Consider the following 114,179-nt stretch of genomic DNA (forward strand, 5'->3'; position numbering starts at 1 on the left):
CATGCGCAGCTTGCCGCTGGCGACGACGGTGGACGAGGTGGAGGCGCTGTTGCCGTGGAATTTGCATAGCCATGATTTAGCCAGCGAAACGGTTCCCTGAACAGCCTGGGGTTCATGGGGCACTTACGAACAGCCGGGTGAACGGATTGGCGTGATCGGCACCTCGCTCGGCGCCGCAGCGCTGGTGTTGTCGAAACCCGGACGCGGGATCGATGCGCTGGTGATCGAGGCGATGTATCCGACGATTGAAGAAGCGATCGACAATCGCCTGCGCCTGTATCTGGGGAGCGCGGGTGCGGCGCTCGCACCGCTGTTGCTATGGCAGGTGCCGCTGCGGCTGGACCTGACTCTGGACCAACTGCGGCCGATCGATGCGGTGGGAGCGCTGGCCTGCCCTACCCTGATTGTGGGTGGCGAGAAGGATCAGCATACCAACGAGGCCGAAACGCGCCGCATTTACGCTGCCGTGCCAGAACCAAAACAGCTGTGGATCGTGGCTGGGGCTGCACATACCGACTTTTATGGCGTCGCAAGGAGCGAGTACGAATCGCGCATCGGCCAGTTCATGGCTCTTCACCTCCGCGGCATCAAATAGCTCAGCCACGCTGTACCAGCGCTGGTAATGCTACTTCATTGGTACGAAAACACATTTTCCAGTACCAAACCAAGGCCATCATACAGAACGGCAATAGCGCTAGTTCAGGCAGCCAGTAGCCGATTGAATCAATCTGCGATTTTTCTGCGACCAAAGAGATTCCGTATCCTCGCCCTATAAAAAAGATGATCGCATTGTAGGCGCCATGAACGAACATAGGAGCATACAACGAAGCAAACCTTACAGCTAAAATTGCATAGATAATTCCGTGCACAAAACTACTCAAGAAACTTTGATCAATATGAAAAACTCCGAACACAAATGACGAGGCGAGGATGCCGTAGCTTAATTGATATTTTTCGCGCAAACGTCGCAATATGAAGCCGCGAAAAATAATTTCCTCAATAATAGGGCCGATGAGCACAGTTGTCATTGCTTCTAGAACTAGCCAACTGCGCAGCCATTTCGTCTCTTCAAACGCCGAAGCCGAAACAAGGTTCCAATGCCGGTAAGCCCATTCGACATTAATCTGCGCGCTAAAAAGAACAAGCAATGCCCAGCATGCGATCCCAGACAATACGGTTACCATGATTACGATCACCAGCTCAATACGGGCCGAACGTGTTATTTTATTCCCCATCATTTTCGCGAAAGTAAGATTTTCTCTATGTAGAAAATTTTTACTTAAAATAATCATTGTGATCGCAATGCCAATCCACTGCAAGTATATAAAATTAGTTATCCCACTTCCAACGTAAGTACAAGCCTCGTGCCATGCAACAGTCACAACCATCCACACGATAAGAATTTCGTAGACCCTAACAGGGGCCGAGCGCGACAGCGTGGGCACAACTGAATTTTCTGTTTTCAGCATTACTCCCCCATGGCAAATTCCAAAAATTTTTAAGGGTGGCAAAGCGCCGCGCCGCTCAGCTCTACCACCCGGTTTTTAATCGCCGATATACCTATCCTCTATTTTTTACTCGTGAGTCATGTCATAGAGCCAACGGCCCAACCTTCCGCCCCAACTCTGTAGCTGATTAAACCCTGAGGAAATTGCATTACCGAAGTCCGCCGGGCTACCAGTACAGCCAACCTCTTTTGTGGAGACCGAGCAAGAGAGTTCACCACCACTGATTGCATTGAGAATAGCAACATTGTCGATTACTTGCATAACCACTCCTCGTTAAATTATCAACCGCGCCGGATGCGAGATTGATTCCCTACTATTGAAAAAGGCTAGAAAAATCGTCAATAATTTGATTTTATAAATTCTACTTAAAAATTCGATATGTTAAAGTTGACTCGCTAGGGCAAGGATTCATCAATCGATTCGCGTATTTATATTTTCCCATGTTTTCGCAAGTCGTCATTGTCACAAAACAATCAAGTCCCAGCCATGTTTCAGCAAGCCTGAGGGGTTGAGCTATGGTTACTCAACTCAACCGCTTTCCCGCCACTCAAACCAACCACACGATCCGCAGAGTTAATCGTCTCAGGCCGATGGGCCACCATGATGCGCGTCAGTTCCATGGCACTCAACACCGCGTTCACCAGCTGTTCATTTTGAATATCCAGATGGCTGGTCGCTTCATCCAGCGCCAGCACTTTGGGCGACTTATACAGCGCCCGGGCCAAAAGAATCCGTTGTTTCTGCCCGCCCGACAAACTGCTGCCCATGTCCCCCACCAAGGTCTGATACCCCATCGGCATTGACACAATCTCGTCATGCACAGCCGCCAGCCGTGCGCACCGCTGCACGTCGGCATATTCACATTTGCTGTCGAAAAAACTGATGTTGTCGATGATGGAACCCGCCAGGAGCACATCATCCTGCATCACTGTCCCGACCAGCTGTCGATATGCCGGCAGGCCAAGCTGCTGAATCGGTATTCCATCGATCATCACCTCCCCTTCTGTCGGCGCGAGCAAGCCGAGAAGGATCTTGCACATCGTGGTCTTGCCGCATCCGCTAGGACCGACCAACGCAACGCTCTGCCCCGCCGGTATGTGCAGATTCACGCCATCCAGAATCCATGGCTCGCCGTCCGCATAGCGAAACTTCACATCGCGCAGGGTGATGCTGGGAGAAATCCGGCTCAAATCGCTCTCCCACATGGTCGTCGGTTCCGCCGGCTCAAGAACGATATCGGACAGCCGCTCTGCATGCAGTCCCAGCATCTTCAGGCTGATCAGCATATCCACCAGACTGATCATGCGGCCGGCGAACGTCCCCGCGTAACTGATGAATGCCATCAGCATCCCCACCGTCAGCGCGTTTCGCAGCACCAGCCCCGCCCCAACGTAGAAAACGACCAGACCTTGCAAGCCGATGATCGTGCTGTTCGCCGCCTTGAGCAAAATGGTGAGTTTTTCGGTCCTGGCATCGCGGTTCACGACATCCTGCTTCAGGTTTTGCCAGCGTGCCTTGCGCTCGGCCTCTCGTCCAAATAACTTGAGGGGAACGATGGCGCGCACGGTTTCCACAAAATGCGTATTTTCCTTCGCTGCGAGTATCAACCGTTCCTGCGATGCGGCTCTGAGCGGCTGGTAGAAAATCCATCTCAACGCGGCATACAGCGCGACGCTGAGGACCACGATCAGCGTGAGCTCCGCGCTGTACATCAACATCATCCCCAAGGCCAGCAATGCCATCAATCCATCCAGCACGCTCTCCACGAACACGCTGGTCAAGGTCTGCTGGATCGCGGTAATACTGCCGAAACGGGACAGCACGTCGCCCAGGTGACGTTTCTCAAAAAATACCGTCGGCAGGTTGATCAGATGCGAGAACACGCGGGCCGACCATTGCAGCCCGACGTCGATACTCCATCTCATCAACACCATGCTGCGCGCGATACCGATCAGCGTCTGCGTCACCAGCAGCAGAGCAAAGCCGACCACCAATATCTGCAGCAACTGGTGATCGCCGCTGACGATCACCTCGTCGATCACGTACTGGTTAAACAGTGGCGATACAAGCGCAAACACTTCAAGCGCCAGTGCCAGCGCAAACACTTGCAACAAGGCCCGGCGCAATCCCACCACCGGTCCGGTCAGCTGCTTGATCGACATTCTCCGGGTGGCGTCTTTTTTCTCGAATTGCGCCGTCGGCAGGAGTTCCAGTGCGACCCCGGTAAAATGGTCCGACACCTCGGCCATCGTCAGGTGACGTTCACCGACGGCCGGATCGAAAATAACGACAGTCGTGGTGCCGCGCAAGCTGCGCTTGATCGTCTTGAGGACGACGAAGTGATTCAGATTCCAATGCAGTATGCAGGGACACTTCAAGGCACCCAATTCTTCCAGCGCCAGTCTTAACGGCCGCGAGGCGAGATGCATCGAACCGGCATGGCGCATTAATTGCGCCAAATTCGCGCCCTTGAGACTGATCGAAAAACGCCGCCGTAAATCCGCCAGATCCATATGGCTGCCGAAATGGCTGGCCACCATGGCCAGGCAAGCCAGGCCGCATTCGCTCGATTCGGTCTGTAGAATGGGTTTCATCGCCGCCTCCCTCAGATTGACTTAACGCTGCGCCGCCGCCAGCAACGGCGCGGCGATCCATTCCCAAATGCGCCGCTCGTCTTGCACGATGTCGGCTTCCAAGGTCATCCCGGCGCGCAGCGGCTGCGCCACGCCATACACATCGATGCTCTGGCGCGATAACTGGACCCTGATCCGGAACAAGGCTTCGCTGCTGTTGGCTCCGGGCGTGCTTAGTTGGGCATTGCTCAGGATCGTACTGGCCAGATGAGGGGGCAATTCATTGGGCGCGAACGGCGCCTTGCTGATATCGACAATGCGCCCGCGATGCAGCCCGAATTTCTGATAGGGATAGGCCTGATAACGTATCAAGACCGTCTGCCCGTCAGCGACAAACCCCATCATCCGGCTTGGCGCATACAGTTGAACCTCCAACGGCTCCATGGATTGCTTGCCGTTCGCCCCGGGAATCAATACCGCCAGCGACTGAGCTGCAACGACCGCTTGTCCGGACCGGTAGGTGATGGTCGCCACGATGCCGGCCTGTGGCGCGAGTATCAGACTGGTTTTCCGACTTTGATTTTCGGCGATGTCCTTGTCGATGCCGGCCTCCGAACGCTGTAATTGCGCGATCATGTTAGCCAGCTCGCCGGCGCTGGCGTTGCGTTCGGCCGTCAGGTTCAGCCAGCTGGCTTGTAGCTGCAGTTTTGCTCTCGCAAGCGTACTCACCCGTGCGCCAAGATCGATCAATTCTTCTTGCTTTTGCTGCGTCTGCGCGGCGGAGACGAAGCCATTTCCTTGCAGTGTTTCATACTTGGCGAGGCTAGCCCTGGCCAGTTCGATCCGTCGCTGCGCCAACGCGATTTCCTGATCCAACTCCAGCGTTTCCGCATTGACGTTCAACAAACGTTCATCGATGGCGCTCGTCTTGTCGCGATGCTGTGCCAGCCGGGTGCGGCGCTCCGACGCCAGCGTGTTTTTCTGGATCGTTAACTGTTGGGCCACCAGCATGGAAATCTCCCCGCTGCCGCCCTGGCGTTCCGTGGACACCTCGAACAGCGGCTGCCCGGCGACGACAGCCTGCCCTTCGGTCACGAAACTGCGCGAAAGAATTCCCGAGTTCATGGCAGAGATCGTCAAGCTTCCGCCTGCAGGCAAGGTCATCCCTGTCACCCGGGCTTTGCTGGTCACGCTGCCGAAGAAAATGTAGGCAAGAACGCACAGCGCCATCGCCAGGGCAACGCATGCAACGATCCGGACCGACATGGGCTGGGCGAGCCGGATCGCACCCATCCATTGATTGGCGTGCGCTTGCGCCACCTCCTTGCGGAAGAAGGTGTCGTTAACAGCGGCTTGATGTTCGGGTGGAGCGGCCTGCGGCGTATCCGGCGCGGCGCTGGTGAGCGTGTTCTGACAAATGTTCGACATTGGGCAAGGTCTCATTTCACGGTAAGCAGCGCGCGTCGCCTTCCAGCGGCGCGGTTTGCGTGAAGAAACAGAGTCTCAAAGCCTATCGAACATGAAGTCTTAGCTAATGACTTAACGTAAGTTTTTCCGACAATCTATTTAATGCATGTCAGCTTGCGGTAGAACAATACTGTGATTGTAAGATCAAACGGTCAGCGTGCTGCCCTGCGGAGGGCAGCGCTTGCAATACCGCTCAGTCGCCGGCCAAGCGGGTCGAACGGCCCAGGGTCCAGGCGAACGCCACGCCGGCCGACGCACCGGACTTCTTCTTCATCAGCGGACTGTCTTCGTTGGCGGCACCCGCATAACTCTCAAACCGCACGAAACCCAACACGCGCATATCGTCATTGAGCATGCGCGACGCGCTCGCGCCCACCCGTGCCAGGATCAGCCCCGCGTCGGCCTGATAAGCGGGCCGGGTCGATGTGGCGTAGCGCGGCTGAACTTCGTAGAAATAACGGTTCACCTTCTTGTCGCCGATGGCCACGCCGGCATTGGCATCGAAGGTCCACAAGCCGTCGGCGCTGCGCATTTCGTACACCACTTTCGGCTCGAACGTGAAGCCCTGCGTGCGCATGCCGGCGCGCGCTTCGATCACGGCACGCAGCGGGATGTCGAGGCGGATGCGGCTCGATGCGCTAGGTTCGGCGACGCGCACCTTCAGGCGCGGCCCGAATTCGAGCAAGAGGCCCAGGTTGGGCATGCCGGCGCGCGCGGCCACGTCGTCGGAGCGCGCCGGCAGCGATGCCGCCAGGCCCACATCGAGTTCGACCGCCTCGCGCTTGAGCAGGCGCGCGCCGATGCCGTTTTGGTCAGCGCGCAACACCAGGCCGCGGTAGATCAGGAACGGCAACACCAGGCCGCGCGATGAGCGGTCGGCCGAGCCGGGATACGCAGGCGCGGAGGCGACGCCGCCAAGGACGCCGGCTTCCCACAGCGGGAGCGGTTTGTTTTCGGGTGGCGCGGCGAAAGCGGCGATGGGGAGGGCCAGAAGGATGGCGGCAATTGCTACGGCTGGTTTCATGCGGATGCTCACGGGTGGATCAGCGAACTTGGATCCCCGCCTGCGCGGGGATGACGTTGGAGGCGCGGTCTGCTTGCCAGACCTCGAGACTACACAGGGAGGTGTCGAAATGATAGTTACGGCCAGATGGTTTTCAGCAGCGACGCCAGATGGTAACCGCCTTTGATCAGCTGCGTCTTGGCCAGCGCCGAACTGGGCACCGGATAATTCGATCCCATCTCCAGCCCGAAGGTGTAATACGTCTCGCCCTTACGGTTCACCTGCTTGCCGATCGCGCCCGGCGTCACGTCCGAATAGGCCATCTTGGACGCCGCCAGCGCGTCATCCGCCCACTGGTACGGCCAGCTGGTGACCTCGCCCGTGTTCATCGTCACCGCCGGTTTGCCATCGATGACCTTCTGCGCGAACTGCTCCGGCGTCTTGGTGCTGATGCGGCGCATCGCGTAATCGACCACGGTGCTGTCCCAGTACGCGTGGAACGGCCTGGTCGTCCACTTCGGCACACCGGGCGGCAGCGGCTTGGCTTCGCCCGGAATCAGGGCGGCGCTCAACGAGGTCAGTTTGTCGTCGTCGAGAAGCAGGCTGTTGCCGCCGCGCGAATCGTAGATGTTGAGGCTATCGATATCCGCGTGCTTCTTCGGCACCACGAACTTGCCATCCTTGCCGACAAACGCCGCCCCCACGTGCAGCGGCTGGTGAATGTCGCCGGTCATGTGCGCCACCAGCAGCAAGGCCTGGCGCCTGGTCAGCTTGTTCGGATTGAGCGCCGGATCGGTCTTGCCCTGCAAAACGGCGATCGCCTGCTTGAGCGTTTGCACGATGTCGACATCGGCGGTGCCCACCGCACCATCATGATAGTGCTCGTTCTGGAACGGGATGTCGGTGTAGTGGTATTCGCTGTGGCGGGGATTGGCCGCCGTGTAGGCGTTCATTTCCTCCGTTGGCGGCGTGTAGCCGGCACCGCCCTTCGCGCTGTCGGCCCACACGGTAATCGATTCGAGGCTTTCGCCCGGCAGCAGCAGGGCCGCGACCTGCTTCTCCGCATTGCTGCCCTTGATCAGTTTTTCGGCGATGGCGCCGACCGCGCGGTGCCCCTCGGCGCCCCACGCCAGCGCATCTACCGATACGAAGGCGCCGGACAGCGCCAGTACACAAGCCAGTTTCTTCATCATTCGTTCCCCTTGTTCGGTTTTGGATAGTCTTTGCCGATTTCGATCGGCTGGGCGTACGAGGAGCTCCACGCCTGCTCGTGCAGCGCGCCGATGCGCTGCGCCATCTTCTCGTTGCGCAGCACCACTTCGAGGTTGCGCGACTTGTCGAAGTAGCCGCCGGCCCAGTTGCTGGTGCCGACCCAGGCCAGCTTGCCGTCGATCGACATGGTCTTGCTGTGGATGACGCGCGCGAACGGAATCGGGCCGCTCGCGGCAAGCGGCAAGGTGACGATGCGCACCTCCACATTCGGCAGCAGCGCCAGGCTTTTCAGGTAGGCGATGCCCGGTTGCTCGGTATTCCAGTTCGAGACCATCAGCTTGATCTTGACGCCGCGCGCAGCCGCCGCGCGCACGGCATTGTCGATCACGCCGTAGTACGGGCGCGTGTTCTCAAGCCCATAACCGAGCGGCGCGTAATCGAGCAGCTGGATGCGCACCTCTTGCCTGGCGTCGGCCAGCAACGCCGGCAACACCGCTTCGGAATCGGCCACGCCGGGCGGATTGAAGGCGGCCGGACTGGCGACCAGCTGCGCGGCCTGCGCCGCCACCGGAACCGCGACGGCGCGCGGCACCGCCAGGTTCGCCGCCAGCAGCGACTGCGCCTGCCAGTCACGCTCGAACACGGCCTGCACCTGCGCCACCACGGCCGCGTCGGTGATCAACAGGCCGGTCTCGTGAATGTGGGTGAACGCACGCCAGTCGAAGTTCTGGCTGCCGATAAAGGCGGCCTTCCTGTCGACCGCGATGTACTTGGCGTGGATGATGCCGGTGCCGGTCAACTGCGCGTAATCGAGCACGCGCATGTCCAGATTCGGGATCTTGCGTAGCCGCTCCAAGGTGGCCGGATCGGACAGGCCGATGCCCTTCTTGTCGAGCAAAAAGCGGATCTTCACGCCGCGCGCGCCGGCCGCTTCGAGCCGTTCCACCACCTTCTCGAATGGCGTGCCGGCCTTGCTGATGGCGTAGAACTGGCCGATCACGATCTCGCCGCGCGCCTCGTCGAACAGCTGGGACCAGACTGCGGCGCTGCTGCGCAAGTCGGCGTTGACGAGCGTGGTTTCCAGCGGCGCGGTCTGCACCAGTTCATAGCCGGGAATGGAAAAACCGGCCTGCGCGTGCGCTCCGATGAACAGCGCAAGCAGCGCCGCCAGGCCGCGCCGAAGCGGCGTCATTGCACCGTCCCGATGCGCCCGGCCGGCGAGTCTGCGCCCACCGGTTTGTCCGCCTTGTCCTGCCTGATCAGGAACTGGACCACGGCGTCGATATCGCGGATCTGCGTATCGCGCTTGTTGGCGGCGGCGGCGAATGCCGGGAAGCTGTCGCCGCCTTCGGCCAGGAAGTTATTGCCCGCCACCCGATACACGGCGGCGTCGTCGAGCACCTTGCCGTTCAAGCTGACGCTGTCGCGGATCACGCGCTGGCCGGCCGGCGCGGCCGGGTTCCAGCGGTAGCTGAAGCCGTCCGACACTTGCAGTACCGAGACGCTGCTCGCCGCCGGACGCGCCCACTGCTGCTCCAGCAGCGCGCGGATCTGGGCGCCGGTCATGTCCATGACCACGATCGTATTCCCGAACGGGAGCACGATCTGCACGTCGCCGTAGGTGGCGGTGAGACTGGCGCCCACGTCGAGGTCCTGGCGCATGCCGCCCATGTTCATGAAGCCGATCTGCACGCCCTGCGACCTGGTGGCGGCCAGCACGGCGTCGGCGATCAGGCCACCGAGCACGGTTTCGCCGGCGGCGCTTTCCTTGCGGTTGATCGAACGGATGGCCACGCGCGCCACCGGCCGCGCCAGCGCCGCCTCGCTGCGCTCTTTGGCCTGCTTCAGATAGGCCGACACGCGCTGGTCCGGCGGATACTGGCCCGGTTTCATCACCACGTTGCGTACCCCGATCTCGCGCACCGCGCCGCTGGCCGGATCGACCATCATCTTGATGCGCGACAGGACATGGCCGCCCATGTCGCCCTGGGTCACCACGCGGCCATCGACCTTGCACTGGAAGCCGGTGTGCGAGTGGCCGCTGACGATCACGCGGATAGCCGGATCGAGCTTCCTGACGATGTCGACGATCGGACCTTTCAGGTCGCTGCAATCGGGTTTGTCGAATGGTTCGGGCGTGTGCCCGCCTTCGTGGATCAGCACCACGAATACCTGCGCACCCTGCGCGCGCATGGCCGGGATGACGCGGTTGATGGCGCTGACCTCGTCCTCGAACGTCAATCCCGCGATGCCCGACGCCAGCACCACCGACGCGGTATTGCGCAGCACCGCGCCGATCAGGCCGACCTTGACGCCCTTGACGTCTTCGATCCGGTAGGCCGGCAAGAACGGCTTGCCGGTGGCATCGTCGATCACATTGGCGGCCAGGTAGGTAAAGCCGGCGCCACGGAAGTCGGGCGTGAACTGGCAGGCTTTTTCAGGACGGACCGACTCGCAGCCGCCGCGCTGCTGGCGCAGCAGTTCGGCGCGGCCATTGTCGAATTCGTGGTTGCCGACCGAGGAGATGCGCATGCCGGCCAGGCTCAGCGCCTCTAACGCCGGTTCGTCCGCCCACATCGACGACATGGCGGGCGAAGCGCCAATCAGGTCGCCGGCGCCAACGAACAGCAAGTCCTTGTCTTCCTTGCGCCAGGCCTGGACGGCGGCGGCAATGGTGTCGATGCCGCCCGCCTGCTCGGTTTGCTCGCCGCTGGCGTGGATGCTGTTGTACTGGAATTTGGTGGAGTCGAGGTGGCCATGGAAGTCGTTCAGGGCAACCAGGTTGATCTCGATCGGGGGCGTCGGGCGCGTGGCGCAGCCCGCCGACAGGAAGGCCGCGGCGAGCGCGGCGCAAAGAGGCCTTGAGAGTAGTGTCATAGGTAGTAGGATAACCGAAGAGCGCAGGCCGCAGCGGACGCCACGCCCTTTCAAATGTAGCGGGAATGTATCGATCAAGGCAAAAAATCACGCACGGGCGGGACGAAAAAAAACGGCCAGTGTCGCCACCGGCCGCTCTTCAATCTAGCTTAGCCACGCATCAGAATTCGTACTTGACGGTCGCTTGAATGGCCCACTGCGATTCGCCCTTGGTCTGGCGAACGTCGAGCGATTCGACGCTGTCGCGTACTTTGTAGATGTACTTGCCGTTCGCATCGAGACCGACGTAGTCGACGAAGCTGCGCGCCTGTGCGCCCGCGCCCTGGAAGCCGACTTCATTGGTACGGCCCCATTTCTTGTTCAGCAAGTTGCCGAAGTTGAAGAAGTCGAGGCTGAACACGGCCTTGTTTTTCCCGTAACCCGGCAGTTCCTGGGCGACACGCATGTCGAAGCTGTTGGTCCATGGCGAGAAATCCGAGTTACGGCCAACCACGCCGCCGGCGGCTTTCTTGAGCACGCTGTTGCTGTTGACGACGCCCCAGAACTTGTCTTCGTTGACAGTGCTGCCTGGCTTGTCGCCTTGGAACACCACCTGGCCCGAACCCGGTGCCGATGGGATGTACATCAGGTCGTTACCGCCCGAACCATCACCGTTCAAGTCGTTGTTGACGGTCCAGCTGTATGGCTTGCCCGAACGGCCTTCGTAGAACATGCCGAAGCGCGTCTTGTAAGCACCGAAGAAAGCCTTCTGGAAGTTGACGATGGCGTTCACACGGTTCTTGACCAGGTAGCTCGAATTGGCGTTGACTTCTTCATTCGGATTGAAGATCGAACGGCCGGTGAAGTTCGAGTTCGAGGTCGACGAGGTCAGTGGCGACACTTCCTTGGCGTCGGTGTAGGTGTAGGCCATCGACCAGCCCAGGCCCGAGGTCAACGGACGGCTCAGCGAGAGGGTCGCCATGCCGCTGCCACCCTTGTCGGTCTTTTGCGCCAGCAGCACGTTGGCGAACGATTCGTTGCTCAGTGCCTTGCTGCGGAAACCGGTGCAGCCCGTGCCGCTGGTGATCGCGTTGCCGGTTGCGCTCCAGCACGCCGCACTGTAACCCTGCGGCGTGTAATACAGTGCGCGGCCATCGCTGCCCTGGCGGGTTGGTGCGCCGAGGTTCAGGTTCTGGTAAAAGATGGCATCCTTGGACTTGAGGTGCAGGTATTCGGCGCCGAAGACCAGGCCGTACCATGGCAATTCCATGTCGAAGGCGATGTTGGCTTTCCACACCGATGGCTGGCGCAAGCCTTGGGCCAGGATGTCGACGTTGGCCGCCGGCATCGCGGCGTTGCCGCCGAAGCTGCTCTTCTGCTGGTCCGGATTGGCGCTGAAGATGGTCGCGCCGTTGCACGAAGCAAAGTTACCGGTGCCGCAACCGACCGTGGTGGTTGCCACGCCAGGGTTCGAGAACGGGTTCGACAGCCAGACAGCGGCAGCGTTACCCTGGAACAAGCCGGCGCCACCGCGGATTTGCATCTTGCGGGTGGTGTCGAAGTTGTAGTTGATGCCGAAACGCGGCTGCGCCAGGTTCTGGCCGTCGAAGGTGTTGGTGTTGTCCATGCCATAGCCACCTTTTTCGCGCAGGCCGGTGGCAGCATTGCCTTCGATCTTAGGTGCGGCGACGGCGTCGTTGCGGCGCGGGCGGTCGTCGATGCGGGCGGCATCGAGGCGCACGCCAAAGCTCATCGTCAGGCGCGGGCTGATGGTCCAGGTGTCTTGCACGAAGGCGCCGTAGTTTTTCAGCGAGAAATTGGCGACGGCATCATTCAGGTTCACGCCAGGGGCGGCAACCTGCAGCTGGTACGAGCTAGGACGGCCCTTGCTGAAGTTTTCCAGGATCGCGCGTTCGACATCGGCCGGGCTGGCGGTGCCGCAGGTGATGGCGCCGAAGCTGTAGGTCCAGGCCGCGCTGCTGTTCTGGCAGCTGAACGAGTAATTGCCGAAAATGTTTTGCTGGAAGGCGTTATAGACCGTGTTGTTACTGTAATCGCCGCCAAACTTGACTTCGTGGTCGCCCAGGGCCCAGTTGGCCCCCAGGTACACGTCGTCGGTCTTGGTGCCGAGGATGTTGCGGTGACGGCTGTTCTCGGTGCCGAAGGCCAGCGAGCGGTTGGTGGTCGGCACCGATGCAGGCGTACCGGCTGGATTGGCGCCGGTCATCGACAGGCTGATCGACGGCAGGCGCGCGTTCAGGGTCGGCACGCTGTCATAGTCGCGCTGCGACAGCTTGAATTCGGTCGAGAAGTTCGGGGTCCAGTCCGACGTCACCTGGGCCACGAAGGTTTCGATCGCTTTCTCTTGCGAATACCACTGCGAGTTCAGCGACAGGCCGGTGGCGGAAATGCCGGCAAACTGCGGCTCGGCCTGCGACGTTTTCGCGTAGCGGAACATGGCGCGGTGGTCGTCGTTAATGTTCCAGTCGACCTTGACCAGCATGTCTTCCACGTTCAGCTTGGCGCCACTCGGCACATCGGTGGTGCCGGCATTGATGCCGTAGGTGTTGGTGGCGATGCCCTGTGCGGCCGAGATCAGCGCCGGGGAAATGCCGACGTTGGTCAGTGAGCTGCCCAGCGGGCCGAAAGCGGGCGCCGAACGGCTCGATTCGAGCTTTTCGTAGTTCGCGAAAATGAACAGCTTGTCCTGGATCAGCGGGCCGCCCAGGGTCACGCCCTTGGTGGTTTCCTTGAACGACGGTGGCGCATAATACGTATCGTTGGCATTGTTGTAGCGGTCGCCGGCCATCGCATCGTTACGGAACACGTAGTAGACGCTGCCCTTGACGGTGTTGGTGCCGGACTTGGTGACGGCGTTGATATTGCCGCCGGTGTAGCCTTTTTGCGTGACGTCGTAGTTGGCGACGTTCACTTGCACGGTCTGGATCGCTTCGATCGAGATCGGTTGCTTGGCGGTCGGGCTGCCGTTCGCTTCCAGGCCGAAAGTATCGTTCACGGCCACGCCGTCGATGGTCAGCGAGTTGTAGCGCGAGTTCTGGCCGGCCACGGAGATTTCGCCGCGTTCCTTGTCGGTCTGGGCCACGCGCGGGTCGGCACGGGCGTAGTCTTGCAGGTTGCGCTGGATCGATGCCTGGGTGGCGATCTCGGTCGAACCGAGGCTGGTGCCGGCGCCCATGGACGATTTCGAGAACTTGTCGGAGCGGGCTGCCGAACCGGCGATGGTCACGGTCTGCATCGGTGCGCCCAGGGTGGCGTCGATAGAGGCGGTCTCGGCCAGCTGGATGTAGACGTTTTCGCGTTTTTCGGTGATGCCGCCTTTGCTGATGATGATCGTGTACGGACCGCCCGAACGCAGGCCGCGCGCCACGTAGCGTCCCTCGCCGTCGGTGACGACATTGCTGACGGAACCGGATTCGGCGTGGACGATGGACACGGTCGCGCCGCTGGCAGGCTTGCCGTCGGCAGCGGAAATGCGCCCGCCGATGGCCGACGTGGTGTTCTGCGCCATGGCCGGCAAGGTCGCCAGCGCGATCGATAGCGCCAGCGCCAGCTTGGTGACCTGCATCCGATTATGATTGATCATTGTGTAACCCCAAAAAAAGACATGTTATGGTGGAAAGCGGCGAAGCCTTCCCTCTGTACTTTGTTGCAAATCTGCGCTGGCGGCACTGGTGGCGCCGCCACGAAAAGCCTGTCACATGAAGCGAAACCGTCTTGTTTGTCATCCGTCGTGCCCGCCGAGCGACTGCGCCCGGCCGCGGCATGTTGCTGCGCAGCGCGCAAGTCTACTTGCCGAATGTGTCAGCACCATGACTGGGCGGCAACAGGCAATACCATGTTTCCGGGAACATTCTCAGCCAACTATGCAGCAGCGCCCGCGCGGCTGACAAATACCATTTCGCTTATGCATTTATATATCGATCATATAAATTCATGCATAAAGTAGTGCTAGAACGGCTGAGATAGACATCTTTACGGGCTTGTTGCCTTGGCGGATTATAAATCTTCCCTTCCGACGTGAATTCCTTTCATAGGGATTTTCGACAAAGGTTTGCCCGGACGCGCAAATGTGTAGCGGGATGGCCACAAACTTTACATTACGTAAATCATTTTTTATAACAAACTGTGGATGTTTGGTGTCGCGCAAGGTAGCGCGGCTGCCATTGTGCAGCGTTTGGGAGGAGGGAGCGGGAAAACGGCAGAATTGGGATGCGACGGACACGGCAGGGCCGGGCCGGTGCCGCGGTCGCTCCTGCCAATGACAGAAACGACCGGGCTTGACAGGTCAGCGCGCGCGTTGCGTGACGCTGGCGGCCGCCGGCCAGGAGGCCACCAGCGCCTCGAAGCGCGCAAAGCGCTCGTCGAGCTGGCGCATCAGGCGCTGCTTTTCCTGCTCCGGCAGGAAGGCGTAGCGCACGCCGTTGTACGAGACCTTCTTGATTTCCGCGTACGACGGCTGGTAGCGGCTGGCGAACAGCGTGTATTCCTGCGACAGGTTGTGGCGCGTGACGCCGGCGTCGTCGGTCGAAATCACATACGGCACGCCGAATTTGCGGTACAAGGTCACCGGATGGTTCGCGCCTTTGATGCCGGAAATGAAGGCATTGCTGGTCAGGTTGATCTCGACCGGAATATCCTTGTCGCGCATGGTTTTCATGATCGCCGGCGCGTTCGATTCGTGCGCCAGGTCGATGCCGTGGCCGATGCGATCGGCGCCGGCCACGTTCAGGGCTTGCTCGATGTGGAACTTGAGGCCTTCCGGCGGCACGTCGCCCAGCGCCAGTTCGCCCGCGTGCAGCGCCAGTTTCACCTTCGGATAGCGGGTTTTCAGGAAGCGGAACATCTTCATGTGCAGTTCATAGTCGCGCATCGATGGCGCCAGGCTTTCCTGGCCGACGATATTGACGCCGACGATCAACTCGCTCTGGCTGGCGGCCTTGAAGCCGGCCAGCATCGACGAGAACACCATCGACGGATTTACCAGGCGCAGTACATACGCCTGGTAGCGCATGGTGAAGCGCTCGTCGTCGATGTTGGCGTGATTGGTCTTGATGCGCTCGACGTAATCGGCCAAGGTCTGGTTGAAAGTGGGGTCTTTTTCCAGCGTCTCCATCCAGCTGCGCATGGCGGCGGTGAGTGCGGCGTCGTCGCCGGCTTTCCACATGGCGTTGTCGGCGTCGACATTACCGGTCATGGGCGCCAGCTTGAACATGGTTTCGATGTAGCCGACGTTTTCGGCGATGGCGCGCTTTTTCAGCTCCAGCAAGCCATCGTTGTAATTGGCGTTCGAGACCGGGCCAAAGAAGCCGAAGGTCTGGAAGAACTGGCGGTCCGGCGGCGGCTGGATCGCGCCGTGGTTGTCGAAGTCCTTGCTGGACCAGCGCTGCAGCAGCTCGCGGTAGGTGAAGTCGTCGGCCAGCACGTCGGCTGACGACAGGCAGGTGCGCTCGGCGGCGGGCAGCGCGCGCTGGGCGTCGATCACGGCCTTGCTGGTTTCGATGCGGTAGGTCTGCTTGTTGACGCACAGGCCCTGCTTGTCGAGGAAATCGACATATTGTTCGGCGTAGAGGGCACCGGAGTAGTGGTGGTGCAGGTCGGCGCCCTTGGGCATCTGCGAGAAGAACAGGGTCAGTTCGGACAGCTTCGGCTCGGCGCCGGCGATCAGGCCCGCCAGATGGCGCGCGGTGGCCGCTTCGTTGGCCTTGGACTTGGCGGTCGGCGCGGTGGCGTGCGCGTTGGCGACATACGCGTTCGCGGCAAGCGCCAGGGCGATCAACAAACTGCTCGTTTTACGGATCATGAATTCTTCTCTCGATTAGTATCCGTCGCTCCCTCGCGGGAGTGACGGTTTGTAGTGTAGCGATACTTACAATGTCGTCGCTACCGCGCGCTCATGCACCTTGCGCCCCGCCGCATACGTCGCCCCAATACACCGGTCGTCGCCCAGCAGCGCCAGCGCGAACAGCAGCTCCTCGAGATTATTGCAGCGCTCCGTGCGGCGCGCCAGCAGCGGTGTCGCTTTTGGGTCGAGCACGATGAAATCGGCCTCCGCCCCGGCCACCAAACTGCCGATGGTCCCTTCGAGTTGCATGCTGCGCGCCGCGCCCAGCGTCGCCAGGTAAAACATGCGCGCGGCCGGCAGGTAGCTTCCTTTCAGTCGCGCTACTTTATAGGCTTCATTCATAGTTTGCAACATGGAGAAGGAAGTCCCCGCCCCCACATCGGTCGCCAGCGACAGCGATACCTGCGCCGCGTCGGCCTTTTCAAAATCGAACAAGCCGCTGCCGAGGAAGAAGTTGGAAGTCGGGCAGATCGCCGCCGCCGACCCGGTTTCGGCCATGCGCGCGAAATCGCGGTCGTCAAGCCAGATGCAGTGGCCGAACATGGCGCGCTCGCGCATCAGTCCATAGTGGTCGTACACGTCCAGATAGCTGCGCGCCTCCGGAAACAGCGACTTGACCCAGCTGCACTCGTCCGCGTTCTCCGACACGTGGGTCTGGATGAACGTGTCCGGATACGCCGCCGCCAGCTCGCCCGTCAGCCGCAACTGCGCCTCGGTGGAGGTGGGCGCAAAGCGCGGGGTGATCGCGTACATGGCGCGCCCCTTGTTGTGCCACTTCTTGATCAGGTCTTCGCTGTCGCGCGCCCCGCTTTCGGCCGTGTCGCGCAAAAACTCGGGGCAGTTGCGGTCCATCAGCACCTTCCCCGCCGCCATGCGCAGGTTGCGCGCCTCGCTGGCCTCGAAAAACGCATCCACCGATTCGCGGTGCACGGTGCAGTACACCATGGCCGTGGTGGTCCCGCAGCGCAGCAGCTCGTCGAGGAAGAAGTCGGCCACTTCGCGTGCGTGCGCCGGGTCGCCGAACTCGCGCTCGGTCGGAAAGGTGTAGGTTTCCAGCCACGGCAACAGGCCCGGCGCCGGGGAAGCGATCATGTCGGTCTGCGGGAAATGCAGGTGGGTGTCGATAAAGCCCGGCATGATCACCTTGCCACGGTAATCGATCACCAGCGCGCCCGCTGGCAGCGTCGGGAACAGCTGCGCATAATCGCCGGCAGCCTGGATTTTGCCGCCCGAGACGATCAGCAGCCCATCTTCGTGCCACAGGCAGGCATCCTTGCTGAAGGCCGGGTCGGCGTGAAAATGCAGCAAGCTGGCTCGGTAGGCTTGCACGGTGGTTGGTGGTACGGTAGACATCAGACTCTTTCGGTGATTGCGGCCGCCGGTTTTGCCATGATGCGCATGGACGCGTCAGGCGTCCTTTGCATGGCTTCCCACACGGTCAGTAATTGCGCGCAGACGGATGCGGCGATGACCGCCGGCGCTTTGTTGGTGATGCCGGCCAGCCCGATCGGGCAGACCATGGCGTCGATACGCGCCGCGTCCACCCCACGCGCGTGCAGGCGGTGTTCGAACTGGCGGCGTTTGGTTTTCGATCCGATCAGGCCGAACCAGCCCACGTCCGGCCGCGCCACGATCGCTTCGGTCAGGCGCTGGTCGAGCGCGTGGCTGTGCGTCATGACGAGGTAACTGGCACCGGCTGGCGCGGCGGCTACCAGCGCCTCCGGCACATCGGAGGCTTCCACGGTGACGTTGGCCGGCACCTGCGGCGGGAACATGTCGTCCCGTTCATCGACCCAGGTGACATTGCATGGCAGGTGCGCCAGTGCGCGCACGATGGCCGTGCCCACGTGGCCGGCGCCGAACAGCACCAGGTGCGCGCGCGGAGCGAACACCGGATCGACCAGCCAGCGCCGCCCGTCCGGTTCCTGCATGACGTAGGCGCCGCGGTCGCGCGCGAATACCGGTGGACGCGCGCCAAGCAGCCAGCGCCCGTCGCCATCGAACAGCGCGCTGTCCGCCGCGCCGTCGATGGAAACCACGCGCCAGCTGTCGTCCTGGCGGCGCTGCCCGAGCAGCGCGGCCTGCGCCGCATCGAGCAGTTCGTACGCCAGGTGCACCACGCCGCCGCAGCACTGGCCCAGGCTGGGGCCGAGCGCATAGCGTTCAAAGTGGCGCGGGCGGGCGTCTGCCAGCATGGCGCGCGCGGTCTCGATGGCGCGATGCTCCAGATGGCCGCCGCCAATGGTGTCCCACACGCGGGTGGCGTCGACCAGCATCTTGGCGCCGCATTCGCGCGGACCGGAGCCTTCGACGATGGCCACGGTCACCAGCACGGCTGGACCGGTGGCGCTGAGCCAGTCGTCCATCACGCCGCCTTGAGCGCCGCTTCGACAGCGGAAATGGATTTGAGGATTTCTTCGCTGGTGGCCGGAGCGTTCAGCGGAGGGTTGACCTTGTGCCCGCCGACACTGGAAATCGCATCGCGGATCGCAAAGAATACCGAGAATGGCAGCAGCAGCGGCGGCTCGCCCACGGCCTTGGAGCGGTGGATGCTGTCTTCGACGTTGCGGTTGTCGAACAGGCGCACGCGGAAGTCTTCCGGGCAGTCGGACACGCCGGGAATCTTGTAGGTCGACGGCGCGTGCGTCATGAGTTTACCGGCCGGGTTCCACCACAGTTCCTCGGTGGTGAGCCAGCCCATGCCCTGGATAAAGGCGCCTTCGACCTGGCCGATGTCGATCGCCGGGTTGAGCGACTTGCCGGCGTCGTACAACGCGTCGGCGCGCAGCAGCTTCCATTCGCCGGTGAGCGTATCGACCACCACTTCGGCCACGGCGGCGCCGTAGGCGTAGTACGAGAACGGGCGGCCGTTCATGGTCTTCGGATCCCAGTGCAGGCCCGGCGTGGCATAGAAACCATCGGACCACAGCTGCACCCGCGCCAGATAGGCTTTTTGCACCAGCACCGGGAATGCGACTTCGTGGCCGTTGACGAACACGGTGTCGCCGGCGAACACCACCTCGCCAGCCTCGCCGCCGTACAGCTTGACCGCGTAGGCGGCCAGGCGTTCACGGATCTGGCGCGCCGCGTCCTGCGCTGCCTTGCCGTTCAAATCGGCGCCGGTCGATGCGGCCGTGGCCGAGGTGTTCGATACCTTGCTGGTGTCGGGGGCGGTGGCGCGCACATGCGCGATGTCCACGCCCAGTTCGTGCGCGACAACCTGCATCACCTTGGTGTTGATGCCCTGCCCCATTTCGGTTCCGCCATGATTGACGATGATGGAACCATCGACATACACGTGCACCAGCGCGCCGGCCTGGTTCAGGTGCGTGACGTTAAACGCAATGCCGAATTTGACGGGCGTGAGCGCCAGACCTTTTTTGAGGACCGGGCTGGTGGCGTTGAAAGCGCTGATTGCCGCGCGCCGTGCGCGGTATTCGCTGGTCTCTTCCAGTTCGGCGGACAGTGCGTGAATCACGTTGTCCACCACGACCTGGCCGTACGGCGTGACGTTGCGCTCTTCGCGCCCGTAGAAATTCAATCGACGGATGTCGAGCGCATCGCGCCCGAGGTTACGGGCGATTTCATCGATGATGTATTCGATGGCAATCGCGCCCTGCGGACCGCCGAAGCCACGAAAGGCGGTATTGGACTGCGTGTTGGTCTTGCCGCAGGCGGCGCGGATATCGACGTCGGACAAATAATAGGTATTGTCGAAGTGGCAGACCGCGCGCGTGGCCACTGGCCCCGAGAGGTCGGCCGAATAGCCGGCGCGGGTGACCATGTCGACCTTGGCAGCGACAATGCGGCCTTCGTCGTCGTAGCCGACTTCGTATTCGTAGTGGAAGCAGTGGCGCTTGCCGGTGACGAGCATGTCGTCGTCGCGGTCGGCGCGCAGCTTGACCGGGCGCTTGAGTTTCGAGGCGGCGATGGCGGAAGCGGCCGCCCACAGCGCCGATTGCGATTCCTTGCCGCCGAAGCCGCCGCCCATGCGCCGGCATTCGACCACGATGTTATGCGAGTGCAGGCCGAGCGCGTGTGCCACCACATGCTGCATTTCGCTCGGGTGCTGGGTAGAGCAGAGCACCAGCATGCCCTTGTCTTCCTTCGGGATCGCGTACGAAATCTGGCCTTCCAGGTAAAACTGCTCCTGCCCGCCCACATACAATTCGCCCTTGACCGAGCGTGGCGCTTTCTCGAAGGCGGCCTGGTAGTCGCCGCGCGTGAGAAGCATCGGTGGCAGCACGTACGATTGCGCGGCCCTGGCGGCTTGCGGCGTCAGGATGGCGGGCAGTTCCTCGTAGGTGACCTTGGCCAGCCGCGCCGCGCGGCGCGCGTGGTCGTGCGTGTCGGCGACGACGATGAAGATCGGCTGGCCGACGTACATGACCAGGCCATCGGCCAGGATCGGATCGTCGTGGATGATCGGGCCGCAGTCGTTGGTGCCAGGGATGTCGGCCACCGTCAGCACGGCCACCACGCCCACGCTGGCGCGCACGGCGGCGAGATCGATGGCGCTGATATTGGCGTGCGCCTTGCTCGACAAGCCGAGCGCCGCGTGCAGGGTGCCCTGCACTTCCGGGATGTCATCGGTGTAGGTGGCCTGGCCGAGCACGTGCAGCGTGGCCGATTCGTGCGCGCGCGAGACGCCCACGCCGGTCCACGCCGCCGCTTTGAGCGCTGGGGTAGCTGCGTCGTTCATGGTGTTCTCCTTACGCGCGCACGGCAAAGGCGTTGACGGCATCGGCCGCCAGCGGGTTGTGTTGACGGGTCTCGAACCAGAAGCGGCGCAGCAGGTTTTGCGCAGCCTTCATGCGGTATTCGCTGGACGCGCGCATGTCCGACAGGGGAGCGTAATCCTGCGCCAGCATGGCCATGGCAGCGTCCACCGTGGCCTCGCTCCACGGCTGGCCGGCCAGCAGGGCTTCGGTCTGGGCGGCGCGCTTGGGGGTGGCGGCCATGCCGCCGAAGGCAATGCGGGCCTCGGCCACCACGTCGCCATCGATGCGCAGCGCGAAGGCGGCGCACACGGCGGAGATGTCCTGGTCGAAACGCTTGGCCAGTTTGTAGGTGCGGAACTGCACGCCGGCGCGCGGCAGCGGCACGCGCACGGCCTGGACGAATTCGCCCGCTTGCATGTCCTTTTTCTGGTAGCCGAGGTACAGGTCTTCCAGTGCCATCTCGCGTTCGCCGGCGGCGCCGCGCAGCACGACGCGTGCGCCCAGGGCGATCAGCCACGGCATCGAGTCGCCGATGGGCGAGCCGTTGGCGACGTTGCCGCCCAGGGTGCCGGCGTTGCGGATCGGGAGCGAGGCAAAGCGCTGCCACATGGCCGACAGTTCGGCCGGATAGTGCGCGGCGATCGCCTCGTAGGCCTCTTCCAGCGTCACGCCGGCGCCGATGTCGATCATGCCGTCCTGCTGCGTTACCTGCTTGAGCGCGTCGACGTGGCCGAGGTAGATGAGGTCGCCCAGCTCGCGCATCTGCTTGGTGACCCACAGGCCGATGTCGGTGGAACCGGCCAGCAGCACGGCGTCCGGCTTGTCGGCGCGGATGCGCACCAGTTCATCGAGCGTGCGCGGGGCGTAAAACGAGGCACCAGCGGCGCTGTAGGTGGCCATGGCGCCGCGTTGCAGGGGCGCCAATTGGGCCGCCAGCGCGGCGCGGTCGAAGTTCACGGCGGGCAGTTCGCCCATGCGCCTGGCGGCGTCGATAATCGGGCGGTAGCCGGTGCAGCGGCACAGATTGCCCGAGAGAGCGTCGTCGATCTGGCAGCGGGTCGGCTCGCGCGTCGCATCGCGCCCTTCCTGCTTGAGGTACATGCCCCACAGGGACATGACGAAACCGGGCGTGCAAAAGCCGCACTGGGAACCGTGGCATTCGACCATGGCTTGCTGCACCGGGTGCAAGGTGCCGTTGGGCTGCTCCAGGTCTTCGACCGAGAACAGGGCCTTGCCGTCGAGCGTGGGGGTGAGCTGGATGCAGGAATTGACAGCCTTCATCTCGACCTGGCCGTCCGCGCCCAGCGAGCCGATGACGACCGTGCAGGCGCCGCAGTCGCCTTCGGCGCAGCCTTCCTTGGTGCCGGTGCAGTGCAAGTCCTCGCGCAAATGCTGGAGAATGGTCTGCGTCGGCGCGGCCTGCGTCACTACACGCACGGCGCCCTGATAGTAAAAACGAATCGGTTCTGACATTGTTGCCTCGGCTTTGTCCCAGTATGCAAGGCTACCACCCAAGGCATCCGCAATTATATCTATTTGAAGATGTCGGTTATCAGCAAAAAGCACTATGCCGGGTGGGCGGCCTTCCAGTGATCGGCGATATCGATGCGCCGGGTGATCCATACCTTGTCGTGCCTTTGCACGTAATCGAGAAAGCGCGCCAGTGCCGCCGCCCGCCCCGGACGGCCCACGATGCGGCAGTGCAGGCCGATGGAGAGCATTTTCGGCTGGTTCAGGCCATCCGGATCGCCTTCCGCGTACAGCACGTCGAAGGCGTCTTTCAGATAATCGAAGAACTGGGTGCCGGAATTGAAGCCCTGCATGGCGGCAAAGCGCATGTCGTTGGTGTCGAGCGTGTAGGGCACGACCAGGTGCGGCGTCACGCCGCCCGCGCGTTCGACGTTTTGCCAGAACGGCAGGTCGTCGCCGTAGTGGTCGGCGTCGTAGGCGAAACCGCCATGCTCGACCACCAGCCGGCGCGTGTTGGGCGAGTCGCGCCCGGTGTACCAGCCCAGCGGGGCGGAACCGGTCAGTTCGCGCATGATCTGCACCGCTTCAGCCATGTGGGCGCGCTCGGTGGCTTCGTCCACGTTCTGGTAGGAGATCCATTTCAGGCCATGGCAGGCGATTTCGTGTCCCAGCTCCCGGAAGGCGGCCACGGCTTCCGGATTGCGCTTGAGCGCCATCGCCACCCCGAACACGGTCAGCGGCAGCTTGCGCTCCTCGAACATGCGCAGCAGGCGCCACAGGCCCGCACGCGAGCCGTATTCGTATAGCGACTCCATGCTCATGTGACGCATGGGAAACGCGGCCGCGCCGATGATCTCGGATAAAAACGTTTCGGAGGCGGCGTCGCCATGCAGCACATTGTTTTCGCCGCCCTCTTCATAGTTGAGCACGAACTGCAGCGCCACCCGCGCCTGGCCCGGCCATTCTGGACGGGGCGGGGTGCGCCCGTAGCCAATCAGGTCGCGTGGGTAGTTGTCATAAGTGGTCATGAATGGGCTCTGGATGGAAGGGAAGGCATGGAGGGTATAGTGCGCATCATATATTGGCGTTCGCACCTCAGTATATGATCAGCCAGATAACAAGCGTCAATATCGACATATAGGAAAGACTATGGGAAAACTTAGTACACACGTGCTGGACACAACGCAAGGCAAACCCGGGGCCGGAGTGGTAGTCGAACTGTACGCCGTCGCTGGCGGCGCGCGCACCCTGCTCAAGACCGTCACCACCAACCGCGATGGCCGCGTCGATACGGCCCTGCTCGAAGGCGACGCCATGCAGGCCGGACGCTACGAGCTGGTGTTTGCCGCCGGCGATTATTTCGCCGCCCAGGGCGTGAACCTGCCCGAACCGCGCTTCATCGACCAGGTGACGCTGGCCTTCGGCATTGCCGATCCGTCCCAGAACTATCACGTGCCGCTGGTGCTCACGCCGTGGTCGTATTCCACCTATCGCGGTAGCTGAAATACCAAGGAAACCGTGCGGCGGGCAAAAACTTGCTATTCTTGGGCAGAAAGCTTCAGGAGAGATAATGTCGCTGCACATCGTTCACTTTATCGGCCCCATCAACCATAGCGCGGTGTGCACCATCCGCAACCTCTGCCTGCAAGCGCTGCAGAGCGGCGCCAGCGAGATCGAATTGCACATGTCGACCGAAGGCGGCAATATGACCGCCGGCTTCGCGCTGTATTTCTTCCTCAAGTCGCTGCCCCTGCCGCTGACCACCCACAATATCGGCAGCGTCGAATCGGTGGGCGTGGTGATTTTCCTGGCCGGCGGCAAGCGCTACGCCTGTCCCGGTACGCGTTTCCTGGTCCATCCGCTGCACTGGGGTTTCGGCAGCCTGGTGGCGGCCGACCACTCGCGCGTGAGCGAATGGCGCGACTGCCTCGATTTCGACGCCGAGCGCTATGCCTGCATTTTCGAGGATGCGACCAAGGCCGCCGGTGCCCAGGACGATATCCGCACCAATCTGTTCGGCAATGCGCGCATCTACGACGCCGACCAGGCTGTGGCGGCCGGCATCATCCACAAGGCGACGCAGGCGCGCCTGCCGGGCGCCGGCACCACGTCGCACTGGTGGAACGGCTGACGGGCCGATACGGTGGCGGCAAAAGTTGCGGCACTACGTGACGCATATGTGACGCACACATCATGGTCAAACTTGCACGGAGGCGGGGCTTGACTTAAAATCAGCAGCTCTGCGGTTGCCGTTCCGGCGAGCGCACCATTCTGGGCTTGGCCCGCTTTTCATGCTCCCCTGTTTTTCCACCACCGCGGCACGCTGACCCTTGGATACCGTGTCGCCCTGGGTGCTCGTCGCCGCGCTTGTCTTCCTGATTCTGTGTTCGGCCTTTTTCGCCATGGCGGAAACGGCGCTCATGGCCGCCAACAAATTCCGCCTGCGCAGCCTGGCCAAGCGCGGCCACCGGGGCGCCATCACCACCCTGTGGCTGCTCGAGCGCACCGACAAGCTGCTGTCGCTGATCCTGATCGCCAATACCCTGGTCAACGCCATGGCGACGGTGCTGGCGACCGCGATTGCGATTTTGCTGTTCGGCTATGAAGAGAGCGTCATCGCGATCGCCATCGCACTGCTGGTATTCGTGCTGATCGTGTTCGCGGAAATTGCGCCCAAGTTCATCGGCGCCACCTATCCGGAAACCATTTCGCTGGTGGCCAGCACCCTGCTCAAGCCCATGATGGCCGTGTCCAAGCCGCTGATCTGGTTCGTCAACCTGTTCGTGCGCCTGTTTTTGACGATCCTGCGCGTCAAGCCGGCCGACAGCGCGGCCCAGCACCGCGTCTCGCCGGAAGAGTTGCGCGCCATCGTGCTCGAAAGCAGCAATTTCATTCCGCAGAAGCACAAAAGCATCTTGCTCAACCTGTTCGATCTGGAAACCGTCTCGATCGAAGACATCATGACCCCGCGCTCCCAGATCGAGGCGCTCAACCTGGCCGTGCCGGTGGCCGAGCTCAAGGCCCAGCTGACGACTTGCTACCACAACAAGCTGCCGGTGTACGAAGGCGAGATCAACCGCATCATCGGCATCCTGCACGTGCGCCACGCGGTGGCCCTGCTCAACGAGGACGACGAACTGAGCATTGCCCACTTCCGTGAACTTTTAACAACACCCTATTTCATTCCCCAGGATACGAGCGTCTTTACTCAGCTACAATATTTCCAGGAAAACAAGGAGCGCCTGGGCATCATTGTCGACGAGTACGGCGAAGTGCAAGGCCTGGTCACGCTCGACGATATCATCGAAGAAATGATTGGCGATTTCACCACCTCGGTGCCCGGCGCGGCGCGCGGCGACAGCTTCGGCTGGGATGCGCGCGGCGAATGCCTGCTGGAAGGCACGGCGCCCCTGCGCGAGATCAATAAACGGCTCGGCCTGGCCTTTCCGCTGGACGGTCCCAAGACCGTCAACGGCTTGATGCTGGAGCAATTGCAAGAGATTCCCGACGCCCCGATCAGCCTGAAAATCGGCAATGTTGTGATCGAAGTCATCCAGGTAAAAGACCAGGCAATCAAGGTGGTCAAGCTGACTCGCCCGCCGCTATCCTAATCAGACTGTCACCAACAATTTCAGTTCAGCCATACAAGTTCCAAGTTGCAATTGAACGTTCCATTTTAGCTACGTGGTATGGTTGCCTCCCCCATGCAGCAAACACTTTACAAATGTGATGCTCGGAGGCATGATCCAAGGCAGTTCGCCGCAACAGTCACCACTGGACGGCGCTTTGTCGTTCTCCGTACCAATTAAACCAAGCGCGCATATGGCTGCAGTCCTCCCCAATACGACCCCCGGAACGCCCATGCCGGGCCTGGCCCGCGCCCTGATGCAGGCTGGCCGCCTCAGTGCGCAGCAAGCCGATACACTGCACAAGAAATCGCTGATCGACAAGAGTCCGTTCATCGATACCTTGCTGCTGACCGGCACCTTCGACGCGCGTACCCTGGCCGCCTTTTGCGCGGAAACCTTCGGCTACCCGCTGATGGATTTGCAGAGCTTCAATGTCGACGCCCTGCCGCCGAACGCCATCGACGGCAAGCTGATGCAGACCCAGCGCGTGATCGCCCTGGCCAAGCGCGGCAACAAGATGTCGGTCGCCATTTCGGACCCGACCAATATCCAGGCGCTCGACCAGATCAAGTTCCAGAGCGAAGCGTCGGTCGAGCCGGTCATCGTGCTGCATGACGCCCTGCTGACCCTGCTGGCCAGCCTGGGCCGCAATGCCGAACAGAATTTGAACGACATGGTCGGCGACCAGGAAGATATCCAGTTCGGCGAAGACGATGCGCCCGCGGTCGTCGACCAGGCCGCCGCCGCCGATATCGAAGACGCGCCGATCGTCAAGTTCCTCAACAAGATCCTGATGGACGCGATCAACCTGGGCGCGTCGGATATTCACTTCGAGCCGTTCGAAAAATTTTACCGCATCCGCCTGCGCGTGGACGGCGTCCTGCGCGAGCATGCCCAGCCGCCGATCACGATCCGCGACAAGCTGGTCTCGCGCATCAAGGTGCTTTCCAAGCTCGACATTTCCGAAAAGCGCGTGCCGCAGGATGGCCGCATGCGCCTGATCCTCTCGCCCACCAAGGCGATCGACTTCCGGGTCAGCACCTGCCCCACCCTGTTCGGCGAAAAGACCGTCATGCGGATCCTGGACGCGACCCAGGCCCAGATGGGCATCGACGCGCTCGGCTACGATCCGGACCAGAAGGAATTGCTGCTCGAAGCGATCCAGCGTCCGTACGGCATGGTGCTGGTGACCGGCCCGACCGGTTCCGGCAAGACGGTGTCGCTGTACACCTGCCTGAACGTGATCAACAAGCCTGGCATTAATATTTCGACAGCGGAAGACCCGGCCGAGATCAACTTGCCGGGCGTGAACCAGGTCAACATCAACGACCGCTCCGGCCTGACCTTCCCGGTCGCGCTCAAGTCCTTCCTGCGCCAGGATCCGGACATCATCATGGTCGGCGAGATCCGCGACCTGGAAACGGCCGACATCGCGATCAAGGCCGCCCAGACCGGCCACATGGTGTTCTCGACCCTGCACACCAACGATGCGCCATCGACCCTGACCCGCTTGATGAACATGGGCGTAGCGCCCTTCAACATCGCCTCGTCGGTGATCATGATCACCGCGCAGCGCCTGGCGCGGCGCCTGTGCACCTGCAAGAAACCGGTCGAGACCAGCCGTGAAATCATGCTTGCCGCCGGCTTCAAGGAAGAAGAACTGGAAGGCGGCTGGAAGCCTTACGGTCCGGTCGGCTGCGACCGTTGCCTCGGCGGCGGCTACAAGGGCCGGGTCGGTATCTACCAGATCATGCCGATTACCCCGGCGATCGAAAAAATCATTCTGGCGAACGGCAATTCGATGGAAATTGCCGCGCAATCGGAGCTGGAGGGCGTGAAATCCTTGCGCCGTTCCGGCCTGATGAAAGTAAAGCAAGGCTTGACCAGCCTTGAAGAAGTTCTTGGCTGCACCAACGAATAGGAAAATACAGTATGGCACTCGCTCAATCTAAAACCAACGCCGTCAAGGAGTCGGTCTACGCCTGGGAAGGCAAGGACAAGTCCGGCAAGACCGTGCGCGGCGAACTGCGCGCCGGCGGCGAAGCCGTGGTCAATGTGACCTTGCGGCGCCAGGGTGTCATGGTCACCAAGGTCAAGAAAAAGACTTATCGCAGCGGCAAGAAGATCACGGACAAGGATATTTCCCTGTTCACGCGCCAGCTGGCCACGATGATGAAGGCCGGCGTGCCGCTGTTGCAATCGTTCGATATCGTCAGCAAGGGCCACGCGAATCCTTCGATGGCCAAGCTGATCCTGGACTTGCGCTCGGACATCGAAACCGGTACCAGCCTGAACAATGCTTTCCGCAAGTATCCGCTCTACTTCGACCCGCTGTTCTGCAACCTGGTCGGGGCCGGCGAACAGGCCGGTATCCTGGAAGACTTGCTGACGCGCCTGGCGATCTACAAGGAAAAAACCCTGGCCATCAAGGCCAAGATCAAGTCGGCGCTGATGTATCCGGTGTCGATCCTGGGCATCGCCTTCATCGTCACCGCCGTGATCATGATCTGGGTGGTCCCGGCGTTCAAATCGGTGTTTACCAGCTTCGGCGCCAATTTGCCGACCCCGACCGTGATCGTGATGGACATTTCCGACTTCTTCGTCTCGTACTGGTGGGCCATTTTCGGCACCCTGTTCGCCGGCCTGTACTTCTTTTTCCAGGCCTGGCAGCGTTCGGCCAAGATGCAGCGCTTCATGGATCTGGCGCTGCTCAAGGCACCGATCTTCGGCAGCGTGATCCGCAAGGCGGCGATCGCGCGCTGGACCCGTACCCTGGCCACCATGTTCGCGGCCGGCGTGCCGCTGGTCGAAGCGCTCGACTCGGTCGGCGGCGCGGCCGGCAATGCCCTGTACCTGGAAGCGACCAAGCGCATCCAGAACGAGGTGAGCACCGGTACCAGCCTGACCGCGGCGATGCAGAACGCCAATGTATTCCCGCCGATCGTCACCCAGATGGTCGCCATCGGCGAAGAATCGGGCGCACTCGATGCAATGCTGGGCAAGGTCGCCGGCTTCTTCGAAGATGAAGTCGACGAGGCCGTCGCGACCCTGGCATCGCTGATGGAACCGCTGATCATGGTGATTTTGGGCGTGCTCATCGGCGGCCTGGTGGTCGCCATGTACCTGCCGATCTTCAAACTGGGCGCGGTGGTGTAAGACAAGCCCGGCCAGTCCCGTCAGGGGCTGATCCGCGCCCGTCGCCGTAGCGGCTTGCTTTCGCAGCAAGCGGCTACGGCGATTTTTTTTGGGCCGCGCCGCTGCGCCGCAACAGCCAGCGGCGCAGCGGCGCATCGGCGCGCCGGTCGATCAGCCAGCATAGCGGCAGCAGCACGGCAACGAAGGCCAGCCCGGCCCAGGGCACCGGCACGGGCGCCATCGGCAGCTTGACCAGCACCCCGTTGACCAGCCTGCCCAGCGGTACATGCAAGACGTACAGCGGATACGATAGGGCGCCCAGCAGCGCGCAGGCGCGCGCCGCCGCGCCCGACAGCCGGCAAGCCATCGCCAGGTAAATGAGCACGGGAAAAGCCACGGTGACGGCCACGAAATCGAACCAGGGACGCAGCGCCGCCGACGGCCGTGCCAGCAGCACGGCCAGCAACAGCGTGGCGCACAGCCCGGCGCGCACGGCGCCGCCATCCATGCGCGCCCGGGCGCGGCTGTTGAATTGGCCAAGCAACAAGACGCCGGCAAAAAAACCATAGCCCACCCGGCACAGGCCGACCAGCATGCTGTCCGGCGAAAAGCCCCCGTGCAGGCCGGCGCCCGGATCGGCGTGCAAGACCAGCGCGAGGCCGCACGCGCATGCCAGCATGATCGCGGCCAGCACCCCACCGCTCAAATGGCGCATCAGGGCCGCGTAGGCCAGGTTGGCCGCCAGCTCGAAGAACAGCGACCACGAGGGCGAATTGAGCGGGAACAGGTTCGGTTCGCACACCAGCGGCAGCATCAGCGCAGCCGCCAGCAGCACCAGCGGCAAGGGAGTCTGGATCGATGCCGGCAGCAGCCCCAGCACGGCGGCAATGACGGGAAGCAAACCGAGGATGCTGCCCAAGACATACAGGGGATACAGGCGGATCAGCCTGACCAGGGCAAAGCGGCCCGTGGACATGCCGCCGCGCAAGCGCGATGCATAGGCATTGGCCACCACCACCCCGCTCAGGACGAAAAACAGATCGACCGCCAGATAGCTTTGTGGAATGGTCCAGTTGCCCCAGAAATATCCCGTATGACGCAGCATCACCACCAGCGCAGCCATGCCGCGGATGGCATCGAGCACGTGGAAGTAGTGTTCCTGGGTTTTCATGGCGGCCTCGGCGCGGCAACGATCGGTCGTCCAGTGTGGCCCTCCCCGGTCCGGCGGAGGTCCAAATGCGACAAGATCGGCCTTGCGCCGGGCCAAGGCCCATCGGCCTCCCCCCAAAGCGCGCGAAACCCCCTAAAATACCTTGTTGTACAGAACTGCTTGATCAATTCTTAACGTGGAGCATCATGCTACCGGAAACACTCTTGTTCGCCGCCCCCGGCTCCCTGGGCCCGGCCCTCGCCGCCGGCCTGTTCGGCCTGCTGATCGGCAGCTTTTTGAATGTCGTCATCTACCGCCTTCCCAAGATCCTCGATCGCGAATACAACGATTACCTGGCCGGCGAGTACGGCTGCGGCTGCGGCACCCGCAAGGTGCACACCGATAAATTCAGCCTGTGGGCGCCGCGCTCGGCCTGCCCGCACTGCGGCCACAAGATTGGCGCGCTGGAAAATATTCCCGTGATCAGCTACCTGGTCCTGGGCGGCAAATGCAAAGGCTGCAAGGCCAAGATTTCGCCGCGTTATCCGATCATCGAACTGGTGACCGGATTGATGTCAGCCCTGCTGGTATGGCACTTCGGCAGCGGCTATACCGGCCTTGCCACCCTGGTGTTCGGCTACCTGCTGCTGTCGATGACCTTCATCGATGCCGATACCCAGCTGCTGCCCGACGAACTGACCTATCCGCTGCTGTGGATCGGCCTGCTGATGAATATCAACGGCAGCTTCGTGCCGCTGCCAGACGCGGTCATCGGCGCGGTGGTCGGCTACCTGTCGCTGTGGTCGGTCGCGACCCTGTACGAAAAGGTGCGCGGACAAGTCGGCATGGGCCATGGCGACTTCAAGCTGCTGGCCGGACTGGGCGCCTGGATGGGCTGGAGCGTGCTGCCGAGCGTGATCCTGATTTCGTCGGCGGTCGGGTCGGTGGTCGGCCTGTGCCTGATCGTGTTCGGCGGACGCGCGCACAATGTCAAGATTCCTTTCGGTCCTTACCTGGCCGCGGCCGGCTTCATCGTGATGCTCTACGGCAAACCGATCGGCGCCATGACCGGCATCTTGCTCCAGTACTGGATCCGCTAAGTGGACAGTGCGCGCGCCCCTGACGCCGGCAAGTTCAGCGTCGGCCTGACCGGCGGCATCGGCTGCGGCAAGACGGCCGTCTCGGACCGCTTTGCCGCGCTGGGCGCGAGCATCATCGATACCGACCTGATCGCGCATGCGCTGACCATGCCCGGCGGCGCCGCGATGGATGCCCTGCTGCACGAGTTCGGCCCGGCCTTTGTCAGCACCGACGGCGCGCTCGACCGCGTGCGCATGCGCGAACTGGTGTTTTCCGACGCGGCCGCCAAGGCGCGCCTGGAAGCCATCCTGCACCCGCGCATCCGCGCCGCCACCGCGGCCGCCGCCGCCGTGGCCAGCGGTGCCTATCTGATCTACGTGGTACCGCTGCTGATCGAGTCCGGCGGCTGGCGCGAGCGGGTGGCGCGCGTGCTGGTCATCGATTGCCCTGAAGAAGTACAAATTGCGCGCGTGATGCGCCGCAACGCCATGAGCGAAGCCCAGGTGCGCGCCATCATGGCCAACCAGGTCAGCCGCGCCGGGCGGCTGGCGGCGGCCGACGATGTGCTCGTCAACGATGGCAGCCTGGAAGCCCTGGACCGTCAAATTGCTCTATTGCATGCACAATATCTGGCATTTTCGGAGAGAATGGCACTATTCCCGGTGCAGCGTTTGTAATTTTGCGTCGCTTGGTTCAGAATCACGGGATTCTTCTCCTGCCATGTAAAGGGATGTCATTTTGATCGTCTACGAATACCCTTTCAACGAGCGCATACGCACGTTGTTGCGGCTGGAAGACCTGTACGAGAAGTTCAAGTTCTTTGTGCACCAGGAACATGCAATGCAGCATCATGTCGCCCTGGCCACCATCTTCGACATGCTCGAAGTGGCCGGCCGCGCCGATCTCAAGAGCGACCTGCTGCAGGAACTCGAACGCCAGAAGCAAAGCTTGCTGAGCTACCGGTCCAATCCGAATGTCGCCGCCGACATGCTCGACGCCGTCCTCGCCGAGGTCGAAACGGTCAGCGGCGCGCTGGTCGCGGCGCAGGGCAAGACCGGCCAGAACGTACGCGACAATGAATGGCTGATGAGCATCCGCGGCCGCACCATCATTCCCGGCGGCGCCTGCGAATTCGACTTGCCGTCCTATTACGCCTGGCAAAAGCGGCCGGCCGAGCAGCGCTTCAACGATATCGTCAACTGGTTCGCCCCGCTGGCGCCGCTGTTCGACGCCCTGGCCCTGGTGCTGCGCCTGCTGCGCGACTCGGGTGGCCCGGTCAAGATGATCGCCATCGCCGGCAGCTATCAGCAAATGTTGCAAGGCAAGGTCTACCAGATGCTGCGCCTGACCATGGATGAAGCGATGGGGGCGATTCCCGAAATTTCCGCCAACAAGTACATGTTGTGGGTGCGCTTTACCACGCAGGGCGGCGATTTGAAGCCCAAGCCGCTGGAAGAAGATGTCCCGTTCGAGCTCACGCTCTGTAATTTTTAGATCCTGCCGCCATGACCGTCGTTACGTGCCCCACCTGCGCCAAAAAAGTCGAATGGACCGAGGCGAACAAATTCCGCCCATTCTGTTCCGAACGCTGCAAACAGATCGACCTGGGCGCCTGGGCCGAAGAAAAATACACCATTCCCGGCGCCGCCCCTTCCGACCCCCTGCTGGACGACGACAACCTGCCCCAGTAGCGCCGCGCTCGTCCTGCGACGTGGCGGCGCAAAAGCGCTTACAATGACTGACCGCCCATCACGCAAAGGATGCAACCACATGTCAATGTCACGGGCAGTGCGATGAGACTCGACCGTTTCATCAATGAGCGCATGGAAGAAATCCTGACGGAGTGGGAAGCGTTCGCCCAGACCCTGCTGCCGGCCGCCAGCCAGATGACCGATCTGGCCCTGCGCGACCACGCGCGCCAGATCCTGCAGGCGATCGCGCTCGATATCGAAACCTATCAGGACCCGGAACAGCAGATCGCCAAGTCGCAGGGCCTCGCGCCCGACACGGTCGACGGCGAAAGCGCCGCTTCCATCCACGGCGCGCTGCGCCAGGCCAGCAATTTCTCCCTGCTCCAGCTCAGTGCGGAATACCGCGCCCTGCGCGCCACCGTGTTGCGCCTGTGGCTGCCGCAAGTCAATCGCATGACATCCGATGTTGCCGACGAAATGGTGCGCTTTAACGAAGCCATCGACCAGGCCCTGGCCGAGTCGGTGGTGACTTACTCGGGGCGCGCCGACCACATGCGCGAACTGTTTTTGGCCATTCTCGGGCACGACCTGCGCGCGCCGCTGTCGAGCATGTCGATGGCGGGCGACCTGCTGATCCGCATGCAGGTCGACGCCACCCAGGCTGGCGACATCGGCGCCCGGGTCAAGCGCGGTACGCGCCTGATGAGCAGCATGGTGGACGACCTGATCGGCTACACCCGCACCCAGCTTGGCGGCGGCATGCCGACCCAGCTGCGCGAGGTTGACGTGGGCGACGTGTGCCGGGCGGCGCTGGCCGACGCCCACGCCACCCATCCGGCCACGCGTTTCGAGATCGAGGCCGATGAAGGGCTCGGCGGGCAATACGATGCCGTACGCCTGCACCAGCTGCTGACCAACCTGATGGTCAACGCCGCCCAATACGGCACGCGCGGCGCCGCCGTGCGCATCGAAGCGCGCGCCCATCCGGATGCGGTGACGGTGGCCGTGACGAACGACGGCCCGGTGATTCCATCCGACTCGCTCGAAAGCATTTTCAGTCCGCTGATCCAGCTTCCGGGCGAAGGCGAAGCCGAGGAACGCCCGCGTACCAGCCTGGGGCTGGGTTTGTTCGTCGCACGCGAAATCGCCGTGGCGCATGGCGGCACCCTGACGGTGACCTCCAGCGCCGAATGCGGCACGTCATTTACAGCGCACCTGCCGCGCGCGCCGGCGCCGAAGAACGCCGAAGGCTGATGACAGGTGGCGCGTCCGCGCCCCCACCGTCGCCCCCGCGCCAAGGCGGCGACGGTAAAGATGCGCCGGAGCGACGGTTGGGCCGACGGCGCTCGCTTCAGCGCCCGTAGCGCGTCATCAGCAAGCCGTCGGTATCGATGTCCGGCGCCCGGCCCGACACCAGATCGGCCAGTACCCGCGCCGACCCGCACGACATGGTCCACCCCAGCGTCCCGTGCCCGGTATTGAGATACAGATTGCGAAACGGTGTCGGCCCGATCACCGGCGTACCGTCCGGCGTCATCGGACGCAGGCCGCACCAGAAGGTCGCCTTGTCCACATCGCCCCCGCCCGGGAACAACTCGGTCACCGCGTGCACCAGGGTGGCACGCCGCGAGGCATGCAGGCGCAGGTCGTAGCCGGCGATTTCGGCCGTGCCACCGACCCGGATGCGCTCGCCCAAACGCGTGATACCGACCTTGTACGTCTCTTCCATGATGGTCGACTCGGGCGCGCTGGCGGCATCGATGATCGGCAGCGTGATCGAATAGCCCTTGACCGGATAGACCGGAATCCTGATTCCCAGGGGCTCGAGCATCAGCGGCGAATAGCTCCCCATCGCCATCACGAAGGCATCGGCCCTGAGCTCCCCTTGCGAGGTCTCGACGGCGGTGATCGCATCGCCGTCGGCCACGAGGCGCCGGATCTCGACGTTATTGCGGAAAACGACGCCCTCCCCGACCGCCATCTGCGCCAGCGCCTGGGTGAACTTGAAGCAGTCGCCCGTTTCGTCGCCGGGCAGGTGCAGGCCGCCGACGATCTTGCCGCGCACCCGCGCCAGCGCCGGTTCGTCCACTTCGCAGCCGGCCGGATCGAGCAGCGCGTACGGCACGCCATAGCGCTTGAGCACCGCGATGTCCTCCTGCGCTTCGTCGAGCTGGCGCGGATTGCGGAACACCTGCAAGGTGCCCTTGCTGCGGTGGTCGTAGGCGATGCCGGTCTCCTTGCGCAGCGCGATCAGCGAATCGCGGCTGTACTCGGCCAGGCGCACCATGCGGCTCTTGTTGACGGCGTAGCTGGCCGGATTGCAGTTGCCCAGCATCTGGAACAGCCAGCGCCACATGCGCGGATCGAGCGAGGGACGGATCACCAGCGGGCTGTGACGCATGGCCAGCCAGCGCAGCGCCTTCATCGGCACGCCCGGAGCGGCCCATGGCGCCGCCATGCCCGACGAGACTTCGCCCGCGTTGGCGAAACTCGTTTCCAGGGCGGCGCCGCCCTGGCGCTCGATGACGGTCACTTCATGCCCGGCCTTGGCCAGGAAATAGGCCGACGTGGTACCGACCACGCCACTGCCCAAGACAATAATTTTCACGAACTTCCTTGCGGTGCGTTATTGCGAAAGGGCAGAAAAAAGAACGTCGCTACGGATAGCGCAGCTGGTCGAGCCATTCGAGCAGCGGAATGGTGGCCGGCAGCAGCGGCGACACGCCGACCACGCCCTGCCACGCAAAGGCCTGGCCTTCCAGGCTTTGCGGCTCGCCGCGCCATTCGCGGCTGATAAAGAAGTGCAGGCGCACGTGCGCGTGTTCGTACACGTGCTCCACTGCGCACCATTCGCTCGCGCTCAGGATATGAACGCCAAGCTCCTCGACGAATTCGCGTTTGAGCGCGTCGAGGATGGCTTCGCCGGTTTCTACTTTCCCACCCGGGAATTCCCAATAGCCGTCGTACGGTTTGCCGGCGGGACGCTGGCCAAGCAGCACGTCGCCATTGGGTTTCATCAAAATGCCGACCGCGACATCGATCGGCTTTTTCTTTATATGTTCACTCATTCAGGCAGCTTCCCCGCGTAATCCCTGGCGAACTGCCATGCCACCCGGCCCGAACGCGAACCGCGCTGCAGGGCCCATTGCAGGGCCTCCGCGCGGCTTTGTTCGATCTGCTGCGCGCTGCACCCGTAACTGGCCAGCCAGTGCGCCGCGATGCCAAGGTAGTCGTCCTGCTTGAACGGATAGAACGACAGCCACAGGCCGAAGCGCTCGGACAGCGAAATCTTCTCTTCCACCGTTTCGCCCGGATGCAGGTCGCCGTCGCCGTCATGCTTGTAGCTGGCGTTGTCGCTCATGCGCTCGGGCAGCAGGTGGCGCCGGTTCGAGGTGGCGTAGATCAGCACATTGTCCGACTGGGCCGCGATGGAGCCGTCGAGCGCCACCTTGAGCGCCTTGTAACCGCCCTCGCCTTCTTCGAACGAGAGGTCGTCGCAAAAAATGATGAAGCGCTCCGCACGCCCCGCCACCAGATCGACGATGTCGGGCAGTTCGGCCAGGTCGGCCTTGTCGACTTCGATCAGGCGCAGGCCGTCGGCGGCGAACTGGTTCAGGCAAGCCTTGATCAGGGACGACTTGCCGGTGCCGCGCGCGCCGGTCAGCAGCACATTGTTGGCCGGGCGGCCCTGCACGAACTGGCGCGTGTTGCGCTCGATCTGCAGCTTTTGCGGCGCCACATTGTGCAGGTCCGACAGCGCGATGCTTGATGCGTGCAGCACCGGCTGCAGGTAGCTCACGCCACTGCCGGCGCGCTTGCGCCAGCGGAAAGCGGTCGAGAGGCGCCAGTCCGGCTCGCGCGGATAGGCGGGCGGCAGCACCGCCTCGACCCGCTGCAGCAGCGCTTCGGCGCGCAGCAGGAACTGTTCGAGTGGGGTCGTCAAGGCGCGGCTCAGGAACGGTAGTCGGCGTTGATGGTCACGTAGTCGTGCGACAGGTCGCAGGTCCAGACGGTGGCGCTGTGGGCGCCGCGCCCCAGACGCACGCGCACCGTGATTTCGCTTTTTTGCATCACGCGCTGGCCGTCGGCTTCCTGGTAGGCCGGATTGCGCCCGCCGCTTTTCGCCACCAGCACGTCGTCGAGGTACAGATCGAGCTTGGTCACGTCGAGGTCGTCCACGCCGGCGTAGCCGATCGCGCACAGGATGCGGCCCAGGTTCGGGTCGGACGCGAAGAACGCGGTTTTCACCAGCGGCGAGTGGGCGATCGAGTAAGCGATCTTGCGGCATTCCTCCATCGAGCCGCCCTCTTCCACCGTGACGGTGATGAACTTGGTGGCGCCTTCGCCGTCGCGGATGATCATCTGCGCCAGCGAACGGGCGATCTCGGTCACGGCGGTTTTCAGTTCGGCGTATTCGGTCGAATCGGTGTTGGCGATGGCCAGGCTGCCGGTGCCGGTGGCGATCAGCATGAACGAATCGTTGGTCGAGGTGTCGCCGTCGATGGTGATGCAGTTGAACGAATGGTCGGCCGCGTGCTTGACCAGTTCATTGAGCACGTCCTGCGAAACCTTGGCGTCGATCGCCAGGTAGCCCAGCATGGTCGCCATGTTCGGGCGGATCATGCCGGCGCCCTTGCTGATGCCGGTCATGGTGACGCTGTGGCCGCAGATGTCGACCGTGCGCGACGCCGCCTTCGGCTGGGTGTCGGTGGTCATGATCGCCTCGGCGGCGTTGAACCAGTTGTCGGCCTTCAGGTTGCCGATGGCCCCCGGCAGCGCGCCGACCACTTTCTCGAGCGGCAGCGGTTCGAGGATCACGCCGGTCGAAAACGGCAGGATCTGGTGCGGCTCGCAATCGAGCAGGCGCGCCAGCGCGGCGCAGGTGGCGTGGGCGCTGGCCAGCCCGGTCTCGCCGGTGCCGGCGTTGGCGTTGCCGGTATTGACCACCAGCGCGCGGATCGGCGCGCCGCCCGCGGCCACGGCCGCCAGGTTGGCTTTGCTGACCTGCACCGGCGCGGCGCAGAAGCGGTTGGTAGTGAACACGCCGGCCACGGTGGCCGTGTCGGCGAGCTTCATCACCAGGATATCTTTGCGGTTGGGCTTCTTGATGCCGGCTTCGGCAAAACCGATCTCGATCCCGTTGACGGGCTTCAGGTCGGCGGCGACGGGCAGAGGGGAATTAACGGCCATGGCGGATTCTCTAGCAGTGAAGTGGGAAGCCGCTATTGTAACGCTTGAAACGATATGAGGGATGCAACTGCCGCAGCGCGGCAGGGAACACGTTTCCGCGCGCTCTTTCACGACGGCGGCCTGGTGGCCGGCGGCCACGCGATGTGTAACAATATCAGTCCAGCATCGCCGTCGGCGTGGTCCGGCACGCCGCGAGAGCTGCCCGACCATCATCGATCCGAAGGACTGCCTTGATTTTCCCGACCTTGTTTCCACGCGCGCGCCGGCCGGCCCGCTTCGCCCTCCTGCTGGCTTGTCTTGCCGCCCCCGCGTTCAGCCACGCCGGCGCGCAGCCGATCGCCAGGACGGCGGCATCCGCCCAAGGCAGCGCCGATGGCGCCGACATGCGCGCGCGCGAAGCGCTGGCCAGCGAAACGAACCGTTACCTGCAGGCGTGCGATTACAAGGCCCTGGAAGCGCTGTATCAGCGAATCCGGGGCGCCGGCCAGCGCACCCCGAGCGGCATCTGGAAACAGGCGCTGTTCTACAACCAGCTGCGCGGATTCGGCCAGTGGAGCACCGATGCGGCGTATTGGGACACGGTGCAGACGCGGGTCAGGGCGTGGCGCAAGCAATATCCGACGTCGGTGCCGGCGCGCCTGTTCGAGGCCTATATGCTGTTCAAGCGCGCCGAAGCGAACCGCGGTTCGGGCTACTACGACACGCTCACGGAACAGCAGCGGCGCGATCTCGGCGAGGGTTCGGCGGCGGCCATGCGGGTGCTGGAAGCGGCGCAGGCGCTGGCCGCCAAGGCCGACGACGCGGAATGGCATCGCGCCATGCTCAATGTGTTCCCATACACGAACCAGTTCACGCAAGCGCTTTACCAGGAAAAGATTGGCGCGGCGATGGTGCGCTATCCGCATTACCACGAAGCGTATTTCACGGCGGCGGGATTCTCGATGGCGCACTGGAACGGCGCGCCGGACGCGGTCGAGCAGCTCGCGCTTAGCCTGAACAAGGCCGGCGGCAAGGAACAGGGCGCAATGTATGCGCGCCTGTACTGGTACATGGACCAATCGGCCTACAAGGGAAAAATCTTCGAGCGCAGCCAGGCCGACTGGCCGACCATGCGCGCCAGCTTCGAGACCCTGGTCGCGCAGTATCCGGACCCGTGGAACCTGAACGCGTACGCTTATTTCGCCTGCCTGGCCAACGATGCCGGCGCCATGGCGCCCGTGCTGGCGCGCCTCGGCCAGCAGGTCGACCTGCGCGCCTGGGGCGAGCATGGCGCGGCGACCCATGCCCGCTGCGCCGCCATCACGGTGGCCGATCCGCACTTCGACAGCAAGCAGGCTGCCGCGCGCAAGGTGCGCCTGCGGCGGCTGCTCGGCGAGACGATGCAATACGCCGCGGCCCAGCGTGCCCGCAAGGAGTACAAGGAAGAACTGGAAACACTGCACAAGGCCGAGGAGCTGGACCGCGCCATGGGCTGGGTCAGCATGCCGGTGCAGTACAAGCTCGCGCTCGCCTTCTTCACGCTGAAACGCTATGAGGAAGCCGTCAGCGCCCTCAGCGCCGGCCTGGGGGCGCAAGCCGCGTTTCCGGACGCGTACTGGATGCGCGGCCGGGCGCTCGAAGCGCTGGGCCGCAAGGACCAGGCGCGCGACGATTTCGACAAGGGCGCGCGCTACCTGCGCCAGGCCCTGCCGGGAGCGTGGGCCGGCCTGAACGCGACCCAGCGCGCCAACGTCGCGGAGATGCAACGCAAGTTCCTGGAATACGGCTTCGAGACCCCGAGCTTTCCCGCAAACTGAGGCACAGCGATGCGGTTTGTGGCTTAACGACAACCTTAAAAATGCTTAATGACAAGTAAAGTCATTTGCTTGATAATGTTAAGCATTAACTATTTATCAATCAATCCAGTGAAAAAACTTCTCCTTTGCACAGCCCTGCTGGCCTCCTTCCCCGCCTTTGCCGCGCAACGTCCCGTCGCCGCCAAGGCGCCCGTGGTCAAGATCGAATCGAACATGGGCGCTGCCGTCTCGGCGGCAGCGGACGAACTCGAACGGAATTTCTATTGGGCCAAGGGTAGTCCGATTCCCATTTTCGACAAGCTGGCGGTGTTCGAGTTCTCCGCGCCGACTGCCGCGAAACTGAAAACCGTGTTCGGATCGGCACGGCCGTACACCGTGACGCGCGCGCCGGCCGCAGGCGGCATGGTCGGCTTCGACATTGCGCTTCCGGCGCACAGCTATGCCGATTTGAACGAGCAGAACTGGTCGTGGGACGCGCTCAAGATGAACGTGGTGACCGATGATGCCGGCCGCACGATGACGGGCACCGGCAGCTGGCCACGCCTCACGGTCAACGTGAAAAGCGGCGACATCGTCGTCAACAACATGACCATGGAAACCAGCCAGCGCCGCAACAACGACGATGTGTGGCTCGGCACGGCGCGCGCGGACGTCAAGTCGATCGACGTGACCGGCAAAGATCAACCGGGCGCCGTGAAAATGGAAGGCCTGTCGGTCACGTCCGCAGTGTCCGAGAACGGCAAGGATTACGACCTCGGAAGCGACTTCGGCATCAAGCTGATCACGGTCATGGATGAAAAGATCGACGACCTGCGCATGTCGATGCGGATGACCAAGCTCGATATGATCTCGTTGGAGCAGTTGAGCAAAGCCATCCAAAAGTCGTCCAAGCCAGGCGGCGAGCCGAACCTGGACGATATCGCCCCCCAAGTCAAGGCCTTCGTCAAGGGCATGGCGGTACGCGGCACGGCCATCGAGATCACCGAGATGAGCGCCGGCTACCACGGCCATCGCGCCCTGATGAAGGGCAGCCTGGCAGTGGGCAAGACGGTCGACAAGGATTTCAATTCGGCCACCGCCCTGATGAAAAAGCTGGACGGACGCTTTGAAATGCGCGTGCCGGTCGCGCTGGTCACCGCCATCGCGCGCAATGTGACGCAGGCGCAGGCCACCCGGAAGGGCGAAACGCCGTCGCCGGAAATGCTGGACTCAACCGCCAAGAGCCTGTCCGACATGGCCGTGGACAAGGCGACGGCCGACGGCTATGCGCGCCTGGAAGACGGCGTACTGGTATCGGTCATTGAATTCAAGGCCGGCAAGCTGACCGTCAACGGCAAGGCAGTTGCCATCCCGACGGGCGACAAAAAGCCCGCCGCGGCCACCAAAAAGCCGGCCAAGCGCCGCGCCAAGTAAGCAGCACGCAGCAAGCGGCGGCCATCGTCCGATGGCCGCCTCCACCCCGCCTTCTTTTCAACATGTTACCCCAGCCGGCGCGCTAGCGCGCCGGCTGGGGTGGCGCCACGGCAGCCAACTTGCGGCCCGAGCTGGACCATACCTGCATGCATGCCGACCCGGTCCAGCTGGTTGCATCCGGACAGCTGCACTGGTTTCCTTCCAAGGTACTATTGGCCGGGCACTGCAGGCCGCTGCGTTGGGCGTGCGCACCGGCGCCGCTCTGTGAAGATGGCGACGGGACCACGCCCCCCACCACCGCGAGCAGCAGGCATGCCGAGACAGCAACAGCGGCAAAAATGGCTTTCATAACGACCTCCTGGTTGGCAATGAAACCTAACCATTGCAGGAAGCGCGCTTGCTATTGTTGCGTGTCATCAACTCAAACCGATCTTACTCACCAGCAATGCCACCAGCGTGGCGCCGGTACGACGCCGGCCGCTCCCGTCAACCGCCTGCGCCAACGGCGCAGCTGTTGCCGATACGGGTCCAGCGCACCCGCTGGCGCGCCTGCGTGGCCACCGACTTGCCCGATTGCGCCATCGTCGCGCGCACCGCCGCCGCTTCATTCGGCGTTTTCGCTTCGCGCAGCGCCTTCGCGTACTGCACGTTGACCGCTACCTGCTTTTCCGCCAGTTCGCGCTGAAGGCGCGGCAGGTCGCGCAGTTGCTGCGCCGCCTTGGCGCGCGCCTCCGGTGTCTTGCCTTCGGCCGCTTCGCGTTCAAGCACGGGACGCATCCATGCCAGGTCCGCAGCGGGGTCGCCGGCGCGGGTGGCGCTGACGGTATCGTATTCCCACGTGACCTTGTCGATGCGGCGGATGGTGAGCGTGACCACCGCCGCCGGACAGTTCGCCGTATGCACCAGCACCCCATCCGCGCCGACCTCGCTGGACTGGTCCGGACAGGACGCCAGTGCCACCGCCGACGAATACAGCGCATCCGAGATCCGGCGCGGCCGGATGCAGTGCGTGACCGGGCCTTTGCCTTCATACACCTTCTCGCCCGAGTCGGCCCCGGCGACGCGCTCGCGCCGCACGATGTCGCCATTGGCGCCATCGACCCGCGTGTCGACCCGGTTGGCCGGCGCCGGCGCCGGGATGCTGCTGGTCGACGCCGAATCGAGCCGGTACAAGCCGGCCGGCGGCAGGATTTGCTCGAGCGCCGGCGCGCAAGCGGCGCTACCGGCCAGCAGGGCGCCCACTATCGTCAATGGGATACGCATCAGCGCACCACCATTTCAACGCGGCGGTTGCGCGCACGCCCGGTGTCGTCGGCGTTATTCGCCGCCGGCGCCAGGTTGGCGACGCCGTGCGGCTGCATGCGCGCGGGCGCGATCCCGTACTGCCCACTTAAAGCCTCCACCACCGCCTGCGCGCGCTTGCGCGACAGCGCAAGGTTGGCATCGACCGCGCCCTGGTTATCCGTGTGCCCGACGATGAACACGTTCACGCCCGGGTCGTTCTTGAGCGATTTGGCCATTTGTTCGAGCGTGTCCTTCGATTCCGGCTTGATCACAGCCTTGTTGGTATCGAACAGAATGCCGTACAGGGCGATGCGGCCATCCTTCCTGAGCGCGGCGCCAATGGCGCTGGCGTCGACCGTCACGTTGCCCTGTTCGACCCTGGCAGCCTCGATCACCTGCATGAATTGCTGGGCGCGGCCCTGGACGTTGGCGTCGCTCTCCTCGCCCGTGCGCAACGCGATCTGCACATCCACCGCGCCCGCTGGCGCGTCCTTGCGCGCATGGATGTAGTGGAAGCCCGGCTTGTATTCGAACAGGCGGATCACATAGGCATCGCTCTGGCCATTGTCGGCCCATTGCGCGCCCTGGGCCCAGCGCACGATCTTCGACTGCGTGCGGTCTTTCTCGCACTGGGCTGCCTCGCATTCGTACAAGGTGTCGAAGCCGGCGCCGCGCAGCGCGGCCTGGTAGTTGCGGAAGATCTCCAGCGATCCGCGTCCCTTCGGTCCGAAATACATCCGGTTCGAGATCTTGCCTTCGACCGTTTTTTCGACCGGGCCGTTCTTACCGGCGACCAGCGTGCGCGCGCTGGCGTAGCTTTCTTCGCCATGCAGGTACAAGGTGGAGCCGGCGTAGCGCGACAGCAGCGGATGGTCGGCGCCGCCGGGGCGGTCGGCGTCGTATTTTCCCGCCTGCGCCAGCGGCGACGACAGGATGAGTGCGAGCGCACACGCCGTCAGGGCGTTGCGGTGAACCGGATAGGACATGAGAGGCTCCTTGAATGGATGGCGATGTAATCTGATGCGGGCGTAAAAAAAGGGAGGCGGAACATCACGTTCTGCCTCCCCTTCTGGTCATGCCGGGCGCTTTATGCGAGCTTGCCGTGGCATGCCTTGAATTTCTTGCCGCTGCCGCAAGGGCATGGGTCGTTGCGGCCGACCTTCGGTCCGAGCATCTCGTCCTCGCCCGGATTGCCGACCGGCGCCAGCAGATCTTCCGGCGCCGAGGCAGGATTGAAGTCCGCGTGCTGGTAGCTGACGTTTTCGACGTGCGACTGGTGCATCGCCGCTTCGGCGTCGATTTCTTCGCGCGACTGGATGCGCACCGTCATCACCATGCGGATCACTTCATTCTTGATCATGTCCAGCATCGATCCGAACAGCTCGAACGCTTCGCGCTTGTACTCCTGCTTCGGGTTCTTCTGCGCATAGCCGCGCAGGTGGATACCCTGGCGCAGGTGGTCCAGCGCCGCCAGGTGCTCGCGCCAGTGGCTGTCCACGCTTTGCAGCATGACGTTGCGCTCGAAGCCGCCGAACGATTCCTTGCCGACGATGGCGATCTTGCTGTTGTACGAGGCGTCGGCTGCGGCCAGCACGCGCTCGCGGATGTCGTCGTCGGTCATGTTGGTATCGGTCGCCAGCATCTGCGCCAGCGGCACGTTGAGCTGCCATTCGTTGGCCAGGGTCGCTTCCAGGCCGGGGATGTCCCATTGCTCTTCGACCGATTCCTCCGGCACGAAGGCATGCACCACATCGGTGAACACGCCGGCGCGCAGCGATGCAATCAGTTCGCCGATGTCGGTCGTCTCGAGCAGTTCGTTACGCTGGGTGTAGATCACCTTGCGCTGGTCGTTGGACACGTCATCGTATTCGAGCAGCTGCTTGCGGATGTCGAAGTTGCGCGCCTCGACCTTGCGCTGGGCCGACTCGATCGAGCGCGAGACGATGCCCGCTTCAATCGGTTCGCCTTCCGGCATTTTCAGGCGGTCCATGATGGAGCGCACGCGGTCGCCGGCGAAGATGCGCAGCAGCGCATCGTCGAGCGACAGGTAGAAGCGCGACGAACCCGGATCGCCCTGGCGGCCGGAACGGCCACGCAGCTGGTTGTCGACGCGGCGCGATTCGTGGCGTTCGGTGCCGATGATGTGCAGGCCGCCGGCGGCCACCACGTGCTCGTTCAGGGACTTCCACTCGCTGCGCAGTTTTTCGGCCTGGGATGCCTTGTCGGCATCCGACAGGGCCGCATTGGCTTCGATGATCTGGATCTGCTTTTCAACGTTACCGCCCAACACGATGTCGGTACCACGGCCGGCCATGTTGGTGGCGATGGTAATCATCTTGGGACGGCCCGCCTGGGCGATGATTTCGGCCTCGCGCGCATGCTGCTTCGCATTGAGGACGTTGTGCGCCAGCTTGGCCTTGTCGAGGATCCCCGACAGCATCTCGGAGTTTTCGATCGAGGTGGTACCCACCAGGACCGGCTGCCCGCGCTCGTAGCAATCGCGGATATCGATCAGCATGGCGTTGTATTTCTCGGCCGAGGACTTGTACACCTGGTCCTGGCGGTCCTTGCGCTGCGACGGACGGTTGGGCGGAATGACCACCGTCTCCAGGCCGTAGATTTCCTGGAATTCGTACGCTTCGGTATCGGCCGTACCGGTCATGCCGGACAGCTTGGTGTACATGCGGAAGTAGTTCTGGAAGGTGATCGAGGCCAGGGTCTGGTTCTCGTTCTGGATGCGCACGCCTTCCTTGGCTTCGACTGCCTGGTGCAGGCCGTCGGACCAGCGGCGCCCGGTCATCAGGCGGCCGGTGAATTCATCGACGATCACCACTTCATCGTTCTGCACCACGTAATGCTGGTCCTTGTAGTACAGCGCGTGCGCGCGCAGGGCCGCGTACAGGTGGTGGATCAGGGTGATGTGGGCGGCGTCGTAGAGCGAAGCGCCTTCCGGCAGCAGGCCCATTTCGGTGAGGATCGCCTCGGCGTTCTCGTGACCGCGTTCGGTCAGCAGCACCGAGTGCGCCTTCTCGTCCTTGGTATAGTCGCCCGGGACCGAGACCACGCCCTTGCCGTCCGGGGTTTCTTCGCCGATCTGCAGGGTGAGCTTGGCCGGCAGCGAATTGATCTGGTGATACAGCTCGGTATGGTTTTCAGCCTGGCCCGAAATGATCAGCGGCGTACGCGCCTCATCGATCAGGATCGAGTCGACTTCATCGACCACGGCGAAATTGAGGCTGCGCTGGACCCGCTCGCTCGCCTCGAACACCATATTGTCGCGCAGGTAGTCGAAACCGAATTCGTTATTGGTGCCGTAAGTGATGTCCGACGCGTAAGCCGCTTGCTTGACGCTGTGGTCCATCTGCGACAGGTTGATGCCGGTGGTCAGGCCGAGCCAGCTGTACAGGCGTCCCATCCACTCGGCGTCGCGCTGGGCCAGGTAATCGTTGACCGTGATGACGTGCACGCCCTTGCCGGACAGCGCGTTCAGGTAGGTCGGCAAGGTCGCCATCAGCGTCTTGCCCTCGCCAGTACCCATTTCGGCGATTTTGCCGTAGTGGAGCACCATGCCGCCGATCATCTGGACATCGAAATGGCGCATCTTGAGCACCCGCTTGGCCGCCTCGCGGCATACCGCAAACGCTTCCGGCAGCAGCTGGTCGAGCGTTTCGCCTTTGGCGACGCGCTCCTTGAACTGCGGCGTCTTCGCTTGGAGTTCAGCGTCCGACAGCTTTTCGATCTGTGGCTCGAGCGCGTTAATCTCGCGCACGGTTTTTTGATATTGCTTGAGCAGCCGCTGGTTGCGGCTACCGAAAATCTGGGTCAGTAATGACATGCTTGAATTCTTGAAAAAAACGCCGCAAAAAGAAGCCGTAATGATAGCAAAAACATATCATCCAACGGCCGACTATGGCAAAAAGACTGTGATTTTATCATGCGATCTTGCCACACTTGGGGTTATTGGCCCGGAACTCAAGAGGCAAGGTCAAAACAAAGTTAATAAAATGACTCCGACAAGGCGTTCTGGCGGGGCGCCGCGCGCTGTGATATGTTGCGCCTTATGCATATCTACGGAACCAAGACGCGCCGCACCTCGATCGTCGCTACCGATTTTCTCAAGCGTAACGACAAGATGGCGGCCCTGCTGCCGACCGCGATGCGCATGGCCAGCCTGCAGAGCGATTGCGCCAAGGCGCTGCCGCCGATGTTCGGCAACTGCGACGTGCTCTCGTTCGAAGACGCGCGCCTGGTGCTGGCCGTGCCCAGTTCGGCCGTCGCGGCCAAGCTCAAACAGCAACTGCCCAAGCTGCAGGGGGCCCTGCAAAAGCGCGGCTGGCATATCGACGAGATCAAATTGAAAGTGCAGGTCACGCGCAGCATCGCGCCGGTGGTGCACACGCACCAGCTGATTTTGCCCGGCACGGCGCGCTCGGCGTTCGAGGCGCTGGGCGACGCCCTGCCCAAGACAAAGGCCAACGCCACCCTGATCGCCGCCGTCAAGGCGATGGCGGCGCGCCAGCGCTAGACGGATTTGCGCTTGAATACCGTGGCCACAAGCAGTAAGACCGTCGCCCCCGCGCCAAGGCTTTTAGGTAAGCGCCCACTCGCGCGCCATCTGGCGCACGTACGAAGGCGGCGCGCTGCCGGGCTTTTCGAACGCCACGATCTCATAGGCGTCCGGATGCTTGAGCAGTTCAAGCAGCAGCAGGTTGTTGAGCGCATGGCCCGACTTGTGCGCCTCGTAGCCGGCCAGCAGCGGGTGCCCGACCAGGTACAAATCGCCGATCGCGTCGAGGATCTTGTGGCGCACGAACTCGTCGTCGTAGCGCAGGCCATCCGAATTGAGAATCCGGTACTCGTCCATCACGATCGCGTTTTCGAGCGACCCGCCGCGCGCCAGGCCCATGCCGCGCAGGCTTTCCACATCCTGCATGAAGCCGAAGGTGCGCGCGCGCGCCACGTCGTGCACGTACGAGACGTCGCCAAAGTCGACAAACGCGCGCTGGGTCGTGCCATCGACCGCCGGATGGTTGAATTCAATGAAAAAATCGAGCTTGAAGCCGTCGTACGGGGTCAGGCGCGCCCATTTTTCGCTGGCGCCGCTGCCCTGGCGCACTTCCACGTCTTTCAGCACGCGGATGAATTTCTTCGCCCCGTCCTGCTCCTGCACGCCCGCCTGTTGCAGCAAAAAGACAAACGACGAGGCCGAGCCATCCATGATCGGAATCTCTTCGGCCGACACGTCCACGTACAGATTGTCGATCCCGAGCCCGGCGCAGGCCGACATCAGGTGCTCCACCGTGGACACGCGCGCATCGTCCTTGACCAGCACCGACGCCATGCGGGTGTCGCCCACCACGCCCGCGCTGGCGGGGAACTCCACCACCGGGTCCAGGTCCACGCGGCGAAACACGATGCCGGTATCGATCGCGGCCGGGCGCAGGGTCAGTTCGACCTTGGTCCCGGAGTGCAGCCCCACGCCGACGGTGCGCACCAGTTGTTTGACGGTTCTTTGTTTTAACATCTGGCGATTATAGCGAACTTGATGGGCCAGCGCTGCCGGGCCTCTAGGGGTGCTCGGCCTGCGCATGCGAGCGCTCGTGCCGCACCAGGTAGATGCCGCTGCCGATGATGATGGCCGCGCCAATGAGGGTGTAGCGGTCTGGCAGGGTACGCCACAGCATCCAGTCCAGCGCCACGCCCCAGGCCAGCCCGGAGTATTCGAACGGCGCCACGCGCGAAGCCTCGCCCGAATTGAACGCTTCCGTGATCGCCAGCTGGCCCAGGAAGCCTGTCAGCGCCAGGCCGCACAACAGCCAGACGTCCTGGGCGCGCACCGCCACCCAGTTTGGCGCGGCCAGGGCCGATGCGCCGATGGCCAGGAACACCATCAGCCACAGCACCATGTGCTCGGCGCGGTCGGTGCGCCCGACGATGCGCGAGGTGATCGCCGACACCGCGTAGCAGGTGGCCGCGCCCAGCACCGCCAGCCCGCCCAGGGTCAGCATGCCGGTCCCGCTCGGGCGCAGCACTACCAGCACCCCACCCATGCCGACCGCAATGGCGATCCAGCGCGCCAGGTCGACCGACTCCTTAAGGAACACCACCGACAGCGCGGTAATGAGGGCCGGGGCGATAAAGAAGATCGAATACGCTTCGGCCAGCGACAGCTTGCGCAGGCCGAAGGCAAACAGCGCCAGCATCGTGATGCTCAGGGCCGCGCGCAGCAGATGCATCGGCCAGCGCACCTGCAGCGCCGTGCCGAACGCGCCGCGCCAGCCGACATAGGCAAACACCAGCGGCAGCGACGACAGCCCGCGCATGGCAGCCACCTGCAGCGCCGGATAATGCGCCGACAGCAGCTTGAGCGCCGTATCCATCAGCGAAAACATGACCACCGCGATCAGCATCGCGTAGATGGCGCGCAGGTTTCCGCCGCGCGCCGTCACAGGCGCTTGACCATGAACAGGCTGAGCGGGTCCGGCTGGTAGTCGCCGAACGGCGCGCAGCGGATAAAGCCGTCGCGCTCATACAGGCCGATGGCTTCGGGCTGGCTGATGCCGGTTTCGAGCTTCAAGCAAGGCAAGCCAGCGGCGGCGGCGCGCTGCGCGATCTCGGCCAGCAGCTTGCCGCCCACGCCCTTGCCGCGCTGGGCCGGATCGACGTACATGCGTTTGACTTCGCCGTAGCCGCCCCGGTCGACATAAGCGCCGCAGCCAAGCGCGCGGCCGTCAGGATCGCGCGCGACCAGGAACACCACATCGGATTGGGTCAGCGAGTCGACATCCATCAAATGGTTGCTCTCGGCCGGATAGAGGCCGGCAAAATAGGCGTCCAGCCGTTCGAGCATGGCGATGATGTCTGGCTGGCGCGGGGTTTCGGTTTGAATATGCATGGCGATGTAAAAAACGGCGCCGCGGCGCCGTCTTTGCGGAAATGGTTCCGGGTTGGTTTTAAGCGACTTGCTTGAGCAGCGTTTCGGCGTTCGACACTTCAAACGCACCGCCCTGCTCCACGTTGAGCTGCTTGACGACGCCGTCGTCGACCAGCAGCGAGTAGCGCTGCGAGCGCGTGCCCATGCCGAACTTCGAGAAGTCCGCATCCAGGCCCAGTACCTTGCTGTAGGCGGCGTTACCGTCGGCCATCATGCGCACGATGCCGGTGGCTTTCTGGTCGCGGCCCCAGGCGCCCATGACGAAAGCGTCATTGACCGAGATGCACCAGATTTCATCGACGCCCTTGGCTTTGAGTTCGTCGGCCAGCTTGACGTAGCCCGGCACGTGCTGTGCGGAGCAGGTCGGGGTGTAGGCGCCCGGCAGGCCGAAGATCGCGATCTTCTTGCCCTTGGCCAGATCAGCTACCTGGAAGGTATTCGGGCCAAGCGAGCAGCCTTCGGTTTCGGTCTCGACGAATTCAGAGAGGGTGCCTTCAGGCAGGCGGTCGCCGATTTTAATAGTCATTCGAGGCTCCATAGTATGAGGTTGATAAGACGGCTAGTATGCCTGATCCTGATCGACCTTGCAGGCTGGCGCCTCCCTGGCGCGCGGCCGTGCCGTTCGCGCGCGGAAAAAACGGCGTAAAAAAAGCCGGGTTCTCCCCGGCTTCTTCAACACTGCGGTCCGATCAATCGGCTTGCTTGCGCAGGAACGCCGGGATGTCGTAGGTTTCCACGCCATTGCGCTGCATCGCCTGCACCTGCTCGGACGCCTGCTCGCGGCGCCACACGGCTGGCTGCTTCATGCCTTCCATCGCATGGCCGCTGGCCGCGCCGGCACCCATCGACACGCCCACGGTGGCGCCCACGCCGCCGGCCGACATCATCGGACCGTTGTGGGTACCGGTGCGCAGCATCGGCTGCTGGACCAGCTGCATGGCCTTCTTGGCCTTGCCCAGGCCGGTCGCGACGACGGTCACGCGGATATCGTCGCCCATGTCGTCGTCGTACGCGATACCCTGCGCGATCGATGCATCGGGCGCCGCAAACGCGCGCACCGCCGCCATGACTTCCTTGATCTCTTTACCCTTGAGACCACGGCTGGCGGTGACGTTGACCAGCACGCCGCGCGCACCCGACAGGTCGATCCCGTCGAGCAGCGGCGACGCGACTGCCTGCTCGGCCGCGATGCGCGCGCGATCGACGCCGCTGGCGGTCGCGGTGCCCATCATGGCCTTGCCCTGCTCGCCCATGATGGTCTTGACGTCGTTGAAGTCGACGTTGATATGGCCCGGCACGTTGATGATCTCGGCGATACCGGCCACCGCGTTGTTGAGCACATCATCGGCGTGGCGCATCCACTCGATCATGCTTTCGTCTTCGTAGATCTCTTCCAGCTTTTCGTTCAGGATGATGATCAGCGAATCGACGTGCTGCGACAGTTCTTCCAGCCCGCTCTCGGCCACGTCCATGCACTTCTGGCCTTCGTACGAGAATGGCTTCGAGACCACGGCCACCGTCAGCGCGCCGAGCGACTTGGCGATTTCGGCCACGATCGGTGCTGCGCCGGTACCGGTGCCGCCGCCCATGCCGGCCGCGATAAAGACCATGTGCGCGCCGCGCAGCGCGTCTTCAATGCGCGCGCGCGATTCTTCGGCCAGCTGGCGGCCGACGGTCGGCTTCATGCCGGCGCCCAGGCCCGACTCGCCGATCTGGATGATGTTGTGGGCGCTCGACGCGGCCAGTGCCTGCGAATCGGTATTGGCCGCGATGAATTCAACGCCCGACACGCCCTTGTTAATCATGTGTTGAACCGCATTGCCACCTGCTCCGCCGACGCCGACGACCTTGATGACGGTTCCTAGTGCTGCGTTATCGACCATATCAAACTCCATGATGAACTCCTAATCAAAGTGCGGTTTCCAAGCGCCAGGACTCATAGTCGTATGAAACCTGGAGGTTGAAAACTGCGTTAACCGTTAAATAACAAGAACCCGTGTGCGTATCATTCCAAACTGTGCCGACTTAAAAATTCCCTAAAAACCATTCCTTCATGCGCTGCCAGACCGCTTTCACCGAGCCATCCTGGCGCGTCACGATATGCCCGCGCAGATACTGCTTCTTCGCTTCGAGCAGCAGCCCGAGCACCGTCGCGTAGCGCGGACTGCGCACCACGTCGGCCAGCTGGCCGCGGTAATCCGGCGTGCCAAGGCGCGCCGGCTTGAGGAAAATATCTTCCGCCATTTCGACCATGCCCGGCATGATCGCGGTACCGCCGGTGAGCACGATGCCCGACGAGAGCACGCCCTCATAGCCCGACTCGCGCACCACCTGGTGCACCATCGCGAACAATTCCTCGACGCGCGGCTCGATCACCGCCGCCAGCGCCTGGCGCGACAGGTTGCGCGGACCGCGGTCACCCAGTCCCGGCACTTCGAGCGACTCGTGCGGGTCGGCCAGCACCTGCTTGGCGACGCCATAGCGGATCTTGATCTCTTCGGCTTCGGAAGTGGGCGTGCGCAGCGCCATGGCGATGTCGTTGGTGATCTGGTCGCCGGCAATCGGAATGACCGCCGTATGCCGGATCGCGCCGTCGGAGAACACCGCAATGTCGGTGGTGCCGCCGCCAATGTCGATCAGCACCACGCCCAGTTCTTTCTCATCGAGCGTGAGCACCGCGTCGGCCGAAGCCATCGGCTGCAAGATCAGGTCCGACACTTCAAGGCCGCAGCGGCGCACGCACTTTACAATGTTTTGTACCGCCGATACCGCACCGGTGACAATATGCACCCGCACTTCCAGGCGGATGCCGCTCATGCCGATCGGTTCGCGCACGTCTTCCTGGCTGTCGACGATGAATTCCTGCGGCACCGTGTGCAGCAACTGCTGGTCGGTCGGGATATTGACCGCCTTGGCCGTTTCGATCACGCGCGCCACGTCGGTGGCCGTCACTTCCTTGTCCTTGATCGCGACCATGCCGCTCGAATTGAACGAGCGGATATGGCTGCCGGCGATGCCCGCGTACACATTGCGGATTTTGCAGTCGGCCATCAGCTCTGCTTCCTCGAGCGCGCGCTGGATCGATTCGACGGTCGCCTCGATATTGACGACCACCCCTTTTTTCAGTCCGCGCGACTCGTGCTGACCCAGTCCGATCACCTCGTGGCGCCCGTCGGACATCACCTCGGCCACCACGGCCACCACTTTCGAGGTACCGATATCGAGGCCGACGATCAGGTTTTTCGCGTCTTTTGTCATGTGCTGTCGCCTACTGTCTTTGCTTTGTCTTGCTGCTGGTTGATCTGCTGTTCGGTTTTACTGCTTTTTTTACTGCCGCATTGACAGGCTTGTGCGGATCGCTCGGCAGCACCAGCGCGGCGGCGGAAAGCGCCAGGCCGTTCTGATACCGCATGTCGATCGTGTCGATGCCATCCTGCAGGCGGCTGGCCAGTTGCGGATAAATCCCCACCAGCCGCTGCACCCGCTTCTTCAGCGTCGTCTTGTCCTGCTCCCGTCCCAGCGCCACGCTCATGCCGTTATCAAGTTTCACGGTCCATGCGTAACGGCTCGACAGGTCCAGCTTTTCCGGCACCAGCGCGACCGGCGAAAACAGCGCGCGCAACTCCAGAAACCGCGCCAGCACTTCCTTCTCGCTGCCTTCCGGCCCGTCCAGCGCCGGCAGCGGATGATCCTCGTCCGCCTCGGCCAGGTTGGCGGTAAATACATCGCCCTTGACCGACAACAGGCGCCCATCCTCGCCCCAGGTGCCGAGCGCTTCGTGCTCCTCGACTTCCACGATCAGCTGGTCCGGCCATTCGCGCCGCACCTTGGCCCGCCTGACCCAGGGTACCGCTTCGAAGGCGGTGCGCACCTGTTCCAGGTTGGTCGTGAAAAAATTACCCTTGATGCGGCCTACCACGCCGGCGCGCAAGGTGAGCTTGTTCACGTGCTTCAGTTCCATTCCATACACGCTGTCGACCCGCACCGTGCGCAGGGTGAACATCGGCAGCTGCGACAACCACCACACGGCCGACGCGAGGCAGGCGATCACCACCGCGGCCATCAGGCCGCTCGCGCTTGCGTTCAAAGCTCTTACGTCATGCCACATTACTGTATTAACCCTGGCCCTGGGCCATTTTCAAGCGTGCCGAACGCACAATCTCGACACACAGGTCTTCATAGCTGATACCCAGCGCGCGCGCCGCCATCGGCACCAGCGAATGGCTGGTCATGCCCGGCGAGGTATTGACCTCGATCAGGAACGGCTTGTTGTCGCTGGCGCGCAGCAGCACATCGACCCTGCCCCAGCCTTCGCAATCGACGGCGCGGTAGGCTTCCACCGCAAGACGCGCCACTTCCGCGCTGGTCGCTTGGTCCAGCGCAGCCGGGCAAATATACTTGGTGTCGTCCGTAAAATACTTGTTCTGGTAATCGTAATTGCCATCCGGGGCCACGATTTCGACGATCGGCAGCGCGCGCGCGCTCGCGCCGCGTCCCAGCACCGCCACCGTCAGTTCGCGCCCGGTGACGAATTCCTCGGCCAGCACCACTTCGTCGAAACCGGCCGCCACATCGTAGGCCGCCTTGAAATCGGCGGCGGCGCGCACCTTGGTGATGCCCACGCTCGAGCCTTCGTGGGGCGGCTTGACGATCAGCGGCAGGCCAAGCTGCTCAACCACCTGCGCCAGGTCGGTATCGGCGGCCAGCGCGGCGTAGCGCGGCGTCGGCAGGCCGCGCATCAGCCAGATCATCTTGGTGTAGATCTTGTCCATGGCAATCGCGCACGCCATCACGCCGCTGCCGGTGTAAGGAATGCCGAGCTGTTCGAGCGCGCCCTGCAGGGTGCCGTCTTCGCCGTAGCGGCCGTGCAGCGCGATGAACACGCGGTCGAATTCCTCGGCCGCCAGTTCGGCGATGCTGCGCTGGCCCGTGTCGAACGGATGGGCGTCGATGCCCTTGCTCTGGAGCGCCTTGAGCACGCCGGTGCCCGACATGATCGACACGTCGCGTTCGGCCGAACGGCCGCCGAACAGCACGCCCACTTTGCCCAGTGCGGCCGCGTCGCCGGAATTAAATACACTCATGCTCAAGCCTCCACAGGGGTAATCAGTTTATTCGGAACGCCGCTGATCGAGCCGGCACCCATGGTGATGACGACGTCGCCGTCGCGCACCACGTTCATGATGGCGGCCGGCATGTCGGCGATCGCCTCGACAAAAATCGGCTCGATCTTGCCGCCCACGCGCAGCGCATGCGCCAGCGCGCGGCCATCGGCGGCCACCACGTGCGCTTCACCGGCGGCATACACTTCGGACAGCAGCAGCACGTCGGGCGTGCCGAGCACCTTGACGAAGTCCTCGAACAGGTCGCGCGTGCGCGAATAGCGGTGCGGCTGGAAGGCCAGCACGATGCGGCGGCCCGGGTAGGCGCCCCGCGCGGCGGCCAGCGTCACTTCCGTCTCGACCGGGTGGTGGCCGAAATCGTCCACCAGCGCGAAGCTGCCGCCGCCGGGAATACTGATGTCGCCGTAGCGCGTGAAGCGCCGGCCCACGCCGTGGAACTCCGCCAGGCCCTGCTGGGTCGCACTGTCGTCGATGCCGATTTCGCGCGCGATGGCAATCGCCGAACAGGCATTCTGCACATTATGCATGCCGGGCTGGTTGAGGATGAACTGTGTATCCGGATAGCCTTCCTGGACCACCGTGAAATGCATCTGCAGGCCGATGGCGCTGGCATTGACCGCGCGCACCTGGGCCGCTTCGGAAAAGCCGTAGGTCGTGATCGGCTTGGTCACGAACGGAATGATGTCGCGCACATGCTGGTCGTCGATGCACAGCATCACGCGGCCATAGAACGGCAGGCGGTGCGTGAAGTGCACGAAAGCCTGCTTGAGCTTTTCAAAATCGTGCTCGTAGGTTTCCATGTGATCGGCGTCGATATTGGTGATCACTTCGATCATCGGCGTCAGGTTCAGGAACGAGGCGTCCGATTCATCGGCTTCGGCCACGATGTATTCGCCGGTTCCCAGCTTGGCGTTGGCGCCGGCGCTGTTCAGGCGTCCGCCGATGACAAAGGTCGGATCGAGCCCGCCCTGGGCCAGCACCGAGGCCACCAGGCTGGTGGTGGTGGTCTTGCCGTGGGTACCGGCGATGGCGATACCGCGCTTCAAGCGCATCAATTCACCGAGCATAATCGCGCGCGGCACAATGGGAATCTGCGCTGCGCGCGCCGCCACCACTTCCGGATTGTCGTCTTTGACGGCGGTCGAGGTGACCACGGCGTCGGCGCCGAGGATATTGTCGGCGGCGTGGCCGAGCATGACCTGCGCGCCCAGGCTGGCCAGGCGCTGGCTGGCCGCGTTGCTGCCCAGGTCCGAGCCGGACACGCTGTAGCCGAGGTTGAGCAGCACTTCGGCGATGCCGCTCATGCCGCTGCCGCCGATGCCGACGAAGTGAATGTTCTTGATTTTATGTTTCATGTTCTTGTTTCAATTCTGTCTGTCGATCCTGCCAGTTGTTCGAGTACATCCGCGATTGCTTCATTGGCGTTGCGCTTGCCGGCCGCCAGCGCGGCGGTCGCCATGGTGCGGCAGGCGTCGCGGCTAAGGCCTTGCAGCAGCTGCGCCACGCGCTGCGCGCTCAATTCCGTTTGCGGCAAATGGATTGCCGCCTTTTGTTTTTCCATCCACTGCGCATTGTCGCGCTGGTGGCTGGTGGTGCTGGCCATGAACGGCACCAGCACGCTGGCCACCCCCGCCGCCGTCAGTTCCGACACCGTGATCGCGCCGGCGCGGCAGATCACCACGTCGGCGGCAGCGTAGGCGCCGGCCATGTCGTCGATGAAGTCGACCACGTCGGCCGTCACGCCGGCCTTGGCATACGCCTCGCGCAGCGCATCGATATTCTTCTTGCCCGACTGGTGTGTCACGTGCGGACGCTGTTCTTCGGGCAGCAGCGCCAGCGCGGCCGGCACGCTGTCGTTCAATACCCTGGCGCCCAGGCTGCCGCCGACCACTAGGATGCGCAGCGCGCCGCTGCGGCCCGCGAAGCGCTGCGGCGGCGGCGTCATGGCCAGGATTTCCTTGCGTACCGGGTTGCCGGTGACGATGGCCTTGGCGGCGGCGCTGCCGAAATCGGCGGGAAAGCCGAACATCACTTTGCTGGCCAGCGGCGCGAGCGTCTTGTTGGACAACAGCAGCGCCGCGTCGGCATTGACCAGCGCCAGCGGCACGCCGGCAAAACGCGCCATCATGCCGCCCGGGACGCACACGTAGCCGCCCATGCCGAGCACCACGTCCGGCTTGCGCTGCCTGATGAAGCGCCGGCAAGCCGCGAAACTGGCCACCATCTTGAACGCACCCGTCACGCTGTGCTTCAGGCCCTTGCCGCGCATGCCCGAAAAATCGATGCTGTCGATCGCGATGCCGCTCTTGGGCACGAGATCCTGCTCCATGCCGTGCGAGGTTCCGAGCCAGCTCACGTCCCAGCCGCGCTGGCGCATGGTCTGGGCGATCGCGATCCCCGGGAAAATATGCCCGCCGGTGCCGGCCGCCATGATCATCAAACGCTTCATGGCCGCCCCCCCCTCATCAACACACGGTTTTCATAATCGATACGCAGCAAAATCGCCAGTCCGACGCAGTTAATCAACACGCCCGAGCCGCCATAGCTCATCAACGGCAGGGTCAATCCCTTGGTCGGCAGGATGCCCAGGTTCACGCCCATATTGATGAAGGTCTGCGCGCCGATCCAGATGCCGATGCCTTTGGCGGCCAGGCCGGCGAAGATCTGGTCGATGGCGATGGCCTGGCGCCCGATATCGAAGGCGCGCTTGACCAGCCAGTAGAACATGGCGATCACGACCAGCACGCCGGCCAGGCCAAGTTCCTCGCCGATGACGGCCATCAGGAAATCGGTATGCGCTTCGGGCAGGTAGTGCAGTTTCTCGACGCTGGCGCCCAGGCCCACGCCAAACCATTCGCCGCGCCCGAAGGCGATCAGCGAGTGGGTCAGCTGGTAGGCCTTGTCGAGCGCATTGCCTTCCTTCCACGGGTCCAGGTAGGCGAAAATGCGCGCGCGCCGGAATGGAGAAAAGAAGATGATGGCGCCGAAAATGGTCACCAGCAGCGCGCCGATCCCGCCGAACCAGACCGCGTTGATCCCGCCCAGGAACAGGATGCCCATGGCGATGCAAACGATCACGCCGAACGCGCCCAGGTCGGGTTCGAGCAGCAGCAGCAGGCCCACCATGCCGATCGCGCCGGCCATCGGCAGGAAGCCCTTGGTCAGCTTGTGCATGTATTCCTGCTTGCGCACCGTGTAATCGGCGGCGTACAGCACGGCCGCGATCTTCATCACTTCGGACGGCTGCAGCTTGAACAGTTTGAGGTCCAGCCAGCGCTGCGCGCCGTTGACCGAGAAACCCACGTGCGGCACCAGCACCAGCACCAGCAGCGCCAGGCTGCCGACGAACATGACGGACGCGTAGCGCTGCCAGAGTGCGATCCGGATGCGGAATACGAAGTACCCGGCCAGCATCGAGACCATGATGAAAATCGCCTGGCGTTGCAGGAAGTAGGTCGTTTTGTAGTTGGCGTACTTGGGCGAATCGGGCAGCGCGATCGAGGCCGAGTACACCATCACCATCCCGAACAGCATCAGCAGCACGGTGACCCAGACCAGCAGCTGGTCGTATTCCATCATTTTCGACGGGCGTGTGCGGTCCCCGGACAACGCGTCCGAAGCCGGCCCGGCGAATGAGAATGGAAACTGGAAGGCCATCAGAGATCCTGTCCTTTTTCCAGCGCCAGTTCGCGCACGGCGTCGACGAACACCTGGGCACGGTGGCCATAGCCGGTGAACATGTCGAAGCTGGCGCAGGCCGGCGAGAGCAGCACGCAATCGCCGGCCTGCGCCAGCGCGGACGCGCGCCGCACCGCTTCAGGCAGGGTCGCGCAATCGATCAACTCGACGCCGGACGGTTCGATGGCGGCGCGCAGCAGCGGCGCGGCGCGCCCGATCAGCAGCACCGCGCGCACGTAGCGCGAGCACGGTTCGGCCAGCGGTTCGAACTCCTGGCCCTTGCCGTCGCCGCCGGCGATGAGCACGATTTTCTGCGTTTCGCCGCCGAAGGCCTTGCCCAGGCCAGTGAGCGCAGCCACGGTGGCGCCCACGTTGGTGCCCTTGCTGTCGTCGTAGTAATCGATGGCATCGATGGCGGCCACCAGTTCGACCCGGTGCGGTTCGCCCTGATAGTCGCGCAGGCCGTGCAGCAGCGGCGCGAACGGCAGGCCGATGGCGCGGCACAGTGCCAGCGCGGCCAGCGCGTTGGTGGCGTTGTGCAGGCCGCGGATGCGCAGCGCGTCGGCCGGCATCAGGCGGCTGATCGTGCACGGCACCACCTCAAGCGGTTCGTTTTTCTTGCGCTTCTTTTCGCTCTCTTCGCCGGCCACGGCCACGGTCAGCCACAGCACGCCGCGTTCGTTATGCAGGCCGAAGCTGTCGGCTTCTTTCGGCTCGCCCGTTCCGAAGGTGCGCACCTCGGCGCCCGGTGCGGCCATGCGCGCGACGAGCGGGTCGTCGCGATTGAGCACGCGTACCGTCGATAGCCCGAAGATGCGGGCCTTATCAAAGCCGTAGGCATCCATGTCGCCGTGCCAGTCCAGGTGGTCCTGGGTGATGTTCAATACCGTGGCGGCATCGGCGCGCAGGCTGAAGGTCGAATGCAGCTGGAAGCTGGACAGCTCCAGGATCCAGGCTTGCGGCAGGGCCTCGCCGCCGCCCGCTTCCTGGTCCAGCACTTCGCGCAGCACGTCGAGCGCCGCCGGGCTGATATTGCCGGCCACGCGGGTCGACAGGCCGGCGCGCTGGCACAGCAAACCGGTCAGGCTGGTGACGGTGGTCTTGCCGTTGGTGCCGGTAATGGCGATGACTTTCGGCGCATAGGCGCGTTCTTCCCTGAGCGCGGCCAGGCCCTGGGCGAACAGTTCGATTTCGCCCCAGACCGGAATGGCGCGCGTCTGGGCGGCCGGCACGATGGCGGCCAGTTCGCGCGCAGGCGCCAGGCCCGGGCTGACGGCGACGAAGTCGATGGTGTCGAGCAGCGACTCACTCAACTCGCCGCCGATGAATTCGGCGCCCGGCAGGGCATCGCGCAGCGCTTGCAGGCGTTGCGGCGCTTCGCGCGTATCGGCCACGCGCACGCGTGCGCCGCAGCGCGCCAGCCACTGCGCCATCGCCAGGCCGGATTCGCCCAGCCCGAGGACCAGGGCGTGCTTGCCGGCGTATTGTTCGAGGTGGTTCATCAGCGCAGCTTCAGGGTAGACAGGCCAACCAGCACCAGCATCATCGTGATAATCCAGAAACGCACGACGACCTGGGTCTCTTTCCAGCCTTTTTGTTCGAAATGGTGGTGCAAGGGCGCCATCAGGAATACCCGGCGTCCGGTGCCGTAGCGCTTCTTGGTGTACTTGAACCAGCTGACCTGGATGATCACCGAGACCGTTTCGGCCACGAACACGCCACCCATGATGAACAGGACGATCTCCTGGCGCACGATGACGGCAATCGTCCCGAGCGCGCCGCCCAGCGCCAGCGCGCCGACGTCGCCCATGAACATCTGGGCCGGATGCGCGTTATACCAGAGGAAGGCCAGGCCCGCACCGGCCATCGCGCCGCAGAAGATCAGCAGTTCGCCGGCACCCGGAATGTGCGGGATGAACAGGTATTTCGAGTAGGTGGCGCTGCCGGTCAGGTAGGCGAACAGGCCCAGGGCCGAGCCGACCATCACGGTCGGCATGATCGCCAGGCCATCGAGACCGTCGGTGAAGTTGACCGCGTTGCTGGTGCCGACGATGACGCAGTAGGTCAGCGCGATGAAACCCCACACGCCGAGCGGATAGCTGATGGTTTTCACGAACGGCACGATCAGGTCGGCCTTGGGCGGCAGGTCGAGCGAAAAGCCCGACTGCACCCACGCATAGAACAGCTCCCAGACCTTGCCCGGAGTCGGCGCCGACACCGAAAACGCCAGGTACAGCGAAGCGGCGATGCCGATCAGGGACATCCAGAAGTATTTTTCGCCCGAGCGCATGCCTTCCGGGTCCTGGTACACCACCTTGCGGTAGTCGTCGGCCCAGCCGATGGCGCCGAAACCGAGGGTCACGACCAGCACCGGCCACACCAGGCGGTTCGACAGGTCGCACCACAGCAGGGTCGAGACCCCGATGGCGATCAGGATCAGCACTCCGCCCATGGTCGGGGTGCCGTGTTTTTTCAGGTGCGTCTGCGGACCGTCCTGGCGCACGGCCTGGCCGACCTTGAGCGAGGTGAGTTTGCGGATCACGGCGGGACCGGCCACGAGGCCGATCAGCACCGCCGTGATGGTGGCGAACACCGCGCGGAAAGTGATGAAGTTGAAGATTCGCAGAGGACCGAGTTCGTCCTGGAACATTTGTGCGAGCCAGAGCAGCATGTTAGTGGGCTTCCTTACTTGTGTTGTGTGATCCGACCAGATGCTGGACGACCCGTTCCATTTTCATGAAACGCGAGCCCTTCACCAGTACAGTCGCGTCAGATTTGCTGCCCAATTGCGTATCGAGTGCTGCCAATAATTCGTCGAACTGCGGGTAATGCTGTGCGCCCGACGCGGCCATGTGGCGCGTCAGTTCGCCGGTGACGAGCACCGTGTCGATGCCGCGCGCGGACGCGTAGGCGCCGATTTCTTCGTGAAACTCGCGCCCTTGCGTGCCTACTTCGCCCATGTCGCCCAGTACCAGGATGCGCGGCGGGTGCGCCTGCGCCAGCACGTCGATGGCGGCGCGCACCGAATCCGGATTGGCGTTGTAGGTGTCGTCGATGACAGTGGCGCCGCCTGCGGCCTGCTTGCGCTGCAGGCGCCCGCTGACCGGCTCGAAGGCGGCCAGGCCGCGCGCCACGATATCCGGGGCCACGCCGGCGGCCACGGTACAGGCGATCGCGGCGAGCGCGTTGCGTACATTGTGCAGGCCGGCCGCGGCCAGCCTGACGACGAACATGCGCAGCGGCGCGCCGTCGATGCGAATGGTGACATCGAGTTCGCTGCCGAAGTCGGCGGCGCGGTGCGCGCAGCTCACGTTCGATGCGGCGTCGAGGCCAAAAGTGATGGTGCGGCGGCCGGCGGCAATGCCCTGCCACAGCGGCGTGTACTCGTCGTCGCCCGGGAACACGGCCACGCCGTCTTGCGCCAGGCTGGCCAGCACGGCGCCGTTTTCGCGCGCGACCGCTTCGACGGTGTGCATGAATTCCTGGTGCTCGCGCTGGGCGTTGTTGACCAGGCCAATGGTCGGCGCGGCAATGGCGGCCAGGCGCGCGATTTCGCCCGGGTGGTTCATCCCGAGTTCGATCACAGCCGCCTTGTGCGCCCCGGTCAGGCGCATCAGCGTGAGCGGCACGCCGATTTCGTTATTCAGGTTGCCGCGCGTGGCCAGGCGCGTGTCATCGGACAGGCCGGCCGCCAGGATCGCGGCGATCATTTCCTTGACCGTGGTCTTGCCGTTGCTGCCGGTGACGCCGATCACGGGAAGGCCGAACTGCGCACGCCAGTGATGGGCGATACGGCCCAGGGCCACCAGCGTGTCGGGCACCACGATGGCCGGCAGGGTCCAGCCGTGCGGCAGGCTTTCCACCACCACCGCGGCGGCGCCGCTGGCGGCCACCTGCGCCAGGAAATCGTGGGCGTCGAAGGTCTCGCCGCGCAGGGCGACGAACAGCGCGCCGGCGCCGGCGCTGCGGCTGTCGGTCGAGACGCTGTCAAAGGAAGCGTCGGCGGTCATGCGCGCGTGGGAAATAGCCGCGACCAGTTGTGCGAGCGTGCCGTGCATCAGTTAGTCCTCATCATGGTCACGCGCGCGGCCAGCGCCAGCGCGGCGTGGTCGGCATCGGAAAACGGCATCTTGCGGCCCTTGATTTCCTGGTATGGCTCGTGGCCTTTACCGGCCAGCAGGATCACGTCCGGCTTGGCCGCATGCTTGATGGCCGACAGGATCGCGGCGGCGCGGTCTTCGATCGCCTGGAAGCGCGAGGTCGGATGGGCCGCATCCATGCCCGCGACGATCTGGGCGATGATGGCGGCCGGCTCTTCGCTGCGCGGATTGTCGCTGGTGACCAGCACGTGTTCGGCGATCTGCGCGATGGCGCCCATCTGCGGGCGTTTGCCCGGATCGCGGTCGCCGCCGCAGCCGAACACGCACCACAGCTGGCCGCCGCGTTCGTGCGCGACCTGGCGCAGGGCGCCCAGGGTTTGCTCCAGCGCGTCCGGCGTGTGGGCGTAATCGATCACCACCATCGGTGCGTCCTGGCCGCCGATCTGCTGCATGCGGCCCGGGGCCGGGGTCAGCGCTTCGACCGCGTCGAGCGCGCTGCGCAGGGCGACACCCTTGGCCAGCAGTGCGCCCAGTACCGCCAGCGCGTTGCTGATATTGAAGTGGCCAACCAGGCGCGTCTTGACCTGGGCGCTGCCGAGCGGCGAATCGAGATGGAATTCGGTGCCCGCATGACGGCTGCGGAACTGCGAGGCGCGCAGCATGGTCACGCCGGCGATGTCGGGCTGGGAGGCCGCGTCGCGCAGGGTGTAGCCGGTCACGGATGGTACGCCGCCGGTCTTGGAAATCAATTGGTTGACCAGGCGTTGTCCGGCCGGGTCGTCGAGGTTAAGCACTGCTGTTTTCAATCCTGGCCACGCGAACAGCTTGGCCTTCGCCGCTTCGTAGCATTCCATGGTGCCGTGATAATCGAGGTGGTCGCGCGTCAGGTTGGTGAACAGCGCAACGTCAAAATGCATGCCCAGGGTACGGCCTTGCCCGAGCCCGATGGAGCTTACCTCAATCGCCAACGCAGTGGCGCCCGCATCGCGCACGGCGGCGAGTTTTTCGGCCAGCAGCACGGCGTCCGGGGTGGTGTAGCCGGTGACGTCGTACTCGACGTCGCCGCGGCCGTTGAACAGGCCCACGCCCAGGGTGCCGATGACGGCGGCCGTCTCGCCCAGGCGCGCAAAGGCCTGGCCGAGCCAGACCGCGCACGAGGTCTTGCCGTTGGTGCCGGTCACGCCGACGGTGAACATGGCGCTATCGGGCATCCGGTGGCAGGCGTGCGCGATCGGGCCGGCGTGTAATTTCAGGTCGGCCACGGCCAGGTGCGGCACGCTCCAGGCATCAAGCCAGGCGAAATCGCGCGCGTCGTACACCACGGCGGCGGCGCCCTGGGCGATGGCCTGGGCAATGTAGGCACGGCCGTCGGCGGCGTCGCCCGGATAGGCGAAGAACACATCGCCCGGCTTGACGCGGCGCGAGTCGGACACCAGCTTCGCGCCGGGCGCCGCCTGGGCGATCCAGGCGCAGATTTCCTGTGGATTCAAAGACGGCATTACATGACGCATTACATGACGCATTACATGACCTCCCCGGAGCCATCGTTTGGCGCGACGATTTCAGTCACGTCCGAATCGGGCGGAATATTGAGTGCGCGCAGCGCGTTGGCGGCCAGCGCGGCGAAGGTCGGCGCCGCCACGATGCCGCCGAAGTGGCCGATCGCGGTCGGTTCGTCGATCATGACGGCGATGATGAAGCGCGGGTTCGACATCGGCACCATGCCCACGAAACTGCCGATGTACTTGCGCGGCATGGCGTACTTGCCGTTTTCGACCTTGTACGCGGTGCCGGTCTTGCCGCCCACGCGGTAGCCCGCGACCCGCGCCTGCTTGGCGGTGCCGTGTTCGCCCGAGATCACGCGTTCGAGCATTTCGCGCATCTCGCGCGCGGTCTTCGGCTTGATGATCTGGCGCCCGACCGGCGGCTCCGTGACCTTCTGGAACGACAGCGGAATGGTGTCGCCATCGCGCGCGAACATCATGTAGCCGCGCGCCAGCTGCAGCAGCGAGACCGAGATGCCGTTCCCGTAGCTCATGGTGGCCTGTTCCACCGGACGCCACGATTTGTAGGGACGCACGCGCCCCGCCACAGCGCCGGGAAAACCGAACTTGGGCTGCTGGCCGAAACCGACCTCGGTAAACATCTCCCACATTTCGCGCGCCGGCATGGAGAGCGCAATCTTGGAAGTGCCGATATTGGACGACATTTCGATGATTTCGGCGACCGAGATCACGCCGTGCGGCTTGGTATCGGAAATCGGCGCGCCGTTGATCACCAGGCGCCCGGCGCCGGTATCGATGCGGGTATTGGGCGTGACGCGCCCGGTGTCGAGCGCCAGAGCCACGGTAAATGGCTTGAGGGTCGAGCCCGGCTCGAAGGTGTCGGTGATGACGCGGTTGCGCAGCTGCGCGCCGGTCAGGCCCTTGCGGTCGTTCGGGTCGTACGTCGGCCAGTTGGCCAGCGCCAGCACTTCGCCGGTTTTCACGTCCAGCACCACGGCGGCGCCGGCCTTGGCCTTGAACTTGGCCACGGCTTCCTTCACCTGCGTAAAGGCGATGTACTGCAGCTTGCTGTCGACCGACAGGGTCAGGTCGCGGCCATCGTGCGGCTCCTTCGACAGGCCCACGTCTTCGACGATCTGGCCGAGGCGGTCCTTGATCACGCGGCGGCTGCCGGTGGTGCCGACCAGGGTCTTTTGCTGGGCCAGTTCCATGCTTTCCTGGCCGGCGTCTTCGACGTTGGTGAAACCGACCAGGTGGGTCATGGTTTCGCCCTGCGGATAGAAGCGTTTGTATTCCTTGCGCGTGTCCAGGCCCTTGATGCCCAGTTTGGCGATCTGCTCGATCACCGGCATTTCCACCTGGCGCTTGAGGTAGACGAAGGTGCGGTCGGAATCGAGTTTCTTGCGCAGCTCGGCGTCGCTCATCTTGAGCAGCGCGGCCAGGGCGCGCAGTTTGTCCGGCGCCGAGGCCAGCACGTCTTCAGGGATGGCCCATACCGCCTTGACCGGTACCGACGACGCCAGCACCTGGCCGTTGCGGTCGAGGATGCGCCCGCGCGTGGCGGGCAGTTCGATGGTGCGCTCGTAGCGCTGCTTGCCATAGCCAATGAGAACGTCTTCGGTGACGGTTTGCAGCCACATGGCGCGCCCGGCCAGCGCAACAAAGGAGGCGAACAGCACGAACAGCACGACGCGCGAACGCCAGGTCGGCAGGCTCACCGCCAGGACCGGGCTTTTCGAGAACGATACGCCTTTCGAGGCCGCGACACGCGCGCCCGCCACACCATTGCCACCGCGTTTCATTGCTCCCCTTCCGTCAGGTACTGCGTACGCGCCGGGGTCAGCGGCGTCATGTCGAGCTTGTCGCGCGCGATCTGTTCGATGCGCGCATTGGTACCCAGGGTCGACTGGTCCAGCTGCAATTGCGACCAGTCGATGTCGAGCTGGCGCGCCTGCTGTTCGAGCTTGCCCAGTTCGATGAACAGGTTGCGCGCCTGGAACTGGGCATTCACCAGCGACAGCGCGCAGCCGACCAGCAGCGCGGCGAGCACGATGTTGATCTTGCCGTTCACGGCGCACTCCGGGCAGGCAGGCGTTCGGCCACCCGCATCACGGCCGAGCGGGAGCGCGGATTGCCGTCGACCTCCAGGTCGGACGGTTTCATCTTGCTCACCAGCTTCATCAGCGGCTGCGGCAGGTCGACCGCGCGGATCGGCAGGCGGCGGTCGGGCTGCTCGACCTTGACCTTGCTGGCCAGGAACTGCTTGACCATGCGGTCTTCCAGTGAGTGGAAGCTGATCACGGCCATGCGCGCGCCGGGCGCGAGCATGGCGTAGGCCGCGCTCAAGCCTGTTTCAAGGTCTTCAAGCTCTTTATTGATGAAAATCCGGATAGCCTGAAAGGTCCGGGTGGCCGGATCCTTGCCCTTCTCCCGGGTTTTGACCGCGTTTGCCACGATGCCGGCAAGCTGTCGTGTGCTTGAAATTGGTTCGACTGCCCGGCGAGCAACAATCGCCTTTGCAATCTGAAAAGCAAACCGTTCTTCCCCATAATCGCGAATCACCCTTTCCAATTGTTGTTCAGTCTCGCTGGCCAGCCACTCGGCGGCGGAAACGCCGCGCGTGGTGTCCATGCGCATGTCGAGCGGACCGTCGTTGCGGAAGCTGAAACCGCGCGCGGCGTCGTCCACCTGGGGCGAGGAAATGCCCAGGTCGAGCAGGATGCCATCGACCCGCGCCACGCCGCGCGCCTGTAGCGCCTGCTGCATGGTGGCGAAACTGTCGTGCACGATCTCGAAACGCGGGTCGTCGATCTGGCCCGCCGTGGCGATCGCCTGCAAATCCTTGTCGAAGGCGAACAAGCGCCCGTTCGGACCCAGGCGCGACAGGATCAGGCGACTGTGTCCACCGCGACCGAAGGTCCCGTCTATATATGTGCCATCGGCACGCGCACCCGTCAGATCGAGCGCATCGACCGCTTCGTCCAGCAACACCGTCCGGTGCTGAAATTCCGGCACCGCCACCACATTCATCATCGGCGCGCCTTAGAAAGAAAAATTAGATAACACATCGGGCATGCCACCGGCGACAGCGGCTTGCTCGTCCTCGGCCAGTTTGGCGGCATCCCAGATCTCGAAATGGCTGCCCATGCCCAGCAGCATGACCTCGCGGGTCAGGCCGACGGCGCTGCGCAGCTCGGGGGAAATGAGGATGCGGCCGGCGGAATCGAGCTCGACATCGCAGGCGTTGCCGAGGAAGATACGCTGCCACGCGCGGGCCGACATCGGCCAGGCGGCAATTTGCTCGCGGTGCGATTCCCACACCGGACGCGGAAAAAACAGCAGGCACCCGTGCGGGTGGCGGGTAAGCGTGAGGCGGCCTTCGCACTGGACTGCGAGTGCGTCGCGATGCTTGGCGGGAATGGACATCCTGCCTTTCGCATCGAGATTGATTGCGGACGCGCCTTGAAACACGAGTTACCTACTTGGAAAAGTTATTATGAATTCGGTGTTTTGGCGCAAGGAGCATCATTTTTCTCCCACAAAACTACACTTTTTCACACAGTTGCCCACTTTAGATGAAGCCATCTGGACGGTCAAGCGCTTTCGATCGTGCTAAAAGGGAATTTTGTTAATGAAGTCAAGGACTTAGCGCATTACCTTGAAGGATCTTCAAAGTAAAATATGTCGAAAAATTAGAGACTTAGAGAAGACAGTGAATGTTCAACCTCATCTGTACACATGGGTTTGCGAGACACAACAAAGCTTAAAATAATTACATCTGCTTACTTTTACGCAACGGATGAGTAAATTGTCCGATGCGCGCGATGGAGTGTGGTAGTGGATCGGATCAGGTGGCAACGGTGCCGACCGAATCGGGTTGGCTGCTTGTGCAATAACGCGCCTCGGGAAAGCCGAAATGGGCACACATGCGGGGGAAATGACAGCGGCATGCCGCGCCGCCGGAGAGGCGGAGCGGAGTGCATCGGCGCCTTGCGCGCCGGATATTCAATGTGAAGCAGGCCGATAGGCCGGATTTTGTTACGGCGACTACCCTTGCAGGCATTCGCTATGACAGCCATTCCTCTAGGCGCCGAATTACTCCGGCGCTCAAGCTCCCTACCCGCACGCTCCGCGAGCCGCCTCAACGCGTGCCTATTTGGGATTGCTCCAGGTGGAGGTTACCGCGTTTCACCGTAACTTAATACGCTCGTCTCTGTGGCCCTATTCCTCGCCTTATACTCCCCGGCTTGCGCCGGTCGGCTTTCAGCGGACGGCCATTAACCGTCACCCTGCTCTATGGAGTCCGGACCTTCCTCCCGCCGACGCATTACGCGCCAGCCAGCGACTGTCTGGCCTGCTTCACCCCACCATTGTACCGTGCCCCGGCCCTGCGGACAAAGTTTCCGATTGCTATCGCCCCACTGATACCGATTTGGATATCAATCTCGCAAAAAATGTGATCGCTGCAAAGTTACCCAATGTACATACGTACTATTAAAATATCGACAATTTACAAAAAGGAAACTTAATGACACTGTTGCCTCTTGCCGCACTGATCAGCACCACCCTGTTCGCCAGCACCGCCGCCCACGCCTCGGACTGGCCGGAGAGCTTCTCGAAATGCGCCGCCCAGGGCGGCACCTGTGACGCCGGCACCGGCAAGCGCCAGGTATCGTTCGGCATCAAGAACAAATGGGTGGTCAAATCGCTCAGCGGCAAAGTTGCCTGCACCACCGCCACGTTCGGCAGCGATCCTTATCCGGGTGTCGACAAGAAATGCGCGCTAGGCCCGCTCGATGGCGGCACCACGCCACCGACCACCCCGCCGACGACACCGCCAACGACCCCGCCGACCACCCCGCCAGCCGGCACCGATCCGGTGACGCAGGCAGCCCCGGCAACCGGCTGGGCCAGCTACAGCACCGGCACCCGCGGCGGCGCGGCGGCGGTACAGAAGGATGTCTTCCTGGTCAGCTCGGCATCGCAACTGCTGTCCGCGCTCAAGACCGAGGGCGGCCGGCCGATGCAGATCAAGATCTACGGCACCATCGACATGGCGGCCGACGGCCCGTTCAAGAGTGTCGCCGAGCAGGGCGTGCGCAGCCTGATTTCGCTGCCATCGAATACCACCCTGATCGGCGCGGGCCCGAATGCGGGCATCGTCAACGGCCGCATCATGATCAAAGGCGTGGACAATGTGATCGTGCGCAACCTGACCATCGCCAACCCATGCGACATCGCCCCGGTGTGGGATCCGAAAGATACCAGTACCGGCAACTGGAACTCGCGTTATGACGGCCTGAACGTCGACAAGTCGACCCACGTCTGGATCGACCACAACACCTTCACCGACGCGCCGCGCACCGACGACCAGTTCCCGAAAGAGAACGGCAAACTCAAGCAATGCCACGATGGCGCGCTCGACATCAAGAATGGCGCCGACTATGTGACCGTGTCGAACAATGTGTTCAAGCTGCACGAGAAAAACACCCTGGTCGGCTCGTCCGACGACACCACGTCCGACGATGACCACCTGACCGTGACCTTCCATGGCAATCATTACATGGACATCACCGGGCGTTCGCCGCGCGTGCGTTTCGGTAAGGTCCACGTGTACAACAATTACTACCAGGGCGACCGCGACGCCAAACTGTACCCGCACCACTACAGCATCGGCGTGGGCTACAAGGCCAAGATCGTCTCGCAGCATAATGCCTTCGACGTCATCGGCGCCAAGGAATGCGGCAATGTGGTCGAGTCCTCGGGTTCCTCCGGCAAAACCGGCGCCATCATCGACAGCGGTTCCCTGCTGAACGGCGTGGCACTGGGCATGGGCGGCGACAGCTGCAAGTTCAGCAGCGCGATCGGCTGGACCCTGCCGTACACGCCGACCGTGATCGATGCGTCGACAGTGCGCGAATCGGTGCTGCGCAACGCCGGCGCAGGCAAGCTCGTGGTCCGCTAAGAAAGGCAAGCACGCACGCAAGACAGCGACGCCGCCGCCCGCCCCCGGCCGCGGCATCGATGTCAGGAGCACAAGAGCGCTGCGCGCTAGCGCGGCCGGGCCGGCGCTGCGCCGCCGGCCTCCCCCAGCTCCGCCACCAGCACCCGGTCGATCCGGTGCCGGTCCATATCCACCACCTCGAAACGATAGCGCTCCCACACAAAGCGGTCGGACGCGGCGGGCACATGCCCAAGTTGCTCCAGAACAAAACCAGCCAGGGTTTGATACGCCCCGCTCGTCTCGCCGGGCAACATCTGCCCGATCCCGAGCACCTCGCGCAGGCGCGCCAGCGGCATGGCGCCGTCGAGCAGCCAGCTGCCGTCATCGCGCCGCACGGCGTCTGGCTCGCGCGTCGCATCGCGTGCGTCGCCGGGCAGCGCGCCGATCAGCGCCGCCATCAGGTCGTTCAAGGTCACCATGCCCTTGAGCTGGCCATGCTCGTCGACCACCAGCGCCAGTTCGGCTTGCCGCTGGCGCAACTGTTCCAGCAAGCCGCGCGCGCTCACCGTATCGGGTACCAGCAGCGCCGGACGCATGGCCGCGCCGATATCGATGGCGTCCAGCGCCTGATGATGGATCGCCTGGGCGAACAGCTCGCCCGCATCGACCACGCCCAGCACCTGGGGCGGCTCGCCGCGCACCACCGGAAAGCGGCTGAACGGGCTGGCCGCGATGCGCGCCAGGTTCTCGCCGCAGTCGCCATCGAGGTCGATCAATTGCAAGTCGGCGCGCGGGGTCATCAGCGCGTCGAGGCGCTGGTCGTCCAGGCGCAGGGCGCGCGCGGCGATGTCCGATTCGGTCTTGTCGAGCACGCCGGCGTCGGCGCTTTCCCTGAGCATGCCGCTGATCTCGTCGGCGGTCGGGGCGCTGTCGGGCGCGCGTCCCAGGCCCAGCATGCGCATGATCAGCTCGCTCAAGGCGGACAGCAGGCGCACGAACGGCGCCATCAGCCGCGACAGCGCCTGCAAGGGAGGCGCGATGACCGAGGCCACGAATTCCGGATACTGGATCGCGATGCGCTTGGGCACCAACTCGCCCAGCAGGATGGAGACCAGGGTGATGCCGGCCACCACCAGCGCCAGCGCCACCTGGCGCGCATAGGGCGCCAGCAGCGGCACCGCAGCCAGTTGCGGTGCCAGGCGTGCGGTCAGCGACGCTTCGCCGAAGGCGCAGTTGAAGATTGAAATGACGGTAATGCCGACCTGGACCGTGGAGAGGAAGGCGCCCGGGTCGTCGGCCAGCCGCATGGCCACACGCGCGCCGCCACGGCCCTCGGCGGCCATTTTTTCGAGCCGCACGCGCTTGGACGACACCAGCGCCAGCTCGGACATGGCGAACACGCCATTGAGCAGGATCAGAACGAGGATGATCAGCAAATCCATGGCAGGCGGTTGAAAGGACAGGGAATCTACCCACGTTAGCCCTGCCATATCGCCGCAGTTTGAGGCAGGCCAATGTCGCGCGCCCTTCGCCCGGGATAGTAATTCTGATATTTAATGTCGTAATTTCAAAAGCTTGCAAGAATCGGCTCGCATAGAATGGCGCATACTCAACCATCAAGGCAGAGACGACATGACGCACCCTTCCCGCAGTGGCGGCCAGATCCTGGTCGATGCGCTCAACATTCACGGCGTCGACACCGCCTTCGGGGTTCCCGGCGAAAGCTACCTCGACGTGCTCGACGCCCTGCACGATTCCGACATCCGCTTCATCATCAACCGCCAGGAAGGCGGCGCCGCCTTCATGGCCGAAGCCTACGGCAAGCTGACCGGCAAGCCCGGCATCTGCTTCGTCACGCGCGGCCCGGGCGCCACCAACGCCTCGATCGGCGTGCACACGGCCTACCAGGATTCGACCCCGATGATCCTGTTCATCGGCCAGGTCGGCAACGATTTCATCGACCGCGAAGCGTTCCAGGAAATCGACTACCGCCGCATGTACGGCCAGATGGCCAAGTGGGTCACCCAGATCGACCGCGCCGACCGCATTCCCGAATACATCGCGCGCGCCTTCCAGGTCGCCACCAGCGGCCGTCCCGGTCCGGTGGTGCTGGCGCTGCCGGAAGACATGCTGATCGACGTCGCCTCGGTGGCCGACACGCGCCGCTACCAGCCGGTGCAGGCATCGCCCTCGGGCGCCCAGATCGCCACCCTGCGCGAGATGCTTGCCAGCGCTAAAAAACCGGTCGTGCTGCTCGGCGGCGCCAGCTGGAACGCCCAGGCTTGCGCCGACCTGCAACGTTTCGCCGAAGCCAACGCGCTGCCGGTCGGCTGCACCTTCCGCTTCCAGGACTTGCTCGACAACGCACACCCCAACTATATAGGTGACGTCGGCATCGGGATCAACCCGAAACTGGCGGCGCGCGTGAAAAACGCCGACCTGGTGATCGCCATCGGCCCGCGCCTGGGCGAAATGACCACCGGCGGCTACACCCTGCTGGCCTCGCCCGTGCCGGCCCAGCGCCTGGTGCATTTCCATGCCGATGCCGAGGAACTGGGCAGCGTCTACCAGGCCGACCTGATGATCAACAGCGGCGCCGCGCAAGCCTGCGCCATGCTGGCCGCGATGGAGCCGGTGGACTCGTCCGCCTGGCGCGGTACGGTGGCCGAGGCGAAAGCCGAGCTGGCCGCCTACCAGGAACAGCCGCCGATTTTCAAGGATGGCCAGGCCCCGCTCGACCTGTGGCAAGTGGTGCAGGAATTGATGGCGCAAGTGCCGCGCGATACCGTCATCACCAATGGCGCCGGTAATTACGCATCGTGGGCGCACCGCTTTTACCGCTATGGCGGCATGCGTACCCAGCTGGCGCCGACCAATGGCGCGATGGGGTACAGCGTTCCATCGGGAGTCGCGGCAAAGATTGTCGATCCGACACGTACAGTGGTGACCTTTGCCGGCGATGGCGAATTCATGATGAACGGCCAGGAACTGGCCACCGCGGTGCAATACAAGGCCGGCGTGATTATTATTGTCTTCAATAATGGCATGTTCGGCACCATCCGCATGCACCAGGAGCGCGATTATCCGGGCCGCGTCTCGGGGACCAGCTTGCATAACCCGGACTTTGCGGAACTGGCCGAGGCCTATGGCGCGCATGGCGAGGTGGTCAATGCGACGGTGGAATTCGGTCCGGCGCTGGCACGCGCACTGGCCCACACCCGTGAAAAATCACTGCCGGCGGTGATCGAACTGCGCTATGACGGGAATTTGATTACGCCGAATGCGACGCTGGAAACCATCAGGAAGACGGCGGAAGCCGCAAAAGCCGCCAAGTAACAGGCAGCCATATCAGCACTGATACCGATGGTATCGGTGCTGAGCACCAGAAGGAGCGCATGCCAAACAGGCCATGCGCTCCTTTTTGACAATGAGGGGAAGAATGCCTTACTGCGGACTGACCAGCTGCGCTTGCGGCAGCAGTTCAAGACCAAGCTCGGCTGGCATAGGCAGCGGCCGGTCGTAGGCGTTTGGCGCTTCGGTCACTGGCGCCGTGAAAAAACAAGCCACCGTGGCGATGAACGCCAATCCGATGACGTTGCGTATCCACATCGACCCCGCCACATGAATCGTCTCCGGCGAAATCAACAAGCTGAAATTGTCTGGGCTTTTCACACTGCCTCCTGTCATAGTTTTGTAATAATTTATACCCTTTTCCGATAAAAGCATAGCTAATATTGAGTCGGATTGATGCATATGTGTGCCAGCACATACAGGCTAATTATTCGCCGCGCGTTTGAGCCAGCGCATGACACTTCCTAGCAATGGAAGCTTTTCATATAACTCCTCGGCGGCGTCCCAATAATCGCGATGGATCATGACTGCCCCGCCCGCATCGAAGCGGATCCGGGTGGCGCCGCGGATGCATTGCGGCGTCCTGGAAAAGCGCTTCATTCGGAACAGAAATTCCCATGTCAGGAAGGCAGCGTCACCCTGCAGCACGGTCGACGTCACCACGAAGCGCGGCTGCTCGACCTGTGCAAACATGTGCACGAAAATGCCGATAATCGGCTCAATCCCGCACACCTCGTTGAACGGGTCCTTGAACTGCGCATCGGGCGCATACATCTGCATCAGCTGCGCGCGCACCGACGCGCGCTCGATACTCTCGTAAAAACGCACCAGCGGTGCCAGTTCCGGCGCCCGGTTCATAATCCCGTCACCTTGTGAATCAGCCAGAAATACAGGCGATACGGCAGCAGCCGCGCCAGCCGCATGCTGTTGGTGTAGCGCTTGGGGAAATGGATATGGAAGGCGCCGCGCTCGATCCCCTGCACCATCGCATACGCGGCATCGGCGGCGCTCATCAGGGCCGGCATCTTGAAGTCGTTCCCGGCCGTCAGGGGCGTGTCGACGAAGCCCGGATTGATCTGGTACACCGCGATCCCGCGCGGACGCAAATCGAGGTACAGCGACTCGGAAAGGTTGATCAGCGCCGCCTTGGCCGGCCCGTACACCAGCGCCTTGGGCAGTCCGCCGTAACCGGCCACCGACGCCACGATGCCGATCCCGCCGGCGCCCTGCTTGATCAGCAGCGGCAGCGCCGCGTCGAGGCAGTTGAAGGCACCGCGCAGATTGAGGTTGATCATCCGGTTGGCCGCCGCCAGGTCGATCGCATCGGCGCGCATTTCGTTGTAGCCGCCGGCCACGATCAGCACCAGGTCGATGCCGCCCCACGCCGCCACGATGCGCTGGCAGGCCGCGGCCACGCTGGCGTGGTCAAGCACGTCCAGCGGCAGGGCCAGCGCGTGCGGCTCGCCGGCCGCCGTCTGTTCCAGCCTGTCGGCACTGCGCGCGGAAAACGCCACGCGCGCGCCCAGGTCGAGCAGCAGGTGCGCGGCCGCCTCCCCGATGCCGGTCGAGGCGCCGATTATCCACACGCGCCGCCCGCGCCACTCGTCGATGCACGGATTCATTGCGTCGCCGCGCGCTTGGTGAACGAGAGCGTCACGCTGCCCAGGTTCACGCCGAACTTGCTCATTGCCGTGCGGTTCAGCATGACCTTGTCGTCGATCAGGAACATCCAGTCATCCATGTCCATGTTGATGACCTTGCCGTCGACCGGCAGCGCCAGCACATACTGCCAGCGCAGCGCATTGCCCGACACCGTGCCCTGGGCGGTGCCGACGACATCCGCCGCAGTGGCGCTGAAGCGTCCCGGCCCGGTCCTGGTCAGCGTCCAGACGCGCTTCTGGCGCGTGCCGTCCGAGTACACGAAGTCTTCATCGAGCACGCCCGTGTCGCCATTCCACTGGCAGCGCATCACCACCACGAAGCGCTTGATGACTCTACCGGAGCGGTCCTGGAACATGCCGTGGGCGTCCAGCGTGCCGTTGAAATACTGCGTGATGTCGAGACCCGGCGCCTGTTTCGCATACGTCTCGGGCGTGGGGGTGCTGCAGCCGGCCATGGCCAAAGCCAGGGCGCCGGCCGCGAAAATGGTGGAGAGTTTCATGGTTCAATCCTTGGTAGTTAACAGTGACGCAGGGGCGCGCGCCACAACATGGCGGCGGCCAGCAATTTGAGTGCGCACGGCAGCAGCGCGTAGGCTGCTGCCAGCGCGCTGCTGCCGCCCCCCGGCGCCGGGCACGTAACCGAGCCACGCCAGCAACGGCAGGGCGATGCCGGCGGCCAGCGCCAGCGTCATTTGCACGCCCCAGTTCCAGACGCCGAAGTAAGCCGCTTCACGCCAGCCGGCATGCCCGGCCGCGCCGATCACGCCGGCCAGCAGCGCTGGCGGCAAGGCCAGGTCGGCGCCCAGCGCCAGTCCGGACAACAGGCAGATGACGCCAAAGGCGATGCTCGCGCCCGCGCCCAGCCCGAAGGCCCAGACGAAAACGGCGGCCGCCAGCAGCATGCCGGCGGCCCAGGCGCGCGCCTCGCCGAAACTGGCGGCGGCAGCTCTCCACAGCGGCATCGAGGCTGCCGCCGCGCCGAAGTACTGAATCAGGAACTGGCCCGACATGTCACCCAGTTGCAGCCGGTCGGCCGCGAAAAACAGGAACAGCGTGGCCGGAATCGCCGATGCGACGCCGTTCACGATCAAGACCGCGAACAGGGCGCGAAACGGCGCTTCGCGAAATGGCGCCGTCATGGCGCGCCAGTCGGGCCGCGCGGCGGATGCCTTGCCGATGGCCGGCCTTGCCGGCCTTGCCGGTCACCGCCGCCGCCAGCACCACGCCCACCAGGCCGCAGGCTTCACGCACGCCGGTGACACGCGCGCGCTCGGCCGGGGCCTGGGTCAATGCCGCGCCCCAGCTCTGGTGCGCAATGGTGGCGATGCTGAAACCGACGTAGACCAGCATCAGCGCGCCGAGAAACCAGCCCATCGTCGCCAGGCTGCCCAGCACCGGCGGGTGGAACAGCGCCACGAAGCCGGCCAGCAGCAGCGGCAGCGACAGCGACAGCGCCACATAGCGCGCGTACGCGCCCTGCCCGCGCTCGATCCACCAGCCGAGCAGCGGGTCGATGAAGGCGGCGGCCACGCGCGCGGCGAGCAGGACGGCGCCGATCAGCGCCAGCGACAGCCCGGCGCGTCCGGAGTAAAACCGGGGCAGGTAAACATAGATCGGCAGCGCGACCATCGCCAGCGGCAGGCCGAACAAGCCGTACGACAGCAGCATCGGTAGCGACAGCCGGCTCATCGTGCGGCAGCGGCTTTGAGCAGCGCGCTACGCAGCGCACGCGCACTGGTGGCCGGATCGAGCCAGATGCCGAAAAAGGCGCGCGCGAATTCCTGGTCGGGCAGCGCCGCCAGCGCCTTGCCATCGAGGTAAAAACGGGCGCCGCCGCCGGGCACGAACACGCCGCTGATATGGGTGCCTCTTTCACATCGGGGAAGATGGTTTTCATCCTGGCCAGCCACTGGGCGCGCTGGGCCGCGCTGCCGGCACCGATCTTTTCCATCTGCTCGGCGCTGGCCTCGGCGATCTTGACGCCATCGAGCTTGCGCGCGTAGCGCAGGTCCAGCACGAACGGCAGGTCGGCGCGATAGCCTTTCTCGCCCACCCACAGTTCGGCTTCGTAGATCGCCAGCCCGAACCAGGTGTACGTGCCCTTGCCCGCCAAGCGCGCCTGCGGCAGGTTTTCTTCGATGTGGGCCGGCGCGGCGCCGGGCGTCCCGCAGACCAGCATCGACCACAGTGCAAGGGCGGACAAGAATATGCGGCGGCGCATCTCAGGCTTTCGTCAGGGTGAAGTGCATGACGTCGGTGCTCTTTTCGCGGAACGCGGCCTCGCAGTAGCACAGGTAAAACTCCCAGGTGCGGATGAAGCGTTGGTCGAAGCCCTGTGCGCGCACCTCGTCCAGGCGCGCGTGGAACGCCTTGCGCCATTCGACCAGGGTGTCGGCGTAATCGATGCCGAAACGGTGCTGGCCGGTCACCGTGAGGCCATATTCAAACGCCATGCGCTCGAATACGGAAGGCGATGGCAGCATCCCGCCCGGGAAAATGAATTGCTGGATGAAGTCCGTGCCCTTGCGATAGCGCTCGAACAGCTCGTCGGCGATCACGATGGTCTGGATGCAGGCGCGCCCGCCCGGTTTGAGGTTGCGCGCGATGCACTCGAAATAGCTGGGCCAGTAGCTTTGGCCGACCGCCTCGAACATTTCGATCGAGGCGATCGCATCGTACTGGCCGGCGCTGTCGCGGTAGTCGCACAGGCGCAGGTCGGTTTTCCCACCCAGGCCGGCGTTTTCCAGGCGCGCTTTGGCGTAGGCCAGCTGCTGCTCCGACAAGGTCAGTCCGGTCACGTGCACCTCGCCATCGCGCGCAGCCAGTTCGGCGAATCCGCCCCAGCCGCAGCCCGCGCTGGGGAATCGCGGCCAGCAGTTTTTCCACATAGTTGCGCGAGCCGCCGCGCACGGTGCGCCACTGGGGCCGGTTGCTCACCTGCAGCAAGCCGTGGTTGTGGCAAAAGCGGATGAAGGTGGCCACCGGGAAGGCCAGCATCTGGTCCGATGGGCACGACCAGATGCAGGCCGCCATCGGCAGCAGGTAGCAGGAGCGGAACTGGGCGCTGTAGCCATGCTGGTCGAGGAAGTCGCCCAGCGACATGGCCGGCATGCGCTTGGCCACGGCCAGGCTGGTGGCGTGCCGGTTGAAGCGCAGGATGTCGCGCAGCATGCCCAGAAAGCGCGGCCGCAGCAGGTTGCCGCGCTGGGCGAACACGGTGTCGAGGTTGCTGCCGGCCCATTCCAGCACGCGCGCGCCGGGCTCCTGCCCGAGCGGCAGCTTGACCGAAAACGACATGTCGCTGGGCGCCGTGTCCACGTCCAGGTCGGCGAACAGGGCGATCAGGTTCGGATAGGTACGCTCGTTGAACACCAAAAAACCGGTGTCCACGCCATGCGTGATGCCATCGAGGGTGACGTCCACCGTGTTGCTGTGGCCACCGAAGTAAGCACCCGCTTCATACGGGTTACGTCCGCTCCGCCATGGACAAGCCGGTATGCGCACGACAAACCCGACATTCCCGCTCCAATCACAGCTATCTTCATCATCCCACCCGTTTTCCTTGTTTTGTCCAGGACAAACAAATCGCCCGAAGGATAATCCGTGAAATAATGAAATATGTCAACTGTTTGTCCATGACAAAATACACTGTCATTGATGTATACGCAGTGGGTAATAAATTGGATTCAAGAAACATGATCCATTACCAAGCAGGAATATCGAGAGGCGTGGCATGATGTGGCGCGTGCGGCGGCTTGCGAAAGCAAGCTGGTACATAGAGTAGTTTTTTATTTACTATTTCGACTTACAATCGGGACGATGTCCTGAACAAACGATGAATGCGACAATGAGCCAAGCACAGACCACTGCCGTTTTCAGCAGCATCAGCGACGTGGAACGGGACACCGGTGTCCCCAAGGAAACGCTGCGCGTGTGGGAACGTCGCTATAACTTTCCGCAGCCGCAGCGCGACGCCAACGGCGAGCGCCTGTATCCGCTCGACCAGGTGGCGCGCCTGCGCGTGGTCAAGCGCTTGCTGGACATGGGTTACCAGCCCGGCAAGATCGTGCACCTGGACACCGACGAGTTGAGCAGCATGGCCAGCAAGTCCGGCAGCGGCACTATCGCCGCCGACGCCGACGATCCGGTGCTGCGCCAGTGCCTGGCCATGATCAAGGCGCACCAGATGCACGAGCTGCGCCAGAAAATGGCCCAGGCGCTGCTGCAACTGGGCTTGCGCCGCTTCGTGCTGGAACTGGTGGCGCCGCTGACCACGCTGGTGGGCGACACCTGGGCCGCCGGCGGCCTGGCCGTTTTCGAAGAACACCTGTTCGCCGAACTGCTGCAAAGCGTGATGCGCAACGCAATCTTTTCGGCCAACCAGCAGACCGGCCTGATCGACGCCACCCCGCGCATCCTGCTCACCACCGTGCCCCAGGAACGGCATGGCCTGGGCCTGTTGATGGCCGAAGCGCTATTCGCATTGGAAGGGGCGCACTGCGTTTCGCTCGGCGTACAGACCCCGCTGGCCGATATCGTCGAAGCGGCGCGGGTGCAGCGCGCCGACATCGTGGCGCTCTCGTTTTCAAGCGTGACATCGCCGCGCGCGGCGGTCGACAATGTGATGGAGCTGGAAAACCGCCTGGGCGAGAGCGTGCAGGTGTGGGCCGGGGGCAGCTGCGCCGCGCTGGCCCGGCGCCAGCTCGGGCCGAACCGGGTGCTCGACCTGCACGACATCGACGTGGCGGTGGCGCGCTGGCGGGCCCGGAACAGCGCTGTTGGCGCTTAGCGCCACATACTGGCCAGCCCGGCGCAGGAAACCCCGCCCTGCTCTGGTAAAATACGCGGCATCGATTTCGTCGTGCCCGGCGCCGCCGGGCATCAGCATGCTGCGCCCTCCAACACACTCCCATGTTTAGTTTTTTTAAGAAAAAACCGCCCGCTCCCGATCTTCCGCCGCCACCGCAGCCCGCACCTCCTCCGCCGGTACCGGCCGTGCCCGCGCCAGCCGTGCCGCCCGCTCCCGTCGCCGCGCAGGCGCCTTCCGCACCGTCGTCACGCCGTTACGGCACCACCTCGACCTTCGTCGCGCCACCGCCAGCGCCCGCCGCAAGCAGCGAACTGATTGCGGAAACCGCCGAGCGCCTCGGCAACGACGCCGACAGCAAAAGTTCCTGGATGGCGCGCCTGAAAGCGGGCTTGTCGAAGACCTCGAACAACCTGAGCCTGCTGTTCGTGGGCGCCCGCATCGACGAAGACCTGTACGAGGAACTCGAAGCGGCCCTGCTGATGTCCGACGCCGGCATGGATGCCACCGACTACCTGCTCACCGAACTGCGGCGCAAGGTAAAAGAAGACAAGCTGCTTGACGCGGCCGCCGTCAAGGCCGCGCTCAAGGTGCTCATGACCGACATGCTGCGCCCGCTCGTCAAGCCGCTCGAACTGGGCCGCCACGAACCGCTGGTGATGATGATCGCGGGTGTCAACGGCGCCGGCAAGACCACCACCATCGGCAAGCTCGCCAAGCACATGCAGAAATACGAGCAATCGGTGCTGCTGGCCGCCGGCGACACCTTCCGCGCCGCCGCGCGCGAGCAATTGATGGTCTGGGGCCAGCGCAACAACGTCACCGTGATCGCCCAGGAATCGGGCGACCCGGCCGCCGTGGCCTTCGACGCCGTGCAGTCCGGCAAGGCGCGCAAGATGAACGTGGTCATGGTCGACACGGCCGGCCGCCTGCCGACCCAGCTGCATCTGATGGAAGAATTGAAAAAAATCAAGCGCGTGATCGGCAAGGGCATGGATGGCGCCCCGCACGAAGTGCTGCTGGTCATCGACGGCAATACCGGCCAGAACGCCCTGGCCCAGGTCAAGGCCTTCGACGATGCCTTGCAGCTGACCGGCCTCGTGATCACCAAGCTGGACGGCACCGCCAAGGGTGGCGTGTTGGCCGCGATTGCCCGCACCCGCCCGATTCCCGTATATTTCATCGGGGTCGGCGAAAAGATCGAAGACTTGCAACCGTTCAGCGCCGACGAATTCGTCGAGGCGCTGCTGGGATAAGCGCCCATGATCGAATTCCGCTGCGTCTCCAAAACCTACTCGGCCGATGCCACCGCCCTGCGCGAGGTGACCCTGAACATCGCGCGCGGCGAACTGGTCTACCTGGCCGGCCCGTCCGGCGCCGGCAAGTCGACCCTGCTGAAGATGATCGCGGCCATGGAGCGCCCCACCTCGGGCAGCGTACTGGTCAACGAACAGGATATCGGGCGCATGAAAAATGCCAGCCTGCCCTATCTGCGGCGCAATCTCGGCCTGATTTTCCAGCAGCAGCGCCTGCTGACCGACCGCTCGATCCTGGCCAATACCATGCTGCCGCTGCTGGTCACCGGCGCCTCCAAGGCCGAGGCCGAACTGCGGGCCCGCGCCGCGCTGGAAAAAGTCGGGCTGGAGGGGCGCGCGCTGGCCAGGCCGCTCGAATTGTCGGGCGGCGAACAGCAGCGCGTGGCGATTGCCCGCGCCATCGTCAACCGGCCCCAGATCATCCTGGCCGACGAACCCACCGCCAACCTCGACCGCGCCAGTGCCGACAAGGTGCTCGACGCCCTGCGTGCCTTTCATTCGGTGGGCGTGACTTGCCTGATCGCCACCCATGACGAACTGGTGCTGTACGACGCCGCGCGCCAGGGCCGCGCGCGCGTGATCCGGCTCGACCATGGCGCCGTGGTGGGAGACGCCACATGAAGCGCTGGTTCCGCCAACACGGTTTCGCCATCGGCTCGGCGCTCGGCCAGCTGGGCAAGTCGCCGCTCAGCTTCCTGTTCAATGTGATCGTGGTCGCCATCGCGCTCACACTGCCGTTCGCCGGCTTGACCCTGCTCGACAATGTGCGCCCGATGTCCGAGCAGTTGTCGGTCGAGCCGGAAATCAGCGTCTTCACCAAGGCCGAGACCACGCGCGAGCAGGCGCAGGCGCTGGAACCGGCGATCCGCGCGATCCTGGCCGATCCCAAGTCGCGCATCGTGTTCGTGCCGCGCGAACAGGCGCTCGACAGCCTGAAAAGCAAGAGCGGCCTGGCCGACGTCCTGGCCACGCTGGGCGAAAATCCCCTGCCGGACGGCTATGTGTTAAAGCTCGACAGCTTCCGCAGCGTGAGCGAAGCGGGCAGCGTCGATGCCATCGCCGCGCGCCTGCGCGCCTTGCCGGGCGTGGACGCGGTGCAGGTCGATTCGGCCTGGGTCAAGCGCCTGGCCGCCCTGCTGCGCGTGCTGCGCCTGATCCTGCTGCTGCTGGCCGTGACCCTCGGCATGGTGGTCATTGCCGTGGTATTTAATACGATCCGCCTGCAGGTGCTGACCCAGCGCGACGAGATCGCCGTGAGCAAACTGATCGGCGCGACGGACGGCTTCATCCACCGTCCCTTCTATTACACCGGCGGCTTGCTGGGCTTGTGCGCCGGCGGCGTGGCGCTGGGCGCGGTGACCTTGTCATTGCAGCCTCTCAATACGGCCATCGGCGAGTTCGCCCGCCTGTACGGTTCGTCCTTCCAGCTGGCGCCGCTCAATCCGGTGGCGATGGGCGTGCTGCTTGCCGTCAGCGCCGCGCTCGGCCTGGCCGGCGCGGTACTGTCGGTGCGCAGGCATCTGGCGCGTTTGCGCTAGCCAGGATAGGTCGCCAATGAGTATCTGCCTGGCCCTTAACGCGCCCCGCGGCGCAAGCGCCAAGCTCTACTCATGACATATCGGACTACATGGAGGTCGCGCCAGCGTCAAACACCGCCTGCAGGCTGGGCGCATTGAGGCTGCGCTCGAACCACTGTTCAAGCTCAGCCTGCGTGGCCTGAGCGATGCGCTGCGTTGCCGGCGCCGGCAACTCGCCGAAGCGGCTGCGCAACAGGCTGCCCAGCACCGCGCGAAGTGCAATGACTTGCCCTTCCGCCTTGCCTTCCGCCTTGCCATCTTCCTTGGCTTTCTCCGCCAGCGCGAATCCTTTTTGAAAGCCGAGTTCCTCGAACTGTTCGGCCCAAGTTGAAAGCTTACTGTCCATATCAGCATCCTCCTCCACACTATCCAAGGTGAACCATTCCGGTTTGCCGGTTGCGCGTGCCAGCAAACCGTTTACCCATACCTGGACCGAGCGCCGCAGATTGGCCTCGGGCGTGCCCTTGAACCACGTCATCAGCGCAGGCAGGACGTTTTTTGAGACATCGGGACCGGCTGAAAGTTCACACCGAAACAGCAGCGCCAGCAGGCTGGCGTTCGCTTCCAGCTCGGTCCTGTCCAGGCGCTGCTGGTCGATCAGCAGGTAGCGCTGGGATGGCTGGAGCGCAGCCAGCTCGGCGGGCGCTTGCATGAGGAGTCCGGTCAAGTCCAAGCTGGCGCTCCAGTGCGGCATACCGTTGTAGAACACCAGCGGCAACACCGACGGCAACAGCAAGCCAGGAGACAATTCGTGGCCCTTGACCAAGTCCTGGTACAGCAAGCCGATATAGGTTTGCATGCGCAAGGCCATCCAGCGGTCCACGCCGGACTGGCATTCCAGGAGAATATACACGTACAGAAATTCGTCACCCAGCCGTACGCGCCAGACGAGATCGTCCTGGCGTGCCGACAAACGGTCGCTCACATACGCCGGATTGACCCGCTCGAAGGCCGACAGCGGGATCTCGTCGAACAGCTTGGCGGAAGTAAAGCCGGTGATCAGTTCGCGCACCAGTTCCGGGTGGGCGAACAGCGAACGGTATCCGAGGTCGTGAAGGGCGGGCATGGCGCATTGTAGCGAGCGTCCCCGCCCTTCCTTTGCGCTACCTCAGGCGTGTGCGGGGCCGGCGCTCGCGGCGCGAGACACACTATCCAGGGTCCTCACACCAGAGCGCTTGCTGCTGGCGGCCTTCGCCTATGCTTTGATGAGCAATCCGCGCCGCCTGCCTTGGCACACATCATGTCCGTATCCGACCCGGCCCCGCCATACAGATCGTTGTCATTGTCGTCACCGTCCATGATGATGGGATGCATGGCGCGGCCTGACATGCGACCAGCGCCTTGCGTGTGTAAACGAACAGAGGCGACCGCCCTGATCGGCGACACTGGAACCGGGTTTAGATACTGTGCTGGCGCAAACGCATGGCGATCGGCCGCGCCGCAAATTTGATCTGGATCAAAGGGCAAACAGCACCCTCCACTAGAGTGAAACTTGCGAATTTATGCTTGCCTCTAAGTAATATCATTTCGCTATCGCCGCCATATATTCTCGACATTGGCACTCCACACGAGAGAGTGCTAATATAGGGTCTTGCATGGCGGGGAATCCCCGAAGCCACCGCTGGCATCAGACCGCAACAGTCGCCCCGGACCCGCATCCGGCCCGGGCATTCGATGATGCAGCACAGACACTCTACGAGGAAATACATGATGACGTTGTCCGCACAATCCGCATTGGTTCCGACCGGCAATCGTGCTTTAGGACTCGGTTTCACCGGCAATCTGGGCAATATCGACGCCTATATTTCGGCGGTCAACCGCCTGCCGATGCTGACCCACGAGGAAGAGATTTCCTTGGCTCAACGCCTGCAACAAAATAACGATCTCGCCGCCGCGCAAGAGCTGGTGCTGTCGCACCTGCGGCTGGTGGTGTCGATCGCGCGCGGCTACCTCGGCTACGGCCTGCCGCACGCCGATTTGATTCAAGAGGGCAATATCGGCCTGATGAAGGCGGTCAAGCGTTTCGATCCCGACCAGGGCGTGCGCCTGGTGTCGTACGCCATGCACTGGATCAAGGCGGAAATGCATGAGTACATCCTGAAGAACTGGCGTCTGGTCAAGGTCGCGACGACCAAAGCCCAGCGCAAGCTGTTCTTCAACCTGCGCAGCAACAAGCAGGGCCTCGATGCCATGACCCCGACCCAGATCGATGCGCTGGCCAAGCTGCTCGACGTCAAGCGCGAAGAAGTGATCGAGATGGAAACGCGCCTGTCGGGCCGCGACATCGCCCTCGAAGCGCCAACCGATGACGAAGACGACAAGTTTTCGCCGATCGCCTACCTGTCATCGGACCTGTCCGAGCCGACCAAGGTACTCGAAGCCGAACAGGTCACGCGCCTCCAATCGGAAGGGCTGGAAACGGCGCTGGGCAAGCTCGACGCCCGTTCGCGCCGCATCGTCGAAGCGCGCTGGCTGGCCAACGACGACGGTTCCGGCGCCACCTTGCACGCGCTGGCGGACGAATTCGGCGTCTCCGCCGAGCGTATCCGCCAGATCGAAAGTGCTGCCCTGAAGAAAATGAAAAGTGCATTGTCGGCTTATATCTGAGCCCGCGCACGCCTGGCGCCCCCGCGCCGATGCCGCCTGGTGTAGACTAGGCGGCATTTTTTTCGTCAGTACAAAGCGTCAAGCTTGTACAAGTCAATACACTTGATTACATATTTATAATCCGAGATTGACGTATCATGCATACCGTGCCGGTGTCTGAGCGCGGCAATAACATGGGCCCCGAGCGCTGCCCCGCGCGCCGTCACAGCCTTTTTCACAGCCAAACATGAATAGGTAGTCAGCAAATGAAACACTTTACATGGACACGAAGCCTGGCCGTCCTGGTGCTGGCGCCAGGCCTGGCCGGCGCCGCACCGGCCCTGATCGAGTCCCCGGTCCTGAACAATATGAGCAAACGCTATGCCCAGCACGCCGGCATCGAACTGGCCGACAGCCGCGGCGTTGGCGCGTTCAGCCTGGGCGACGTCACCCGCGCCATGCACGGGCGTCCGGGCGAGGCCGCGCTCGGCGGCGAAGTCGACCTGAGCGGCGCCATCAGTGCCTACGCCAACGGCAATGTGCCCGCATGGGGCGGCTCCGGCACGCGCCACGGCTTTGCGGAAGTACGCGCCAACTATGCCAAGGACGCCAGGAGCGGTTTCAGCGCCGCCAGCGCGCGCCCGAGCGTGGCCTCGCAGTCGGTCCCGGAACCGGAAACCTATGTGATGCTCGCCGTCGGCGTGGCCGTCATCGTCTTCACGCGCGGCACCCGCAAGCGCTTGCAGGACAGCCTCGACGCATGAACGGCCGGGCCGCCGCTGCTCCCCTTGGCGGCCGGGTGTGCTCAGCGATTGCCTTGTCGCGCTAAATATCTTTCTTACAATGTTTTACTTTGATGCCAGCCGGCCCACGCTTATGATGGCAAGCCTGGTGCGCCGTTGCGGCGTTCGTCGATGTGACAATGAAAAGGAATGCGACCAATGAACATGTTTAAATTGCAGATGGGCGCAGTGGCGCTGGCTTTTGCGTCCGCCACGGCATCGGCTGCGCCGACCGTCATCGAAGCGACCGGCTTCACGTTCACCAATCCCGATTCGACGCTGGCCGACGTGCTCGTGTCCGACGTGGCGGGCGCGACCACCATCCGCTTCAGTGATTTTGCCAACAGCATGTCCCTCAACACCAGCGATGCCGACGGCAATGCCTACTCCGCCGACATGACGTTCGCGGTGCGTGCCGGCTATCAGGTCACCGGCTATTCCTTTTCGGCCAGCTTCGCCGGCACCCTCGACCCTGCCGTGCCGCCGGGCGGCGTCGCTGGCGCCGGCATGGCCAGCAACCGCGGTTCGGTCAGCCTGATCGCCAGTGGCGCGAACGACTGGAGCAGCCAGGGCAACCGCAGCGTCAACAAGCTCAATGGCAACGATTCCTTCGTGTTCAGCGCCGCCAACCTGACGCTCAGAGACATGATGACCATCTCCTTGAACAGCAGCATGACCTTGTTCGCCGCCCCGGCGGTCTGGACCACGCCGGATGGCGTAGTCCAGCGCCAGGATTCGTGGGCTGGCCTGAGCGTGCTCAATCCGACCCTGACCGTCTACACCACGGCCGTGCCGGAACCGGAAACCTACGCCATGCTGGCGCTCGGCCTGGCCGTGATCGGCCTGACCCGCCGCACCCGTTTGCGCCTGCAAGAGAGCGTGGCCTAAGCGCCATACGGGGGGGCGCCTGGCCGGCCCTTCCATTCCCGGCGGGCATGCACGGCGCCACAGCTCGCCAATTGCGCGGCCACACAGTGACGAAATTGATATGATCTATGATCGGCTTTCCACTACTGAGGAGCCATCATGAACAAGTTGATTTTCGCGCTCGCCGCCTGTGTGTTGACCGTGTGCGGCGCGGCGCCCGTGAAGGAAGAGTCGATGCATCGCAAACACAAGGGCACCATTGTCTTGTTGCCGCAGACCAGCACCATCGTGGCGCCCGACGCCACCCTGCGCTACGAGCGCGTCGACGACAGCCGCTGCCCGCCCGACGTGGTGTGCATCACCGCCGGCAAGATCGTCTACTATTTCACGCTGATCTTTCCCAACGGTGTAGAGCCGTTTACGCTGGAACCGGCCGCGCCGGTCTATACATCGGTGCAGCAGCCCGCGCTGTTCATCGCGCTGGCCAACGAGCCGCCGCCCAAGCTGCCCTCGAATGCACCGCCAGCCCCGCCACTGCCACTCGTCCTGAACGTAGGCCAGCCTCCACAACCGTAAGCCGACAAGACCACATGACCCACACCGCCCGCCGCCTCGCCCTCGCCTGTTCCATCATCCTCGTCATTCCCCTGGGCCATGCCAGGACCCCGGTGGCGAGCGGCACCGGCGGCGCGGTCGCCACCATCAGCGAACAGGCGTCGCAAGCGGCCATGGCCATACTCGACAAGGGCGGCAATGCGATCGACGCTGCGGTCGCCGCGGCCGCCACCCTGGGCGTGACCGATCCCTACAGCTGCGGCATCGGCGGCGGCGGCTTCATGATGATCTACCTGGCCAGGGACAAGCGCGTGATCACGGTCGATCACCGCGAAACGGCCCCGGCCAGCGTCACCCCCACCATGTTCCAGGAAAACGGCAAGGAGAGCGACGTCGACGCCACGCTCGCCAGCGGCGCCTCGGTCGGCGTGCCCGGCACCGTGCGCGGCTGGCATGAAGCGCTGAGCCGCTACGGCACCATGTCGTTCAAGCAGGTACTCGCGCCGGCCATCGGCGTGGCCACCAAGGGCTTCATGGTGAGCGACAACTTCCACCGCATGAGTGCCGACAACCAGAAAAAATTCTCGCTGTTTGGCAGCAGCAGCGCCCTCTACCTGAAAGACGGCAAGCCCCTGCCGGTCGGCACCCTGCTCAAGAACCCCGGCATGGCCAAGGCTTACCGCGAGATCGGTGCGCAGGGCCAGAAAGCCTTTTACCAGGGACCGATCGCGCGCGCCATCGTCGACGCCGTGGCCAGGCCGCCGGTGGCCGCCGGCGTGCGCGTGCGCGCCGGCGCGATGACCCTGGCCGACCTGGCCAACTACGAAGCGCGCATCCGCCAGCCGGTGAAAACCACCTACCGCGGCTACGAACTGTACGGCATGGCGCTGCCGAGCAGCGGCGGCATCGCCATCGGCGAAGCGCTCAACCTGCTCGAGGGCTACAACCTCAAGAGCCTGCCGCGCGCCAGCGCCGAGCACCTGTACCTGGAAGCGAGCCGGCTCGCCTTTGCCGACCGCAACGCCTACCTGGCCGATCCCGAATATGTCGACGCCCCGGTGGCCGGCCTGCTCAGCAAGGAATACGCGGCACGCCGGCGCACCCAGATGAACGCCGAGCGCGCCGGCCCCAAGGTGCTGGCGGGCGACCCGTATCCCTTCCAGAACGACCCCAGCGTGCCGCAGCGTCCGCAGGCCGCGCGCCTGCTGGCCGACAGCGCCCACACCACCCACCTGGCCGTGTCCGACAAGGAAGGCAATGTGGTGGCCTACACCTTCACCATCGAATCCTGGGGCGGCAGCGGCATCGTGGTGCCGGGCTACGGCTTCTTGCTCAATAACGAACTGACCGATTTCGATTTCAGCGGCCCGCACCCGAACGTGCCGGAAGCGGGCAAGCGTCCGCGCAGCAGCATGGCGCCGACCATTGCGCTTCGCAACGGCAAGCCGGCGTTTACGGTCGGCAGTCCGGGCGGCGCGACCATCATCACCACCGTGCTGCAAACCATCGTCAACCACGTCGACTTCGGCATGCCGATGGACCAGGCCATCAATGCCCCGCGCCTGAGCCAGCGCAACGATGCGGCCACCGACGCCGAGCCCGGCTTTGCCGGCGGCGCCCAGGCGCTGGCGCTGGAAAAACTCGGCTACAAATGGCGCGCCAAACCGGAAGAAATCGGCGCGGCGAATGCCATCGTGTTCAATGCCGACGGTACCGTGACGGCCGTCAGCGAAGGCAAGCGCCACGGCGTGGGCAGCGCGCTGGTCCAGAAAAGCGCCCACTGAGCGCCATTCACGCCATGCGGCCGCCCGGAAACGCCGGCGGCGGCGCCACCATCCGCGCCCAGCGATGCCGTACCCAGCCGGCGCCCGCCAGCAGCGCGGCAACGCCGATCAGCAACCATGTGGCGTTGTCGACGCTGCCGTGCAGGGCCGCATACTCCAGTGCCCAGCCCGGCACCAGCCAGAGCGCATAGGCCACCGCCCCCCTGTCACCGCGCTGTCGGCGGCGGCATAATTACGCAAGGCCATCGCGCCGGCGCCCATGCCCAGAAAGCCAGCCGGCAGCAGGCGCACTACCTCCGTGGCGCTGGCGCCGAGGCCGAACGCCAGCGCCAGGGTAAGCAGGCTGATCCCCGCCCAGCAGCCGGCCAGTTCGCGCAGCAAGGCGCGCGCCATCGCGCACCAGCGAGCGCATAGCGTCCCGCCGCAGACCACCTGGCCGCCCGGGCCTTGCCCCCACCTTGGCCGCGCACTGGCCACGGAGCGCGCGACAAACGCCGCAGCAAGGCATACCCCATGACACGCAAAACACGACGTCGGCGGCGGCCAGCCGGCCTTCGCTGAGCAACAGCTCCGGCAATCCGGGCGCGACCCATGACAACACGGCGGGCATGAACGGCATCGCGCAACTGAGGTAGCCCATGACCGGCACCACCATGATGGTGGCGAAATAGGTCAGGACCGGGCACACGATGACCAAGGTCAGCAGCACGGGCGCGCCGGTGCAGGCGAACAGCAGCGCCAGCACGGCGGCGATCGCCAGATAAGCCAGCGCCAGCACGCGCAGCGAGCGTTCGGCAAAGCGCGGCACCAGCTTGCTGGCCCGGTGGTTTTGCTGCACGACCGACGCCAGCAGCAGCCCCCACCACAGCAGCGCCAGCGGCACCCCGGCGCCCATCCCGATCGAGCGCCCCCAGCGCCCGCTGAGCGCGCCGGCCAGCGGCGGCCCCACCAGCACGGCCGCCAGCAAAATCCAGCTCAGCCAGTTGCCGCCCACGCTGGCGCGGCTCTGGACGGCGGCCATCGCGATGGCGCGGCTGGCGCGCCATTCGGCGCCGGCATGTTCGATGCGCAGCGGCGGCGTCGAAACCCCAGCGCGCCAGCAGCTGCGTGACGCGCGCGCCGTTCCAGCGCGGGTACAGGGCCTCGAAATAGGCCAGCATCTGGTGCGCCGTCATCCACTCGAACAGGTCGCTGGCCTGCGGCACGTCGCCGATGCGCGCACCTGCGGCCGGGCAGCCTGGTCAAGCTTTTCAGGCAATCTCAGGAAGCTGCGTCAAACACCAGTTCGGGCAGCACCACTTCCCACTGCGCGCAGCGGGCCAGGCGACGGTACTCGGTCTCGTCGTCATCGGCCTGGCGCACCAGGATCGCGGCCACCCGGCCCGCGCTCCAGCGCAGATGTGGCGGCGGCTTGAACGACCTGGCCAGCTGTCCCACCAGCACGCCGCCTGCCGTCACCAGTTCCCATCTGGATTTGCCTTCGCGTAGCTGCAGCGCGTCGTCGATGCGCAGCGCGGCAATGGCGCGGTGGACCGGGTCGCCCGGCGCCATCCGCCCGACGAAGCCGATATCGACATCCTGCAAGGTGAGCTGCAAATAACGGCGCCGCAGCGCGCCCGCTGGCGCGGCCACCACCACCGGCGCGCGGCGCAGCAGGCATGGTGCGTCGGCCAATTGGTCGAGCAGATTGGCCGTGCGGCTGCGCGACGGCGCGAAGCGCGCCAGGGTCAGCGTCTGGCGCGCGCGCGTCATGGCCACGTAGTACAGGCGGCGCGGCGCATCGGCGTCTTCGTTGGCACTGAGTGCGGTCCAGTCGCCGTCGGCCACGGCCACGTGGTCGAACTCGAGCCCCTTGGAACGGTGTGCCGTCAGCAGCAGCAAGCCACCCTGGCGGCGGCGCGCTTCGCGGCCCCATTCGGCCAGCCATTCGATGAAATGCGCCACCGGCAGTTCGGTGCCGTCCGTCTCCAGCGCATACTCCTGGACCGCCTGGCGCAAGAGACTGAGCCAGGTGCCCTGCGGCTGGGTGCCCAGCCAGGCCTCGATGGCGGCCGTGTCGACCAGCGCCGCGCCGCCGGCGCGCAGCCAGCGCACCAGCGCCTGGGTTTCGCGCAGGCGCCAGAACTGCGCGGTTTCTTCATTGGCCAGCTGCACCGGGATGGCGTTTAACATGCAAAAAGTGCGCAGCGGTTCCAGGGTTTTCCACTCGCGCGCGATGACCGCCACGCCGGCCCAGTCCCAATCGGGGTCGAGTGCGGCCAGGCGGCGCAGCTCCGCCATGATGGCCAGCGCCTGGCTGGCATCGTCGGCGCCGGCGTCGATCATTTGCACGCGTCCCTGGCCGACCGGGTCGCGCGCCTGCCACACGCCGCCCGCATCGACCCTGGCGCGCGCGCGGTCGATGCTGACCGGGTTCTCGTTTTTCATGCGCTCGGAGGCGGGCGCTATCATGAAGTTGGACGCGTCGATGATATGCCGGGTCGAGCGGTAATTCTCGGTCAGGTAGGCCGGTTTGGCGCTGTAGTCCTGTTCGAAGCGGCGGATAAAGTCGACCGAGGCGCCATTGAAGGCGTAGATGTTCTGGTCATCGTCGCCGACCGCGAACAGGCTCAGTCGCGCATCCTCGTCGGCGCTGTTGCGCCCCGCCAGCGCCGAAATCAGCGCGTACTGGTCCGGGCCAATGTCTTGGTATTCGTCCACCAATATCGCCCGAAACGCGCCGAGCAGGCGGTCGCGCTGTTGGTCGGCTTCCTGCGGCGCCAGGCCCGTTCCGTTCAACAAGGCCACCGCCTGCGGGATGACTTGTCCGAGCAGGTCGTCGGCGGCCGCCCCGCGTTTCTCGAAGCTGATGCCGGCCAGGCGCATCGCCAGCGCGTGGCAGGTCAGCACGATGACGCCGTTGGCGTCCGCCCCGATCAGCGCGGCGAGGCGGCGCCGGATTTCGACGGCGGCGTGGCGGTTGTAGGTCAGCACCAGGATGGCGCGCGGATTCTCGCGCCGCACCCGCACCAGATAGGCGATGCGGTGCACCAGCACGCGCGTCTTGCCCGACCCGGGACCGGCCAGCGCCAGCACGTTGGTGCGCTCGCGGTCGTCGGCCACGATCCTTTGCTGGGCCGTGTGATTGAGGCTGTCGACGATCGCGCGCCACGACGCCGGCGTGGTCTGGCGTTCCAGTTCCTTCTCGCGCGCGGGCAGCCATTGGGCGATGAATTGATCGCGCTCCATGCTGAAGTAATCCATCGCCAGTTGCAGGGCGTCGGCCATCTTCTGCAAGCCGCGCTGCACGTATTCGGCCATCACGTGGATCTGCACCACCTGCTCGCTGTAGTGCAGTTGCAGGGGCGCGAAATCGGCCTTGTAAAAACCGCGGCGTTCCGGCGCCAGGCGGATCGTCATGGCCGGCCGGAACACCGCCATGCCTTTGTTCAGGCGGATCACGCCCTGCTCGTGAAGCCATAGCAGGCCACGGTCAACCAGCTTGGGACACGACCTGGACCGCCCCGCCAGCTCCAGGTCGCCCTCGATCGATGCCAGCAGCTGGCCGAGCGTGGTGCTGGCCAGCTGGTCGTTGCCGCGCGCGCCTGGCGGCAGGCAGGTGCCCAGATGCTCCAGCAGCCTGGTCGCGCCATCGCGCCGCAGGGCGGCGGTGCTGGCGATCAGGTTCCAGCTGCGCTGCAAGGTGATCTGCACGCTCTCCGCATCGAGCTGGCGCACGCCGAAGCTGCCCACGCCATCGTCGCCGTGGCCATCGTTGGCGATGCTGCGCACGATGCGCAGCAGCTTTTCGGGCAAGGCCCAGGCCAGGCCGGCGTCTTTCAAACGCTGGCTGGCGTGACGCAGGTGCAGTACCGACGCGCCGCCCTTGGCCAGGTCGGGCGCGCCTTCGCGCATGGCGTCGAGCAGCGCCACTTCGAGCGCGCAGGCTTGTTCGAGCAAGCGTTTCGACGACATCTCCACCGCCACATGCACGAAGGCGGTCAGCGCGGTGTCGTTGCTGGCGATCTTGTACTGCTCCAGTTCATACAGGGCGGCGCGTACCTTCTCGGCCGACAGGCCCGAGGCATTCATCAATTCGTCGGTGGAGATGCCTTGGTCGGCGTCGGCGCCGATCAAGGCTCCCACCAGCGCCAGCAAGGCGTCGCGCTTGTCCTTGAACAGCGGGTAGGCAGCCAGCTTTTTTTCGGCTTCTTCCAGGGTAGCTACGCGCAGCGAGGAAGGGAAGATCTGCACCTGGTTTTCTTCGCGCGTGAGCAGCCTGGCTTCTTCCAGCCAGGCGATGGCGGTGCGCACGCGGGTATCGTCGGTGGTGGAGTCGCGCGCGAAGTCGCCGTCGGCGTCCTCGGTCAGGATCTCGCCGGCGGTGGCGACGATGTCGGCGTCGCCATGCTTCTTGCGCTCCAGGCGCTTGATCGCCTTGAGCACCACCTGGATATCCTGCTGCGACAGGCGCGACCGCGCCGACATGGCGAACTGGCGCTCCACATCCTCCACCGTGTACAGCAGCACGCACAGGGCGGCGCCGCAATCGCGTCCGGCGCGCCCGGCTTCCTGCAGGTAGTTTTCGAGCGAGCCGGGAATGTCGGCGTGGATCACCAGGCGCACGTCCGGCTTGTCGATGCCCATGCCGAAGGCATTGGTGGCGACGATGACCTTGAGCTCACCGGCGATGAAGGCTTGCTGCCGGTCTTTCTTGTCGCGCCCGCGCAAGCCGGCATGGAAGTGCCCCGCGCTCACCTCTTTCTGGCGCAGGAAAGCGGCGATTTCCTCGCTCTGTTTCTTGGTCGCGCAGTAGACGATCGCGCCGCCGGGCGCGTGCGCAGGCAGTTCGGCGTCGAGCAACTGGTGGATGTGCGCGAATTTTTCGGCCGGCGTGGTCGGCACCACCGAGAACGACAGATTGACCCGCTTGGCGCCGCCGTCGAGCAAGGCCAGTTCGATGCCAACCTTGTCGCGAAAATGCGCCAGCATGTCGGCCACCACGTCCGGCTTGGCGGTGGCGGTCAGGCACAGCACCGGGGCAATCTCGCCCCCACCTGCCCCGTCCGCAGCGCGTTCGCGGATGAAGCGGCCCACGTAGCGGTAGTCGGGACGGAAATCGTGGCCCCATGTCGAGATGCAGTGCGCCTCGTCCAGCACCCAGGCGCCGATCTCGCGCTGTTCCAGCACGCGCCGCACGCCGGGGCTGCGCAACTGCTCGGGCGAGACGATGACGATGCCGGCGTCGCCCAGGCGCACCCGGTCCAGCGCGGCGGCGCGCTCGGGAATCGACAGCAGGCCGTTGATCGCCACCGCGCAGCCGATGCCGCGCCCTTCCAGCCCGGCCACCTGGTCGGCCATCAGCGCCACCAGCGGCGAGATGACCACCGTCAGGGCGCCGGTCTTGTCGTAGCGCGACAGGGCCGGAATCTGGTAGCACAGCGACTTGCCGGTGCCGGTCGGGAGGATGCCGAGCACGTGGCGCCCGCGCATGGCGGCGTCGACGATCGCTTCCTGCAGCGGGCGGCCCTGGGCGTCGCAGGGTTCGGGGCGGAACGCGTCGAAGCCGAACCAGCGCTTGAGCTCATGGCGCGCATCGTGGCGCTCGCGGCACCAGGCGCAGGCCGCATCGGCGCACGGCGTATCGCGCAGGCGCCGCACCAGCTGGGCCGCTTGCGGGAACTGGTGGCGCACCCACGGCGGCATGACCGAGCTGCCGCCGGCGACCGCGAGCCAGGCCAGCGCGTATGCCAGCGCCCAGCCCAGGGTGGGGGCATCGGCGGCGATGGCGCGCGCCTGGACCAGGCACGCCTGGCCCTGCAGGCGGCGCAGGATCGCGGCCCCGGCCTCGATGTCGCCCGGCCGCGCGCCGCGGCGCACCATCATGAACAGGGAGTTCAGTCCCGAGAGCGTGGCGGCGCTGGTGGTGAGCCAGTGCCAGGCCAGCAGCAGGTCGGGCGCGCTGTCCTGCATCTCGCGAAAAGCGGCCAGCTGGTCGGCGAACACTTGCAGGGTCAGGCGGGCATCGCCTTCGGGGTCGTTCAGGCTGCCGCGCTGGAGCTGGCCGTGCTTGTAGTGCTTGACCAGATGGTGGTACGGGTGGCGCGGAAAAGCGAGCGGATTGAGGCGCAGGGTGTCGACCATCGGCAGCTTGAGCAGGCGCAGCTGCGGCGCGGCGGCGGCCAGGTGCGGCGCGTCGAATGCGATCAGGTTGTGGCCGAGCACGAAGGCGACCGGGTCGGCGAAGTCGTCGAGCTGCGCCAGCGCCGCGTGCAAGTCGCCTTTGGTGAACACGATGGCATCGCCGGTGTCGCCCCGCACGGCCGCGAACTGGTGGATGCGGCCATCTTTCAGGCCCACTTCGAGGTCGATCGAGAGGCAGCGCGGCGTGATGGCGGCCGCTGGCGGGTCCGGCTGCGCGGGCACGCGGGTAAGGTCAAGGGTCATACAACGCTTTGCAATGAAGAGTGTCGCATCGCGGGCGGTTCCTCGCTTGCTGTTCTGAGCGCGATTCTAGCAGCGGGCACTTCATCAATGCACAAAAAAGAAGCGCCCCGCGCCAAACACCCGTGTCGCATAAGGACAGGGATCGGTGCGGGGCGCTGCCAGCGCAGGGCGCCATGCCGGGATCGTGCCCGGCCAGCGCACGAACTTACAGGTGCGGCGTGATCTTCGGCATCAGTTCGTCGAAGGTGCGGCCGCTGCCGTTTTCGCCGATCGCGTGCATCTTCCACTCGCCGCCGTGACGGTACAGCTTGGCCATGATCTGGGCCGTGTGATCGCCCTGCACTGACAGATTGAAGCGCGCCACTTCCTTCTGGTCGGCCCCGTTGATGATGCGGCAGTAGGCGTTCTCGACCTGCGAGAAGTTCTGGCCGGTGAAGCTGTTCACGGTAAATACCAGCGACTTGACGGTGGCCGGCACCTGGCTCAGGTCGACCAGGATTTGCTCGTCGTCGCCATCACCGGCGCCGGTGCGGTTGTCGCCCGTGTGCACGACGCTGCCATCCTTGCTCTTGAGCTGGCGGAACCAGACCGCATCGACCGCGCGGTTGCTCTCGTCGAACAGCAGGCAGGATGCGTCCAGGTCGACCGACTGGCTCTTGCCGCCAAAGCCGAACAAGCCCTTGGTCTTGATGGCATCCCACCCCAGACCCATGGTGATGCGGGTCAGGGTGCTGCCGGCTTCTTTATCCAGAGAAATTTTCTGGCCTTTTTGCAGATTGACTGACATGGTAGGACTCCTTGGTTTTTAACGCGCGTTGCCGGCCGCCCAGGCTTGGAACGAGGCACGGTTGCGCGAACAAATATACACTTTGCCATTGCCGGAGAAGCGTAGCACGATGCCTTCCCCGCTGGTCTGGCTGTTGATCAGGTTGCCTAAAAAGCCGCCGCTGGTGCCGGTCGTGATCGACGGCGTGTAGTGCAGGCTGCTGTCCCAGGCGACCACGTGCGAATTATCGATAGTGATGTCCTTGCCCTGCTCGACCACCAGCTCGTTCATCGAGCCGAAGCCGGACACCACCACCTGGCCATGGCCGCTGGTCTCGGTCACGAAAAAGCCGCCGCTGTCGGCGAACAGCGCATTGCCGAGGCTTTGCGTGCGCACCTTGAGATCGACCTTGGAACTGGCGGCGACAAAGGCGCCGTCGCTGAGCATGTACTGGCGCTGGCCGCACTCGATGATCTGCATCGCGCCCGGCAGGGTCGGCGAGAGCAGGCAATCGCCATCGCCGCGCACCGCTTCGATGTGCTGCTGGAAGAACGATTCGCCGTTGGCGAAGCGCCGCATCAGCGCGCTACCGATACCGCCCTGCATCTTGCCCTTGAGGTCAAGCGCGGCTTCCATCATGACCATGGCGCCCGATTCGCAGTAAATCGTGTCGCCGCGCGTCATGGAGACGTGCAGGAAAGGATCGATATCGCCTGTGACTGTAAAAACTGCCATGTGTGCTCCTTGTTGGCGGCCCGCCGGGAAGCGGGCCGCACACGACTTAAACGTTGACGCCGTAGCTTTTTGCCAGGGGGCCCAGGCCGCCCTGGAAGCCTTGGCCGATGGCGCGGAATTTCCAGTCCGCGCCAGCGCGGTAGACTTCGCCGAAGACCATGGCCGCTTCGGTCGAGCCATCTTCCGACAGGTCGTAGCGGGCGATTTCGGCATTGCCGGCGGCGTTGATGCAGCGAACGAAGGCTTTCGACACCATACCGAAATTCTGGCGCCGTGTCTCGGCATCGTGAATCGTCACGGCCAGCACGACCTTGTCGATATCGGCCGGCACGTTGGCCAGGTCGATGGTGACGCTTTCATCGTCGCCGTCGCCGGCGCCGGTGGTGTTGTCGCCCGAGTGGGTGATCGAGCCGTCGGCCGATTTCAGGTTGTTGTAGAAGATGAAGTCGGCGTCGGAACGGACCTTGCCGCTGGCGTCGAGCAGGAATACCGCACCGTCCAGGTCGAACGCGCTGCCATCGGTGGCGCGGGTATCCCAGCCTAAGCCGACGATCATTTTGGTCAGGCCGGGTGCTTCTTTACTCAGGTTGACGTTACCGCCTTTTTGCAAGCTGACTGGCATGTTAATTCTCCAAAAGTTAGTAAAAAATAAAACAAAGCAATGAACACCGGGGGAATGACGCGGCACACGGGTGTTCTTCAGTGTGCCGCGTTTGTATGACGCAGCGCTTATTACGCAAGCGCCAATTGCTGTTTCTTGTGACGCACCGACGACCACAGCGAGGCAACAATGAAGGCCACGCCTATCAGGCCGGTAAAGATTTCAGGCACGTGGAACTTCATGCTGGCCAACATGATCAGTGCCAGGATACCGATCGCATAGTGCGCGCCGTGCTCCAGGTAGACGAATTCGTCGAGCGTGCCCTTCTTGACCAGGTACACCGTCATCGAACGCACGAACATCGCGCCGATTGCCAGGCCCAGCATGATGATCACGACGTCGGTGGTGATCGCAAACGCGCCGATCACGCCGTCGAAGGAGAACGATGCATCAAGCACTTCCAGGTACAGGAAACCACCCACGCCACCGCGCTTGACCATATCGCCGACATTGCTGCCTTCATCTTCGCTTTCCAGCAGGCTGCTGATCGTGTCGACACCCACATAAATCAAGATACCCCACAGACCGGCCATCAGCACCACCATCTTTTGTGCTTCCTCGACCATCGTCATGCTGGCCATCAAGGTACCGAGAGCAATCATCACCGAGATCGAACCAACCTTGCCGAGTGCGCCGAGTTTTTCTTCGATGCGGCCAAGCCAGTGGGTCTCTTTCTCATCGTCCAGCAGGAAGTTCAGGAATACCAGCAGCAGGAACATACCGCCGAAGGCCGCCACTTCCGCATGGTGGGCCGTCAGGTGCGCCGAGTACGCTTTCGGATCGGACAAGGCCAGGTTCCACACTTCCATGATGCCCAGGTCGGCAGCTTGCGCCACGATGACCAGCGGGAACAGCAAGCGCATACCGAACACGGCGATGATGATACCGACGCCGAGGAACAGCTTTTGCCAGTAATCGTCCCAGGTCTTGAGCACCGAGGCGTTCACGACCGCGTTATCGAAGGACAGCGACACTTCCATGATACCCAAGATCGCCGCCACGCCCAGCGCCGTGAACATGCCGCTCACGCCGTGGTGCTGGTAGCCCCACCATCCGGCTACCGCAAGGCAGACGAAGGTGACTAAAAATGAAATTCTGAAGTGCTTCATGGTTTGATTTCCCTCACTTGTTATTGTTGATGGATGCAGTGTAGACCCATGCGCCGAATTTAAAAATAGGAGATAATCTGAGGATTACTTCTGAAAAACCGAAGCATGAAAAATACTGGAATGAATTTTCGCCACCTCTATTACTTCTGGGTGGTGGCCAAGGAAGGCGGCGTCACGCGTGCCGCCGAGCGCCTGGGACTGGCGATCCAGACCATCAGCACCCAGCTCAGCCAGCTCGAACAATCGATCGGCAAGGCTCTGTTCATGCAGCAGGGCCGCGGCTTGCAGCTGACCGAGGCCGGGCGCCTGGCGCTGGCCTACGCCGACCAGATCTTCCTGCTGGGCGAACAATTGCAGGAAGCGCTGGGCGAAGCCGATAGCGGGCGCACCCGGCTCACGGTCGGCATTTCCGACTCCCTGCCCAAGCTGACCGCCTTCCGCCTGCTGGAGGCCACCCTGCACCTGGCCACGCCGGTGCGCCTGGTGTGCTACGAAGACCAGTTCGAGGCCTTGCTGGCCGACCTGGCCCTGCACAAGCTGGACGTGGTGCTGACCGACCGCGCGGTGCGCTCGGGCACCACCCTGCGGGTATTTAGCCACATGCTGTTCGAAAGCGACACCATCGTGGTCGGCACGCCGGCCTTGGCCGGAATGTACGCGCAAGGTTTTCCGGGCAGCCTGAACGGCGCGCCCTTCCTGCTACCGACCCGCAACAACGCCTTGCGCGGGCGCATCGACGAATGGTTCGAGCTGCACAATGTGCGGCCCGACGTGGTCGGCGAGTTCGAAGACAACGCCTTGCTCAACACCTTCGGACGGCGCGGCGCCGGCCTGTTTTTCGCGCCGGCGGCGCTGGCCACCGACCTGGCCGACCAGTTCGGCGCGGTGCTGGCCGGCCACGTGCCGCAGGTGCGCGAGCACGTCTATGCCATCTCCAACGAGCGAAAAATCAAGCATCCGGCAGTCGAAGCGATCCTTTCCGCAGTGCATCAGGGTGTGTTCAGCACGCCATGAACGGTACAATGTCCATCCCGGCCCCCTGTGGCCAAGCGAAAAACTAACCCAACTCCTTATGCAAAATGCCTTACTGGTCGTGCTCGCCCTGTTCCTGGTCGCGCTCAACGGCTTTTTCGTGGCCGCCGAATTCGGCATCGTCACCCTCCGAAAAACCCGCGTGCGCGCGATCGCCAAGAGCCAGGGCGTGCGTGGACGCCTGCTGGGCAAGGTCCACGGCCAGCTCGACGCCTACCTGTCGGCCTGCCAGCTGGGCATCACGCTCGCGTCGCTCGGCTTGGGCTGGGTAGGCGAACCGGCCTTTGCCAGCCTGATGGAACCGGTGTTCGGCCTGATCGGCGTGACTTCCGACAAGATCATCCACACGGTATCGTTCGTGATCGCCTTCAGCGTGATTTCCTTCCTGCACATCGTGGTCGGTGAGCTGGCGCCGAAATCGCTGGCGATCCGCAATCCGGAAGTGGTCGGCCTGTGGACCGCGCCGGCGCTGTATATTTTTTACTGGTCGATGTACCCGGCCATTTACCTGCTCAACGGCAGCGCCAACCTGGTGCTGCGCCTGGCGGGCCTGTCCGGTTCGGGCGGGCATGATGCGCATTATTCGACCGAAGAACTCAAGCTGATCCTGCGCACCAGCCAGCCCGGCGAAAAATTTACGCGCGACGAACGCCACATCCTGGCCCAGTCGCTCGACTTCAGCCAGCTGTCGGTGGCCGACCTGATGCGCCCGATCAATGAAGTCATCGCCCTGCACGCCAGCAAATCGCTGGAAGACAATTTGCAGACCGTGGTGAGGAATCGTTTCAGCCGCTATCCCTACTTCGATGCCAATGGCGAAGACGTGCTCGGCGTGATCCATTTGAAAGACCTGTTTTTCGCCCAGCAAGCGGGCCGTCCGATCAAGGACTTGACCCAATTCCTGCGTCCGGTCGAAACGATGTCGGCGCGCACGCCGGCGCAGCAAATGTTCAGGCGCTTTCGCGACGGGGCGCCGCACTTTGCGCTGATCGGTGAAAAGGGCAAGCGCCCGGTCGGCTTCATCACGCTCGACAACCTGCTCGGCGCCATGGTCGGTGAAATCCGCGACGAATTCCGCCTCAACGAAAACGATTGGCTGCGCCAGCCGGACGGCACCCTGATCGGCAAGGCCAGCCTGCCGATCTTCTCGCTCGAACGCATTCTCGGCATCGATATCGATAACGAAACGCTCGGCCTGGATGAAGTGGAATCGGTGGGTGGTTTGCTGATGGTCAAGCTGGGCGACATTCCCAAGCAGGGCCAGCGGATCGAATTCCCGCACTTCGACATCGTGGTCAAGAAGATGAACGGGCCGCGCATCGTGCTCATCAAGGTGATTCCGCAGATCGAGCGCACGCTCGACACGGACGAGCAGGACTGATCAAACGGGGATAAGGCGCCGCGCTCCGCCTACGGGCGGGCGCCTTTGCACCTGGCAGGCATGTCATGGTCCGGGGCGCCGATGCAGCGCCACTGTATTTTCCCATCAAGCAATGAGGGCGACAAGACGATCATCTGTCCGTCCCTCCCGCCTTTTGCGATAATCACGCCGGCCTCGCTGATCTCGAACGCTGTCAGCTTATTCGGCATCATGGCCGGGTTCGCGAGGTGCTTCGCCATGCCCGCAAACGATTTTGGTTTGACAGCATCGCCTTCGATGGCGCGCTGCACGGGTTCGAGTTGAACAAGTAAATGATCGGTTTCCGCTCGCGCACGCTAATCCGCATACTGAGGAATGATCGCGGCCGCCAGGACCAGCATCAACAAAGCGCCCAGCAAACCCTTCAGGAAACACCGCATGATCCCGCGCGGCTCAGGCGTCGTTGACGACCGCCGGCTCGATGCCGGTCCATTCGCGCAGCAGCGAGTAGCCCACCGCGAGCAGGGTCGGGCCGATGAACAGGCCGACAAAACCGAAGGCCAGCACCCCGCCCAATACGCCCAGCAACACCAGCAGGAATGGCAGGCTGCTGCCGCGGCTGATCAGCATCGGCTTGACCACGTTGTCCACCCCGCTGATCAGCACCAGGCCCCACACCACCATGAAGATGGCCCAGCCGGTCTGGCCCTGGTTGAACAGCCAGATCGCCGCCCCGCCCCAGATGATCGGCGGGCCGACCGGCACCAGCGACATCACGAACGTGGCCACGGCCAGCAGCGGCACCCCCGGCACCCCGGCGATGACAAAGCCGAGGGCGGCCACCAGGGCTTGCGCCAGCGCCGTTCCCAGCAAGCCGTACATGACGCCGCGCACGGTCTGGCTGACGGTGGTGGCGATGCGCTGCGCGCGCTCGCCGATGATGCGGTCCATGGCCACGCCGATGGCGACCAGCAGGGTATGGCCGTCGCGGTATAAAAAGAAGCTGACGAAGGCGGCCAGGCTCATCTGTGCCACGCCGGCGCCCAGCACGATGCCGCCGCCCAGCAGGTAGTGGCGCGCCGGCTCCAGCAGGCGCTGGGCCAGTTCCATCATCTGTTCACGGCTCGATACCAGGCTGCCGACATAGGAGTACAGCGTTTCGCCGACCAGGGGCAACTCGCGCAGCCAGGCCGGCGGCTCGACGTGGCCGGTGGCCACGGCGGCCTTGAGCTGATCGTAGAAGCGGCCGATATCATCGGCCAGGTTGTAGGCCACCAGCGCGATCGGCAGGATCACCAGGCAGGTCAATGTCAGGGTCAGGGTCAGGGCGGCCAGGGTACGGCGTCCGCGCATGCGCGCCAGCACGTACAGGTAGATCGGCCAGGACGAGATGACGATGGCGGCGGCGAACAGGATCGCCGCCAGGAAAGGCCGCAGCACGTACAGGCAACCGATGGTGAGCAGCGCGATGGCGCCCATGTAAGCGTAATTCCTGCCGCCGCGTGCCTGGTCCATGGTCGTCCCGTGAGGTGGTAGGTGGATCAGTCGAGCAATTGTTTGATGTCGTGCACGATCGGCCCCGCGCCGTTGCCATGACGCACGAACAAGCGGACCTTGCCATTGCGGTCGAACACATAGCTGGCGGCGGTGTGGTCCATCGAATAGCTGCCCGGCGTCTTGCCGTCGACCCTGGCGTAGAACACCTTGAATTCCTTGGCCACCTTGGCGGTGGCATCAAGGTCGCCATACAGGCCGAGGAAGCGCGGATCGAAGGCCGGCACGTACTGGGCCAGCAGGGCCTGGGTGTCGCGCGCCGGGTCGATGGTGACGAACAGCACCTGCACCTGGTCGGCCTTGGGACCGAGCTCCTTCATCACCGCCGCCATTTCGGCCATGGTGGTCGGGCACACGTCCGGACACTGGGTGAAGCCGAAGAACAGCACCACCACCTTGCCCTTGAAATCGGCCAGGGTGCGTGGCTTGCCGTTGTGGTCGGTCAAGGCGAAGTCGCGCGCGTAACCCAAGCCGCTCAGGTCGGTGTTCTGGAAGGCAAGCGCCTTGGCGGACGGCGCGGAGGCCGGTTTGTCGCACGCGGCCAGCAACACGGCCAGCGCGCACAGGGAGAACAGTTTTTTGATCATAATTTGACGTAGTGGTCGAGCAGCAAGGCGGCAAACAGCAGCGACAGGTAAATGATGGACCAGGTGAACGCCTTGCGCGCCACCTGGTCGGAATAGTGGCGGTACACCTGCCAGCCATGCCACAGGAACACGGCATTGAGCACCACCGCCGAGGCCAGGTAGATGTGGCCGCTCATGCGCACCGCGTATGGCAGCACGGTGGTGGCCGCCAGTGCGATCGAATACAGCCAGACGTGGAAACCGGTGAAATTCATGCCGTGCGTGACCGGCAGCATCGGCAGGCCCGAGCGCGCGTAATCGTCGCGCCGGTACATGGCCAGCGCCCAGAAGTGCGGCGGGGTCCACACGAAAATGATCAGCACCAGCAGCCAGGCTTGCATCGGCACGTCGTTGGCCACCGCCGCCCAGCCCAGCGCCGGCGGCATGGCGCCCGACAGGCCGCCGATGACGATGTTTTGCGGCGTGGCCGGTTTCAGGATCATGGTGTAGATGACGGCGTAGCCGACAAAGGTCACGAAGGTCAGCCACATGGTCAGCGGATTGACCAAGGTGTACAGCACGGCCATGCCGGCCCCGCCGATGATGGCGGAAAAGATCAGGGTCTGGGTCTTGGTCAGTTCGCCCATGGCGGTGGCGCGGCGCGCGGTGCGCGCCATGCGCGCATCGATCTCGGCTTCGACCAGGCAGTTGACGGCGAAGGCGGCGCCGGTCAGCAGCCAGATGCCGACCGTGGCCGGCACCAGGATGCGCCAGCTGGGTATGCCATCGGTGGCCAGCAGCATGCCGATCACGGCGCAGAACACGGCCAGCTGGGTGACTCTCGGTTTGGTCAGCGCCCAGTACTGGGCGACGCGGTTGGCGGATTTGTGTGTTGCGGTCTGGGTTGTCATGGGTGGTGGCTTGCTTGCAGTACCGGGCCGGAGGGGTACTTGATCTTGTAGTTTAACATGGTCACCATCAGTACCAGCAGCGCCGCGCCGGCGTTATGCAGTACCGCGATGGTCAGCGGGAAGTTCAGGTAGACGGTGGCGATGCCGGTGACGGCCTGGAGCGCGAGCACGACGGCGATCCCGCGCGCATGCCTGCCCACGCCCGGATGGGCGCGCGCGCGCCAGGCCGCCAGGCCCAGCACGGCCAGCACGACGAAGGCGAAGTTGCGGTGCACCCAGTGGATCGCGGTCAGGGCGGCGAACGGCAGGTAGTGGCCGGCCGCGGTCTTGCCCAGCGCGCGCCACAGGGTAAAGCCATGCTCGAAGTCCATCTCGGGCACCAGCTTGCCGTTGCACAGCGGGAAATCAAGGCAGGCCAGGGTGGCGTAATTGGTGCTGACCCAGCCGCCCAGGGCGATCTGCACGGCCAGCACCAGGGCCGCGGCCAGCGCCAGGCGGCCCAGCATCGAGGGTGCCGCGGCGGCCGGCGCCGTGAAGCGTCCATGGGCCAGCGCGGCGGCGCGGTTCTGGCGCGCGCCCAGCCACACCAGCATGGCGAGCAAGCCCATGCCCAGCAACAGATGGATGGTGACGATCACCGGTTGCAGCTTGAGCGTCACGGTCCAGGCGCCAAAGGCGCCCTGCACCAGCACGAAGCCGAACAGCACCGTCGGCAAACCGGGCGCAAACTCGGCGCGGCGCGTCTTGCGCCACTGGATCCAGGCGGTCGCCATCAGCGCCACGATCAGCACGCCAATGCCCATCGCCAGGTAGCGGTGGATCATTTCGATCCAGGCCTTGATCAGCGTCACCGGGCCGCTCGGCATCAGCGTTTCGGCGGCGACGATCTCGGCATGCGCGAGGAAGGGATTGGCCGCGCCATAGCAGCCCGGCCAGTCCGGGCAGCCCAGGCCCGAATCGGTCAGGCGCGTGAAGGCGCCGAACACGATCAGGTCGAACGTGAGAAATACCGTGACCCAGACCAGCTTGCGGTATTTGTTGGGGTCGGACGACATCCAGACCATCGCCAGCGGCAGGCAGGCCGCCAGCAAGCCCGTCACGCCGAGTTGCACCATGGACGCGAGCTGCATGGCTTAACCGATCGCGGAAGCTTTGAGCAGCTTGTACATGTCCTTCTTCACCTTGGCCGGATCAGGCTGCTTTGGGAAACGCATCATCAGGTGGCCCATCGGGTCGATCAGATACATGTGCTCGTCCACCTTGCCGCCCGCCTCGACCGGCAGCCAGGACGTCACAGCAGCGGCCGGCACGCGCAGCATGCGGGTGCCGTCGACCACGCGCATGAGCATGGTGTCGATCGGGGTGGCGTCCGTCACCAGCCAGACGCGCTCGATGCGCTCCATTTCCTTGCCCTGCATCAGGCGCAGCTGGCGCATCGCGACCAGCTGGTCGCGGCAGGCTTGCGGGCATTCGCCGGGACCCACCTGCAGCATGATCCATTTACCCTTGTAGGCGTCGAGCGCGATCGGCTTGCCGTCGAGCGTGGTGATGCCCATTGCCGGCGGGATCGGGTACTTCTGCGGCTCGATCAGGGTCCCGTAGTTGGTGCGCCCGGTCGGCTTGATGACGTAATAGGTCAGGTAGGAAAACAGCATCGGCGCCGCGCACACGAAGACCACGGCCAGCAGTTTCCAGCGGCCGCTCCATTGACTTGCTTTAGTCGTTTTGTTTTGTTCCACGTTGAAATCCTGTAATCACGAAAAAGAGCAGCGCCATGACCGCCAGCGCATACCATTGAAATGCATAACCCTGGTGTTTTTCCACGTTCAGGGAGGGGGCTGGCCAGTTGCGCACCAGCTTGTCGCCGGCCGGCGCAGGGCCGCTTTGCTCGATAAAAAAGGGCTGCACCGCCAGCTTGCTCGCTTGCGCAAACTCGGCCGGCGTCAGGTTTTGCAGGATGGCCTTGGGCGCAACCGGGGCGGCCGTTCCGAGCTGCATCACCTTGCCCATGCTTGGGCGCGCCAAACCCGTGACGGTCACGGTGCCGGCCGGCGTATCGAACTCCGGCAAGCGGTCGTACTGGCCGGTGTAGCGCGGCAGCCAGCCGCGCGCCACCAGCACGTGCATATCGCTGCCCTCGATACGCAGCGGCATCAGCAAGTAAAAGCCGGCCTTGCCTTCTTGCGGACGGTTGTTCAAGAACAGCGGCCAGTCGCGCACAAACGTGCCGCTCACCGATACCGGGCGCAGCTCGACCTGCGCGGGCGTGCGCGGGGTCGCGCCGAGCACCAGCGGGGCGGCGCCAGCGCGCGCCGTGATGGTCTGCTGCAGGCCGATTTTCTCGGCGGCGCGGCCATCCTGCCAGCGCCCCAGGGAGATGCCGAGCGCCACCAGCAGCCCCGTGGCCACGAAGGGGATCGCCCGAAACCGGAAGCGGATACGCATTACAATGGTGCCTTACTCAAAAAATTCGAGCTCATTATGAAAATCCTCGTCGCTATTGCCTTCATGCTCATCATCGGAAGCCTGGGCTCGGCCCTGTTCTTCCTGATGCGCGACAAGGGCAAGAGCAACCGCACGGTGCACGCGCTGGCGATGCGCGTGGGCCTGTCGATCACCCTGTTCCTGGTGCTGCTGGGAAGCTACAAGATGGGCTGGATCGCGCCGACCGGCATTCGCTGACGCTGAGCGACCCTCAGGCCGTCAAGGTTATTCCCAACCGCAAAAAACCGGGGACAGGCCACCGCTTGGTGGACTGTCCCCGGTTTTTCTTGTTCTACACCTGGCGGAGGGCGTACCCCCCGCTGCATGCCGCCATTTACAGCCAGTAGACGACGATGTACAGGCCGAGCCAGACCACGTCGACAAAGTGCCAGTACCAGGCCGCGCCTTCGAAGCCGAAGTGGTTCTCGGCGGTGAAGTGGCCCTTCATGACGCGGTACAGGATCACCGACAGCATGATTGCGCCGAGCGTCACGTGGAAGCCGTGAAAGCCCGTCAGCAGGTAAAAGATCGAACCGTAGATGCCCGAGGTCAGTTTCAGGTTCAGTTCGCTGTAAGCGTGCATGTACTCATACGCCTGGAAGCCCATGAAGGTCGCGCCCAGCAAGATCGTGGCGGCCAGCCAGAACGCGGTCTTGGCACGGTGGCCGGCGCGCAGGGCGTGGTGCGAAATGGTCAGCGTCACGCCCGACAGCAGCAGCAGCGCGGTATTGATGGTCGGGATCGGGAACGGACCCATGGTGGTGAAGCTGTCGACGGTGCCGGCCGGGCTGGCGCCGCCCCACTGGGCCGCGAAATCAGGCCAGATGATCTTGTGATCGAGGTCGCCCAGCCATGGCGTGGAAATGGTGCGCGCATAGAACAGGGCGCCGAAGAAGGCGCCGAAGAACATCACTTCGGAAAAGATGAACCAGCTCATCGACCAGCGGAACGACAGGTCGATGTTCTTGCCGTACTGGCCCGCCTCGGATTCGCCGATGGCGTCGCCGAACCAGAAGTACAGGACCAGCAAGGTCGACAGGATACCGGCGATATTGACTGCCGGGCCCCAGGACAGGTCATTGACCCAGGCCGAAGCGCCCAGCATCGTAACGAGCAGCGACAAGCCGGCGGCCATCGGCCATTTGGACGGGCCGGGCACAAAATAATGCGGTACGGCGGCGTGTGGTGAACTCATCTTCATCTCCTAAATCAAACTGTATGCGGTGAATTTATTGCTAATTTGTAAAACCTGAGCGGGCATCCGGCACCCTGGCCGCCCTGTCGTCAATGACCCGACACGGCAAATTTCACCAGGGCGATCAGTACGCCAATGAACAACATCACCCCAATCAATCCGGCAATCACCACGTGCACCGGATTCAGGCTGGCCGAATCTTTTTCGTAATCGCTGCGTTTGCGGATGCCCAGGAACGACCAGAACACCGCTTTCATCGTGGCGCCGAACGCGATCTTGCGCTCGTTCTTTATATTGCGTTCGTCGCCTTTATTCAAATCCCTCATCGCGGCCCCTACTTCGCTGCCACTGCCTGGGTACCGGCAATCTCGAAAAACGTGTACGACAGCGTCATCGTCTTCACGTCGCGCGGCAGGGCTGGATCGATGTAGAACACCACCGGCATCTGGCGCGCTTCATGTGCCTTCAAGGTCTGCTGCTTGAAGCAGAAGCACTCGACCTTCTTAAAATGCGACATCACCAGCTGCGGCGCGAAGCTGGGAATCGCTTGCGCCTGCACGGTCCGGTTCTGCGTATTGACCACCTCGTACACCACGGTGGTCAGTTCGCCCGGATGGACGTCGATCGAACGCGTGGTCGGGCGGAAGCGCCACGGACCCTGCGCATTGCCGTCGAACTCGATCGTGATCGTGCGCGACTTGTCGACCTGGGTATTCTTGTCGTACGTCACCGTGCCATCGGCCTGGGTCAGTACGTTGATCCCCAGCATTTCGCACAGGTGCTTGTACACGGGAATCAAGGCATAGCCAAAACCGAACATGATCACGGTAACGACCAGCAGCTTGCCCAGCATCGTGCGATTGAGCTTGAGCTTTCCGGATTCTTCAGTAGCCACGTCGACTCACAGCCAAATGCGTTTGATGAACACCATCGCGAAGAAAAATAAGGCCAGCGCGCCCAGGATCAGGCCCGTTCTTGCATTGTTCGGCTTTTTTGGATCAGACATGGCATTTCACTTACAAGTTCAGTAGCGCGGGCAAGCCAAGGCTGCCCGCGCCGCTGTATGACCGGATTACTTAACCGTCGGCGGTGTTTCAAAGGTGTGGAACGGAGCCGGGCTCGGCACGGTCCACTCCAGGCCTTCAGCGCCATCCCATGGCTTGTCGGCCGCCTTGGCGCCGCCACGGATGGTCGGCAGGATCACGCAGAACAGGAAGTACACCTGCGACAGGCCGAAACCAAACGCGCCGATGGTGGCGATCGTGTTGAAGTCGGTGAACTGCGCCGGGTAATCCGCGTAGCGACGTGGCATCCCCGCCAGACCCAGGAAGTGCATCGGGAAGAAGGTGATGTTAAACGTGATCAGCGACAGCCAGAAGTGCATCTTGCCGCGGAATTCGCTGTACATGTGGCCAGTCCACTTCGGCGACCAGTAGTAGAAACCGGCGAACAGGGCGAACAGGGAACCTGCCACCAGCACATAGTGGAAGTGGGCCACGACGTAGTAGGTATCCTGCAGCTGGATGTCGATCGGGGTCACGGCCAGGATCAGGCCGGTGAAACCACCCATGGTGAACACGAAGATGAAGCCGACCGAGAACAGCATCGGGGTTTCGAAGGTCATCGAACCCTTCCACATCGTGGCGATCCAGTTGAACACTTTCACGCCGGTCGGTACCGCGATCAGCATGGTGGCGTACATGAAGAACAGCTGGCTGGTCACTGGCATGCCGGTGGTGAACATGTGGTGCGCCCAGACGATGAACGACAGGATCGCGATCGAGGCCGTGGCGTAGACCATCGACGCGTAGCCGAACAGTGGCTTGCGGGCAAACGCCGGCAGGATCTGCGAGACGATACCGAAGGCCGGCAAAATCATGATGTACACCTCGGGGTGTCCGAAGAACCAGAAGATGTGCTGGTACATGACCGGGTCGCCGCCGCCGGCGGCGTTAAAGAACGAGGTGCCGAAGTGACGGTCGGTCAGGGTCATGGTGATCGCGCCAGCCAACACAGGCATCACGGCGATCAGCAGGTAGGCGGTAATCAGCCAGGTCCAGCAAAACATCGGCATTTTCATCAGGGTCATGCCGGGAGCGCGCATGTTCAGGATGGTGACGATGATGTTGATCGAACCCATGATCGACGAAGCGCCCATCAGGTGCATCGCGAAAATCGCCATGTCCATGCCGGGTCCCATCTGGGTCGACAGCGGAGCGTACAGGGTCCAGCCGGCAGCGGTCGCGCCGCCAGGCACCAGGAACGAGGTCGCCAGCAGGATGGCCGCAGGCGGCAGCAGCCAGAACGAGAAGTTGTTCATCCGTGCGAAGGCCATGTCGGAGGCGCCCACTTGCAGCGGGATCATCCAGTTGGCGAAACCGACGAAGGCCGGCATGATCGCGCCGAACACCATCACCAGGCCGTGCATCGTGGTCAGCTGGTTGAAGAACTCGGGCTGGAAGAATTGCAGGCCCGGCTTGAACAGTTCGGTACGGATCATCAGCGCCAGCACGCCGCCGGACAGCAGCATGATGAGCGAGAACCACAGGTACAGGGTACCGATATCTTTATGGTTGGTGGCGAACAGCCAGCGGGTCATCCCCGTCGGGTGATCGTGGCTATGATCGTGGTCATGGCCGTGTGCGTGATCTAGTGTGCTTGTGCTCATAACTTACTCCCGATTACTTGTTACGTGCAGCCAGGACTTCGGCTGGTTGAACGATATTTTCCGCTGCCTTGTTCGACCAGTTGTTGCGGGTGTAAGTAATCACCGCAGCAATATCAGAATCCGACAATTGTTTCCAGGCTGGCATTTCGGTCGGGAACTTGCCCGACTTCTGGCCGTTCAGCAGCACCTTGATCTGCTCCGCTTTCGGGCCCATGACCAATGGCGACGCGTCCAGGGCGGCGAAGTTGTTCGGCAAGCCCTTGCCGTTGGCCTGGTGGCAGACCGCGCAGTTGGCGGCGTAGACTTTTTCGCCTTTGATTTTCAGCTCGTCGATGGTCCACACTTTGGATGGATCGTCGGCCAGGGCAGCCATTTTCTTTTTCTCGCCATCGACCCACTTGGTGTAGTCGGCGTCGGAGACGACATTGACCACGATCGGCATGAAGGCGTGTTCTTTACCGCACAGCTCAGCGCACTGGCCGCGGTAGGTACCGATCTGCTCGGCCTTGAACCAGGTGTCGCGCACGAAACCGGGAATCGCATCCTGCTTGACGCCGAAGGCCGGGATCATCCAGGCGTGGATGACGTCGTTGGCGGTCAGGACGATGCGGATCTTCTTGTTGACCGGCACGTAGATTTCATTGTCGACTTCCATCAGGTAGTTGACGCCGCGCGCTTCGGTCGGCTCCACGCCGGGCGCGCCGACTTGCGAACGCGGGGTTTTCAGGTTCGACAGGAAGGAAATGCCTTCGCCCTCGCCCTTCAGGTAATCGTAGCCCCATTTCCACTGCATGCCGGTGGCCTTGATGGTGATGTCGGCGTTGGACGTATCTTTCATCGCCACCACGGTCTTGGTTGCAGGCAGCGCCATCACGATGACGATCAGGAAAGGCACGACAGTCCATGCGATCTCGACAGCGGTCGATTCGTGGAAGGTGGCTGGCTTGTGGCCCAGCGAACGGCGGTGTTTGAAGACCGAATAGAACATCACGCCGAACACCGCGACGAAGATCACCATGCAGACGATCATCATCCAGGTGTGCAGGTCGTTGATTTCCGTTGCAATCTTCGTCACTGGCATTTGCAGGTTCAACTGGTATTCAACCGGACGTCCCTCCACCGGTGCAGCCAGCGCAGGGATGCTGGCCGAAATTGCCAGACCGAACATCAAGGCCTGAAGTCGCTTTGCATATGTCATGTTTTCCCCAACCACCCAAAAATAAAAATATTTTTTCTACGCCGAAGCATCCTGATCGGATCCCGGCGCTCCGAAACCATCGCACAAAAAGGGCCCATACCGTCCCGGCGCGCTCACGGCACGGCGGACCCGACTGGAACCCTGACATCGGCCATAGGTGAACAAAGCACACTGATGAACGCTGACTTGCTATCGCTTTCGACTGCCGCACCGTTGAACATTCCTTGGTGTTTCCAAGAAAAATCAACACAGTCGATAAAATTAGTCCTTGATTATACTCAAGTATGCCCAACGTCATCAAGGGAAAATCCTCCCGTAACGGGTCAGCTCCCCCTTGTTTGCCCCGCTTTCACGGCCGTTTTGTACCATGACGGGTACAACCGGGCGGCCCGGCGCGGCCCGCCCGTGGCGAAAAGCGCGCGCGCCCTCAGCGCCCCCTGCGCGGCTCGAAGCGGATGATCGCCTCGCCGGTGGCGGTCACGCGCGGCGCCGGACGGAAGGCGTGGCCGTAGATCACTTCGAAGCTCAGGCCGAGCTTGCCGTCGGGCCGGCGCTGCCGCTCCAGCGCCGCCAGCACCCGCCCCCAGGCCGCGCGCCCGAGCAGGCCGCGCGCGCGCGTGGCCAGCGGATTGCCGCCCAGCGCGCGCGCGTCGGCCAGCAGGGCCGCGGCCGTGTCGTAGGTGACCGTGATCATTTCCATATCCATCACCGGAGTGGAAAAGCCGGCCCCCACCAGCTGGTCGCCGAAGTCGTGCAGGTCGACGAAAGGCAGCACGTGCGGCGCCGCGTCGGCCTCGGCAAAGGCCGTGCGCAGCTCGCGCAAGGTATCCGGACCGAAATTGGAGAACATCAGCAAGCCATCCTGGCGCAGCACCCGGCGCCATTCCGCGAACACGCGGTCGGGCTGGGGATGCCAGTGCAAGGCCAGGTTGGACCACACCAGGTCGACCGAGTTCGGCCCGAACGGCAAACTGCCGAAATCGCCGCACAGCAGGTCGACCCCGGCCTTGCCCGGCAACAGGCGGCTGAGCATCTGGTTCAGCGCTTTGAGGGCCGAGGCTGGCGTCTTGGCCGCCTCGATCATGGCGGGGGCCGCATCGAGGCCGACGATGTGGGCGGCGGGATAATCTTTTTGCAACAACGCCAGGTCGGCGCCGCTGCCGCAGCCGGCGTCGAGCACGCGTTTGGGCGCCACCTTGACCAGCATCAGGCGCTCATGCATGCGGGCGGCGATCTCGCGCCGCAGGAAATCGGACTGTTCCACGCGTTGCGGACGCGAGAACAAAGTACGCACGCGCGCCAGGTCGATCGGCGCGCTCAGGGTATCGGGGGTAGCCATGGGCGAGTGAAATAAGCGGTGAGATGAGATAATGCGGGCAGTGTACCCGTTTGCCGTCTTCCCGTTTGCCGCATTCCCATTTAAAAGGGGCAGTCCGATGAGCGCATGGCCGCGATGCGAAGCGATGGCAGGCAGGCTGCGCGCGCTGCTGCCCTGCGCCTGCGCCCTGTGCGGCGGCGCGGCCGACGCCCCCGTGTGCACGCCCTGCGCGCGCCAGTTGGTCGATGCCGGCACGGCGCGCTGCCGCCGCTGCGCCAATCCGCTCGGCCCCGCCGACGCCGCCCTGGCCTGCGGCGCCTGCCTGGCCGGGGCGCCCGCCTACGACGCCACCGTGGCCGCCGGCGGCTACGCCAGTCCGCTCGACCAGCTGGTACTGCGGCTCAAGTTCGGCGGCGCCCTCGCGCTGGCACCCTGGTGCGCGCACACGCTGCATGCGGCCGTGCTGGCCGCACCCGGCTTCGCGCTGCCCGAACTGCTGTGTCCGGTGCCGCTGGGACCGGTGCGGCTTAGCGAGCGCGGCTACAACCAGGCGCTCGAAATTGCCCGGCCGCTGTCGGCACTGCT

At 63.7% G+C, this 114,179-nt stretch carries 103 protein-coding genes, 1 other RNA gene and 1 pseudogene (1 of these 105 running past the window's edge); 29 read left to right on the top strand and 76 right to left on the bottom strand.

Annotated features, from left to right (window positions below; all coding sequences use genetic code 11):
* The first annotated feature begins 151 nt into the window (after positions 1-151).
* A complete protein-coding gene (locus F2P44_RS17245) occupies positions 152-595 on the top strand; it encodes an alpha/beta hydrolase (protein ID WP_167088290.1) in 444 nt (147 codons plus the stop codon).
* A gap of 1 nt (position 596) precedes the next feature.
* Here the strand turns inward: F2P44_RS17245 and F2P44_RS17250 are convergent, their stop codons facing one another.
* The 15 genes from F2P44_RS17250 to puuE form a co-directional block, all read right to left on the bottom strand.
* Positions 597-1,469 (bottom strand): CPBP family intramembrane glutamic endopeptidase, encoded by an 873-nt coding sequence (locus F2P44_RS17250; RefSeq protein ID WP_167088291.1) that lies wholly within the window; start codon positions 1,467-1,469, stop codon positions 597-599.
* Positions 1,470-1,574: 105 nt separating this feature from the next.
* Positions 1,575-1,769, bottom strand: a complete 195-nt coding sequence (locus F2P44_RS17255; protein WP_167088292.1) for a hypothetical protein — start codon at positions 1,767-1,769, stop codon at positions 1,575-1,577.
* Positions 1,770-1,999: 230 nt separating this feature from the next.
* Complete coding sequence (locus tag F2P44_RS17260) at positions 2,000-4,102, bottom strand: peptidase domain-containing ABC transporter (RefSeq protein WP_167088293.1); 2,103 nt, start codon at positions 4,100-4,102, stop codon at positions 2,000-2,002.
* 21 nt (positions 4,103-4,123) lie between these two features.
* Positions 4,124-5,509, bottom strand: a complete 1,386-nt coding sequence (locus tag F2P44_RS17265) for an HlyD family secretion protein (RefSeq protein WP_167088294.1) — start codon at positions 5,507-5,509, stop codon at positions 4,124-4,126.
* Positions 5,510-5,741: 232 nt separating this feature from the next.
* Positions 5,742-6,572: a MipA/OmpV family protein gene (locus tag F2P44_RS17270; protein WP_167088295.1), complete on the bottom strand. Its 831-nt coding sequence runs from the start codon at positions 6,570-6,572 to the stop codon at positions 5,742-5,744.
* Positions 6,573-6,688: 116 nt separating this feature from the next.
* A complete protein-coding gene (locus F2P44_RS17275; protein WP_167088399.1) occupies positions 6,689-7,741 on the bottom strand; it encodes a S1/P1 nuclease in 1,053 nt (350 codons plus the stop codon).
* The gene (locus F2P44_RS17280; RefSeq protein ID WP_167088296.1) at positions 7,741-8,955 is read right to left on the bottom strand and encodes a phospholipase D-like domain-containing protein; all 1,215 of its coding nucleotides are present in this window, start codon (positions 8,953-8,955) and stop codon (positions 7,741-7,743) included. Before F2P44_RS17280 ends, F2P44_RS17275 begins: the two co-directional genes overlap by 1 nt.
* Positions 8,952-10,640: a bifunctional metallophosphatase/5'-nucleotidase gene (locus tag F2P44_RS17285; protein WP_167088297.1), complete on the bottom strand. Its 1,689-nt coding sequence runs from the start codon at positions 10,638-10,640 to the stop codon at positions 8,952-8,954. The genes F2P44_RS17280 and F2P44_RS17285 overlap by 4 nt, the downstream gene beginning before the upstream one ends.
* A gap of 160 nt (positions 10,641-10,800) precedes the next feature.
* Positions 10,801-14,223, bottom strand: a complete 3,423-nt coding sequence (locus F2P44_RS17290) for a TonB-dependent receptor (protein ID WP_167088298.1) — start codon at positions 14,221-14,223, stop codon at positions 10,801-10,803.
* Between the two features lie 702 nt (positions 14,224-14,925).
* Complete coding sequence (locus F2P44_RS17295; protein WP_167088299.1) at positions 14,926-16,440, bottom strand: amidohydrolase family protein; 1,515 nt, start codon at positions 16,438-16,440, stop codon at positions 14,926-14,928.
* A gap of 66 nt (positions 16,441-16,506) precedes the next feature.
* Positions 16,507-17,835, bottom strand: a complete 1,329-nt coding sequence (gene guaD / locus F2P44_RS17300; protein ID WP_167088300.1) for a guanine deaminase — start codon at positions 17,833-17,835, stop codon at positions 16,507-16,509.
* Complete coding sequence (gene xdhC, locus F2P44_RS17305) at positions 17,835-18,848, bottom strand: xanthine dehydrogenase accessory protein XdhC (protein WP_167088301.1); 1,014 nt, start codon at positions 18,846-18,848, stop codon at positions 17,835-17,837. The genes guaD and xdhC overlap by 1 nt, the downstream gene beginning before the upstream one ends.
* Positions 18,848-21,184: a xanthine dehydrogenase molybdopterin binding subunit gene (gene xdhB, locus F2P44_RS17310; RefSeq protein WP_167088302.1), complete on the bottom strand. Its 2,337-nt coding sequence runs from the start codon at positions 21,182-21,184 to the stop codon at positions 18,848-18,850. Before xdhB ends, xdhC begins: the two co-directional genes overlap by 1 nt.
* 10 nt (positions 21,185-21,194) lie before the next feature.
* Positions 21,195-22,676 (bottom strand): xanthine dehydrogenase small subunit, encoded by a 1,482-nt coding sequence (xdhA, locus tag F2P44_RS17315; protein WP_167088303.1) that lies wholly within the window; start codon positions 22,674-22,676, stop codon positions 21,195-21,197.
* A gap of 92 nt (positions 22,677-22,768) precedes the next feature.
* Positions 22,769-23,701, bottom strand: a complete 933-nt coding sequence (gene puuE, locus F2P44_RS17320) for an allantoinase PuuE (protein WP_167088304.1) — start codon at positions 23,699-23,701, stop codon at positions 22,769-22,771.
* Positions 23,702-23,822: 121 nt separating this feature from the next.
* Here puuE and uraH point away from each other — a divergent pair, with 121 nt between their 5' ends.
* The 5 genes from uraH (at position 23,823) to F2P44_RS17345 (ending at position 29,458) form a co-directional block, all read left to right on the top strand.
* Entirely contained in the window at positions 23,823-24,176 is a 354-nt protein-coding gene (gene uraH / locus F2P44_RS17325; RefSeq protein ID WP_167088305.1) for a hydroxyisourate hydrolase, read from the top strand.
* A 67-nt stretch (positions 24,177-24,243) separates the two neighbouring features.
* On the top strand, positions 24,244-24,804 hold the full coding sequence (locus F2P44_RS17330; RefSeq protein ID WP_167088306.1) for an ATP-dependent Clp protease proteolytic subunit: 561 nt from the start codon (positions 24,244-24,246) through the stop codon (positions 24,802-24,804).
* A gap of 199 nt (positions 24,805-25,003) precedes the next feature.
* Complete coding sequence (locus F2P44_RS17335; protein ID WP_167088307.1) at positions 25,004-26,284, top strand: HlyC/CorC family transporter; 1,281 nt, start codon at positions 25,004-25,006, stop codon at positions 26,282-26,284.
* Between the two features lie 250 nt (positions 26,285-26,534).
* Positions 26,535-28,223 carry a type IV-A pilus assembly ATPase PilB gene (gene pilB / locus F2P44_RS17340; protein WP_229423599.1) on the top strand — a complete coding sequence of 563 codons (1,689 nt, stop codon included), beginning with the start codon at positions 26,535-26,537 and terminating at the stop codon, positions 28,221-28,223.
* A gap of 11 nt (positions 28,224-28,234) precedes the next feature.
* Positions 28,235-29,458, top strand: coding sequence for a type II secretion system F family protein (locus F2P44_RS17345; RefSeq protein ID WP_167088309.1), 1,224 nt, complete (start codon positions 28,235-28,237; stop codon positions 29,456-29,458).
* Between the two features lie 73 nt (positions 29,459-29,531).
* On the opposite strand, the gene F2P44_RS17350 is transcribed toward F2P44_RS17345, so the two are convergent.
* Positions 29,532-30,608 carry an acyltransferase family protein gene (locus F2P44_RS17350; protein ID WP_167088310.1) on the bottom strand — a complete coding sequence of 359 codons (1,077 nt, stop codon included), beginning with the start codon at positions 30,606-30,608 and terminating at the stop codon, positions 29,532-29,534.
* Positions 30,609-30,793: 185 nt separating this feature from the next.
* On the opposite strand from F2P44_RS17350, the gene F2P44_RS17355 reads away from it, so the two are divergent.
* The 5 genes from F2P44_RS17355 to F2P44_RS17375 all read left to right on the top strand — a co-directional run bounded on the left by F2P44_RS17355 (position 30,794) and on the right by F2P44_RS17375 (position 34,612).
* Positions 30,794-31,687: a prepilin peptidase gene (locus F2P44_RS17355; protein WP_167088311.1), complete on the top strand. Its 894-nt coding sequence runs from the start codon at positions 30,794-30,796 to the stop codon at positions 31,685-31,687.
* On the top strand, positions 31,688-32,344 hold the full coding sequence (gene coaE, locus F2P44_RS17360; protein WP_167088312.1) for a dephospho-CoA kinase: 657 nt from the start codon (positions 31,688-31,690) through the stop codon (positions 32,342-32,344). It begins immediately after the preceding gene.
* 61 nt (positions 32,345-32,405) lie between these two features.
* A complete protein-coding gene (gene zapD / locus F2P44_RS17365) occupies positions 32,406-33,161 on the top strand; it encodes a cell division protein ZapD (protein WP_167088313.1) in 756 nt (251 codons plus the stop codon).
* Between the two features lie 11 nt (positions 33,162-33,172).
* Entirely contained in the window at positions 33,173-33,358 is a 186-nt protein-coding gene (gene yacG / locus F2P44_RS17370; RefSeq protein WP_167088314.1) for a DNA gyrase inhibitor YacG, read from the top strand.
* Between the two features lie 102 nt (positions 33,359-33,460).
* Positions 33,461-34,612 carry a sensor histidine kinase gene (locus F2P44_RS17375; protein WP_167088315.1) on the top strand — a complete coding sequence of 384 codons (1,152 nt, stop codon included), beginning with the start codon at positions 33,461-33,463 and terminating at the stop codon, positions 34,610-34,612.
* 97 nt (positions 34,613-34,709) lie between these two features.
* Here F2P44_RS17375 and F2P44_RS17380 read toward each other — a convergent pair whose 3' ends face one another.
* Genes F2P44_RS17380 through argJ form a run of 4 tightly spaced genes read right to left on the bottom strand, consistent with a single transcriptional unit; the run spans position 34,710 to position 38,548 of the window.
* Positions 34,710-35,966 carry a D-amino acid dehydrogenase gene (locus tag F2P44_RS17380; protein ID WP_167088316.1) on the bottom strand — a complete coding sequence of 419 codons (1,257 nt, stop codon included), beginning with the start codon at positions 35,964-35,966 and terminating at the stop codon, positions 34,710-34,712.
* A gap of 49 nt (positions 35,967-36,015) precedes the next feature.
* The gene (locus F2P44_RS17385) at positions 36,016-36,426 is read right to left on the bottom strand and encodes an NUDIX domain-containing protein (protein ID WP_167088317.1); all 411 of its coding nucleotides are present in this window, start codon (positions 36,424-36,426) and stop codon (positions 36,016-36,018) included.
* Positions 36,423-37,301: an ATP-binding protein gene (locus F2P44_RS17390; RefSeq protein ID WP_167088318.1), complete on the bottom strand. Its 879-nt coding sequence runs from the start codon at positions 37,299-37,301 to the stop codon at positions 36,423-36,425. The genes F2P44_RS17385 and F2P44_RS17390 overlap by 4 nt, the downstream gene beginning before the upstream one ends.
* 8 nt (positions 37,302-37,309) lie before the next feature.
* Positions 37,310-38,548, bottom strand: a complete 1,239-nt coding sequence (gene argJ, locus F2P44_RS17395) for a bifunctional glutamate N-acetyltransferase/amino-acid acetyltransferase ArgJ (RefSeq protein ID WP_167088319.1) — start codon at positions 38,546-38,548, stop codon at positions 37,310-37,312.
* A gap of 230 nt (positions 38,549-38,778) precedes the next feature.
* On the opposite strand from argJ, the gene F2P44_RS17400 reads away from it, so the two are divergent.
* Entirely contained in the window at positions 38,779-40,344 is a 1,566-nt protein-coding gene (locus F2P44_RS17400; protein WP_167088320.1) for a tetratricopeptide repeat protein, read from the top strand.
* Positions 40,345-40,452: 108 nt separating this feature from the next.
* Positions 40,453-41,757, top strand: coding sequence for a DUF945 family protein (locus F2P44_RS17405; protein ID WP_167088321.1), 1,305 nt, complete (start codon positions 40,453-40,455; stop codon positions 41,755-41,757).
* A gap of 82 nt (positions 41,758-41,839) precedes the next feature.
* On the opposite strand, the gene F2P44_RS17410 is transcribed toward F2P44_RS17405, so the two are convergent.
* The 4 genes from F2P44_RS17410 to secA form a co-directional block, all read right to left on the bottom strand.
* A complete protein-coding gene (locus F2P44_RS17410; RefSeq protein WP_167088322.1) occupies positions 41,840-42,106 on the bottom strand; it encodes a hypothetical protein in 267 nt (88 codons plus the stop codon).
* Between the two features lie 137 nt (positions 42,107-42,243).
* On the bottom strand, positions 42,244-43,020 hold the full coding sequence (locus F2P44_RS17415; RefSeq protein ID WP_167088323.1) for a hypothetical protein: 777 nt from the start codon (positions 43,018-43,020) through the stop codon (positions 42,244-42,246).
* Positions 43,020-44,027, bottom strand: a complete 1,008-nt coding sequence (locus F2P44_RS17420; protein ID WP_167088324.1) for an OmpA family protein — start codon at positions 44,025-44,027, stop codon at positions 43,020-43,022. The genes F2P44_RS17415 and F2P44_RS17420 overlap by 1 nt, the downstream gene beginning before the upstream one ends.
* A 101-nt stretch (positions 44,028-44,128) precedes the next feature.
* Positions 44,129-46,876 carry a preprotein translocase subunit SecA gene (gene secA, locus F2P44_RS17425; RefSeq protein ID WP_167088325.1) on the bottom strand — a complete coding sequence of 916 codons (2,748 nt, stop codon included), beginning with the start codon at positions 46,874-46,876 and terminating at the stop codon, positions 44,129-44,131.
* A gap of 225 nt (positions 46,877-47,101) precedes the next feature.
* Between secA and F2P44_RS17430 the strand changes: the two genes are divergently transcribed.
* The gene (locus F2P44_RS17430; protein ID WP_082692401.1) at positions 47,102-47,566 is read left to right on the top strand and encodes a DciA family protein; all 465 of its coding nucleotides are present in this window, start codon (positions 47,102-47,104) and stop codon (positions 47,564-47,566) included.
* Between the two features lie 63 nt (positions 47,567-47,629).
* On the opposite strand, the gene lpxC is transcribed toward F2P44_RS17430, so the two are convergent.
* From lpxC to rnpB, 20 genes are all read right to left on the bottom strand, one after another.
* Complete coding sequence (lpxC, locus tag F2P44_RS17435) at positions 47,630-48,565, bottom strand: UDP-3-O-acyl-N-acetylglucosamine deacetylase (RefSeq protein WP_167088326.1); 936 nt, start codon at positions 48,563-48,565, stop codon at positions 47,630-47,632.
* 43 nt (positions 48,566-48,608) lie between these two features.
* Positions 48,609-49,451 (bottom strand): DMT family transporter, encoded by an 843-nt coding sequence (locus F2P44_RS17440; RefSeq protein ID WP_167088400.1) that lies wholly within the window; start codon positions 49,449-49,451, stop codon positions 48,609-48,611.
* A gap of 35 nt (positions 49,452-49,486) precedes the next feature.
* Entirely contained in the window at positions 49,487-49,936 is a 450-nt protein-coding gene (locus F2P44_RS17445) for a GNAT family N-acetyltransferase (RefSeq protein ID WP_167088327.1), read from the bottom strand.
* Positions 49,937-49,994: 58 nt separating this feature from the next.
* Positions 49,995-50,501 carry a peroxiredoxin gene (locus tag F2P44_RS17450; RefSeq protein WP_167088328.1) on the bottom strand — a complete coding sequence of 169 codons (507 nt, stop codon included), beginning with the start codon at positions 50,499-50,501 and terminating at the stop codon, positions 49,995-49,997.
* A 163-nt stretch (positions 50,502-50,664) separates the two neighbouring features.
* Entirely contained in the window at positions 50,665-51,870 is a 1,206-nt protein-coding gene (ftsZ, locus tag F2P44_RS17455) for a cell division protein FtsZ (RefSeq protein ID WP_167088329.1), read from the bottom strand.
* Positions 51,871-52,000: 130 nt separating this feature from the next.
* Positions 52,001-53,233 (bottom strand): cell division protein FtsA, encoded by a 1,233-nt coding sequence (ftsA, locus tag F2P44_RS17460; protein ID WP_054266460.1) that lies wholly within the window; start codon positions 53,231-53,233, stop codon positions 52,001-52,003.
* A 10-nt stretch (positions 53,234-53,243) separates the two neighbouring features.
* The gene (locus tag F2P44_RS17465) at positions 53,244-54,083 is read right to left on the bottom strand and encodes a cell division protein FtsQ/DivIB (protein ID WP_167088330.1); all 840 of its coding nucleotides are present in this window, start codon (positions 54,081-54,083) and stop codon (positions 53,244-53,246) included.
* Between the two features lie 7 nt (positions 54,084-54,090).
* Entirely contained in the window at positions 54,091-55,059 is a 969-nt protein-coding gene (locus tag F2P44_RS17470) for a D-alanine--D-alanine ligase (RefSeq protein WP_167088331.1), read from the bottom strand.
* A 2-nt stretch (positions 55,060-55,061) separates the two neighbouring features.
* Entirely contained in the window at positions 55,062-56,453 is a 1,392-nt protein-coding gene (murC, locus tag F2P44_RS17475; protein WP_167088332.1) for a UDP-N-acetylmuramate--L-alanine ligase, read from the bottom strand.
* Entirely contained in the window at positions 56,450-57,547 is a 1,098-nt protein-coding gene (gene murG, locus F2P44_RS17480) for an undecaprenyldiphospho-muramoylpentapeptide beta-N-acetylglucosaminyltransferase (RefSeq protein ID WP_167088333.1), read from the bottom strand. Before murG ends, murC begins: the two co-directional genes overlap by 4 nt.
* On the bottom strand, positions 57,544-58,755 hold the full coding sequence (ftsW, locus tag F2P44_RS17485) for a putative lipid II flippase FtsW (RefSeq protein WP_167088334.1): 1,212 nt from the start codon (positions 58,753-58,755) through the stop codon (positions 57,544-57,546). Before ftsW ends, murG begins: the two co-directional genes overlap by 4 nt.
* Positions 58,755-60,278: a UDP-N-acetylmuramoyl-L-alanine--D-glutamate ligase gene (gene murD, locus F2P44_RS17490; RefSeq protein ID WP_167088335.1), complete on the bottom strand. Its 1,524-nt coding sequence runs from the start codon at positions 60,276-60,278 to the stop codon at positions 58,755-58,757. Before murD ends, ftsW begins: the two co-directional genes overlap by 1 nt.
* Entirely contained in the window at positions 60,278-61,447 is a 1,170-nt protein-coding gene (mraY, locus tag F2P44_RS17495) for a phospho-N-acetylmuramoyl-pentapeptide-transferase (protein WP_167088336.1), read from the bottom strand. The genes murD and mraY overlap by 1 nt, the downstream gene beginning before the upstream one ends.
* A 1-nt stretch (position 61,448) precedes the next feature.
* The gene (locus F2P44_RS17500) at positions 61,449-62,834 is read right to left on the bottom strand and encodes a UDP-N-acetylmuramoyl-tripeptide--D-alanyl-D-alanine ligase (RefSeq protein WP_167088337.1); all 1,386 of its coding nucleotides are present in this window, start codon (positions 62,832-62,834) and stop codon (positions 61,449-61,451) included.
* Positions 62,834-64,375, bottom strand: a complete 1,542-nt coding sequence (locus F2P44_RS17505; RefSeq protein WP_167088338.1) for a UDP-N-acetylmuramoyl-L-alanyl-D-glutamate--2,6-diaminopimelate ligase — start codon at positions 64,373-64,375, stop codon at positions 62,834-62,836. The genes F2P44_RS17500 and F2P44_RS17505 overlap by 1 nt, the downstream gene beginning before the upstream one ends.
* 23 nt (positions 64,376-64,398) lie before the next feature.
* A complete protein-coding gene (locus tag F2P44_RS17510; protein WP_167088339.1) occupies positions 64,399-66,183 on the bottom strand; it encodes a peptidoglycan D,D-transpeptidase FtsI family protein in 1,785 nt (594 codons plus the stop codon).
* On the bottom strand, positions 66,180-66,452 hold the full coding sequence (gene ftsL / locus F2P44_RS17515; RefSeq protein WP_167088340.1) for a cell division protein FtsL: 273 nt from the start codon (positions 66,450-66,452) through the stop codon (positions 66,180-66,182). The genes F2P44_RS17510 and ftsL overlap by 4 nt, the downstream gene beginning before the upstream one ends.
* The gene (rsmH, locus tag F2P44_RS17520) at positions 66,449-67,411 is read right to left on the bottom strand and encodes a 16S rRNA (cytosine(1402)-N(4))-methyltransferase RsmH (protein ID WP_167088401.1); all 963 of its coding nucleotides are present in this window, start codon (positions 67,409-67,411) and stop codon (positions 66,449-66,451) included. The genes ftsL and rsmH overlap by 4 nt, the downstream gene beginning before the upstream one ends.
* A 12-nt stretch (positions 67,412-67,423) precedes the next feature.
* Positions 67,424-67,852, bottom strand: a complete 429-nt coding sequence (mraZ, locus tag F2P44_RS17525) for a division/cell wall cluster transcriptional repressor MraZ (protein WP_054266448.1) — start codon at positions 67,850-67,852, stop codon at positions 67,424-67,426.
* A gap of 537 nt (positions 67,853-68,389) precedes the next feature.
* An RNA gene (gene rnpB, locus F2P44_RS17530) (RNase P RNA component class A) lies at positions 68,390-68,742 on the bottom strand.
* Positions 68,743-68,909: 167 nt separating this feature from the next.
* Between rnpB and F2P44_RS17535 the strand changes: the two genes are divergently transcribed.
* On the top strand, positions 68,910-70,346 hold the full coding sequence (locus F2P44_RS17535; protein WP_167088341.1) for a pectate lyase family protein: 1,437 nt from the start codon (positions 68,910-68,912) through the stop codon (positions 70,344-70,346).
* Between the two features lie 86 nt (positions 70,347-70,432).
* On the opposite strand, the gene F2P44_RS17540 is transcribed toward F2P44_RS17535, so the two are convergent.
* Positions 70,433-71,767, bottom strand: a complete 1,335-nt coding sequence (locus F2P44_RS17540; protein WP_167088342.1) for a hemolysin family protein — start codon at positions 71,765-71,767, stop codon at positions 70,433-70,435.
* 190 nt (positions 71,768-71,957) lie between these two features.
* On the opposite strand from F2P44_RS17540, the gene F2P44_RS17545 reads away from it, so the two are divergent.
* Complete coding sequence (locus F2P44_RS17545) at positions 71,958-73,661, top strand: thiamine pyrophosphate-binding protein (protein WP_167088343.1); 1,704 nt, start codon at positions 71,958-71,960, stop codon at positions 73,659-73,661.
* A 108-nt stretch (positions 73,662-73,769) separates the two neighbouring features.
* Here the strand turns inward: F2P44_RS17545 and F2P44_RS17550 are convergent, their stop codons facing one another.
* The 9 genes and pseudogenes from F2P44_RS17550 to F2P44_RS17585 form a co-directional block, all read right to left on the bottom strand.
* Positions 73,770-74,078, bottom strand: coding sequence for a hypothetical protein (locus F2P44_RS17550; protein ID WP_167088344.1), 309 nt, complete (start codon positions 74,076-74,078; stop codon positions 73,770-73,772).
* A gap of 21 nt (positions 74,079-74,099) precedes the next feature.
* Positions 74,100-74,534, bottom strand: a complete 435-nt coding sequence (locus F2P44_RS17555; protein ID WP_167088345.1) for a nuclear transport factor 2 family protein — start codon at positions 74,532-74,534, stop codon at positions 74,100-74,102.
* Positions 74,531-75,298 carry an SDR family NAD(P)-dependent oxidoreductase gene (locus F2P44_RS17560; protein WP_167088346.1) on the bottom strand — a complete coding sequence of 256 codons (768 nt, stop codon included), beginning with the start codon at positions 75,296-75,298 and terminating at the stop codon, positions 74,531-74,533. Before F2P44_RS17560 ends, F2P44_RS17555 begins: the two co-directional genes overlap by 4 nt.
* The gene (locus F2P44_RS17565) at positions 75,295-75,837 is read right to left on the bottom strand and encodes a DUF3833 domain-containing protein (protein ID WP_167088347.1); all 543 of its coding nucleotides are present in this window, start codon (positions 75,835-75,837) and stop codon (positions 75,295-75,297) included. The genes F2P44_RS17560 and F2P44_RS17565 overlap by 4 nt, the downstream gene beginning before the upstream one ends.
* A gap of 3 nt (positions 75,838-75,840) precedes the next feature.
* Positions 75,841-76,428 carry an MFS transporter gene (locus F2P44_RS36390; RefSeq protein ID WP_308610197.1) on the bottom strand — a complete coding sequence of 196 codons (588 nt, stop codon included), beginning with the start codon at positions 76,426-76,428 and terminating at the stop codon, positions 75,841-75,843.
* Positions 76,349-77,026 (bottom strand): MFS transporter, encoded by a 678-nt coding sequence (locus F2P44_RS36395; protein WP_308610199.1) that lies wholly within the window; start codon positions 77,024-77,026, stop codon positions 76,349-76,351. The genes F2P44_RS36390 and F2P44_RS36395 overlap by 80 nt, the downstream gene beginning before the upstream one ends.
* Positions 77,023-77,181, bottom strand: a complete 159-nt coding sequence (locus F2P44_RS35605; RefSeq protein ID WP_370662711.1) for a chalcone isomerase family protein — start codon at positions 77,179-77,181, stop codon at positions 77,023-77,025. The genes F2P44_RS36395 and F2P44_RS35605 overlap by 4 nt, the downstream gene beginning before the upstream one ends.
* A 378-nt stretch (positions 77,182-77,559) precedes the next feature.
* A complete protein-coding gene (locus tag F2P44_RS17580; RefSeq protein ID WP_167088348.1) occupies positions 77,560-78,225 on the bottom strand; it encodes an SAM-dependent methyltransferase in 666 nt (221 codons plus the stop codon).
* A pseudogene (locus F2P44_RS17585) lies at positions 78,185-78,882 on the bottom strand (NAD(P)/FAD-dependent oxidoreductase); the annotation flags it as partial. The pseudogene F2P44_RS17585 and the gene F2P44_RS17580, both read right to left, overlap by 41 nt.
* Positions 78,883-79,184: 302 nt before the next feature.
* Here F2P44_RS17585 and F2P44_RS17590 point away from each other — a divergent pair.
* The 4 genes from F2P44_RS17590 to ftsX all read left to right on the top strand — a co-directional run bounded on the left by F2P44_RS17590 (position 79,185) and on the right by ftsX (position 82,998).
* Complete coding sequence (locus F2P44_RS17590; RefSeq protein ID WP_167088349.1) at positions 79,185-80,126, top strand: MerR family transcriptional regulator; 942 nt, start codon at positions 79,185-79,187, stop codon at positions 80,124-80,126.
* A gap of 122 nt (positions 80,127-80,248) precedes the next feature.
* Positions 80,249-81,400, top strand: coding sequence for a signal recognition particle-docking protein FtsY (gene ftsY / locus F2P44_RS17595; RefSeq protein ID WP_167088350.1), 1,152 nt, complete (start codon positions 80,249-80,251; stop codon positions 81,398-81,400).
* Between the two features lie 6 nt (positions 81,401-81,406).
* Positions 81,407-82,081: a cell division ATP-binding protein FtsE gene (locus tag F2P44_RS17600; RefSeq protein ID WP_167088351.1), complete on the top strand. Its 675-nt coding sequence runs from the start codon at positions 81,407-81,409 to the stop codon at positions 82,079-82,081.
* Positions 82,078-82,998, top strand: coding sequence for a permease-like cell division protein FtsX (gene ftsX / locus F2P44_RS17605; protein WP_167088352.1), 921 nt, complete (start codon positions 82,078-82,080; stop codon positions 82,996-82,998). Before F2P44_RS17600 ends, ftsX begins: the two co-directional genes overlap by 4 nt.
* A gap of 85 nt (positions 82,999-83,083) precedes the next feature.
* On the opposite strand, the gene F2P44_RS17610 is transcribed toward ftsX, so the two are convergent.
* Positions 83,084-84,103 carry an Rpn family recombination-promoting nuclease/putative transposase gene (locus tag F2P44_RS17610; RefSeq protein ID WP_167088353.1) on the bottom strand — a complete coding sequence of 340 codons (1,020 nt, stop codon included), beginning with the start codon at positions 84,101-84,103 and terminating at the stop codon, positions 83,084-83,086.
* 641 nt (positions 84,104-84,744) lie between these two features.
* Between F2P44_RS17610 and rpoH the strand changes: the two genes are divergently transcribed.
* The 5 genes from rpoH (at position 84,745) to ggt (ending at position 89,611) form a co-directional block, all read left to right on the top strand.
* Positions 84,745-85,644 (top strand): RNA polymerase sigma factor RpoH, encoded by a 900-nt coding sequence (gene rpoH / locus F2P44_RS17615; protein WP_167088354.1) that lies wholly within the window; start codon positions 84,745-84,747, stop codon positions 85,642-85,644.
* 245 nt (positions 85,645-85,889) lie between these two features.
* Positions 85,890-86,387, top strand: coding sequence for a PEP-CTERM sorting domain-containing protein (locus tag F2P44_RS17620; RefSeq protein ID WP_167088355.1), 498 nt, complete (start codon positions 85,890-85,892; stop codon positions 86,385-86,387).
* A gap of 177 nt (positions 86,388-86,564) precedes the next feature.
* A complete protein-coding gene (locus tag F2P44_RS17625; protein ID WP_167088356.1) occupies positions 86,565-87,293 on the top strand; it encodes a PEP-CTERM sorting domain-containing protein in 729 nt (242 codons plus the stop codon).
* Positions 87,294-87,431: 138 nt separating this feature from the next.
* Positions 87,432-87,848, top strand: a complete 417-nt coding sequence (locus F2P44_RS17630) for a hypothetical protein (protein WP_167088357.1) — start codon at positions 87,432-87,434, stop codon at positions 87,846-87,848.
* Positions 87,849-87,862: 14 nt separating this feature from the next.
* The gene (gene ggt, locus F2P44_RS17635) at positions 87,863-89,611 is read left to right on the top strand and encodes a gamma-glutamyltransferase (protein WP_167088358.1); all 1,749 of its coding nucleotides are present in this window, start codon (positions 87,863-87,865) and stop codon (positions 89,609-89,611) included.
* 7 nt (positions 89,612-89,618) lie between these two features.
* On the opposite strand, the gene F2P44_RS17640 is transcribed toward ggt, so the two are convergent.
* The 7 genes from F2P44_RS17640 to F2P44_RS17670 all read right to left on the bottom strand — a co-directional run bounded on the left by F2P44_RS17640 (position 89,619) and on the right by F2P44_RS17670 (position 99,308).
* The gene (locus tag F2P44_RS17640) at positions 89,619-89,807 is read right to left on the bottom strand and encodes a hypothetical protein (RefSeq protein ID WP_167088359.1); all 189 of its coding nucleotides are present in this window, start codon (positions 89,805-89,807) and stop codon (positions 89,619-89,621) included.
* A 36-nt stretch (positions 89,808-89,843) separates the two neighbouring features.
* Positions 89,844-90,632 (bottom strand): hypothetical protein, encoded by a 789-nt coding sequence (locus F2P44_RS17645; protein ID WP_167088360.1) that lies wholly within the window; start codon positions 90,630-90,632, stop codon positions 89,844-89,846.
* Between the two features lie 239 nt (positions 90,633-90,871).
* On the bottom strand, positions 90,872-96,037 hold the full coding sequence (locus F2P44_RS17650) for a RecQ family ATP-dependent DNA helicase (protein ID WP_167088361.1): 5,166 nt from the start codon (positions 96,035-96,037) through the stop codon (positions 90,872-90,874).
* A 205-nt stretch (positions 96,038-96,242) separates the two neighbouring features.
* A complete protein-coding gene (locus F2P44_RS17655; RefSeq protein WP_167088362.1) occupies positions 96,243-96,824 on the bottom strand; it encodes a TerD family protein in 582 nt (193 codons plus the stop codon).
* Positions 96,825-96,842: 18 nt separating this feature from the next.
* Positions 96,843-97,538, bottom strand: a complete 696-nt coding sequence (locus F2P44_RS17660) for a TIGR00266 family protein (protein ID WP_167088363.1) — start codon at positions 97,536-97,538, stop codon at positions 96,843-96,845.
* A gap of 46 nt (positions 97,539-97,584) precedes the next feature.
* Positions 97,585-98,160: a TerD family protein gene (locus F2P44_RS17665; RefSeq protein WP_167088364.1), complete on the bottom strand. Its 576-nt coding sequence runs from the start codon at positions 98,158-98,160 to the stop codon at positions 97,585-97,587.
* Between the two features lie 110 nt (positions 98,161-98,270).
* The gene (locus F2P44_RS17670; protein WP_167088365.1) at positions 98,271-99,308 is read right to left on the bottom strand and encodes a DUF475 domain-containing protein; all 1,038 of its coding nucleotides are present in this window, start codon (positions 99,306-99,308) and stop codon (positions 98,271-98,273) included.
* 105 nt (positions 99,309-99,413) lie between these two features.
* Between F2P44_RS17670 and F2P44_RS17675 the strand changes: the two genes are divergently transcribed.
* Together F2P44_RS17675 and F2P44_RS17680 are read left to right on the top strand one after the other, a co-directional pair.
* A complete protein-coding gene (locus F2P44_RS17675; protein ID WP_167088366.1) occupies positions 99,414-100,322 on the top strand; it encodes a LysR family transcriptional regulator in 909 nt (302 codons plus the stop codon).
* A 58-nt stretch (positions 100,323-100,380) separates the two neighbouring features.
* The gene (locus tag F2P44_RS17680; protein ID WP_167088367.1) at positions 100,381-101,721 is read left to right on the top strand and encodes a hemolysin family protein; all 1,341 of its coding nucleotides are present in this window, start codon (positions 100,381-100,383) and stop codon (positions 101,719-101,721) included.
* A 29-nt stretch (positions 101,722-101,750) separates the two neighbouring features.
* Here F2P44_RS17680 and F2P44_RS17685 read toward each other — a convergent pair whose 3' ends face one another.
* From F2P44_RS17685 to F2P44_RS17715, 7 genes are all read right to left on the bottom strand, one after another.
* Complete coding sequence (locus F2P44_RS17685) at positions 101,751-102,011, bottom strand: hypothetical protein (protein ID WP_167088368.1); 261 nt, start codon at positions 102,009-102,011, stop codon at positions 101,751-101,753.
* A 142-nt stretch (positions 102,012-102,153) separates the two neighbouring features.
* Complete coding sequence (locus F2P44_RS17690) at positions 102,154-103,215, bottom strand: AI-2E family transporter (RefSeq protein ID WP_167088369.1); 1,062 nt, start codon at positions 103,213-103,215, stop codon at positions 102,154-102,156.
* A 26-nt stretch (positions 103,216-103,241) separates the two neighbouring features.
* A complete protein-coding gene (locus tag F2P44_RS17695) occupies positions 103,242-103,841 on the bottom strand; it encodes an SCO family protein (protein WP_187363354.1) in 600 nt (199 codons plus the stop codon).
* Complete coding sequence (gene cyoE / locus F2P44_RS17700; RefSeq protein ID WP_167088370.1) at positions 103,838-104,731, bottom strand: heme o synthase; 894 nt, start codon at positions 104,729-104,731, stop codon at positions 103,838-103,840. Before cyoE ends, F2P44_RS17695 begins: the two co-directional genes overlap by 4 nt.
* A complete protein-coding gene (locus tag F2P44_RS17705) occupies positions 104,728-105,861 on the bottom strand; it encodes a COX15/CtaA family protein (protein ID WP_167088371.1) in 1,134 nt (377 codons plus the stop codon). The genes cyoE and F2P44_RS17705 overlap by 4 nt, the downstream gene beginning before the upstream one ends.
* A gap of 3 nt (positions 105,862-105,864) precedes the next feature.
* Positions 105,865-106,470 carry an SCO family protein gene (locus F2P44_RS17710; protein ID WP_167088372.1) on the bottom strand — a complete coding sequence of 202 codons (606 nt, stop codon included), beginning with the start codon at positions 106,468-106,470 and terminating at the stop codon, positions 105,865-105,867.
* Positions 106,448-107,176, bottom strand: coding sequence for an SURF1 family protein (locus F2P44_RS17715; RefSeq protein ID WP_167088373.1), 729 nt, complete (start codon positions 107,174-107,176; stop codon positions 106,448-106,450). Before F2P44_RS17715 ends, F2P44_RS17710 begins: the two co-directional genes overlap by 23 nt.
* A 36-nt stretch (positions 107,177-107,212) precedes the next feature.
* On the opposite strand from F2P44_RS17715, the gene F2P44_RS17720 reads away from it, so the two are divergent.
* The gene (locus F2P44_RS17720) at positions 107,213-107,413 is read left to right on the top strand and encodes a twin transmembrane helix small protein (protein ID WP_167088374.1); all 201 of its coding nucleotides are present in this window, start codon (positions 107,213-107,215) and stop codon (positions 107,411-107,413) included.
* Between the two features lie 136 nt (positions 107,414-107,549).
* Here F2P44_RS17720 and F2P44_RS17725 read toward each other — a convergent pair whose 3' ends face one another.
* The 7 genes from F2P44_RS17725 to F2P44_RS17750 all read right to left on the bottom strand — a co-directional run bounded on the left by F2P44_RS17725 (position 107,550) and on the right by F2P44_RS17750 (position 113,615).
* On the bottom strand, positions 107,550-108,410 hold the full coding sequence (locus tag F2P44_RS17725; RefSeq protein WP_167088375.1) for a cytochrome c oxidase subunit 3: 861 nt from the start codon (positions 108,408-108,410) through the stop codon (positions 107,550-107,552).
* A gap of 89 nt (positions 108,411-108,499) precedes the next feature.
* On the bottom strand, positions 108,500-108,736 hold the full coding sequence (locus tag F2P44_RS17730) for a DUF2970 domain-containing protein (protein ID WP_167088376.1): 237 nt from the start codon (positions 108,734-108,736) through the stop codon (positions 108,500-108,502).
* An 8-nt stretch (positions 108,737-108,744) separates the two neighbouring features.
* Entirely contained in the window at positions 108,745-109,263 is a 519-nt protein-coding gene (locus F2P44_RS17735; protein WP_167088403.1) for a cytochrome c oxidase assembly protein, read from the bottom strand.
* A 48-nt stretch (positions 109,264-109,311) separates the two neighbouring features.
* Positions 109,312-109,416 (bottom strand): cytochrome oxidase small assembly protein, encoded by a 105-nt coding sequence (locus F2P44_RS35120; protein WP_223165053.1) that lies wholly within the window; start codon positions 109,414-109,416, stop codon positions 109,312-109,314.
* 66 nt (positions 109,417-109,482) lie between these two features.
* Positions 109,483-111,078: a cytochrome c oxidase subunit I gene (gene ctaD / locus F2P44_RS17740; protein WP_099874403.1), complete on the bottom strand. Its 1,596-nt coding sequence runs from the start codon at positions 111,076-111,078 to the stop codon at positions 109,483-109,485.
* 13 nt (positions 111,079-111,091) lie between these two features.
* On the bottom strand, positions 111,092-112,276 hold the full coding sequence (gene coxB / locus F2P44_RS17745) for a cytochrome c oxidase subunit II (RefSeq protein ID WP_167088377.1): 1,185 nt from the start codon (positions 112,274-112,276) through the stop codon (positions 111,092-111,094).
* A gap of 427 nt (positions 112,277-112,703) precedes the next feature.
* Positions 112,704-113,615, bottom strand: coding sequence for a methyltransferase domain-containing protein (locus F2P44_RS17750; protein WP_167088378.1), 912 nt, complete (start codon positions 113,613-113,615; stop codon positions 112,704-112,706).
* Positions 113,616-113,712: 97 nt separating this feature from the next.
* On the opposite strand from F2P44_RS17750, the gene F2P44_RS17755 reads away from it, so the two are divergent.
* Positions 113,713-114,179, top strand: partial view of a ComF family protein gene (locus F2P44_RS17755; RefSeq protein ID WP_167088379.1) — the 5' portion only. 268 nt of this gene lie beyond the right edge of the window; 467 of the gene's 735 nt are visible here — the first part of the coding sequence; its start codon is at positions 113,713-113,715; its stop codon lies off the right edge, out of view.

Origin of the sequence: Massilia frigida (assembly GCF_011682175.1) — a bacterium.
GTDB classification, from domain to species: Bacteria; Pseudomonadota; Gammaproteobacteria; order Burkholderiales; family Burkholderiaceae_D; genus Telluria_A; species Telluria_A frigida.

What these genes read in the sequence shown, in the direction of transcription:
- F2P44_RS17270 (WP_167088295.1), bottom strand. Translation starts at nt 6,572, where the DNA reads ATGAAACCAGCCGTAGCAATTGCCGCCATCCTTCTGGCCCTCCCCATC.
- F2P44_RS17705 (WP_167088371.1), bottom strand. Translation starts at nt 105,861, where the DNA reads ATGCAGCTCGCGTCCATGGTGCAACTCGGCGTGACGGGCTTGCTGGCG.
- argJ (WP_167088319.1), bottom strand. Translation starts at nt 38,548, where the DNA reads ATGGCCGTTAATTCCCCTCTGCCCGTCGCCGCCGACCTGAAGCCCGTC.
- F2P44_RS17555 (WP_167088345.1), bottom strand. Translation starts at nt 74,534, where the DNA reads ATGAACCGGGCGCCGGAACTGGCACCGCTGGTGCGTTTTTACGAGAGT.
- F2P44_RS17450 (WP_167088328.1), bottom strand. Translation starts at nt 50,501, where the DNA reads ATGACTATTAAAATCGGCGACCGCCTGCCTGAAGGCACCCTCTCTGAA.
- puuE (WP_167088304.1), bottom strand. Translation starts at nt 23,701, where the DNA reads ATGACCACTTATGACAACTACCCACGCGACCTGATTGGCTACGGGCGC.
- F2P44_RS17550 (WP_167088344.1), bottom strand. Translation starts at nt 74,078, where the DNA reads ATGCATCAATCCGACTCAATATTAGCTATGCTTTTATCGGAAAAGGGT.
- F2P44_RS17385 (WP_167088317.1), bottom strand. Translation starts at nt 36,426, where the DNA reads ATGAGTGAACATATAAAGAAAAAGCCGATCGATGTCGCGGTCGGCATT.
- F2P44_RS17540 (WP_167088342.1), bottom strand. Translation starts at nt 71,767, where the DNA reads ATGGATTTGCTGATCATCCTCGTTCTGATCCTGCTCAATGGCGTGTTC.
- F2P44_RS17750 (WP_167088378.1), bottom strand. Translation starts at nt 113,615, where the DNA reads ATGGCTACCCCCGATACCCTGAGCGCGCCGATCGACCTGGCGCGCGTG.
- rpoH (WP_167088354.1), top strand. Translation starts at nt 84,745, where the DNA reads ATGATGACGTTGTCCGCACAATCCGCATTGGTTCCGACCGGCAATCGT.
- F2P44_RS17650 (WP_167088361.1), bottom strand. Translation starts at nt 96,037, where the DNA reads ATGACCCTTGACCTTACCCGCGTGCCCGCGCAGCCGGACCCGCCAGCG.
- murG (WP_167088333.1), bottom strand. Translation starts at nt 57,547, where the DNA reads ATGAAGCGTTTGATGATCATGGCGGCCGGCACCGGCGGGCATATTTTC.
- F2P44_RS17565 (WP_167088347.1), bottom strand. Translation starts at nt 75,837, where the DNA reads ATGAAACTCTCCACCATTTTCGCGGCCGGCGCCCTGGCTTTGGCCATG.
- lpxC (WP_167088326.1), bottom strand. Translation starts at nt 48,565, where the DNA reads ATGTTAAAACAAAGAACCGTCAAACAACTGGTGCGCACCGTCGGCGTG.
- F2P44_RS17275 (WP_167088399.1), bottom strand. Translation starts at nt 7,741, where the DNA reads ATGAAGAAACTGGCTTGTGTACTGGCGCTGTCCGGCGCCTTCGTATCG.
- F2P44_RS17250 (WP_167088291.1), bottom strand. Translation starts at nt 1,469, where the DNA reads ATGCTGAAAACAGAAAATTCAGTTGTGCCCACGCTGTCGCGCTCGGCC.
- F2P44_RS17285 (WP_167088297.1), bottom strand. Translation starts at nt 10,640, where the DNA reads ATGACACTACTCTCAAGGCCTCTTTGCGCCGCGCTCGCCGCGGCCTTC.
- F2P44_RS17600 (WP_167088351.1), top strand. Translation starts at nt 81,407, where the DNA reads ATGATCGAATTCCGCTGCGTCTCCAAAACCTACTCGGCCGATGCCACC.
- ggt (WP_167088358.1), top strand. Translation starts at nt 87,863, where the DNA reads ATGACCCACACCGCCCGCCGCCTCGCCCTCGCCTGTTCCATCATCCTC.
- F2P44_RS17265 (WP_167088294.1), bottom strand. Translation starts at nt 5,509, where the DNA reads ATGTCGAACATTTGTCAGAACACGCTCACCAGCGCCGCGCCGGATACG.
- F2P44_RS17590 (WP_167088349.1), top strand. Translation starts at nt 79,185, where the DNA reads ATGAGCCAAGCACAGACCACTGCCGTTTTCAGCAGCATCAGCGACGTG.
- F2P44_RS17255 (WP_167088292.1), bottom strand. Translation starts at nt 1,769, where the DNA reads ATGCAAGTAATCGACAATGTTGCTATTCTCAATGCAATCAGTGGTGGT.
- F2P44_RS17535 (WP_167088341.1), top strand. Translation starts at nt 68,910, where the DNA reads ATGACACTGTTGCCTCTTGCCGCACTGATCAGCACCACCCTGTTCGCC.
- pilB (WP_229423599.1), top strand. Translation starts at nt 26,535, where the DNA reads ATGCCGGGCCTGGCCCGCGCCCTGATGCAGGCTGGCCGCCTCAGTGCG.
- F2P44_RS17410 (WP_167088322.1), bottom strand. Translation starts at nt 42,106, where the DNA reads ATGAAAGCCATTTTTGCCGCTGTTGCTGTCTCGGCATGCCTGCTGCTC.
- murD (WP_167088335.1), bottom strand. Translation starts at nt 60,278, where the DNA reads ATGAACCACCTCGAACAATACGCCGGCAAGCACGCCCTGGTCCTCGGG.
- F2P44_RS17290 (WP_167088298.1), bottom strand. Translation starts at nt 14,223, where the DNA reads ATGATCAATCATAATCGGATGCAGGTCACCAAGCTGGCGCTGGCGCTA.
- F2P44_RS17715 (WP_167088373.1), bottom strand. Translation starts at nt 107,176, where the DNA reads ATGCGTATCCGCTTCCGGTTTCGGGCGATCCCCTTCGTGGCCACGGGG.
- mraY (WP_167088336.1), bottom strand. Translation starts at nt 61,447, where the DNA reads ATGCTGCTCTGGCTCGCACAAATGTTCCAGGACGAACTCGGTCCTCTG.
- ftsY (WP_167088350.1), top strand. Translation starts at nt 80,249, where the DNA reads ATGTTTAGTTTTTTTAAGAAAAAACCGCCCGCTCCCGATCTTCCGCCG.
- F2P44_RS17680 (WP_167088367.1), top strand. Translation starts at nt 100,381, where the DNA reads ATGCAAAATGCCTTACTGGTCGTGCTCGCCCTGTTCCTGGTCGCGCTC.
- F2P44_RS17350 (WP_167088310.1), bottom strand. Translation starts at nt 30,608, where the DNA reads ATGAAAACCCAGGAACACTACTTCCACGTGCTCGATGCCATCCGCGGC.
- ftsW (WP_167088334.1), bottom strand. Translation starts at nt 58,755, where the DNA reads ATGGCCTTCCAGTTTCCATTCTCATTCGCCGGGCCGGCTTCGGACGCG.
- F2P44_RS17505 (WP_167088338.1), bottom strand. Translation starts at nt 64,375, where the DNA reads ATGCCGTCTTTGAATCCACAGGAAATCTGCGCCTGGATCGCCCAGGCG.
- guaD (WP_167088300.1), bottom strand. Translation starts at nt 17,835, where the DNA reads ATGTCTACCGTACCACCAACCACCGTGCAAGCCTACCGAGCCAGCTTG.
- rsmH (WP_167088401.1), bottom strand. Translation starts at nt 67,411, where the DNA reads ATGAATGTGGTGGCGGTGCCGGAATTTCAGCACCGGACGGTGTTGCTG.
- coxB (WP_167088377.1), bottom strand. Translation starts at nt 112,276, where the DNA reads ATGACATATGCAAAGCGACTTCAGGCCTTGATGTTCGGTCTGGCAATT.
- F2P44_RS17720 (WP_167088374.1), top strand. Translation starts at nt 107,213, where the DNA reads ATGAAAATCCTCGTCGCTATTGCCTTCATGCTCATCATCGGAAGCCTG.
- F2P44_RS17355 (WP_167088311.1), top strand. Translation starts at nt 30,794, where the DNA reads ATGCTACCGGAAACACTCTTGTTCGCCGCCCCCGGCTCCCTGGGCCCG.
- F2P44_RS17665 (WP_167088364.1), bottom strand. Translation starts at nt 98,160, where the DNA reads ATGCCAGTCAGCTTGCAAAAAGGCGGTAACGTCAACCTGAGTAAAGAA.
- F2P44_RS17545 (WP_167088343.1), top strand. Translation starts at nt 71,958, where the DNA reads ATGACGCACCCTTCCCGCAGTGGCGGCCAGATCCTGGTCGATGCGCTC.
- F2P44_RS17500 (WP_167088337.1), bottom strand. Translation starts at nt 62,834, where the DNA reads ATGCACGGCACGCTCGCACAACTGGTCGCGGCTATTTCCCACGCGCGC.
- ftsX (WP_167088352.1), top strand. Translation starts at nt 82,078, where the DNA reads ATGAAGCGCTGGTTCCGCCAACACGGTTTCGCCATCGGCTCGGCGCTC.
- F2P44_RS17675 (WP_167088366.1), top strand. Translation starts at nt 99,414, where the DNA reads ATGAAAAATACTGGAATGAATTTTCGCCACCTCTATTACTTCTGGGTG.
- ftsA (WP_054266460.1), bottom strand. Translation starts at nt 53,233, where the DNA reads ATGACAAAAGACGCGAAAAACCTGATCGTCGGCCTCGATATCGGTACC.
- F2P44_RS17690 (WP_167088369.1), bottom strand. Translation starts at nt 103,215, where the DNA reads ATGGACCAGGCACGCGGCGGCAGGAATTACGCTTACATGGGCGCCATC.
- F2P44_RS17415 (WP_167088323.1), bottom strand. Translation starts at nt 43,020, where the DNA reads ATGCGTATCCCATTGACGATAGTGGGCGCCCTGCTGGCCGGTAGCGCC.
- F2P44_RS17620 (WP_167088355.1), top strand. Translation starts at nt 85,890, where the DNA reads ATGAAACACTTTACATGGACACGAAGCCTGGCCGTCCTGGTGCTGGCG.
- F2P44_RS17260 (WP_167088293.1), bottom strand. Translation starts at nt 4,102, where the DNA reads ATGAAACCCATTCTACAGACCGAATCGAGCGAATGCGGCCTGGCTTGC.
- F2P44_RS17725 (WP_167088375.1), bottom strand. Translation starts at nt 108,410, where the DNA reads ATGAGTTCACCACACGCCGCCGTACCGCATTATTTTGTGCCCGGCCCG.
- yacG (WP_167088314.1), top strand. Translation starts at nt 33,173, where the DNA reads ATGACCGTCGTTACGTGCCCCACCTGCGCCAAAAAAGTCGAATGGACC.
- cyoE (WP_167088370.1), bottom strand. Translation starts at nt 104,731, where the DNA reads ATGACAACCCAGACCGCAACACACAAATCCGCCAACCGCGTCGCCCAG.
- ctaD (WP_099874403.1), bottom strand. Translation starts at nt 111,078, where the DNA reads ATGAGCACAAGCACACTAGATCACGCACACGGCCATGACCACGATCAT.
- F2P44_RS17420 (WP_167088324.1), bottom strand. Translation starts at nt 44,027, where the DNA reads ATGTCCTATCCGGTTCACCGCAACGCCCTGACGGCGTGTGCGCTCGCA.
- F2P44_RS17510 (WP_167088339.1), bottom strand. Translation starts at nt 66,183, where the DNA reads ATGAAACGCGGTGGCAATGGTGTGGCGGGCGCGCGTGTCGCGGCCTCG.
- F2P44_RS17645 (WP_167088360.1), bottom strand. Translation starts at nt 90,632, where the DNA reads ATGGCCGCCGTCCAGAGCCGCGCCAGCGTGGGCGGCAACTGGCTGAGC.
- F2P44_RS17655 (WP_167088362.1), bottom strand. Translation starts at nt 96,824, where the DNA reads ATGTCAGTCAATCTGCAAAAAGGCCAGAAAATTTCTCTGGATAAAGAA.
- F2P44_RS36395 (WP_308610199.1), bottom strand. Translation starts at nt 77,026, where the DNA reads ATGAGCCGGCTGTCGCTACCGATGCTGCTGTCGTACGGCTTGTTCGGC.
- F2P44_RS17445 (WP_167088327.1), bottom strand. Translation starts at nt 49,936, where the DNA reads ATGCATATTCAAACCGAAACCCCGCGCCAGCCAGACATCATCGCCATG.
- F2P44_RS17610 (WP_167088353.1), bottom strand. Translation starts at nt 84,103, where the DNA reads ATGCCCGCCCTTCACGACCTCGGATACCGTTCGCTGTTCGCCCACCCG.
- F2P44_RS17630 (WP_167088357.1), top strand. Translation starts at nt 87,432, where the DNA reads ATGAACAAGTTGATTTTCGCGCTCGCCGCCTGTGTGTTGACCGTGTGC.
- F2P44_RS17730 (WP_167088376.1), bottom strand. Translation starts at nt 108,736, where the DNA reads ATGAGGGATTTGAATAAAGGCGACGAACGCAATATAAAGAACGAGCGC.
- F2P44_RS17440 (WP_167088400.1), bottom strand. Translation starts at nt 49,451, where the DNA reads ATGCTGATCGCGGTGGTCATGTTTTCGCTGATGGATACGGCGCTCAAG.
- ftsZ (WP_167088329.1), bottom strand. Translation starts at nt 51,870, where the DNA reads ATGGAGTTTGATATGGTCGATAACGCAGCACTAGGAACCGTCATCAAG.
- F2P44_RS17670 (WP_167088365.1), bottom strand. Translation starts at nt 99,308, where the DNA reads ATGAAGCACTTCAGAATTTCATTTTTAGTCACCTTCGTCTGCCTTGCG.
- F2P44_RS17660 (WP_167088363.1), bottom strand. Translation starts at nt 97,538, where the DNA reads ATGGCAGTTTTTACAGTCACAGGCGATATCGATCCTTTCCTGCACGTC.
- F2P44_RS17580 (WP_167088348.1), bottom strand. Translation starts at nt 78,225, where the DNA reads ATGTGGAAAAACTGCTGGCCGCGATTCCCCAGCGCGGGCTGCGGCTGG.
- F2P44_RS17470 (WP_167088331.1), bottom strand. Translation starts at nt 55,059, where the DNA reads ATGAGTGTATTTAATTCCGGCGACGCGGCCGCACTGGGCAAAGTGGGC.
- xdhC (WP_167088301.1), bottom strand. Translation starts at nt 18,848, where the DNA reads ATGGACGACTGGCTCAGCGCCACCGGTCCAGCCGTGCTGGTGACCGTG.
- F2P44_RS17465 (WP_167088330.1), bottom strand. Translation starts at nt 54,083, where the DNA reads ATGTGGCATGACGTAAGAGCTTTGAACGCAAGCGCGAGCGGCCTGATG.
- F2P44_RS17735 (WP_167088403.1), bottom strand. Translation starts at nt 109,263, where the DNA reads ATGCTGGGCAAGCTGCTGGTCGTTACCGTGATCATGTTCGGTTTTGGC.
- F2P44_RS17295 (WP_167088299.1), bottom strand. Translation starts at nt 16,440, where the DNA reads ATGATCCGTAAAACGAGCAGTTTGTTGATCGCCCTGGCGCTTGCCGCG.
- xdhA (WP_167088303.1), bottom strand. Translation starts at nt 22,676, where the DNA reads ATGTCAGAACCGATTCGTTTTTACTATCAGGGCGCCGTGCGTGTAGTG.
- xdhB (WP_167088302.1), bottom strand. Translation starts at nt 21,184, where the DNA reads ATGAACGACGCAGCTACCCCAGCGCTCAAAGCGGCGGCGTGGACCGGC.
- F2P44_RS35120 (WP_223165053.1), bottom strand. Translation starts at nt 109,416, where the DNA reads ATGTCTGATCCAAAAAAGCCGAACAATGCAAGAACGGGCCTGATCCTG.
- F2P44_RS17625 (WP_167088356.1), top strand. Translation starts at nt 86,565, where the DNA reads ATGAACATGTTTAAATTGCAGATGGGCGCAGTGGCGCTGGCTTTTGCG.
- F2P44_RS17330 (WP_167088306.1), top strand. Translation starts at nt 24,244, where the DNA reads ATGTCGCTGCACATCGTTCACTTTATCGGCCCCATCAACCATAGCGCG.
- F2P44_RS17345 (WP_167088309.1), top strand. Translation starts at nt 28,235, where the DNA reads ATGGCACTCGCTCAATCTAAAACCAACGCCGTCAAGGAGTCGGTCTAC.
- F2P44_RS17560 (WP_167088346.1), bottom strand. Translation starts at nt 75,298, where the DNA reads ATGAATCCGTGCATCGACGAGTGGCGCGGGCGGCGCGTGTGGATAATC.
- F2P44_RS17430 (WP_082692401.1), top strand. Translation starts at nt 47,102, where the DNA reads ATGCATATCTACGGAACCAAGACGCGCCGCACCTCGATCGTCGCTACC.
- uraH (WP_167088305.1), top strand. Translation starts at nt 23,823, where the DNA reads ATGGGAAAACTTAGTACACACGTGCTGGACACAACGCAAGGCAAACCC.
- F2P44_RS17695 (WP_187363354.1), bottom strand. Translation starts at nt 103,841, where the DNA reads ATGATCAAAAAACTGTTCTCCCTGTGCGCGCTGGCCGTGTTGCTGGCC.
- F2P44_RS17375 (WP_167088315.1), top strand. Translation starts at nt 33,461, where the DNA reads ATGAGACTCGACCGTTTCATCAATGAGCGCATGGAAGAAATCCTGACG.
- secA (WP_167088325.1), bottom strand. Translation starts at nt 46,876, where the DNA reads ATGTCATTACTGACCCAGATTTTCGGTAGCCGCAACCAGCGGCTGCTC.
- F2P44_RS17280 (WP_167088296.1), bottom strand. Translation starts at nt 8,955, where the DNA reads ATGACGCCGCTTCGGCGCGGCCTGGCGGCGCTGCTTGCGCTGTTCATC.
- murC (WP_167088332.1), bottom strand. Translation starts at nt 56,453, where the DNA reads ATGAAACATAAAATCAAGAACATTCACTTCGTCGGCATCGGCGGCAGC.